General features: G+C 48.4%; 89 protein-coding genes, 1 tRNA gene and 1 pseudogene (2 of these 91 only partly in view). 55 read left to right on the top strand and 36 right to left on the bottom strand.

All coding sequences use genetic code 11. From position 1 onward, the window contains the following. From BUB81_RS14055 to BUB81_RS14045, 3 genes are all read left to right on the top strand, one after another. Positions 1 to 2,784, top strand: the 3' portion of a protein-coding gene (locus tag BUB81_RS14055) for an efflux RND transporter permease subunit (RefSeq protein ID WP_073323794.1). The gene continues 387 nt to the left of window position 1, outside the view; the window shows 2,784 of its 3,171 coding nt (coding positions 388–3,171); the start codon falls outside the window, past its left edge; its stop codon occupies positions 2,782 to 2,784. Then, complete coding sequence (locus tag BUB81_RS14050) at positions 2,777 to 4,168, top strand: efflux transporter outer membrane subunit (protein ID WP_073323792.1); 1,392 nt, start codon at positions 2,777 to 2,779, stop codon at positions 4,166 to 4,168. The genes BUB81_RS14055 and BUB81_RS14050 overlap by 8 nt, the downstream gene beginning before the upstream one ends. Before the next feature lie 82 nt (positions 4,169 to 4,250). After that, positions 4,251 to 4,796, top strand: a complete 546-nt coding sequence (locus BUB81_RS14045; RefSeq protein WP_073323789.1) for an acyloxyacyl hydrolase — start codon at positions 4,251 to 4,253, stop codon at positions 4,794 to 4,796. A gap of 43 nt (positions 4,797 to 4,839) precedes the next feature. Here the strand turns inward: BUB81_RS14045 and BUB81_RS14040 are convergent, their stop codons facing one another. Next, a complete protein-coding gene (locus BUB81_RS14040; protein WP_073323787.1) occupies positions 4,840 to 5,928 on the bottom strand; it encodes a hypothetical protein in 1,089 nt (362 codons plus the stop codon). Between the two features lie 87 nt (positions 5,929 to 6,015). Then, positions 6,016 to 8,562 (bottom strand): TonB-dependent receptor, encoded by a 2,547-nt coding sequence (locus BUB81_RS14035; protein WP_073323785.1) that lies wholly within the window; start codon positions 8,560 to 8,562, stop codon positions 6,016 to 6,018. A 336-nt stretch (positions 8,563 to 8,898) separates the two neighbouring features. Between BUB81_RS14035 and BUB81_RS14030 the strand changes: the two genes are divergently transcribed. Beyond that, the gene (locus tag BUB81_RS14030) at positions 8,899 to 10,248 is read left to right on the top strand and encodes a LysR substrate-binding domain-containing protein (protein ID WP_073323783.1); all 1,350 of its coding nucleotides are present in this window, start codon (positions 8,899 to 8,901) and stop codon (positions 10,246 to 10,248) included. A gap of 86 nt (positions 10,249 to 10,334) precedes the next feature. On the opposite strand, the gene BUB81_RS14025 is transcribed toward BUB81_RS14030, so the two are convergent. After that, a complete protein-coding gene (locus tag BUB81_RS14025; protein WP_073323781.1) occupies positions 10,335 to 11,732 on the bottom strand; it encodes an aldehyde dehydrogenase in 1,398 nt (465 codons plus the stop codon). 390 nt (positions 11,733 to 12,122) lie between these two features. On the opposite strand from BUB81_RS14025, the gene BUB81_RS14020 reads away from it, so the two are divergent. From BUB81_RS14020 to BUB81_RS13980, 9 genes are all read left to right on the top strand, one after another. Next, positions 12,123 to 12,590, top strand: coding sequence for a (2Fe-2S)-binding protein (locus BUB81_RS14020; RefSeq protein WP_073323779.1), 468 nt, complete (start codon positions 12,123 to 12,125; stop codon positions 12,588 to 12,590). Positions 12,591 to 12,601: 11 nt separating this feature from the next. Continuing rightward, the gene (locus BUB81_RS14015) at positions 12,602 to 14,878 is read left to right on the top strand and encodes a xanthine dehydrogenase family protein molybdopterin-binding subunit (protein ID WP_073323777.1); all 2,277 of its coding nucleotides are present in this window, start codon (positions 12,602 to 12,604) and stop codon (positions 14,876 to 14,878) included. A 140-nt stretch (positions 14,879 to 15,018) separates the two neighbouring features. Then, complete coding sequence (locus tag BUB81_RS14010) at positions 15,019 to 15,909, top strand: LysR family transcriptional regulator (RefSeq protein WP_073323775.1); 891 nt, start codon at positions 15,019 to 15,021, stop codon at positions 15,907 to 15,909. Between the two features lie 107 nt (positions 15,910 to 16,016). Further along, a complete protein-coding gene (locus BUB81_RS14005; RefSeq protein ID WP_073323773.1) occupies positions 16,017 to 16,946 on the top strand; it encodes an ABC transporter ATP-binding protein in 930 nt (309 codons plus the stop codon). Beyond that, positions 16,943 to 17,731, top strand: coding sequence for an ABC transporter permease (locus tag BUB81_RS14000; protein ID WP_245819215.1), 789 nt, complete (start codon positions 16,943 to 16,945; stop codon positions 17,729 to 17,731). Before BUB81_RS14005 ends, BUB81_RS14000 begins: the two co-directional genes overlap by 4 nt. Before the next feature lie 14 nt (positions 17,732 to 17,745). Continuing rightward, positions 17,746 to 19,581 (top strand): amidohydrolase family protein, encoded by a 1,836-nt coding sequence (locus tag BUB81_RS13995; protein ID WP_073323771.1) that lies wholly within the window; start codon positions 17,746 to 17,748, stop codon positions 19,579 to 19,581. Between the two features lie 2 nt (positions 19,582 to 19,583). Further along, positions 19,584 to 20,684 (top strand): sensor histidine kinase, encoded by a 1,101-nt coding sequence (locus BUB81_RS13990; RefSeq protein WP_073323769.1) that lies wholly within the window; start codon positions 19,584 to 19,586, stop codon positions 20,682 to 20,684. Next, positions 20,681 to 21,292: a response regulator transcription factor gene (locus BUB81_RS13985; protein ID WP_073323767.1), complete on the top strand. Its 612-nt coding sequence runs from the start codon at positions 20,681 to 20,683 to the stop codon at positions 21,290 to 21,292. The genes BUB81_RS13990 and BUB81_RS13985 overlap by 4 nt, the downstream gene beginning before the upstream one ends. A 103-nt stretch (positions 21,293 to 21,395) precedes the next feature. Further along, on the top strand, positions 21,396 to 22,718 hold the full coding sequence (locus BUB81_RS13980; RefSeq protein ID WP_073323765.1) for a mechanosensitive ion channel family protein: 1,323 nt from the start codon (positions 21,396 to 21,398) through the stop codon (positions 22,716 to 22,718). A gap of 10 nt (positions 22,719 to 22,728) precedes the next feature. Here the strand turns inward: BUB81_RS13980 and BUB81_RS13975 are convergent, their stop codons facing one another. Next, on the bottom strand, positions 22,729 to 24,351 hold the full coding sequence (locus tag BUB81_RS13975) for an RNA polymerase sigma factor (protein ID WP_073323763.1): 1,623 nt from the start codon (positions 24,349 to 24,351) through the stop codon (positions 22,729 to 22,731). A 170-nt stretch (positions 24,352 to 24,521) separates the two neighbouring features. Here BUB81_RS13975 and BUB81_RS13970 point away from each other — a divergent pair, with 170 nt between their 5' ends. From BUB81_RS13970 to BUB81_RS13960, 3 genes are all read left to right on the top strand, one after another. Beyond that, a complete protein-coding gene (locus BUB81_RS13970; RefSeq protein WP_217653467.1) occupies positions 24,522 to 25,115 on the top strand; it encodes a CIA30 family protein in 594 nt (197 codons plus the stop codon). A gap of 26 nt (positions 25,116 to 25,141) precedes the next feature. Continuing rightward, on the top strand, positions 25,142 to 26,353 hold the full coding sequence (locus tag BUB81_RS13965) for an acyltransferase family protein (protein ID WP_073323761.1): 1,212 nt from the start codon (positions 25,142 to 25,144) through the stop codon (positions 26,351 to 26,353). Positions 26,354 to 26,467: 114 nt separating this feature from the next. Then, the gene (locus BUB81_RS13960) at positions 26,468 to 27,898 is read left to right on the top strand and encodes a DUF1593 domain-containing protein (protein ID WP_217653466.1); all 1,431 of its coding nucleotides are present in this window, start codon (positions 26,468 to 26,470) and stop codon (positions 27,896 to 27,898) included. A 19-nt stretch (positions 27,899 to 27,917) separates the two neighbouring features. On the opposite strand, the gene BUB81_RS13955 is transcribed toward BUB81_RS13960, so the two are convergent. The 3 genes from BUB81_RS13955 to BUB81_RS13945 all read right to left on the bottom strand — a co-directional run bounded on the left by BUB81_RS13955 (position 27,918) and on the right by BUB81_RS13945 (position 30,915). Continuing rightward, positions 27,918 to 28,952 (bottom strand): sterol desaturase family protein, encoded by a 1,035-nt coding sequence (locus tag BUB81_RS13955; protein WP_073323759.1) that lies wholly within the window; start codon positions 28,950 to 28,952, stop codon positions 27,918 to 27,920. Next, the gene (locus BUB81_RS13950; protein WP_073323757.1) at positions 28,927 to 30,000 is read right to left on the bottom strand and encodes a glycosyltransferase; all 1,074 of its coding nucleotides are present in this window, start codon (positions 29,998 to 30,000) and stop codon (positions 28,927 to 28,929) included. Before BUB81_RS13950 ends, BUB81_RS13955 begins: the two co-directional genes overlap by 26 nt. 135 nt (positions 30,001 to 30,135) lie before the next feature. Then, positions 30,136 to 30,915 carry a FlgO family outer membrane protein gene (locus BUB81_RS13945; RefSeq protein WP_073323755.1) on the bottom strand — a complete coding sequence of 260 codons (780 nt, stop codon included), beginning with the start codon at positions 30,913 to 30,915 and terminating at the stop codon, positions 30,136 to 30,138. Positions 30,916 to 31,116: 201 nt separating this feature from the next. Here BUB81_RS13945 and BUB81_RS13940 point away from each other — a divergent pair, with 201 nt between their 5' ends. Both BUB81_RS13940 and luxS read left to right on the top strand, forming a co-directional pair. Then, a complete protein-coding gene (locus tag BUB81_RS13940; protein ID WP_073323753.1) occupies positions 31,117 to 31,812 on the top strand; it encodes an SDR family oxidoreductase in 696 nt (231 codons plus the stop codon). 152 nt (positions 31,813 to 31,964) lie between these two features. Further along, positions 31,965 to 32,471, top strand: a complete 507-nt coding sequence (gene luxS / locus BUB81_RS13935) for an S-ribosylhomocysteine lyase (RefSeq protein ID WP_073323751.1) — start codon at positions 31,965 to 31,967, stop codon at positions 32,469 to 32,471. A gap of 64 nt (positions 32,472 to 32,535) precedes the next feature. Here the strand turns inward: luxS and BUB81_RS13930 are convergent, their stop codons facing one another. After that, on the bottom strand, positions 32,536 to 32,994 hold the full coding sequence (locus BUB81_RS13930) for a hypothetical protein (protein WP_073323749.1): 459 nt from the start codon (positions 32,992 to 32,994) through the stop codon (positions 32,536 to 32,538). Positions 32,995 to 33,261: 267 nt separating this feature from the next. Next, the gene (locus tag BUB81_RS13925; RefSeq protein WP_084526552.1) at positions 33,262 to 33,948 is read right to left on the bottom strand and encodes a response regulator transcription factor; all 687 of its coding nucleotides are present in this window, start codon (positions 33,946 to 33,948) and stop codon (positions 33,262 to 33,264) included. On the opposite strand from BUB81_RS13925, the gene BUB81_RS13920 reads away from it, so the two are divergent. Continuing rightward, positions 33,932 to 35,554, top strand: coding sequence for an ATP-binding protein (locus tag BUB81_RS13920; RefSeq protein ID WP_084526550.1), 1,623 nt, complete (start codon positions 33,932 to 33,934; stop codon positions 35,552 to 35,554). The two genes, BUB81_RS13925 and BUB81_RS13920, sit on opposite strands and share 17 nt — an antisense overlap. A gap of 46 nt (positions 35,555 to 35,600) precedes the next feature. Here the strand turns inward: BUB81_RS13920 and BUB81_RS13915 are convergent, their stop codons facing one another. Both BUB81_RS13915 and BUB81_RS13910 read right to left on the bottom strand, forming a co-directional pair. Next, on the bottom strand, positions 35,601 to 36,056 hold the full coding sequence (locus BUB81_RS13915; RefSeq protein ID WP_084526548.1) for a hypothetical protein: 456 nt from the start codon (positions 36,054 to 36,056) through the stop codon (positions 35,601 to 35,603). 11 nt (positions 36,057 to 36,067) lie between these two features. After that, positions 36,068 to 37,948 carry a CocE/NonD family hydrolase gene (locus BUB81_RS13910; RefSeq protein WP_139241588.1) on the bottom strand — a complete coding sequence of 627 codons (1,881 nt, stop codon included), beginning with the start codon at positions 37,946 to 37,948 and terminating at the stop codon, positions 36,068 to 36,070. Between the two features lie 310 nt (positions 37,949 to 38,258). Between BUB81_RS13910 and yghU the strand changes: the two genes are divergently transcribed. The 6 genes and pseudogenes from yghU to BUB81_RS13880 all read left to right on the top strand — a co-directional run bounded on the left by yghU (position 38,259) and on the right by BUB81_RS13880 (position 45,660). Next, the gene (gene yghU, locus BUB81_RS13905) at positions 38,259 to 39,116 is read left to right on the top strand and encodes a glutathione-dependent disulfide-bond oxidoreductase (RefSeq protein ID WP_073323743.1); all 858 of its coding nucleotides are present in this window, start codon (positions 38,259 to 38,261) and stop codon (positions 39,114 to 39,116) included. Between the two features lie 281 nt (positions 39,117 to 39,397). Continuing rightward, positions 39,398 to 40,126 (top strand): MBL fold metallo-hydrolase, encoded by a 729-nt coding sequence (locus tag BUB81_RS13900; protein ID WP_073323741.1) that lies wholly within the window; start codon positions 39,398 to 39,400, stop codon positions 40,124 to 40,126. After that, entirely contained in the window at positions 40,116 to 41,768 is a 1,653-nt protein-coding gene (locus BUB81_RS13895; protein WP_073323739.1) for a hypothetical protein, read from the top strand. Before BUB81_RS13900 ends, BUB81_RS13895 begins: the two co-directional genes overlap by 11 nt. Positions 41,769 to 42,225: 457 nt before the next feature. Further along, positions 42,226 to 43,919, top strand: a pseudogene (locus BUB81_RS22535) (GMC oxidoreductase). Continuing rightward, the gene (locus tag BUB81_RS13885) at positions 43,919 to 44,521 is read left to right on the top strand and encodes a gluconate 2-dehydrogenase subunit 3 family protein (RefSeq protein ID WP_073323737.1); all 603 of its coding nucleotides are present in this window, start codon (positions 43,919 to 43,921) and stop codon (positions 44,519 to 44,521) included. The pseudogene BUB81_RS22535 and the gene BUB81_RS13885 overlap by 1 nt, the downstream one beginning before the upstream one ends. 11 nt (positions 44,522 to 44,532) lie before the next feature. Further along, a complete protein-coding gene (locus BUB81_RS13880; protein WP_084526546.1) occupies positions 44,533 to 45,660 on the top strand; it encodes a ThuA domain-containing protein in 1,128 nt (375 codons plus the stop codon). Positions 45,661 to 45,736: 76 nt separating this feature from the next. On the opposite strand, the gene BUB81_RS13875 is transcribed toward BUB81_RS13880, so the two are convergent. Together BUB81_RS13875 and BUB81_RS13870 are read right to left on the bottom strand one after the other, a co-directional pair. Next, positions 45,737 to 46,945: a M56 family metallopeptidase gene (locus tag BUB81_RS13875; protein ID WP_073323735.1), complete on the bottom strand. Its 1,209-nt coding sequence runs from the start codon at positions 46,943 to 46,945 to the stop codon at positions 45,737 to 45,739. Next, complete coding sequence (locus BUB81_RS13870; RefSeq protein ID WP_073323733.1) at positions 46,938 to 47,324, bottom strand: BlaI/MecI/CopY family transcriptional regulator; 387 nt, start codon at positions 47,322 to 47,324, stop codon at positions 46,938 to 46,940. The genes BUB81_RS13875 and BUB81_RS13870 overlap by 8 nt, the downstream gene beginning before the upstream one ends. A gap of 177 nt (positions 47,325 to 47,501) precedes the next feature. Between BUB81_RS13870 and BUB81_RS13865 the strand changes: the two genes are divergently transcribed. Together BUB81_RS13865 and pcaC are read left to right on the top strand one after the other, a co-directional pair. Then, the gene (locus BUB81_RS13865) at positions 47,502 to 48,491 is read left to right on the top strand and encodes a MipA/OmpV family protein (protein ID WP_245819210.1); all 990 of its coding nucleotides are present in this window, start codon (positions 47,502 to 47,504) and stop codon (positions 48,489 to 48,491) included. Between the two features lie 213 nt (positions 48,492 to 48,704). Next, positions 48,705 to 49,097 (top strand): 4-carboxymuconolactone decarboxylase, encoded by a 393-nt coding sequence (gene pcaC, locus BUB81_RS13860; protein ID WP_073323731.1) that lies wholly within the window; start codon positions 48,705 to 48,707, stop codon positions 49,095 to 49,097. Between the two features lie 41 nt (positions 49,098 to 49,138). Here pcaC and BUB81_RS13855 read toward each other — a convergent pair whose 3' ends face one another. Next, entirely contained in the window at positions 49,139 to 54,187 is a 5,049-nt protein-coding gene (locus BUB81_RS13855) for a caspase family protein (RefSeq protein WP_073323729.1), read from the bottom strand. Between the two features lie 273 nt (positions 54,188 to 54,460). Here BUB81_RS13855 and BUB81_RS13850 point away from each other — a divergent pair, with 273 nt between their 5' ends. From BUB81_RS13850 to BUB81_RS13820, 7 genes are all read left to right on the top strand, one after another. Continuing rightward, entirely contained in the window at positions 54,461 to 55,813 is a 1,353-nt protein-coding gene (locus tag BUB81_RS13850) for a CHASE2 domain-containing protein (protein WP_175555810.1), read from the top strand. Further along, complete coding sequence (locus tag BUB81_RS13845; RefSeq protein ID WP_139241587.1) at positions 55,803 to 56,216, top strand: hypothetical protein; 414 nt, start codon at positions 55,803 to 55,805, stop codon at positions 56,214 to 56,216. The genes BUB81_RS13850 and BUB81_RS13845 overlap by 11 nt, the downstream gene beginning before the upstream one ends. A 15-nt stretch (positions 56,217 to 56,231) precedes the next feature. Continuing rightward, positions 56,232 to 58,268 carry a caspase family protein gene (locus tag BUB81_RS13840; protein ID WP_073323723.1) on the top strand — a complete coding sequence of 679 codons (2,037 nt, stop codon included), beginning with the start codon at positions 56,232 to 56,234 and terminating at the stop codon, positions 58,266 to 58,268. A 315-nt stretch (positions 58,269 to 58,583) separates the two neighbouring features. Further along, the gene (locus tag BUB81_RS13835) at positions 58,584 to 59,075 is read left to right on the top strand and encodes an RNA polymerase sigma factor (RefSeq protein ID WP_073323721.1); all 492 of its coding nucleotides are present in this window, start codon (positions 58,584 to 58,586) and stop codon (positions 59,073 to 59,075) included. An 18-nt stretch (positions 59,076 to 59,093) separates the two neighbouring features. Next, complete coding sequence (locus tag BUB81_RS13830) at positions 59,094 to 59,747, top strand: hypothetical protein (protein WP_073323719.1); 654 nt, start codon at positions 59,094 to 59,096, stop codon at positions 59,745 to 59,747. A 358-nt stretch (positions 59,748 to 60,105) separates the two neighbouring features. Next, on the top strand, positions 60,106 to 60,534 hold the full coding sequence (locus BUB81_RS13825) for a hypothetical protein (protein ID WP_073323717.1): 429 nt from the start codon (positions 60,106 to 60,108) through the stop codon (positions 60,532 to 60,534). A gap of 426 nt (positions 60,535 to 60,960) precedes the next feature. After that, positions 60,961 to 61,686 carry a hypothetical protein gene (locus tag BUB81_RS13820; RefSeq protein ID WP_139241586.1) on the top strand — a complete coding sequence of 242 codons (726 nt, stop codon included), beginning with the start codon at positions 60,961 to 60,963 and terminating at the stop codon, positions 61,684 to 61,686. Between the two features lie 122 nt (positions 61,687 to 61,808). On the opposite strand, the gene BUB81_RS13815 is transcribed toward BUB81_RS13820, so the two are convergent. Next, positions 61,809 to 65,393, bottom strand: coding sequence for an FG-GAP repeat domain-containing protein (locus BUB81_RS13815; RefSeq protein ID WP_073323713.1), 3,585 nt, complete (start codon positions 65,391 to 65,393; stop codon positions 61,809 to 61,811). A 622-nt stretch (positions 65,394 to 66,015) separates the two neighbouring features. Between BUB81_RS13815 and BUB81_RS13810 the strand changes: the two genes are divergently transcribed. After that, entirely contained in the window at positions 66,016 to 67,161 is a 1,146-nt protein-coding gene (locus BUB81_RS13810) for a flagellin N-terminal helical domain-containing protein (protein WP_073323711.1), read from the top strand. 220 nt (positions 67,162 to 67,381) lie between these two features. Continuing rightward, entirely contained in the window at positions 67,382 to 67,645 is a 264-nt protein-coding gene (locus tag BUB81_RS22540) for an RNase H1/viroplasmin domain-containing protein (RefSeq protein ID WP_073323709.1), read from the top strand. On the opposite strand, the gene BUB81_RS13800 is transcribed toward BUB81_RS22540, so the two are convergent. From BUB81_RS13800 to BUB81_RS13780, 5 genes are all read right to left on the bottom strand, one after another. Continuing rightward, positions 67,646 to 68,395: an NYN domain-containing protein gene (locus BUB81_RS13800; protein WP_073323707.1), complete on the bottom strand. Its 750-nt coding sequence runs from the start codon at positions 68,393 to 68,395 to the stop codon at positions 67,646 to 67,648. It abuts the gene before it with no gap. A gap of 12 nt (positions 68,396 to 68,407) precedes the next feature. Continuing rightward, positions 68,408 to 69,166 (bottom strand): DUF2034 domain-containing protein, encoded by a 759-nt coding sequence (locus BUB81_RS13795; protein ID WP_073323705.1) that lies wholly within the window; start codon positions 69,164 to 69,166, stop codon positions 68,408 to 68,410. A gap of 400 nt (positions 69,167 to 69,566) precedes the next feature. Next, complete coding sequence (locus tag BUB81_RS13790; protein ID WP_073323703.1) at positions 69,567 to 70,286, bottom strand: glutathione S-transferase family protein; 720 nt, start codon at positions 70,284 to 70,286, stop codon at positions 69,567 to 69,569. Between the two features lie 88 nt (positions 70,287 to 70,374). Then, positions 70,375 to 70,749, bottom strand: coding sequence for a cupin domain-containing protein (locus BUB81_RS13785; RefSeq protein WP_139241585.1), 375 nt, complete (start codon positions 70,747 to 70,749; stop codon positions 70,375 to 70,377). Positions 70,750 to 70,794: 45 nt separating this feature from the next. Then, on the bottom strand, positions 70,795 to 71,391 hold the full coding sequence (locus tag BUB81_RS13780) for an NAD(P)H-dependent oxidoreductase (protein ID WP_073323699.1): 597 nt from the start codon (positions 71,389 to 71,391) through the stop codon (positions 70,795 to 70,797). 147 nt (positions 71,392 to 71,538) lie between these two features. Here BUB81_RS13780 and BUB81_RS13775 point away from each other — a divergent pair, with 147 nt between their 5' ends. Further along, positions 71,539 to 71,916: a winged helix-turn-helix transcriptional regulator gene (locus BUB81_RS13775; protein ID WP_073323929.1), complete on the top strand. Its 378-nt coding sequence runs from the start codon at positions 71,539 to 71,541 to the stop codon at positions 71,914 to 71,916. Between the two features lie 169 nt (positions 71,917 to 72,085). On the opposite strand, the gene BUB81_RS13770 is transcribed toward BUB81_RS13775, so the two are convergent. Then, positions 72,086 to 74,017 (bottom strand): monovalent cation:proton antiporter-2 (CPA2) family protein, encoded by a 1,932-nt coding sequence (locus BUB81_RS13770; protein ID WP_073323697.1) that lies wholly within the window; start codon positions 74,015 to 74,017, stop codon positions 72,086 to 72,088. 1 nt (position 74,018) lies between these two features. Continuing rightward, complete coding sequence (locus BUB81_RS13765) at positions 74,019 to 74,663, bottom strand: NAD(P)H-dependent oxidoreductase (RefSeq protein ID WP_073323695.1); 645 nt, start codon at positions 74,661 to 74,663, stop codon at positions 74,019 to 74,021. 412 nt (positions 74,664 to 75,075) lie between these two features. Between BUB81_RS13765 and BUB81_RS13760 the strand changes: the two genes are divergently transcribed. Then, the gene (locus tag BUB81_RS13760; protein WP_073323694.1) at positions 75,076 to 75,333 is read left to right on the top strand and encodes a type II toxin-antitoxin system prevent-host-death family antitoxin; all 258 of its coding nucleotides are present in this window, start codon (positions 75,076 to 75,078) and stop codon (positions 75,331 to 75,333) included. A gap of 542 nt (positions 75,334 to 75,875) precedes the next feature. Here BUB81_RS13760 and BUB81_RS13750 read toward each other — a convergent pair. Beyond that, positions 75,876 to 76,730: a transglutaminase family protein gene (locus tag BUB81_RS13750; RefSeq protein ID WP_073323927.1), complete on the bottom strand. Its 855-nt coding sequence runs from the start codon at positions 76,728 to 76,730 to the stop codon at positions 75,876 to 75,878. Between the two features lie 412 nt (positions 76,731 to 77,142). Here BUB81_RS13750 and cspE point away from each other — a divergent pair, with 412 nt between their 5' ends. Next, positions 77,143 to 77,355, top strand: coding sequence for a transcription antiterminator/RNA stability regulator CspE (gene cspE / locus BUB81_RS13745; RefSeq protein ID WP_070178321.1), 213 nt, complete (start codon positions 77,143 to 77,145; stop codon positions 77,353 to 77,355). 594 nt (positions 77,356 to 77,949) lie between these two features. Here cspE and BUB81_RS13740 read toward each other — a convergent pair. Next, positions 77,950 to 78,036: transfer RNA gene (locus BUB81_RS13740), tRNA-Leu, on the bottom strand. Between the two features lie 327 nt (positions 78,037 to 78,363). Between BUB81_RS13740 and BUB81_RS13735 the strand changes: the two genes are divergently transcribed. Next, complete coding sequence (locus BUB81_RS13735) at positions 78,364 to 78,807, top strand: RDD family protein (RefSeq protein ID WP_370167256.1); 444 nt, start codon at positions 78,364 to 78,366, stop codon at positions 78,805 to 78,807. Between the two features lie 29 nt (positions 78,808 to 78,836). On the opposite strand, the gene BUB81_RS13730 is transcribed toward BUB81_RS13735, so the two are convergent. Genes BUB81_RS13730 through lptF form a run of 3 tightly spaced genes read right to left on the bottom strand, consistent with a single transcriptional unit; the run spans position 78,837 to position 81,359 of the window. Further along, a complete protein-coding gene (locus tag BUB81_RS13730; RefSeq protein ID WP_073323690.1) occupies positions 78,837 to 79,178 on the bottom strand; it encodes a DUF5329 family protein in 342 nt (113 codons plus the stop codon). A 22-nt stretch (positions 79,179 to 79,200) separates the two neighbouring features. After that, on the bottom strand, positions 79,201 to 80,262 hold the full coding sequence (gene lptG, locus BUB81_RS13725) for an LPS export ABC transporter permease LptG (protein ID WP_073323688.1): 1,062 nt from the start codon (positions 80,260 to 80,262) through the stop codon (positions 79,201 to 79,203). After that, positions 80,262 to 81,359: an LPS export ABC transporter permease LptF gene (lptF, locus tag BUB81_RS13720; protein ID WP_073323686.1), complete on the bottom strand. Its 1,098-nt coding sequence runs from the start codon at positions 81,357 to 81,359 to the stop codon at positions 80,262 to 80,264. The genes lptG and lptF overlap by 1 nt, the downstream gene beginning before the upstream one ends. A gap of 252 nt (positions 81,360 to 81,611) precedes the next feature. Here lptF and pepA point away from each other — a divergent pair, with 252 nt between their 5' ends. The 10 genes from pepA (at position 81,612) to BUB81_RS13670 (ending at position 98,010) form a co-directional block, all read left to right on the top strand. Next, entirely contained in the window at positions 81,612 to 83,117 is a 1,506-nt protein-coding gene (gene pepA, locus BUB81_RS13715) for a leucyl aminopeptidase (protein WP_073323684.1), read from the top strand. Between the two features lie 6 nt (positions 83,118 to 83,123). Beyond that, a complete protein-coding gene (locus BUB81_RS13710) occupies positions 83,124 to 83,573 on the top strand; it encodes a DNA polymerase III subunit chi (protein ID WP_073323925.1) in 450 nt (149 codons plus the stop codon). 24 nt (positions 83,574 to 83,597) lie between these two features. Continuing rightward, positions 83,598 to 86,384, top strand: a complete 2,787-nt coding sequence (locus BUB81_RS13705) for a valine--tRNA ligase (RefSeq protein ID WP_073323682.1) — start codon at positions 83,598 to 83,600, stop codon at positions 86,382 to 86,384. A 271-nt stretch (positions 86,385 to 86,655) separates the two neighbouring features. Beyond that, positions 86,656 to 88,122: a NarK family nitrate/nitrite MFS transporter gene (locus tag BUB81_RS13700; protein ID WP_073323680.1), complete on the top strand. Its 1,467-nt coding sequence runs from the start codon at positions 86,656 to 86,658 to the stop codon at positions 88,120 to 88,122. A gap of 75 nt (positions 88,123 to 88,197) precedes the next feature. Continuing rightward, positions 88,198 to 89,910, top strand: a complete 1,713-nt coding sequence (locus BUB81_RS13695; RefSeq protein ID WP_073323677.1) for a bifunctional protein-serine/threonine kinase/phosphatase — start codon at positions 88,198 to 88,200, stop codon at positions 89,908 to 89,910. Positions 89,911 to 90,308: 398 nt separating this feature from the next. Next, a complete protein-coding gene (locus tag BUB81_RS13690; RefSeq protein ID WP_084526542.1) occupies positions 90,309 to 93,098 on the top strand; it encodes a cadherin-like domain-containing protein in 2,790 nt (929 codons plus the stop codon). Next, on the top strand, positions 93,099 to 95,822 hold the full coding sequence (locus BUB81_RS13685) for a TonB-dependent receptor plug domain-containing protein (protein WP_073323673.1): 2,724 nt from the start codon (positions 93,099 to 93,101) through the stop codon (positions 95,820 to 95,822). Next, entirely contained in the window at positions 95,810 to 96,913 is a 1,104-nt protein-coding gene (locus tag BUB81_RS13680; protein ID WP_245819207.1) for a cytochrome-c peroxidase, read from the top strand. The genes BUB81_RS13685 and BUB81_RS13680 overlap by 13 nt, the downstream gene beginning before the upstream one ends. 46 nt (positions 96,914 to 96,959) lie before the next feature. Beyond that, the gene (locus tag BUB81_RS13675; RefSeq protein WP_073323671.1) at positions 96,960 to 97,448 is read left to right on the top strand and encodes a DUF4920 domain-containing protein; all 489 of its coding nucleotides are present in this window, start codon (positions 96,960 to 96,962) and stop codon (positions 97,446 to 97,448) included. 13 nt (positions 97,449 to 97,461) lie between these two features. After that, positions 97,462 to 98,010: a PepSY-associated TM helix domain-containing protein gene (locus BUB81_RS13670; protein ID WP_245819206.1), complete on the top strand. Its 549-nt coding sequence runs from the start codon at positions 97,462 to 97,464 to the stop codon at positions 98,008 to 98,010. Between the two features lie 65 nt (positions 98,011 to 98,075). On the opposite strand, the gene BUB81_RS13665 is transcribed toward BUB81_RS13670, so the two are convergent. Next, the gene (locus tag BUB81_RS13665) at positions 98,076 to 100,487 is read right to left on the bottom strand and encodes a TonB-dependent receptor (protein WP_073323669.1); all 2,412 of its coding nucleotides are present in this window, start codon (positions 100,485 to 100,487) and stop codon (positions 98,076 to 98,078) included. Between the two features lie 641 nt (positions 100,488 to 101,128). Here BUB81_RS13665 and BUB81_RS13660 point away from each other — a divergent pair. Further along, entirely contained in the window at positions 101,129 to 101,845 is a 717-nt protein-coding gene (locus tag BUB81_RS13660) for a LiaF domain-containing protein (protein WP_073323667.1), read from the top strand. 162 nt (positions 101,846 to 102,007) lie between these two features. Here BUB81_RS13660 and BUB81_RS13655 read toward each other — a convergent pair whose 3' ends face one another. Beyond that, positions 102,008 to 102,202 (bottom strand): FAD-dependent monooxygenase, encoded by a 195-nt coding sequence (locus BUB81_RS13655; RefSeq protein WP_084526540.1) that lies wholly within the window; start codon positions 102,200 to 102,202, stop codon positions 102,008 to 102,010. Positions 102,203 to 102,539: 337 nt separating this feature from the next. Between BUB81_RS13655 and BUB81_RS13650 the strand changes: the two genes are divergently transcribed. Continuing rightward, positions 102,540 to 103,181: a hypothetical protein gene (locus tag BUB81_RS13650; RefSeq protein ID WP_073323665.1), complete on the top strand. Its 642-nt coding sequence runs from the start codon at positions 102,540 to 102,542 to the stop codon at positions 103,179 to 103,181. Between the two features lie 514 nt (positions 103,182 to 103,695). On the opposite strand, the gene BUB81_RS13645 is transcribed toward BUB81_RS13650, so the two are convergent. Continuing rightward, positions 103,696 to 105,636 (bottom strand): RecQ family ATP-dependent DNA helicase, encoded by a 1,941-nt coding sequence (locus tag BUB81_RS13645; RefSeq protein ID WP_073323919.1) that lies wholly within the window; start codon positions 105,634 to 105,636, stop codon positions 103,696 to 103,698. 231 nt (positions 105,637 to 105,867) lie between these two features. Continuing rightward, positions 105,868 to 108,675 (bottom strand): bifunctional aconitate hydratase 2/2-methylisocitrate dehydratase, encoded by a 2,808-nt coding sequence (locus BUB81_RS13640; protein ID WP_073323663.1) that lies wholly within the window; start codon positions 108,673 to 108,675, stop codon positions 105,868 to 105,870. Between the two features lie 426 nt (positions 108,676 to 109,101). Between BUB81_RS13640 and BUB81_RS13635 the strand changes: the two genes are divergently transcribed. After that, positions 109,102 to 109,455 (top strand): YbaN family protein, encoded by a 354-nt coding sequence (locus BUB81_RS13635; RefSeq protein WP_073323661.1) that lies wholly within the window; start codon positions 109,102 to 109,104, stop codon positions 109,453 to 109,455. 79 nt (positions 109,456 to 109,534) lie between these two features. On the opposite strand, the gene BUB81_RS13630 is transcribed toward BUB81_RS13635, so the two are convergent. Genes BUB81_RS13630 through BUB81_RS13620 form a run of 3 tightly spaced genes read right to left on the bottom strand, consistent with a single transcriptional unit; the run spans position 109,535 to position 112,482 of the window. Continuing rightward, the gene (locus BUB81_RS13630) at positions 109,535 to 110,545 is read right to left on the bottom strand and encodes a cytochrome d ubiquinol oxidase subunit II (RefSeq protein ID WP_073323659.1); all 1,011 of its coding nucleotides are present in this window, start codon (positions 110,543 to 110,545) and stop codon (positions 109,535 to 109,537) included. A gap of 9 nt (positions 110,546 to 110,554) precedes the next feature. After that, positions 110,555 to 111,916 (bottom strand): cytochrome ubiquinol oxidase subunit I, encoded by a 1,362-nt coding sequence (locus BUB81_RS13625; RefSeq protein ID WP_084526538.1) that lies wholly within the window; start codon positions 111,914 to 111,916, stop codon positions 110,555 to 110,557. Positions 111,917 to 111,930: 14 nt separating this feature from the next. Next, positions 111,931 to 112,482: a GbsR/MarR family transcriptional regulator gene (locus tag BUB81_RS13620; protein ID WP_073323655.1), complete on the bottom strand. Its 552-nt coding sequence runs from the start codon at positions 112,480 to 112,482 to the stop codon at positions 111,931 to 111,933. A 428-nt stretch (positions 112,483 to 112,910) separates the two neighbouring features. Between BUB81_RS13620 and azu the strand changes: the two genes are divergently transcribed. Further along, positions 112,911 to 113,354, top strand: coding sequence for an azurin (azu, locus tag BUB81_RS13615; RefSeq protein ID WP_073323653.1), 444 nt, complete (start codon positions 112,911 to 112,913; stop codon positions 113,352 to 113,354). Positions 113,355 to 113,430: 76 nt separating this feature from the next. Here the strand turns inward: azu and BUB81_RS13610 are convergent, their stop codons facing one another. Together BUB81_RS13610 and BUB81_RS13605 are read right to left on the bottom strand one after the other, a co-directional pair. After that, complete coding sequence (locus tag BUB81_RS13610) at positions 113,431 to 114,813, bottom strand: class II fumarate hydratase (protein WP_073323651.1); 1,383 nt, start codon at positions 114,811 to 114,813, stop codon at positions 113,431 to 113,433. 7 nt (positions 114,814 to 114,820) lie between these two features. Then, positions 114,821 to 115,147 carry a hypothetical protein gene (locus BUB81_RS13605; protein ID WP_073323649.1) on the bottom strand — a complete coding sequence of 109 codons (327 nt, stop codon included), beginning with the start codon at positions 115,145 to 115,147 and terminating at the stop codon, positions 114,821 to 114,823. A gap of 167 nt (positions 115,148 to 115,314) precedes the next feature. Between BUB81_RS13605 and BUB81_RS13600 the strand changes: the two genes are divergently transcribed. Next, on the top strand, positions 115,315 to 115,343 hold the beginning of the coding sequence (locus tag BUB81_RS13600) for a putative manganese transporter (RefSeq protein WP_073323647.1). Its footprint extends 1,102 nt past the window's final position; the window shows 29 of its 1,131 coding nt (coding positions 1–29); the start codon lies at positions 115,315 to 115,317; its stop codon lies beyond the right edge, outside the window.

Genomic DNA, 115,343 nt, shown 5'->3' with positions numbered 1-115,343 from the left:
GTAACCGAAAAATCCTCGCCTAATCTTACGCTGGTGGTGCACCTTTACTCGCCTAACGAACTCTATGACATGTTGTATCTGGCCAACTATGCCACGCTCAACGTCAAAGACGAGCTCGCCAAAATAAACGGCGTTGGCCAGGTTCGTCAGTTCGGTGCAGGTGAATTCAGCATGCGTGTGTGGCTGGACCCCAATAAAGTGGCCGCACTGAATCTCACTCCATCAGACATTGCCAGTGCCATTCAGGAACAGAACCAGCAGGTTGTCGCAGGTAGTCTGGGTGCACAACCGGTAAAGCGGGCTGACTTTAATATTCTGATGAATGTAAAAGGTCGATTGAGCAACGTTGAAGAGTTCGAAAATATCATCATTAAAGTCGGTGACAACGGTGCAATTAGTCGCCTGAAAGACGTTGCTCGCATCGAATTAGGCGCTGACTCTTATGCTCTTCGTTCGACCATCGATAACAACCCCGCTGTAGGTATGGGCGTATTCCAATCGGCTGGCTCAAACGCCATTCAGATCTCAGAAGATGTACGCGCGACTATGGCGATGCTGGCTGAGAACTTCCCGGAAGGCGTGGCTTATGAACTGGCTTACGACCCGACTGTGTTCGTGCGTGGCTCGATTGAAGCAGTAGTTAAAACCTTACTTGAAGCCGTTTTGTTGGTTGTGGTGGTTGTAGTGCTGTTCCTGCAAACCTGGCGAGCGTCTATTATTCCGCTGGTGGCGGTACCTGTTTCCTTAATTGGTACCTTTGCTTTTATGCAGGTCATGGGTTTTTCGTTAAACGCCCTGTCGCTGTTCGGCCTGGTGTTGGCCATTGGGATCGTGGTGGACGACGCCATTGTGGTGGTGGAAAACGTCGAGCGTAATATCAGCGAAGGCTTGTCGCCCGTTGCAGCCACGACTAAAGCGATGAAAGAAGTGACCGGCCCGATTGTGGCAACCACGCTGGTACTGGCGTCGGTATTTATTCCTACCGCCTTTATGACGGGCTTAACCGGGCAGTTTTACAAGCAGTTTGCATTAACCATTACCATTTCTACGTTTATTTCGGCGATTAACTCGTTAACGTTGAGCCCAGCTCTGTCAGCCTTGTTACTGAAAGGCCATGACGCGCCCAAAGACGGCCTTACCCGGTTGATGGACAAGCTGTTCGGTGGCTGGTTGTTTGCGCCTTTCAATCGCTTCTTCGCCAGACTTTCCAAAGGCTATGGCCTGCTAGTGAAAAAGATTATTCGCTTTGGTGTCGTGGTGGTGCCTTTGTATGTGGTATTGGTGGGCGTAACGGGCTTGCAGTTTACGACCACGCCGACCGGCTACATTCCGGCGCAGGACAAGCAGTACCTTATTGCGTTTGCTCAACTGCCTAATGCTGCGTCTTTGGATAGAACCGACAGTGTGATTTCGCGTATGTCGGAGATTGCCCTTGAACACCCTGGTGTTGCCAATACCATTGCGTTTCCGGGCCTGAGTGTAAATGGATTCACCAACGCCACCAATAGCGGCATTGTGTTTGTGACGCTGGATGACTTTGCAGAACGCACGGATCCGTCTTTGTCGGCGAATGCCATAGCCGGTGCACTTAATGCCAAGTATGCCTCTATTCAGGAAGCGTTTGTGGCCATCTTCCCACCCCCGCCAGTGATGGGGCTGGGCACTATTGGTGGCTTCCGTCTGCAAATTCAGGACCGCGCAGGATACGGCTTTGAAGCCCTCAATGACGCCACTATGCAGGTGATGCAGAAAGCCTGGCAGGATCCGGTACTGGCCGGCGTGTTTTCAAGCTATCAGGTGAATGTACCGCAGCTGGACATTGACATTGATCGCGAGAAAGCTAAACAGCAGGGTATCGATCTCAATCTGTTGTTCCAAACCCTGCAAGGCTACATGAGTGCGACGTACGTAAACGACTTCAACCTGTTTGGCCGTACCTTTCAAGTAAATATGCAGGCGGATGCGCCGTATCGCGTGACCGCCGAACAAGTGGGTCAGCTAAAAGTGCGTAATCAGGCGGGTCAAATGGTTGCTTTGGACTCCTTTATTCAGGTTCGTGACGTCGCCGGACCCGACAGAGTCATGCACTACAACGGTTTTCCCACTGCGGAAGTTAATGGTGGTCCTGCGCCGGGTTATAGCTCGGGTGAAGCTCAGGCCGCGATTGAAAAGATCCTGGCTGAAACCCTACCCAACGGCATGACCTACGAATGGACAGAGCTGACGTATCAGCAAATCCTGACGGGCAACGCCAATATGTTGGTCTTCCCGCTGGTAATTGTGTTGGTGTTTATGGTGTTGGCGGCGCAATACGAGAGCGTGCGTCTGCCACTGGCCATTGTGTTGATCATTCCGATGACCTTGCTGTCGGCATTAAGCGGTGTACTGCTATACGGCGGTGACAACAACATTCTTACCCAGATTGGCTTTATTGTGCTGGTGGGGCTGGCTACCAAGAACGCCATTTTGATAGTCGAGTTTGCTAAAGAGTTGCAAGACCAGGGGCTGTCGATTATGGACGCTATTCTGGAAGCCGGCCGATTGCGGTTACGCCCGATTCTGATGACGTCTATCGCCTTCATTATGGGGGTGGCGCCACTGGTGTTTTCTACCGGTGCGGGCGCGGAAATGCGCCAGGCAATGGGGGTGGCGGTATTCTCCGGCATGATTGGTGTGACCATTTTCGGCTTGCTATTAACGCCGCTGTTTTATTTCCTGCTGGCAAAGCGCCAGCCAGAAACCGCTTCGAAAGCACAATCACCAGAAGGAGAGACGCATGCATAAATTTACTCGTGTTGCAGTGGCTTTAATGCTAACCGGCATAGTCTCTGCCTGTGCAGTGGGGCCTGATTACCAGGCTCCCGATAAAGTATCGACTATTGAACTGGAAACGTCCTACCAAACTGCCGATGCCGTGAAAAGCTGGTGGCAGGCATTTGAGGACGAGACCTTGTCGTCTTTGATAGAGCTGGCGCTGACGGAAAACAGGTCATTGCACGAAGCGCTCGCCAACGTGCGCCGTGCGCAAGCGGTGTTCAGTGAATCTGGTGCCCAGCGTTGGCCTCAGGGCAGTGTATCCGCAGGCTATCAGGCGGTTGAAAATACGTCGTTGCTCGACGCCGACGATGGCGTACAGCTGCGCGGCTTCAATACCGGACTGTCATTGAACTGGGATGCTGATTTGGCTGGCAAGCTGGTACGCGCCGAGCAGGCCGCTTTAGCCAGAGCCGAACAGGCTGACTTGCTGTGGCGCGATGCCCAACTGCAGGTGATCAGTCAGGTCGTTAACAGCTATGGGCAATATCGCGGTGCGCAAATTCGCTTAGTGTGTGCGCAGATGAACCTGGCTTTTTTACAGCAAAGCCGGGACGTAGTTCAGGCACAGGTTGATGCGGGTACCGCAACCACATTCGAGCTGGCGCAAATCGATACACAAATTCACCGGGTTGAAACGGATATCCCGTCCATGCGCATCGCGCAGGCAACTGCTAAACGCACATTGGCTGCATTGGTTGCGCGTCAGGCTGACGAGCTTGAACTTGGCGGCGCCGCCAGTTTACCAACATTGCGATCGCCATTGCCTGTAGCGCAAGGCGAAAACTACCTGCAATACCGCCCGGATATAGCCAGTGCAGAGCGTGCCCTTGCAGCTTCCGTAGCCGATATTGGTGTGGCGACCGCATCGCTTTATCCGTCACTCTCGGTCAGCGGGTTTCTGGGCTTTTTATCATCGCCAGGTCTGGCATTAAACAGTGCCTCGCAAAGCTGGAGCATTGCGCCCACGTTGCAATGGTCGGGACTAAACTGGTCAGCAGTGAAAGCGCAGGTACGTGCGTCAAATGCTGAAGCCGACGCCCAGCTGGCGCGCTTTGAGCAAAGCGTGATTGAAGCGGTAAATGACATGGATTTGTCGTTACAGAACTACCAGTTCAGTCGCGAACAGTTAGCAAGTGCTAAGCAGCAATTTAAGGCTAGTCAGCAATCTGCGAATATCGCCAGGATCCGCTACGAAGAGGGAAGTCTGGAGTTTCTGCAATTGCTAGACACCGAACGCGAGCTTATCGCCAGCCGCGATCAACTGGCACAAATCGAACAGGCACACTTCCTTCGCCTGGTTGAGGTGTACCGCAGCTTTAGCGGCGCGTTGCAATGGCAACAGCCTGGTTAGTTTCTCACAGACCATGGCTTCGGGTCGCGGTGCCTGAGGCCACACTTTTATTAATCACGAAGAAAAGAGAGGTAAGTCGAACGTGTGGTTAACACGACACAAGTTTTTGTTGGTCACGTTAAGTTTATTGATAGCGCTTTACCATGCACCGGTGAATGCCTTTAACCAAATGTCGGTAGATGTGCTGAAAGGCGAGGGCGAGATAGCCGGCGCAAGAATAGGCGTTGCGCCCTGGTCTCCCGGGGATTACCACCTACCGCTGCTTGGTAAAGTTGTGGTAACAACGGAGTTTAGCCTGACTCAACTGGAAGCGTCAGGTGCAGCGCCAGATCTCAATGGTAATGCGGTATTTGCTATTACACCAGTGCTAAGAAAGCCCTTGGGAAGGCTGTTTTCAATACCCACTGAAATCGAATTTGGCATTGGCGTGGGACTATTGGAAAACCGCCATTTCGGCCAAAAAGACATGGGCTCTAAGTTTCAGTTTGAAGATCGTCTGGGGTTACGTATGCAGTTAACTGAAGGACTGGCAGTGTCGCTGCGCTATATGCATTATTCCAACGGCGGCATTACTGAGTCTAATCCGGGGCTGGATTTCATTAACGTATCGCTGATTTATCCGCTGTAAATGCCGCCCGGTGGGCGGCATTCGGTAGGCGTCAGGGCGATTATTAATTGCGTTTTACAGGCCAGAATTCGAACCCGCCAGAGACAAAATTGATGATCGGAAAGGTGACCCCCAGCATTGCACTGGCTATCCAGATTTCCTGCCCATACCCGGCTGAGGGGCCGGCAGGCAAAGCCGTACCTGCCATCACAGGCAAAGCCCATAAATACAGCTGGTACATCAGTGCCGCGCATAATCCACAGAGCAGAATTTTCAACAAGCCTTTTTGGGGCTGCGGCACGCTGGCCAGCAACTGAAATTGCATCATGTTTTGCACCAGAAAGGTACCAAAGATAATACACACAGGGCCTTTCACCATAAATGCCATAGGGTCCATGCCCAGCCAGTGAACAAAGGTACCATAAACCATCAGGGCAACGGCAAGAATAGCCAGTATCGTCACAATCCCCATCAAAGGCTGTTTGGCGTTGTCGACCCATTTAGACATGGGCCAGAAATCCAGCATTGTCGCGAGCATCAGCATGGCAGCACAGGTAACTGCAAATGTCAGGGCAGTTATGCCATTGAAAAGCCCTGATGGCGCAAATACGTGAGCATAGAAGGGCAAGCCTTCGAACATCGCATAGTCGTAAAAAATGCAAAATATCACCAGATTAAGCAGGTAACAAAAAGCCAAGGTAGCCAGGCCGCAAATGCCAGGTGTACGACAAAAGCGGGATACTGGCCAGCAACCCAAAGCCAGAATAACAAATAGGGTAACCACCACAGACTGAATAACAAAATGCAGTAATATAGGCGTAAGTGCGCCCTGACCTACAGTAAAATATAGCAGTGGCATAACAATGATACTCGCCAGTATAAAACAACCGACGATGGCGAGTCCTTTTAAGGGTTGAGACAAGCCCGAAAGACGAGCCGGAATGCTGTTGTGCCAAACAACTGCCTGCATGATCTGAAACGGTGTTGCACACATAAAGGCATAACTTACCCAGTGCACAAAATGGTCATGTCCCCACCATTGGTTGAATGCAAAAATAACCAACGCGGTCACCAATAGCACCCATGCAATCCCTGTTAAACCGACAACGACGATGTCGCGTTGTGACCCGGCATTGTGTGTTGCGCTTCCCATAACGACCTCCAGAAAGTAAAGCGCGAAAAAATTCAGGTCAGGCAAACTGAGCTACCTGACCTGTGGTTCAGTATGAGAAAAGCAGGATCAGAATCGCCACTTACCAATAACGCCGTACATGGGTGTACCTTCGTTGGCAATACAGTAGGCAGAGCCGCCGACGGCGGTTAATTCCCACTTATAAGTACAGCGTTTATCACCGGTAATATTGTTGCCGTAAACGGTGACTTCATATTCTTCAAAGTCGCCGAAGGTCCATACCGCGCGGGCGTTGATCTGATTGGTTTCCTCAAGTTCATCGATAAGTGCGCGCTCTGTGGCGTATGCTTTCGGCGAACTGCGATACTGGTAGTCTATCTGGAAGTCGATGACACTGTTGTCCAGCACCAGTGACTTGGTGAGCATCAGGTTCGCCGAGGCGTCGGCAGCGAAGGGCAATTCGTGACCCACTTGTGCGGCGGCTTCGTCAGAGGATTTCGTGATTTCTGTATCCTGTAGTCCTATGCCACCCTGCAGGCGGAATTCTGCCGGTAACGCCCAGCGAAACTCCAGCTCCAGACCTTTTAGTTCAGACTCGTCGATGTTCACAAAATCCGGGCCGTTGGGGCCGACGAAGAATTGTTGCTGGTCTTCCCAGATGTAATAGAACAACGCACCGTTTAGTTGCAGCGTGCCTTCCAATAGGGTTGACTTGAAACCCACTTCCATTGCATCAAGAATTTCCACATCCACGTTCTGGCGAGGAATACCGGTATGAGGACCGTGGATGAATTCGACATCACTTTTGCCCGAACGGAAGCCCCGGGACAAACTGGCATAGGCAAATAAATCCCGATTGAACTGGTAGTCCAGTCCAATTTTCCCGCCCAGCTCACTGAAGGTGAGATCTTCCTGTGGACCACCGATGTCCTGGCGGCACAACGTTCCCCGGTTGTCCGGGGTGCCGCCGCTGAACAGGTTGCCATCGCCATCCAAATCACACAGCGGGTATTCAGCAGAAACGGCAAGGGAGTTTTCTTTATCCCAGAAAAAGCCATGCGGACGCAATGTATTGTCGAGGTTTCCCACAATCAGGCTGGGCAAGCGTTTTTCATCATGGGTGTAGCGCAAGCCGAACGTCAGATCGAGTTTGTCGGTCAGCTCAAATTCGGTATGCACATAAGGCGACCAAACGAAGTTCTCGACTTCCGCAACCGAGAATGACGTTTGATTACTGGCAGGATTGCCGCCAAATGCCAGGATAACCAAACCGCCCCCTGCTGGTGGTCCGCCATAGGGCAGGGCAGAGATGCCAAAGTTAATGTTTTGACTCAGAGAGGCATCCTCGCCGAAGAAATACAGCCCGGCTATCCATTTAAAGGGCGCATCATCGTCAGAAATTAGTCTGAACTCCTGGCTCCATTGCTCGTATTCCTGGTCCTGGTTAATTGCCTGAATAGCCTGGGGTGCCGGAGCGGGGCCGCCTAACTGTTCGTGAATAAACACGCTGAGGTTAGAGACATTACCCGGGTTAGCGTTACCGCCAACATCATAGCCCCAGCGTACATCCGTACTGTCGTAGGAGGTAATGGAAGAAAAAGAGGCCCAGTCCATGTCGTGGACAATTTTCAGGTAGCCACCGACATTATCCATTTCAAACGGCTGCGAATGGTTGACGTACACATCGTGCCAGTCGTCAGTAGACGGATTGTCGCCCTGATTGTTGAAGGTGTTGGGATAGTAGCGTTCGAAATTGATTTGCTCGCCCGCGGCAAAACGGGTTGTGGGCAGTGGCCCGCGCTCTGGCACGCCATTCTCGATACGGGTGCCGACGGCGCGAACCGGATCCATCTGACTGTCTTCATTCGCGACATGAAGGTTCGCGGTGATTTGGGTGTTTTTCGAGGGCTCAACGAGTAGCGTAGCCCTGAACGACTGGCTTTCCTTGTCGCCAAATTCATCGTCACCACTGGACAGGTCATTCCATATACCGTCTCGCTGATAGGACTTTGCGGCCAGCCGCAAGGCGGCGTTATCTGACAGCGACAGGGTGCCTGCTGCTTCGAGATCGATTAGGCCATAGTTGCCCACATTGACCGAAATATAGCCTTCCGCATCGCCATCCAGCTTAGGCTGATTGGAAATGTAGTTCACCGCGCCACCTGTGGTGTTGCGGCCAAACAGGGAGTTTTGCGGGCCACGCAATATTTCGATGCGCTCCATATCAAACAGGCCGACCCCCGACAAATACGGGGCACTCATGGTGACCTCATCCATGTATATCCCCACCGCGCCGGTGGCTGTGCCAAAGAAGTCACTGGTGCCAACACCGCGAATATTGATTTGTTGGTTAGCGGCATTCTGCCCTGAAATATTCACGTTGGGCGAGATACGGGTGATGTCCGAGGCTTTCTGAATGCCCATCTTTTTCAGTTGGTCGCCATATAAAGCCTGCATGGCAATGGGGATTTCCTGAATAGACTCAGAACGTTTTTGTGCGGTGACGATAATGTTCTCCAGTGCGGGTTCATCGCTGTCGCTTTGTTCTGTTTGCGCCAAACTGGCCTGGCTGGACAAGATCAGTGCAATGGCCGCGCACAGCGGACGCACCCGCAACGACTTGTCGTGTTTTCCTGATTCAAGGTGTGTGTTCATCGTTACTCTCTTTAAGATTGTTTTTATGGTGTTTGTGTAAAGGCTAAAAATCACCTTAAAGAGGTTGGATTGTTGTCACCAATCAGAAAAAGTAACAAAGCTATCACTTTTAATTTACATGAATGGTTGTCTATGCCGGGACATGTTAGATTTACTGGGCGTTCATCATGAACTATCACAACGGAAAGCCGAAATGACGGCGCTCCTTTGTAAAAATAGTGTTATGGTGAACGGCGATAGTGTTTTTCATGGGTCACTAATTTCCATTCATTCAGCATTAATACAAAGCTGGCCGGCGTTAGGGGAAGGCGTCTGAATTAACGGTTACCGTTTTTCATGGCTGGTATGTGTTTCTTCATGCTGATTGGTGAGGTTAACATGACTTACATTGTGAGAAATGATGTACCAGCGCTAAGTTTGCGACAATTGAAAGCAGTAATTGTGGTAAACCGCACCAAAAATGTTACTAAGGCGGCAAAGGCGTTAAATCGCTCGCAAACGGCAGTAACCAAATCGATTAATGATTTGGAAGCGAGTTTGAATTGCCGTTTATTTGAACGTACACCAACCGGGATGAAACCCACGGTATACGGCAAAGCCGTGGCAAAACGGGCACAGTTGGCCCTGGATGAGCTACAAAAAGCGGGCGAGGTGTACAGTAGTTTTGTACGCGATGCGCGCCCGTATCAGCGCATTCCTATATTTTCTATGGACGTCAGTTACAAACGTCTGGCGGCGTTTATTGCCTTGTTCGAAACCAAGCGGATCCAATGCGCGGCCGATATGTTGGGTAATTCAAAAGCGTCGGTTTACAGCTCGGTCAGGCAAATGGAAGAGTGGCTTAAACTGCGTTTGTTTGAGTCTGAACCGGATGGAGTGTCGCCCACGGCGTTTGGCAAAATTCTGGCTATGCATGTAAAAATGGCGTTCGCCGAGATACGCCGTTGTCTGGAAGATATTGAAAGTATCAATGGCGTCACGCAAGGCACAGTGAGTATAGGTACCTTACCTTATACCCGCACCTATATTACGCCCAAGGCCATTAATCAGGTGCTACGTGACCATCCCGAGTTACATGTGACAACCCAGGAAGGCTCTTACGAAACCATGGAAGCGGCGCTGCGAAGTGGTGACATCGATCTCATTGTGGGTGCTGTGCGCGAGCATGATGAAGAGGCCGACATCACCACTGAGATCCTATTCGAAGACAAGTTATCTGTTATTGCCAGACGAGATCATCCGCTCATGACACAGCGACAGATTACATTGCAGCAGCTACCCGAGTTAGCCTGGGTGTTGCCTGCGCGGTGTTCTCCAGCCTGGCATCTGTTTAATGAGCTGTTGCAGCGATATCGTTTGAGTATGCCGAAACAAGCTATTCACACCAGCTCATTGTCGATGGTCCGCGGTCTTCTGATCGACAGCGACAGAGTCGCATTGTTGTCTGAGCATCAGATCTATTATGAAAAGCAGTGTGGTCTGCTTGACGTGTTGCCGGTGGAGCTGCCCGAGACTTACCGGCCCATTGGGGTCACTATGCGCAAAGCATCACAACCGTCGCCTGCTGCAAGGTTATTTCTGGACCAGCTCAGGGCCGTGGCGAAGTGTGTACAGGATATTGCCGTTGCCAAGCAAGCGATGCGCGGACAGGTTCGGGCTATCTTGCCAATTCTGGCATCGGCTTGAGTTGAATTACGGACGGTGTGTTTTTAGGCAGTATTAACGCACACAGACCACCGGGTAATCCCGGTGGCCGTGGCGGGGCACAGCGGCTAAATAGGGTAATGACCTGGCTGGGTTTCCAGCGTAATCCAACGTAACTCCGTGAACTGATCAATACCTGCTTTGCCACCAAATCGTCCGTAACCTGATGCGCCTACGCCGCCAAATGGCATTTGTGCCTCGTCGTGCACAGTCGGGCCATTAATGTGGCAAATCCCCGACTTGATTCGCTTAGCCAGGGTAAGTCCCTTGGCACTGTCGCGGGTAAAAATGGCAGCGCTCAGGCCATATTCACTGTCGTTTGCTATGCGTACAGCGTCTTCAGTGTCTTGCGCGCGTATCACAGCAACAATGGGCCCAAAGCTTTCCTCCCGGTATATTTTCATTGCCGGTGTTACTCTGTCGAGCACGGTGGCTTGCATTAATACGCTGTCACTTTTACCACCAGATACCAGACGTGCGCCTTTGCTCACTGCATCGTCGATGAGGCTGTTCACCTTGGACACGGTGCGCTCGTCTACCACGGCGCCCAAGGGCGCTTTTCCTTCCCGGGGATCGCCGGTGGGCATAGTGTTGACCTTGGCCTGAAGTTTTTCCACAAAAGCGTCGGCAACGGTTTCGTTAACGATCAACCGTTCTGTAGACATACAAATTTGGCCCTGATTCATAAATGCGCCAAACGCAGCAGCTTTTACTGCTTCGTCGAGGTCTGCGTCGTCGAGCACCAGTAGTGGGGCTTTACCCCCAAGCTCCAGCAAGACGGGTTTTAAGTGCTCGGCAGCCCGTTTGGCAATAATGCGACCGACTGCGGTTGAACCGGTAAAATTGATGCGTTTTACTGCGGGGTGATCAATAAGTGCACCCACTACATCGGCTGCGTCTGCGCTAGCGTTGGTAACAATATTAACAGTGCCATCGGGGAAGCCAGCTTCAGCACAAGCTTCGATAATGAGGCTATGTGTGCGAGGACATAATTCAGACGCTTTTAAAATGACCGCGTTGCCACATGCCAGCGCTGTGGATATGGCCCTGACACCCAGAATAATAGGTGCATTCCAGGGCGCAATGCCCAATATCACACTTACGGGTTCCCTTACTGCCATAGCAAGACAGCCGGGTTTGTCAGAAGGGATAGTCTCGCCGCCAATTTGAGTGGTAAGGGCGGCGGCTTCTCTGAGCATAGACGCAGCCAGCGTTAAATTAAACATTGCCCAACCAGCCGTGGCGCCGACTTCGTTCATCATCGCATCAACAAACGCGTCTTTTTTCGCTTCGAGTGCTGCCGCAGCTTTTGACAGTACAGCCCTGCGTGTATTCGGACCGGTTTGAGACCAGGCTTCAAACCCGGATTGCGCAGTATTGGCAATCGTTGCCATATCGCCGGGTTGCATGGCAATTGACGTACTGGCACATTCACCCGTGAGCGGATTTATTCTTTCAAACTTCATCTTTTCCCCTGTATGTCGTCCTATGCGGCGACAGTCGTTACCCATCATTGCAATACTCCGCGCCGAGGTTTCCAGCACAATTGAATAATGCAAGCAGGGTTAGGCAGCGTGCCGACCGGACCGTCTGTCAGGTCAGCACCCCCTGAAAAAGAGCGCCATCTTTTACTTCTTCATGAGCATTGAGCTGGCACTCGGATCACGACCTTAAGTGACTTTGTCGCTCCTTTCCAATTACAAATAGTAACCAGCTCATTACTTTTGATTTACATTTAGTGCAATGATTAATGAATATTACTCATGATTCTTTGCGGAATAATTCAATAGTGCTTATTCAAGGGGTTGCTATAGTGGTAGTTAGCCATTTTTATTGAAGCTGCCAGGAGTGCACACATGCCACGATATACGTTATCTGTGAATCAAATTTCCCATCAGGTGGATGTCGATGCTGACACCCCGTTATTGTGGGTGTTGCGCGATGAATTGGGACTGGTCGGCACCAAGTTCGGTTGCGGCGTAGCCATGTGCGGTGCTTGTACTGTGCATGTGAATGGCAGTGCAATGCGATCCTGTCAACTGCCTGTCTCGGCAGTAGGAGAGAATGCAATTACGACCATTGAGGGATTATCGGAAAACGGTGAACACCCGGTGCAAAAAGCCTGGTTGGAGCACGACGTTGCACAATGCGGTTACTGTCAGTCCGGTCAGATCATGTCGGCCGCGGCCTTACTTGCACAAAACCCTAACCCTGATGACAAGGCTATCGAGGCCAGTATGAGCGGGAATATCTGCCGCTGCGCGACCTACTATCGAATTAAAGCTGCCATCAAGTCTGCGTCAATTGACGTGGTAAACGTATAGGGAGCTACATCATGAAAACACCACATTCGACGCAAACGTTGCCGACTTCACTGGGTCGCCGACGCTTCTTGCAAGCGACTGCCGCAACCGGTGGTGGCTTGATGATCAATTTTTCCTGGCTTGGCGCAGCGCTGGCTGCACGCAGTGACGCAGATTCTCTCCCAGACAAACTGTTTAGCCTGAATGCATACATTCACATCGCCAGCAGTGGCACCATTACCGCAATGGTGCCAAATCCGGAGTTTGGTCAAAATCTGATGACCTCAATGCCAATGATCCTCGCAGAAGAACTCGATGCGGACTGGCAATCTGTCGTTGCGGAGCAGGCACCCTATGACCCGGCGTTATATGAACGGCAATTCTCGGGTGGCAGCCAGTCAATTCGGCGCGCATGGAGCGGGTTGCGTATGGCAGGCGCAGCAGCGCGGCATATGTTAATGCAAGCTGCAGCAGGCAGTTGGAATGTGCCAATGGCATCGCTAACGACGCATCAGGGAATAGTAAAGCATGCGGCATCGGGCAAACAGGCGACGTACGGAGAATTGGCATCATTGGCGGCTACCTTGCCGGTACCTGAAAATGTAGCGGTAAAATCGGTCGATGATTTTAGTTTGATTGGGTCTGCGAAAAAGAATCTGGTAGGGCGGGAGATCGTAACCGGCAAACCTTTGTTTGGTATGGATACGCAAGTTGATGGCATGTTGATTGCCATGATCGTACATGCTCCAGCTTTCGGGCAAACCCTGGTCAGTGCTGATACAGATGCGATCAAAGCTATGCCGGGGATTCGCGATGCGTTTGTCTTTGATGCGCTCGAGCCCGACTACACGAAGAATTACTTTGATGTGACCGCGTTTCCCACCATGGTGGCCATTGTGGGCGACTCCACCTGGCAGGTGATGAAGGCCAAAAAAGCCCTCAATGCAAAATGGAAAACGTTTGATGGCTATGAAGAAACCATTGACCGATTTGGTTCGCCAGCAGTGATAAAAGTACCAGGCGGACTGGAAAATACCTCAGACCACAAGCAAGCCATGGCCGATGTATTAAGCGGTAAACGTGAAGGACTGCGTGAATTGCGCCGCGATGGCGATCCGGAAGCCGCATTCGCTAACGCAGCGCGCGTTGTCGAAAGTACTTACTACGCGCCCTATCTTGCGCATAACACCATGGAGCCGATGAACTTTTTTGCCGATGCAACCGGTGAGGTCGTTAATGTCTCCGGGCCGTTGCAAGGGCCGATTTTTATTCGCCAGACACTGGCAGAGCGTTTAAACATCTCACCGGACAACATTAACATAGACATGAAGCGAATGGGTGGTGGATTTGGTCGCCGGGCGTATTCTCATTATCTGGTTGAAGCCGCGGTGATTTCGAAAAAAGTAAACAAACCGGTAAAGCTTATTTACACCCGCGAAGACGACATGACCATGGGGATATACCGGCCGACCTACTCGGTAAAATTGCGAGCCGCGTTGAATGAGCAAAACGAACTCACTGCTTATCAGGTTAGCGGGGTGGGCGTGCCTGAGCACTGTGTACATGAGCACCGTTTTCCGGCTGGCGCAATAGACAATTACCTTGCAGAGGGTGCCGAGATCGACTCCAACATTACGGTCGGGGCTTTCCGTGCACCGCGCTCCAATTTTATGGCGATGGCTGAACAGGCGTTTTTAGACGAAGTAGCAGAAGCAATGGGTCAGGACCCGATTGATTTACGCTTATCGTTGTTGAAGCGGGCGCAACAAAACCCGGTAGGTAGCAATAACGATTACGACGCAGCACGTTATGCAGGGGTACTGCAACAAGTGCGTGAAACGTCGGGTTGGGACAACTTGCCGGCGACCAGCAAAAAAGGCGTGGCCGCGTATTATTGTCATAACTCCTATGCTGCGCATGTAGTCACACTGGACGCCGAGGATCAACGCAATCCGAAGATTGATAATGTGTTTAGTGTGCTTGATTGCGGCATTGTTGTGAACACCGAAGGGGCGGTCAATATGGTGGAAGGGGCTGTCATTGATGGTATTGGCAATGCCATGTATGGCGAAATGACCTTTACCGATGGCAAACCCGACAAACAGAACTTCGACAGATACCGGATGATTCGCATGAACGAGATCCCCAAAAACATCAGTGTGAGTTTTGTTCAAAGTGATACCGAACCAACCGGCCTCGGCGAGCCGCCATTCCCGCCTATTTTTCCTGCGCTGGCTAACGCGCTTTATCAGGGTACGGGTAAGAGATTGTATGAGCAGCCATTTGCCCCGCAAATCGCAAAAGGCTAGCGTAAAGAAAGTTTGTGCCCAGAGGCAGCTTGTTCAATGCACCCAACGCATCGTCTCGCTGTCTCTCTTCCTCTACGTGAATAGCAGCATGTATGGGGTGTTTCTGATAAGGTAGTCGTCAAATAATAAGATCATGACCCATGAAAACCCGTTTAAACGATTTAATTGCCTTTATCGCTGTTGCAGAAGAAGAAAGCTTTACCCGGGCGGCCGCCCGATTGTCGGTATCCCAGTCGGCACTGAGTCATACCATCAAGGGCATGGAGTCACGCCTCGGTTTGCGCTTGTTGACCCGTACTACGCGCAGTGTGTCGTTAACCGAAGTTGGTCGTAAGCTCTACAGTTCGGTTGCGCCCCGGCTACAGGATATTGAAAACGAGCTCGATTCGTTAAACGCGTTAAAGGACAGTCCGTCTGGCACTATCCGCATCTCTACCGCAGAGCACGCTGCCCGCAATGTGTTGTGGCCAAAAATACTGACGTTCATGCAGGATTACCCGGACATTCACATCGAAATGTCGGTGGACTATGCGCTTACCGATATTGTGGCCGACAAATTTGATGCCGGCGTCAGGCTCGGTGAGAGCCTTGAAAAAGACATGATTGCCGTGAGTATATCCCCGCCGCTGCGAATGGCTGTGGTTGGCTCCCCTGCGTATTTTGAAAAATATGGGATCCCGGAAAGTCCACGTGATCTGTCGGAACACCGCTGCATTAATTTGCGGTTACCCACCTATGGGCGTTTACTGGTATGGGACTTTGAAAAAGACGGGCGCGAAGTGAACGTGCGCGTTGAGGGACAGCTTACCGTCAACAAGTCATTCTTCATTCGGGACGCCGCATTGAAAGGCGTAGGGCTGGCTTATTTACCTCAGGATATGGTGAAAGACGCTGTTGCCGATGGCCGGTTAGTCCGCGTACTGGAACCCTGGTGTGATGAATTTCCGGGATACTATTTGTATTATCCGAATCGCAGCCAGTACTCACCGGCTTTTTCGTTATTTGTCGAAGCCATGCGCCATCAGGATTAATGGCTACGTCGATATCATGACAAATGTCATATCAAAGTAGTGACACTTGCTAGTTATCCTCACAATCCGCTCCCGGCATACTGATTCTCATAGTAGGGAGAATCAATATGCAAACACATCAACAGCCACTGGTTAGTCTTCGCCAGCTGTCTAAACAGTTTGGTAAAGAAACGGCATTAGACGCCATCGATCTGTATATACAGCCGAACGAAGTCGTTGCGCTATTAGGCGAAAACGGCGCGGGTAAAACGACCACCATAAGCACGCTGCTCGGTCAGCTAACGCCCGATAAAGGTGAAGTTACGGTGCTTGGTTACCCGGCCGGACATTGGGCTGCCAAACAGCAAATGGGCGTGATGCTGCAAAGCGCCGCCTTGCCGGACAACGTGACCGTGATTGAACAGCTGCGGTTATTTGCCAGTTATTATCCGCACAGCCAGCCTTTGGCGTACGTGCTGAAAACGGCGCTACTCACCGACCTGGTAAAACGCAAAGTGCAAACCTTATCGGGTGGGCAAAAACAACGCTTGTTGTTCGCCATGGCGATTATTGGCAACCCGCGACTGGTTATTCTGGACGAACCCACGGTGGGGCTTGATGCGACGGCTCGTCGCGAGTTTTGGTCCTGCATACGCGCGCTGGCTGCCAATGGCACGTCGGTGCTGCTGACTACTCATTATCTCGAAGAGGCCGATGCGTTGTCTGATCGCATTGTTGTATTGGCAAAGGGGCGAGTAGTAGCCGAAGGCGTGCCGGAAGCGATTAAAGCGAAGTTGGGTGGTAAGCGAATTCGTTTTCGCAGTAACGGCAGCGTTGAAGCCATTGAGCAAGCGATTCCCGGATGCGCAGCTCAATGCCGCGGTGACTATATCGAGCTGCATTCCCTAACCCCCGAAGCACACCTGAAGACGTTATTCGACGCCGGCATTGTGTTGCAGGACCTCACCGTAGTCGGCATTTCGCTGGAAGATGCCTTTTTACACCTAACCCAACCCACTCAGGAATACGCAGTACCTGCAAAGGAGATGTCAGCATGAGTCAATTTCAACCTATTCCCTTATCGTTGTCGAAGCGTTGGCAGATCCTGATGCTGGAGACCCAAACCGAGCTACTGAAGACCTTTCGTAGTCCCGCTTTTGTGATCCCGAGTCTGGCGTTCCCGGTGATGTTTTACGTGTTCTTCGGCCTGTTGTTTAATGCCATAGGCGGAAACCCGGGCAATGCCGCCAAATACATGATGGCGACCTATGCTGTATTCGGTGCAATAGGACCAGCGTTGTTTTCCTTTGGCGCTGATGTGGCGACCGACAAAGACAAAGGGATCCTGAGTTTAAAATTAGTCAGCCCGATGCCCGTCAGCAGCTATTTTGCTGCCCGGATTGCTACTGCCATGTTGTTCGCTTTGCTGATTATTCTGAGTTTATTTGCACTGGGCGCAGTGTTTGGTGATGTGGTGATGACACGAAGTCAGTGGGTACTTACACTGGTTGTGGTGCTTGCTGGTACATTACCTTTTTGTGCAATTGGCTTGTTCATCGGGTTGTCAGTATCGGCGAAAGCAGCGCCTGCTGTGGTGAATGTTATCTATTTGCCCATGGCTTTTTTGTCGGGGTTGTGGGTTCCCATTCACTTGTTTCCTAATTCCATGGAAATGCTGGCAAATGCGTTTCCTGCTTACCACCTTGCACAACTGGCGTTGTTAGTTCAGGGTAATCATGCAGGTTCGCCATGGTATCTGCATGCCGGTGCGTTGTTGGCATTTACCCTGGTGTTTTTGGTGTTGTCAGTAAGACAGTTTAAACGTGTCGATAATCGTGGTTAAGTAAGGAGAGCAACATGCGATTTTCATTTATTGTCATAGCAGGTATCGCGCTGGTAGGGATTTTTCTGAGCGTGTTACCAACCCCTGAAGTGTCTCCGGTACCAACGGACAACGATGCCCGGCTGGCAAGCTGGCCAGCGTCGGAGCGCTACCAAATCGTCAACGTCACTGTGTTTGATGGTCAGCAGTGGCATGAACATGCCAGCCTGAGCATTGAGGATGGTCGTATTGCAGAGCCATTCGAAAGAACTAATACGTCTGATATCGAACAAATTGACGGACAAGGTGCTTATATCATCCCGGGATTAATCGATGCACATACTCATAGCTGGGGCAATGCCCTGAAACAATCCCTTGAGTACGGTGTTACCACCACACTGGATATGTTTACTGACCTGCGTTTTTTTACGCCTAAAAGCGCTGAGCGCAATGCGCTGTCGCCCCGCCAGGAAGCGGATTTGTTTTCATCGGGTGTGCTGGTAACCAGTGCGGGCGGCCACGGCACAGAATATGGCATAGAGATCCCGACTATTGCGTCTGCTGACGATGCAGATGCCTTCGTTGCAGCCAGACTGGCAGAGGGCAGTGACTATATCAAAATCGTGTATGACGCGTCAGCCAGTGATGCTGGTCACAAAGGGCGTTTTACGTCCATTGATTACGCTACGTTAAATGCGGTAGTCAAATCGGCACACGCCCATAATGTACTGGCTGTCGTGCACGTGATGGATCTGCTATCGGCTGAGCATGCCGCTAAAGCCGGCGCCGACGGACTGGTGCATACCTTTGGCGGCACGCGTGCCAGCGACGAACTGATTGCACAAATGACCTCGCAAAATATGTTCGTGATACCGACCTTGTCGATTCTAGCTTCCATTGCTGGCGAGGGGCGAGGACGCGCATTGGTGAGTGATTCTGCATTCAGCGGAAACATCAGCGCCGATGTTGAATATGCCATTGTCCATGACATTGCGTCGAGCCGGATATCAGATGACTACTTCGCTATTGCGCTGGGCAATACGCGCCGCATGCATGAAGCCGGTATTCAGATTATGGCTGGCACGGATGCGCCGAATCAGGGAACCGCGCATGGAATCAGCCTGCACGATGAACTGGCGCTATTGGTCGACAGCGGGTTGTCGCCCACCGACGCCTTAAAGGCGGCCACGTATTTACCTTATTCTCGTTTTGCTATAGGTGAGCGGGGTACACTGCAACCGGGCGCCCGAGCCGATTTTATTCTGCTGGAACGCGATCCACGTGAAGATATTCGACATACCCAATCCATTCGCGCCATTGTGAAAAGCGGGTTTAGGGTGCCGTCCATATTCGAAACGGAAGTTGAAACTGGTGAAACCCCGGAATCGGGTTTGGTGAGTCAGTTTGAGAGTGATCTTTTACCGCAATTAGGCAATCAGTTTGTCGTATCCACTGACAACATTATGCAGGGAGACTCAACCGCTGCCATCACTCATGTGGAGGCAGGATGCGGCGGCAGTGGTGCTTTGCGGGTGGAAGGCCGAATTGGCCGGCAATTTCCGTACCCTTGGGCTGGCACATTTTTGATGTTCGGGGAATCCGTAAGTAGCGGCTACAATCTAAGTAATTTCAAGCGTATAGTGTTCGATGTGAAAGGCACACCTGGTCAGTTTCGTCTGATGGTGATGAACCCGCAAACGGCGCGTCCCAGTGAAGTGAGCTTTAACGTCACCAGTGAATGCCAAAGCGTGTCTATCGCACTCGCCGATATCGGCGGCGTTGACTGGCGCAATGTTGCAGGCATCGGCTGGGTGGCCGGCGGTTCAACGCCTGAGTTTGCCTTTGAACTCGACAATATCGAATTTGAGTAACCATGATTAAATCGTTAAGCCGCGTGGCAACCGCTCTGCATCGTAAGTTATTGCCCGCTGACAGTGAGGTAGGGGTTATGCCCTACCTGTGGCTGGTGTATCTGGGGATGTTCTTCGTCCACTTTTTCTTTTATGACCCGCCAGCCTGGCATATAGGGCTTACGCTATTTGGGGTTATGGCTTTTCTTGCCTGTTATTTTCGGGCTTATTGGGTGACCGGGCATCAAGCCCTGAAATACATTGCCGGTATTTGTGTGATTGGTTCGCTAATGACCCTGGTGAATCCGGGCGCTGGCGTGTTTTTTGTGTATGCTAGTGCTTTTGCCTCCCATGTAGGGCCGCCAAAGCAGAGCATTACTACCATAGGCGCCGTGTTGGTGTACATCGTGCTGCTGGCCTGGCTACGGGATTTACCTTCGTATTTCTATGCACCAGCGCTGATATTCTCTGTCATGATAGGTGGCGTGAATGTTTTCCAGCGCGAGATGGCTAAGAAGAATGCAGAGCTAAAGCTGACCCAGGAAGAAGTGAAGCGCCTGGCGACCACCGCTGAGCGGGAGCGTATCGCCCGGGACCTGCACGACCTGGTTGGCCACACGTTTTCAATGCTCACTATGAAAGCACAACTGGCGCAAAAACTGTTTGATCACGACATTGACAAAGCCCGGCAGGAAATCGCCGAGCTGGAGCAAATAAGTCGCAGTGCGCTGTCTGACGTAAGGGAAGCGGTTACCGGGTACCGGCAAAAGGATCTGGTTTCGGAATTGGCCAATGCCAAAACCCTGCTTAATTCAGTGGACGTGGCATTTCACTATACCGTACAGGACCGCACACTGCCTGCCCATGTAGACAGTGCACTTGCGTTTATTGTGCGGGAAGCCGTTACCAATCTGGTAAAATATGCCAATGCCAACCGCTGTCAGATTACCCTTAAAGTGGAAGGTAACCAGTTGACGTTGGCCATTAAAGACAATGGAAACAGTAAACAAGCGCCAGAGGGCAACGGCTTAAAAGGGATGCGAGAGCGCGTGTCACAGCTCAGCGGTGACATTTGTTTCGACTGTAAAGATGGATTTAATATTACTGTGAAGGTGCCATTATGACGACGGCGACAACCATACTAATTGCAGAAGACCAGGGCATGCTGTTAGGGGCACTGTCTGCACTGCTGGATTTAGAGCCCGACATGCAGGTGGTAGGTAAAGCTAGTAATGGCAAGGAGGCCCTGGCGATGGCTGAAGCACTGACGCCCGATATCGTGATAACCGATATTGAAATGCCGGAAATGACAGGGCTCGAACTGGCCCAGTGTATTCAACAGCGCCAACTAACCAGTAAGGTCATTATCCTGACGACCTTTGCCCGCTCAGGGTATTTGCGTCGGGCCATGGATTACGGCGTTAAAGGGTACCTGTTAAAAGACGCGCCCAGCGATGATTTAGCCAATGCCATTCGGCGGGTGATGCAAGGGCGAAAAATTATCGCACCGGAACTGATAGTGGATGCCTGGGAAGAAGCCGACCCGCTAAGCGACAAAGAACGCAAGGCGTTGAAGTTAGCCGCAGACGGTAAACAAACCGAGCAAATTGCCAGTGAAATGCACCTTTCTCCGGGGACCGTTCGAAATTATCTCTCCAGCGCGTCCAGTAAGTTGAATGCCTCAAACCGCATTGAAGCCGCACGTATTGCCAGACAAAAGGGCTGGCTGTAAGCGGCTTTTGGAAAACCAGCGGAATTAAACAACAGTAAATGCTTTACCCCGCCGCTATTTAGCGTTACAACATGCGCAATCTACCTTTTACATTGGTGCCGTCATGGACACGCTGGTTGCGGAAATTAAACAACAGTTTCAGTTGTTTCAGGACGCGGTTGTAAGCCCGACGTTTATTTATCAGGCCGGAGCAATCCTGCTAATCTATTTGTTTGCCTGGTTAATTTCAGCCAAAGTCAGAAAACAATTTACCCTCACGCGGGAAAAGCCGAAGGAAGGCGCGCACTCGCTGCAGGTTCTGGGGTATCGCGCAGGTGGGACATTCTTCCCGATATTCACCATTACCCTGTTAAAGCTCACATCCGTGTTGGGTAAGCAGTATCAGCTTGATGCCTGGCTGTTGGAAATCGCTGTCGTTATCGCGGTGATGATCTTCCTCAATTCCTTTATTCGTGCGTTTGTTAGCAGTACCGGTATCGCTAATTTTTTGCGCTGGGTCGGGCTGCCGATTGTCTTTCTACATTTGATAAACGTGTTGCCAAACGTTATCCATGCACTGGAGTCGATTTCCTTCAATGTAGGTAACGTCGACATTTCTGCCTATGGCATCGCACGCGTGTTGGTTTTCGGCGTACTGCTGTTTTGGCTGGGCAGGGCGTCCAACTCCATTGGTAAAGACATTATTCGCAACCACAAAGAGTTTGATGTATCGACCAAAGAAGTGTTTGCCAAACTCTTCGAAGTGGCCATGTTCTGCGTGATTTTCCTTTTGTTGCTGAACATCATGGGTATCAATCTGACGGCGTTGGCGGTATTCGGTGGTGCGCTGGGTGTCGGCCTTGGTCTTGGTTTGCAAACAATCGCCTCAAACTTTATTTCAGGCATCATTATTTTACTCGACCGTTCGCTGACCGTGGGAGACTTTGTTGAGCTGGATGATGGCAGCAAAGGCTTCGTGCGCGAATTTAAAATGCGTTATGCCGTGCTGGAAACCTATGATGGCAAAGACATCCTGGTGCCCAACGAGAAGTTCATTAATTCACTGCTAATCAACTGGACGCACAAAGACCCGAAGCAGCGCTATCGCATCGATTTCTCCGTGGCTTACAAAACGGACATCCGTGCCATGGTGGAAATTGTGAAAGAAGCCGTGTCTGAACATCCTCAGGTGATCAGTGGCGATGATATTCCGTTTGAAGAACGCCCGGACTGCGAAATTGACAGTTTCGGAGACTCTGGTGTGAACATGTTTGTCGAGTTCTGGATGGAAGGCGTCGATGACGGTAAAAACCGCGTCGGTGGCGACTTACTGCTCATTGTGTTTGAAACGCTGCGAGAACACGACATTGAAATCCCGTTCCCACAACGCGAAGTACGTGTCATAAACGACGAGGCGATTAAACTGAGTAATACAACGCCAAAGTAAAGTGTCATGTCTACGATTGCGGCGGATGAGGCGACTTCATCCGCCGCCTGACCTGCATGGCGTGCCAGGCCGCAGGGACAATAACCAGTACCGAAATGGCGGCCAATACCCACTGATAGACATAACCAAATTCAGTTAAATGTGTAAGGGCAACGGCCTGCTCATCGTTCACATAGCGAGCAACTGCAACGGGCCCTACCGCGGCCTCTTTGGCCAGTGAAAATCCACCGCTGAAGGCGCTTTCCCACCCTGTTGCGGACAAGGACGCATAGGCTTTGTAGCCTAGTGCCGAGGCGCCGAAGGCGAGTAGCCCTATTGCAATGGTGCCGGTGCTAATGATACCAAATCCCACGGCGCCAACCGTAATTACACCCATTGCAACAATGCCGACACTTATTGGAGCTACCGCTACGCCGCCCCAGGCAAAGAGTAATCCATACGCCTGGCTACCTCCGGCAATCCAGCCGTAGGCCGGTGTGTCGGTATGTTCAGGCATGCCAAACTGAAAATGTACCAGTGGCACGCCGAACAGCTGTAGCCTGCTGATGTATTCCCGCCGCTTCGAGCCGGGTTGGTCGGCGTTATGCCTGAATGCCTCGGGGTTAAAAATGCGTTCGTGGGCACGCAGGGTGCGCATCGCATAGAGCATGCGTTGAGTAAGCCAAACAAAACTACAGGCGATAACCAGTATCAGAAGTTGTGCGCCATAGGTAATAGGTGTGATCAGGCTCGGATTATTAACGGCTATCGCTTTTAAACCGAACATAGCAGCTATATACACAAAGGTGACTACAAAGAACAATACGACAGATTTAATGGTGAGCCGGCGCTCTTGTTGGGTACGGGATTTATCCAGGCCGGCGCGCAAGCCAAAGAAAGAGCTAATAAAACCTGAAAAGACGGCTAACACCGTAAGCAGTGTCGCGAGTTTGAAAGCACTGCCAAGTTTGGCTGTCCCGGTACCAATTGCTGCCGCTTTCGCAGGAGGCGAAATACCGCTGATGAGGGTCATGACTGATACGGTAAACGCGGCCCCCGGCTTACTGTGCTTCAACCCTTCCTCAACCACATGGCTCATGGCTTGTTTCAGCAGGTTTCTGCCCCGTGACAGACGCTGTTTAACGGTATCGGTGGTCAGTTCCAGTTCAACCGCGACGCGTTCTACCGATTGTTGTTCACGGTAGAAAAGAATCAATGGCTCGCGATAAGTTTCATCCATGCTATTTAACACCTGCCACATAAGGGCGTGCTGTTGGCGGGACATAGCCTGTGCTTCAGGCTCTTCGTTTTCTGCCGGGTGGCCTGCGAGCAGCTCAGGGTCGTCGACAGTCTGCTCTTTGGTAGGTTGCTGACGTCTGAAGCGACTTATTTTGAATCGCACAATACCGCATAACCAGGATTTGAGCTTTTCCGGATTGTGCAGAGTATCGAGCTTTTTCCAGGCCTCTACAAACGTTTCCTGAGCGACGTCTTCACTGTGTTTAATATCACCCAGCGCAGAATAGGCAATCGTGCAAAGCAGGGTCTGATACCGCTTTACAATCTGGCAAAACGCTTCTCTGTTGCCGCCCAATGCAAGCATTACCAGGTAGGCATCCTGTTCGTTATCGAATGACGTTCGCTGTGAAAACATATTTAACACTCTGGCTGTTTTTTTATAGGTGCCAACTCAGCAACAAAAGGTGACAGAAAAAAATAAAAAAATTTTCTGTCACCTAATTTCGTGTTGCAGGCACTTATAGGTACCTACCCACAACAGCGTGGTGCTTGTTGCGGGATCTACCTTAAACCGGAGAGAAAGAAATGAAAACAAATAGCAATAATCAAAAAATGATGTTGATGGCTGGCTTAGTCGCGTTATCCAGCAGTGTGTTTTCGCTGAGTGCCGATGCCACTGCGATGATTGATGATTTTACCGCCCCGGCAAATACGCACTTCGGCCAGCCGCGCCAGTATTTGAACGATTCTATGGCAGGCGGCGCAACACAAGACACGCACTCAGTGAAAAACGGTATTTTGCAGGTTACCGGTACTATTACCCCGCCACGGGGGCAGCCCGGTTGGTCGAGCACGGTATTGCCACTGGCCGCATTAGGGCAGGCAAAGGATGTTAGTGAGTTTGAAGGCATTAAATTACGCGTGCGTATTAGCCAGGGAAATATCAATCTGTCTGCCAACAGTCTGGATATCACCAATTTTGATTTTCACGCGTCACCGGTTGTGGTGAAAACAGACGGAAAATTCCATGAAGTTAAGATCCCGTTCAAGGAAATGAAACGCGCGTGGTCAGCACAAACACCACTGAATACCACCAACTTAACCAGCCTGAGTATAGTGGCATACAGCCTTCAGCCCGCCGCATTTGACTACGAAATTGACGCGGTGAGTTTTTATTAAGAGTAGATATCCTGAAGGAGCCAGCCATGAATACGAGTCCATCAACCCGACTACACTATTTGGATGCCACCCGCGCGTTTGCCCTGCTACTGGGGATTGTGTTTCACGCCAGCTTGTCGTTTATGCCGGTATTCATAGGCTGGGCGGTGATGGATGTATCAACCAGCTATATCGCGGGGGGATTTGCACTCATCAGCCACACCTTTCGAATGGCCTTATTCTTTCTGATTGCCGGCTTTTTCAGCGCTATGGTACTGCACAAAACCCGCACCCGTGATTTCCTGCAATCCAGAGCTGTGCGGTTAGGCGTGCCGTTTATTGTTGGGTGGTTCTTGCTCCGCCCATTGCTGGTTAGCGGCTGGATTGCGGGCGGGCAAAGCATGCGCGGGGATGTGGACATATATGCGTCCCTCTCACAAGGGGTTGCTACCCTTGCCAACCTGCCGAATGAGCTATTTGTAGGCACGCACTTATGGTTTTTGTATTACCTGATACTTTTCACTCTAAGCGCAATTGCGTTGCGGTCTTGTGTGCTCAGGTGTCCCGGGCTTCACGAGGCTATGTTGGTACTGGGAAATAAACTGGTGCGTTTTCTGGCTGGCGCGAAAAGTGCGCCGTTACTTCTGGCTGTTCCCACAGCTTGTTGCTTGTGGTGGATGAACCATTGGGGCATCGACACGCCAGACAAATCCCTTGTGCCTCTGTGGCCAGTGTTTTGTTTATATTTCGGGTGTTTCCTGATTGGCTGGGCCTTTCTGCATAACCTCGAACGGTTTCAGGTATACAGCCGCCTTTCGCTCTTCAATGGCGTATTTGCGTTGATCAGTATTTCCGTATTGATTGCACTTACGCCCTATGAATCACAGCCAGGATACGAGTGTTACTTGTGGGTTAAAGCCTTATTTTGCCTCGCCTATGGCATAACAATGTGGACCTTAATTCCCCTCGCGCTAGGGCTGTGTAAAAAGTTATTTAGCAGCCCTAAAGCCTGGATAAGCTATTTGTCTAATGCGTCTTACTGGCTTTATTTAATTCATTTGCCGTTGGTGGTTGCCCTGCAAATAGCGGTTGCTGAATTGTCGTTTCACTGGGTTATTAAGTGGGTCATAGTGTGTGCAAGTACACTGGGTATCGGACTTATACTATACGAATCTCTGGTGAAGCATTCCTGGGTGGGAAGGATACTAAACGGCTGGCAGAAACCAGAAAAAGTATACGTGGCAAAATTAAGTAATTGATTAATAAAAATCAATAAAGGCAAAGCTATTGGTAAATACGCAACCTAGACAGTTAGATTGTAAGAATGGTTGTTAAGGCGTATGAAATTACATTGTGTTCCAGCAATTAAGCCAGTGTTGATATTGCTTGTGAGTATGTTCTTTTGCTCATACTCATTTGCAGAGCAGCAGGCCGAAGAAAAAAGTCGTGTGTTTGTACTTACTGATATTGAGGCTGATCCTGATGATGCTCAGACGCTGGTAAGATTTTTACTGTATTCAAATCATTTTGATGTTGAAGGGTTGGTCGCGACGACATCGGTACACCAGAAGGGGATGGTTGCACCTGAAACCATTCTCCAAATTATAGACGCTTACGGCAAAGTACATAGTAATCTGTTATTGCATGAACCTGGTTTTCCGACAGCTGATTTCTTGCGCAGCATTGTGCGGGCGGGGTTGCCAGTATATGGCATGAAGGGCGTCGGAGAAGATAAGGAGTCAGAAGGTGCCCGGTTGCTGATTAAAGCAATTGAAAAAGATGATCCCAGGCCGCTTTGGGTGAGTGTGTGGGGAGGCCCTAATACACTTGCTCAGGCGCTTTATATTCTAAAAAAGCAAAAATCTCCCGATCAGCTAGCCCAATTGATTAGTAAACTGCGTGTATACACCATTTCCGATCAGGATGACTCTGCTGCATGGATAAGAAAAACATTTCCTGACTTGTTTTATATCGTTAGTCCAGGCGGTTATGGCGCCGCTACCTGGCTTGGTATAAACATGGTTGTCGATGGAACAGACAATACAACTATCAGCAACACCTGGATTGCGAACAATATACAGCAAAATCATGGACCTCTGGGGCAACAATACCCTGATGTTGCCTATGGCATGGAGGGTGATACACCTGCTTGGTTAAATTTAATTAGTAATGGCCTAAACGTGCCAGAACAACCTGATGTTGGAGGGTGGGGCGGCCGCTACGAGCTCTACATACCCGATGTAAACACCACTGACCCGAATGGCTTTACCGGCGGTGTTCCCATTGAGCAGGAAACCCGCCCAATATGGACAAATGCCACAGACACATTCTTTCTGCTTAAGCGAAATGAATTTGGTCGCACGGTAACCATCAGTGACCAGCGTTTTTCCGGTTATCGGGAGACATTGTGGAGATGGCGCAACGATTTTCAGAATGATTTTGCAGCTCGGATGGATTGGACTTTGTTTGATTACGCACATGCGAATCATCCTCCCCAGCCGTCACTGCGTCACGAGCAGCAACTAACAGTCAAAAGTGGCAGTTATTTTTCACTGGATGCCCGAGACTCGAAGGACCCCGACGGAGACAGTCTCGAATATTATTGGTTTAACTATGCAGAAGCCGGTACGTTATCAGCGTCGCCTGTTGCTATTCAAAGCGCAGAAAATATGGCGCGGGTAGCTATTGTTGCGCCTGAAGTCACGAAACCGGAAACGCTGCATTTTATATTGCGGGTAACTGATAGAGGCACTCCTGCACTGACTCGTTATAAACGCGTTTTAGTAAGGGTTGTGCCAAATTAACAAACGACTGGCGGTTGGTCTAGCGCCAGTATAATCGCATTGCTTTTACAAAGGGGTAATACAGTTGTCGCGTGATTATCCAGGGGAGCTTATACCACTTTTGGCCTTTCTCTTCCGGGAAGTCGGGGTCGTTGATACCGGTTTTTGGGTACACAAAATCAGACGGCGAATGCGTGCCGAACAACCGGTCCCACACACACAAGGTGACACCATAATTCATGTCGAAATACTCGATTTCTGACGAGTGATGTACACGATGCGATTGTGGGGTCACAAAAATATACCGCAACGGCCCAAGGTTTGTTCTTATGTTGCTATGGGTTAATGCGTCGTGCAAACGAGAAATAATCAGATAGCTGAGTACAATGCCTAGTGTTTCTTCAAATAAAAGCGCGGGCAGAAAAATAATAAATTCCGCGAACAAATAGTCCATGGGGTGCACGCGAAATAACGTAAATGGGTTCATCTGACTTTGCGAATGGTGTACCTCGTGAAATACCCATAATACTCGCACCTTGTGACGCAGCATGTGGCTGAACCAGCCCACCAGTTCAACCGCGAGGTAACCAAGTACAATCTCAAGCCAGGCGGGCACATTGCTGAAAACGCCGACTTTTAAACTGCTGGTCCAGGGCATAAGAACCTGGTTCAATGCCGCAATGGCGATGAGTACAAAGCCGGTTACCATGAAGCCATGAATGAATACCCATACCATATCCACCAAAATACCTATATTAAATGGCTTTTGTGAACGAATAGCCGGAAACAAAGCCTGAATGCAAAGCAAAGCCGGAATGCCCAGATAGAGCTGAGGATCAGCACCAAAAGGCACAATGACATCGTGATGGATATGCCAATAAATCTGCTTAATTCCGTACCAGGGAATGTTACTGGCTTGAGCAAGTTGATAATAGTGATTAACAACCACACCAATACTGGCCAGTGATGCCAAAATCAAAAAAAGCAGAATGATGCCATTGGCCAGTTTTGACTCGAAGGCCCAGATTTTTCTGCTGCCGTCGGCGGTATTATTTTCCGGATAAGCGTTTTGCATGGTCAAGTAATTGCTTCTGAATAAAGGTGGCCTGGCGAACATCTTGCTGTGATGTCGCGAGCGCCTGTAGTTTTAGGTTACGGTAAACGTCAGAGTTGTTAAACAGGTTTTCCAGTTGTGTTGTCCATTCGGTAATCGGGGCCTCAATGTCAATAATTATGCCGCCATCACCCACGGTTTCAGGTAACGCCCCCTGGTTTGATGCCACTACCGGAATACCGGCAATTAATGCCTCGGCGGCGGTTCTGCCGTAAGCTTCTGCCACAACACAGGGCATAAGCAAACAATGAGCCTGTTTGAAGACTGTTCGCATATCTTCTACGTGCGCCTGGCGTGTTACATTGGGTAATTGCTTGAGCGCCTGTTCGATCTCCACAACCTCGGGGTCGTGTTGAGTATTGGCCCAGCCGCCTACTATCAAAAAGCGACGGTGAGGCAATTGACGCGCAGCTTCTACAATCAACTTTCCGCCCTTTTTAGGGTGAGGGTTGATCACTAGAATAGCGTCGCCAGTGTCACTCACCTGAAATTTTTGTGGTGGCAAAATAGGGCGAATCACGTCAATGTGCGCCTCGCTTATCTGTTGGAATTGTTTTTTTATAAAGGTCGACTCGCAGGCAAACGCAAACTTGTGATCAGCGGGTAATGTTCCAAATAAAGGAGAAATTTCCCGGCTGTGAATGTAAAACAAAGTGGGGTAATTCAGCGCGATGAGTTTTTGCAGCAGGTCGTCGCACATAGACACATGGCAAACAACAAAATCGGGCTTGAGCTTGTCGAATAAGGAACCTAACGCATTAGGATGCCAGAAGTCCGTATAAACCTGATGGCGTTTAACCGTGTGGATTGTTGAGAATGGCCCTTTGAGTTTTCGGCTCAGGCGGCTAGTTAGTTTGCCTCGAAATGTCTGAGGGCATTTGGCTGCAACAGCGCCGCTGTATCCTTGCTCAATGAAAAACTCGAGGGTTTCCATTGCGCAGATTTCAAGTCCACCGGTGAGCTCAGGTAAATAGCCTCGTGGGACAATGGAAAGAATACGTCCTTGCATCTTAATACTTCCTGCTTTAAGTGCAGGAAGCTTAACATTATGTGACGCTATGTTGTACTGTTAATCACCAACTGGCGGCGCCTGAGCCCCGGAGAGAGAACTGCGTATACCCCCAACCGGTATACGCAATCCCAATCAACTGGTTGAATCCAGTACTATCCCGTCAACATAATTTCTGGGATACAACGACTCTACAATAAACTGTGGTACAAACCCTTTCGAAGAAGCCACCACCACTTTGCTGTTAATGTCGACCATTCTGACGTTTAAGATCACGCCTCTGTCGTTGTAGGTCATCGTGCCCGACAAAATATACTTAATGTGCGGATTACGGGCTAATTCACCCAGTTTACGGCTGAATACAAAATCGCCGCTATCCCCAACGTGAATGACACCTGTGGTTTTAAAGTCGACCACCGGGACACCAAATTCCTGCAGTTCGGTGATGAAGCTTTCAGCCAACTGGTTGCCCAGGATATTCGTTCTCCCCAAAGAACTATCCAGGTCAACAAACGATGCTACCGCCACCGGCGTATTCACCGTAACGTAGCGCATGTTCTCAACCAGTTTCATGGTGATCTGTTCAGCATAGTCACCCAGTAATTTATGGGTGTACACCGGCCTGTAGGTGTGCACCGGCGGCTGCCAGCCATTGATTTGCATTGGTCTGCTTTGCATTTGATGAGCCTGTTGCAAGGTATCATCTACGTGCACATATTGCGGGGAGTGATGCCGGTTTTGCGGTGGCTTTTGCGTACCGTAATGGCTCGGGTGGTTGCAATACTGGGTTTGTTGCTGCGGCACAACCTGTTGATGATGTGAATGCTCGTTATACACATCACGGTGGTGAGGGCTGCTGCATGCACTAAGCGCCGCTAAGGCTACCCCCGCTAAAATACCATGTTTTACTCTCATACTACCTCCATTTATCCTCTTGGGTAGTTATCATATTTTTCAATGGGTTAAGCTATAGGGATTGTTCCTAACTTGGCTAAGAAAAATTCTTACTGCATTTCGCCGGGCGGCTTCTCTGCAGTGTTGTGAAAGACAATACAGATTTAACCGTGAGGAAAGCGTAAGATAGCGGCAAATTGGTTTTACAAAAAAAGACACATCATGACTAAGCATCTTGTTTTAACCGGCGCCTCTTCTGGAATTGGTCGGGAACTGGCTGTACTGGCTGAAAAAGCCGGCTTTCGCTTGAGCATTTGTGGCAGAAATGTGCAAAAACTCGCCACTACCGTCGAGCAGCTCGACAACCAGGCCGACACATTCAATCAGGCATTTTGCATGACTGATGAAAGCGCCGTTGCAGCCTTTTTTAAAGGTGCGGTGCAGGCCAATGGACCGGTCGACGTGTTAATAAACTGTGCAGGTCTGAACAATGTGCGTCTGCCTGCAGATGCCACCCCGATTGAACAACTGGATTGGTTGATGCGGATAAACTGTTACGCACCTATCGAGTGTATGAAAGCCGTGATTCCGGGCATGAAGCAATGTGGAGGCGGTACCATTGTCAACGTGCTCTCAACGGTTTGTTTATTCTCCAACCCCGGAATCGCGGCGTACACGGCGAGCAAAGCTGCTCTGGATGCCTATACAAAAGTTATGCGCAAAGAGTTGGCTGCCGAACATATCAAACTGTTGTCAGTGTATCCGGGGGGCGTTGATACGGATTTCCGGGAAGCGTCCCGCCCCGAGTACTTAACGGCCAAAGACGTCGCAGATGCGGTCATGACAATGCTAAACACCGGACCTAGCGCACATATCCACGAATTGGTAATTCGACCTGAGAGCGAGCGGAACTTTTAAGTTTTTACATACGCAGCTTTGGAATTGTGCTTTATAGACTGACTACGATGTTTATCCCCATGAGTTGATGTACAATACAGAACATTCTATTTTTATGGTTTGACGAGCCGCGATGAGCAGGCTCATTTACCCAACATGAAAGGACATGCCTCATGCCATTACTAGACAGTTTCCGTGTTGATCACACTCGTATGCATGCACCTGCAGTGCGTATTGCAAAGAAAATGAATACGCCGAAAGGCGATCCTATTACCGTTTACGATTTGCGTTTTTGTATCCCTAATCAGGAAGCGCTGTCAGAAAAAGGCATCCATACCCTGGAGCATTTATTTGCTGGCTTTATGCGCGATCACCTGAATGCTGACGACGTAGAAATTATCGATATTTCGCCCATGGGCTGCCGCACCGGCTTTTACATGAGCCTGATCGGTACGCCGGATGAAGAGCGCGTAGCCAAGGCCTGGTTAGCGGCCATGAATGACGTGCTGAAAGTACAAACCGAATCAGATATTCCTGAGTTAAACGAGTATCAGTGCGGTACTTACAAGATGCATTCATTAAAAGAAGCGCAGGAAATCGCGCAAGATGTACTGAACCGCAAAGTTGCCATTAACAGCAATGACGAGCTGTATTTGAGCGACGAGTTTTTAGAGCAATAACCACAATTCACTGCGCAGTCTGTTCAGGCTGCGCAGTGAAATTTTCCTCTCAGAAAGCACTTCACTAAAACGGCATAACAATAGCAATACCAATGGCAACGGACGTGTCACCATTCATAACATCGAAATCCACAGTGGGTTCGATTTCAAATGGCTCTACATGATACTCATACGCTGCCGACAAGCGGTAAAAGGTGTCGTTTCGGGCGTGATGACCGCCAATCCTTTCCTGACCAAACCCCAGGCCAAGTTTGATGTGCGTGTTTGGGTGGTAAAATAGCTGCAGCGCCAATAAGTCGGCCCCAGCTCCGTCGTGATAGTCACTGATGTGTTCGTAGGCCAGACCGACGCCGGTAGACGAAGATGTACGATATTCATATTCCAGTCCAACGGTGGTGAAGAAAGTATTTTTATTGTGTGTAGTCCCGACAAACACGCCCGGGTAGTGATGATAAGCGTCGTTAGCAAACACCGGCAATACGTAGATCGCACAAATAAAACACAGCAACAATTTCTTCTGCATAATGCACTCGCTATGAAACTCGCCCATACTTTACACATAGCCTATGCTCGGGTGTTTCACGAAAAAATGCGGTATACGTAGTTATTAAAAAATATACGTAACACTGAGCTGAAGGGGAATATTTGTCTATGGAATCAATCAGCTCTCAGCTGATAGTCATCTCCACTGCATGCTAAGTTTTTTTGAGGTTATCCTGCGGAAACGCTCGTTTTGCTCAAGCGCATCAGCAGGTAAAGACTCTTACGTCAACGTCGACTTAAACACGTTTTAAGACAAGGCAGAGTGATCATGGTTGAGGTCAATGAGGTCGTCGCTGTTAATCAATCCCGCACGCAAGGCGAGCTGAGTAAGCTCGAAACTACTGGTGCAGTTTAACTTCTCAAAGATGTTGCGGCGGTGAGAGTGGGCGGTCTTAGGCATTATGCGCAGTGCCTGTGCGACTTCCTTCACCAGCTTACCTTTGGCCAACAACATAAAGATTTCGCGTTCCCGGGATGTTAATACATCCAGATTTACGGTACTTTTGCCTTTTACGCTGTTGCTCAGGTTTACCAGGACATCCTGGCTTAGAAACGCATTGTTATTCATTACCTGATGAATAGCATTGATTATGTCGTCAGACGCTGTTCTTTTAGATAAGTAACCGTTTGCTCCGGCATTCAACGCTTCGGAAATATAAGGTTCCCGATCGTAAATACTGAATACAATGGACTTGATTGGCAGCGAGCGCTCAGACAGGTATCGAAGAATGTCAGTGCCGCTGCCATCCGGAAGGGAAAGATCAGTGATGATCAAATCAAATTGCTGGCTGTCCAGAACGCTTTTGGCTTCAAATACATTGGCGGCTTCTGCGCTGACTTCCAATGCATCTTCCACATTAATGAGCGCCTTGAACCCGCGTCTGACGATTTCGTGATCATCAACGAGCAGAACTCTTATGTTGCTATTATCCAAATTTTTCCATCCTGGTACTGCCTACACCTCTGGCGAGGGAAAAATGACTTCGTTCCTGCATGCTAGCTTAAAGCAAGTAGCGGCGTGTGTCATTTTCGCATTGGCCATGACCGTCAGTTATTTTATTTCAATAAGTATGGAGGCCATCGATAACACGACTAGCTGGTTTTTGCCGGCAGGTGTTCGTGTCTACGCATTTTTGCTACTCGATAAACGTTTCTGGCCCGCGCTGCTGGTTGGTGAATTCACGCTATTCGGTATGTCTGTTGATTATATTCATCACGGAAGTGCGGTGGTATCCGTTGCCGGTATGGTGGAGTATTTAACCGACCCATTAAGGGTCATTCCGCCACTAGGCGCTATGTTGGGCGTCGCCTACCTGCGCCATAAAAAGCCAAATCAGAATGCCATAGAAGTGAAATGGTGGCTTATGGCAATAATGGTGTGTATTACGTTTATCCAGGGGGTACTGCGCGCGCTTACCCATGCTGCGGAAGATGCACTGTCATTGTTACAAACGGCAGAATTGACAATCGGCTACTGGATTGGCGATTTGATTGGTTGTTTTCTGGTGTTGTCAGTCGTGCTTATCGTTTCGCAATCCCGAGGCCTCAGGTTGCTGCAAAAAGGCATAGTACTGGCTTTGTTAATAGCCGGGCTGGTGGCGTTGTGTGAACTGTTCGTCTGGTTAACCGGCGCATCGAATCCGTTCTATTTATTTAAACTGCTCACCTTGCTGGCTTTGCCTATATGCATTTATTACTACAATTTGCAGGGGGCGATGCTTGTCTTTTTAGGTGTATGTATTTCGTTGGTGCTGCTCAAACCCCAGGCGGTAGTGTTCTGGGAATTGCAGGTTTTCGTATTGTCGCTGGCTATCAGCGGCTTTTTAACGGGAAGTGCGTTTGAACTGGTTAAAGAAAAAACCAATAAATTGCGTGAAAGTGTCCTGACGCTCGAAAAAAACAATCGCGAAATAAAACGTCTGACCAAACAGTTGGCAACGGCGACTGATAAAGAAAGAGAGCGCCTCGCGCAGGAGCTTCACGATGATGTGGGTCAGTCCATCATTGGTTTGAAAACAGAAGTGAAGCTGGGTGAAAGGCTTGGTTTACCTGACGCGTTTTTGCAATCGCTGCGTAGCCAGATTGATTATATTTATACCAGCGTGTACGAGATCCTGTTTCAACTGCGTCCGAAAGAACTGGAGGATGTAGGACTGGCAGGTATTCTGACCGGTGAAAAGTTTTATGTGTTACTCAATAAAAACGGCATAACGTATGTGCCTGATGTTCACTTACAGCACACGCCAGACAAGGCGGTCGAAGCTGACTTGTTCCGCATTGCACAAGAAGCCATTAGTAACGTGATAAAACACAGTGGAGCATCCCGATGTGCTGTTCAGTTTAAAGAAACGGATACACACTGGCGTATGGCAATCAAAGATAACGGCCAGGGTTTTGACCCTGCGACGTGTAAGGCCGGACATGGCTTGCAAAGCATGCGAGACCGGTCTGCCCAGCACAATGCTGAATTGACAATAGAACGCCGAAACGGATGGACTCAAGTTCAGCTGTGTGTTGAGAAAAACCTCACCACGGATTAAACCGTTTTGTTCGATATGGAGGAGGAGCATAGCGCGCGTGAGCGCGCTATGGTGATGAGTGAGTGGCTATAAAATCGTCACAACTGCCAGTAAATACGTTGTCGATGAGATAGTGTATTTTCCAGCCTTCGGCTGTGTGGATCAGCTGAAAGCTGTTCACTCCACAGTGACTAAGTTCGCTATCCCGGTAGAAGACATAGGGCGTCCACACTGAGGCCAGGTTGCCACTTTGATGCACACTGACAGTCAGTAATTTTTCATCCAGAAAGGCGTTCGCCTGACCGATGGCTTTTGCAAACTTCCGGATGTCAGTGGTCTGCGTACTGCCGTCATTTTTGGCGCGTTGCAGTACGGCATCGGCCGTGAACTGCAACAGCAACTTTTGTTCATCATGGGCGCGCATCGCGTCGAACAGGTTGTCGACCGGGGCGATTGCATCATTCGCTAGCGCGCTACCAGCAACAACCCCCATCAGTGCAACAATGCCCTTTTTAAATGCCATTTTCACCTCGCTCAGTCCAGCGTAGAAAAGTGGATTGCGCTAGGGTAATCCGCATTGTGATAAATAGTGTGAAACGCTTTTACGAAGTCCTTTTCCTCGGCATGAAAAATGTTTTCAACATAGTTCTGCGGGTTAATATCCAGGAACGGGAACATACTGCTTTGGATCTGTATTTGTACTTTGTGCCCGCGTTTAAAGGTATGCAGCACATCGTAAAGGTCAAAGCGCACTTTGGTCGGTTTATTAGGCTCAAACGGCTTTGGATCTGACATGCTGTCTCTGAATCTGCCGCGTAGAGAACCCCAGCGAACCAGTTCATGGCGATTACCGGTTTTCGCATCGACTTTGTCGGTGTTTTCATCTTTCCCCGGGAACACATCCACCAGTTTTACAATGATGTCAGCAGCCGTTTTATTGGTTGAGAACCACAGGTCTAAATCAATGGCACCGGCGATGGTCAGGTCGTTTTCCAGCACGTCGGTTTCGAACACCAGTACATCCGGACGACGCGCAGCATAACGCTGGTCCTCAACCATGTATGGGCGATCCCAGCCGCGACTTACCTTGGCAGAGTGCGGAACCGGTTTGTTCGGGTCGCTGATATATTCACTGCTTCCGGTGTTGACCGCGGTGCTGACCAGTGACTCCTGACTGCCCAGATACAAAGTGTGTTCCTTTGCATCCTTAGGCGGCCACTGGTCGAATTTACGCCAGCGATTACTACCGGTTTCAAACATGGTGGCGGTGGCAAGTTTGGCGTCGTCAGCTTTTTTCAGATGCTGTTTAAAGAAGGGTAACAAGACTTCTTCCTGAAACCAGGCGCTGGTGTCGAAACCAAAGTCAGCTTCACCCAGCGACTTACCGCCACTGGTGCTGTTCCACTGTCCGTGATACCAAGGGCCCATTACCATTTTAATGTGCGACTTTTTGTTGTTATTGGACATGGTCTGATAGGTATACAGCGGGCCGTACAGGTCTTCGGTGTCGTACCAACCGCCTACAACCAGTGTCGCCGGCTTAGTTTTGTTCAGATGCTGCAGTACATCTCGAGCCTGCCAGTATTCATCGTAGTTAGGGTGCTCGGTCAGTTCATTCCAAAACGGTCGCTCGCCGTGAAAGTAGTGTTTGTTCACATTCGACAACGGCCCCAGATCTTTAAAGAACTGATAACCATCAGGCGTAATGGAATCCCTGCCTTTTTCGCGATGGGCCTGCGGGCCGTCCAGTTGCTTATCGAAGGAATCGAAAAAGATAAACGCCATCGGAGTAACAAACGCCCCATTGCGATGGAAATCGTCGAAGAACCAATCAGCGATAGGCGCCTGAGGTGAAATGGCTTTCAGTGCGGAATGGCTGTTAATGGAGCCAACTGACGTATAATAACCGGGGTAAGACGTGCCCCACATGCCTACGCGGCCATTGTTATTTGGCAGGTTGTTGACCAACCACTCTATGGTGTCGTAGGTATCCGTGGCGTCGTCAGTGGCTTTCTTGCCACGCTTATAGGCATCCTGAGGGCGCATGTTTACAAACTCGCCTTCAGACATAGATTTGCCGCGAACGTCCTGGAAAACAAAAATAAACTTTTCTTTTTCAAAGCGCTCACTTGGCCCTAAACGCGTCTTGTACTTGCTGACGCCATAGGGCGCGACCCGGTAAGGGGTGCGTTGCAACATAATCGGGTATGTCTGATTATCGTCGTTAGGCAGGTAAACAGAAGTAAAAAGCTTGATGCCATCCCGCATCGGGATCTGATATTCAAACTTGGTGTAGTTGGCCCTGATGTATTCCGCGCGTTTCTCGGCGGCATCGTCGGCTAGTGTTGTATTGGCAAAAGCCATGGGACTGACAGTAAAAATCAGCACGGCGAGGTGGATAATTAAAAAGCGCATAGGCATTTATCTCTTAGTGTCTGTTGGTTTGTGTCGTGTAGGTTTCAACACAGTATAAAACCAAACTGACAGGCCCGGCATGTAATGTGATTTGAATGGCTGGAAAAATAAGAGGAATCACTGAACTGTTATGCGGTATTTGCTTGTACAAACTGCAGAGCAGCTGCCCAGCGTTGTTATTCGCATAAGATATTCAGATAACGTTTGAGACAACAGCTTTAATTTCCGGTCTGTATACCAATGTAATGTGTGTTGGTTTGCAAAATATCGCAGGCCCTACCGACAGTAACAAATAAAAGGAAGCTAACCTATGACAGACAATTCGCAATATACGCCCCCTGACGTATGGCAACCTCCAAAGGATGACGGCAATAAGTGGGCGAGTATTAACAGACCGGTCTCCGGTGCCACCCATGAAAAAGCCAGGCAAACGGGTAGTCATGGTCTTCAGCTGTATTCATTGGCGACACCAAACGGGCAAAAAGTCACCATTATGCTGGAGGAGTTACTGGCGGCGGGCGTATCGGACGCTGAATACGACGCCTGGCTGGTGGATATCAGCGCTGGCGATCAGTTCTCGTCCGGGTTTGTTGAAGTGAACCCCAATTCGAAAATACCCGCTATGGTTGATACCACTACAACGCCTGCAACCAAATTGTTCGAATCGGGTGCTATATTGCAGTATCTGGCCACGAAATTTAATACGCTGATCCCTACCGAGCCGCAGGAAAAAGTCGCCTGCAATAACTGGTTGTTTTGGCAGATGGGGTCCGCGCCGTATTTGGGAGGCGGGTTTGGTCACTTCTACAGCTATGCCCCATACCCAATGGAATATCCGATTAATCGTTTTACTATGGAGACAAAGCGGCAGTTGGACGTACTGGACAAACATTTGGCAAACAATACCTACATGGCGGGTGAGACGTACTCCATTGCTGATATTGCTATATGGCCATGGTACGGCCAATTAGTGCTGGGGCGTCTGTATGACGCGGCGAACTTCTTGCAGGTCGATGAATACACGCATATACAACGCTGGGCGAAAAGTATAGACGCCAGGCCCGCCGTTCGCCGAGGCCGGATTGTCAATCGTACCTGGGGCGACGACGGGCAAGTACCCAATCGGCACAGCGCTAAAGATATCGACGAGGCATTAAAGAACCTGTGAGGAGATGCCACCATTAGTTACATCGATCACTCCGAAACGGTAGTGCCGGGCGTATCCTGCCCGGTTACTTTTTCTGCATTCTGATTCTCCTTTTTGCCAACATTCCTGATATCCCGCAGTTAGCGCCGCGTTGACACCTTCGATGACAATAATTGTGTTGAAAAATATGAAATTTCTCTGGCTCTGTAGTAGCGTTGCGGTATTGGACTTTACGTAACGACTTATCAGCAGATGCACAGGTAAGTCGATGTTTAACATTTACCAGTGAGGGTAATCGCGATATGACCCGTGTTTTTCAGATGGTAGGGACTGGCAGTTCGGACTCAGCCACTATGTTTAATACCAGTGCCGCGGTCGTCAGTGAGTCAGGCGCCTTTTTAATCGATTGTGGTCATACAATAAAACATGCCCTCAACGACAGTGGCATCGGTTTCGACAACATTTCGGGCATTTTTATCAGTCATGTGCATGGCGATCATGTTTTCGGGCTGGAGCGCGTAGGCTACGAGTATCTATTTCGTCTGAATCGCAAGGTGCCATTGTTTATTAAACGGGAAATTTATACTGAACTTTGGGATCAGACGCTGAAAGGCTCGATGGGACGAATTGGTGAAGGCGAGGCGACGCTGGAAGATTTCTTCGATGTCCGTTATATTACCGACAACCAGTTTGAGTTTGACGGCGTCAGCTATGATGTTTTCGCTGTCGATCACACGCCGGGTAAGCCCTGTTTTGGGATCTGCATTAACCGAAAAATACTTTACACCGCAGATACCCTGGCCATTCCGTCAATTGTTACTGACTACACTTATGATTACTGTTTTCACGATGTGTCGCTGCACGAGGGGAACCCGGTACATGCCAATCTGAGTTCACTATTGGCATACCCGCCGAATGTGAAGCAAAAGCTATATCTCATGAGTTATGGGGATGACTGGCAGGCGTTCGATAACACCGTGACTACGCATTTTGCAGGTTTTGCAAAACAGGGTATGACCATTGAGCTATAAAACGTTTCACTGCATTTTTACCGAGCCTAAGCATTCGCGTTTTTCTGTGTTACTCAATGAAAATAATGGGCTTCAATTCGTTTATTGGCTGGAATTAAAAAAGTTAGGCATTCGTCATCTCAGCCACGGTGAAGAGTTGTGTGCGCAGGCTTCACTAAAGCCACAGGACACCATTGAGCGCGGGTTGTTAATGAGTGCTGCAGTGTGTTTCGAGGCACCAGCCGCTGCCCCGGACATGTTGCTATTTGAGAATGAATCTTTTGACCAGCAGCGATTAGCGGATGCGTTGCAACAAAAAGCTGCACTCATCGTTTTCCGCCAATGTCGATTTGGCCTGGTGAATTTAGAAGGATTAACACTGGATACGACCTGCGCTTTCTTTGACTGTGATTTTGCGGAAGACTTCAGGCTCATTAGTTGCCGATTCCCCGGAAACTTGTGGTTTTGCAGCAGCCGTTTTAACAAACATTTCAGTCTGAAGTCGTCGCATATTGAAGCCAGTCTGCATTTGGAATCATGTGATTTTGGCGGTCCGGGCGGCGTGTCTTTACGAGGCCTTGAAGCCGAAAATGTATATATGGACTTCGGCGTTCAGGGGTGTGAAGACATAGTCTGGCTTAACGAGATCACGGTGCAAGGCGTGGTTTCCATTGGCGGCACTTTTTACAACGACATTGAAGTCATAGGCAATCAGGATGATGAGACGGATATTCAACGAGGCCGAATTGGGGCGATGTATATCGGTTGTGAGCTTTACGCGTCTGAAACGGCCAACACCACCTCGATTCAGGCAAAACTCGCGATTAAAAATTGCGATGTTGGCAGGCTAATCATAAATAATACTGCCATTAAAAACATGGCGCTGTCACAGTGTGAAACGGAAACAATTGGCCTTGTTGACTCGACGATTGAAAAGGACTTCAGCCTTTCGCAGGTAGAATTTTCACAGCCAGAATCCGCGTCGTTGTCTATACAACGCTCCTCGGTTGAACGACACATGCGGGTGTTCAACAACCGCGTTGTCGGCAATATTGTTCTGCAAAATTCAACTATCGATGGTAACGCTTACTTTGAAGATAACGAACTCGATAGGTGTAAACTGCAACTAAACCGACTGAGCGCTTCGCGTCTGGTGTTTTTGCCAATTCAGGAAATGTATGTCAAACAGCGCTACTTTCCTTTGTCACTGACCCCCAAGCAATTCATTGTGGAGGAACAGGAGAACGCTGATAAAACGGCAGAAATCTATTGTTCTCTGAAGAACTGGTTTAGCGATACCGGCCAACTGGATGCAGAAGATGATGCCTATTTCTTTATGCGCCAAAATCAGCCGCATTACGCTATTACGCGACTGTTATTCGGTCATATATTCGGGTGGGGCGTCAGGCTAAGGAATATTGCAATTTCCTCAACGGCAATAATTTTATTGTTTGTCGCGTTGTTTAAATTGTGCCAGCCTGACATGAGTTGGCTGGCGTCGTTTGCATTAAGTATTCAGGGATTTACTGGCAATTTCTTCGGCAAATGGCCGGATTACGAACCCAGCGGTTTAATTGCTGCTCTCACCGTGTTGGAGTCGGTTCTGGGGATTGTTTTTATTACGGTTTTTATTGGTGCCTATATCAGAAAATTACTTCGCTAATGGTGATGTGAATTCGAATGAAGGGTGCCTTCTCTAGCTACTTCACCGACGAATTTAAATGAGTCTTATCAAGTCAGGCGTCAATTGATTCCTGGCTTGAGGAGCCTCAAGCACACACTTTGTGTTGCCCACACAATGGCCGGGCGCACATTCGCTGCGCTAATATGTCTCGTAGACTACTAATATTCACAGTCAAAATAGGTTTTTTCAACCTTGCTTACGATAACGATGTCAGCCTGCAAAGCGATATTCGTGCTACTGCATTTCAAGTTAAACCTTGAGCTACCTTGTCATGCGACGAATGACAATGGCTTATCGTTGACAACGATGTCTATTGTGTTTTATTTTTCAACTCTATTTATACATTTTGTTAACAATGTTGCGGTATGGCGTAACGCGGTTTGGTCTGTTTAGCAAAACACAGGTGCAGATCGTTTTAACTTAAACAGAGTCGAGAATGTCAAAAAATACATATGATGCCATTGTAGTTGGCTCGGGTATCAGCGGGGGCTGGGCAGCAAAAGAGCTGACCGAAAAGGGTCTCAAGGTACTTATGCTTGAGCGAGGCGAAAACGTCGAGCACATTAAAGACTACACGAACATGAATAAGAACCTGTGGGACTATCCGCATCATGGCCGGCCGAGTCTTGAGGCCCTGGCGACAGAGCCCAATATGGCGCGAGGTAAAGGGTATCCCTTCAATGAGCCTACAATGGGAGCCTGGGCCAGTGCAACCACAGCACCGTACGTAGAGAAAGAGCCCTTTCAGTGGTTTCGAGCCTACCAGGTCGGTGGCCGTTCCTTGTTGTGGGGGCGTCAGTCTTACCGGTTAAATCCCGAAGACTTTGAAGCTAACGGCAAAGAAGGCATTGCGGTGGACTGGCCTATTCGCTATGAAGACGTTGCCCCTTGGTATTCCTATGTCGAAAAATTTGCCGGGATCTCGGGTAATCGCGACGGCTTAGACGTACTCCCTGACGGCGAATTCCTGCCCGCTTTTGCGTTCAATGCGGTAGAAAAAGATCTGCAGGCACGCCTGAAAAAGCAGTACAAAGGCGCGCGCGTCACATCATTATGGGACGCACCGCACACATTACTGAATCACGCCCTGAGCAGGGGCGGGTAAAATGTCAGCACCGCGACAAATGCTGGACCGGTTGCCCATTCGGCGGCTACTTCAGTACGCAGTCAGCTACGCTACCGGCGGCACTTAAAACCGGCAACCTGACCCTGCGACCGCTTTCAATTGTGAAAGAGCTGATTTACGACAAAGACAAAAAGCGCGTAACCGGCGTTGAAATTATCGACTCAGAAACAGGATTAACGGAAGTCTTTCACAGCAAAATTGTGTTCTTGAATGCCTCGGCGCTGAACTCAGCCTGGTTGTTGATGAATTCTGCGCGGGATGTGTGGGATAACGGTCTGGGTTCCAGTTCTGGTGAACTGGGCCATAACGTAATGGATCACCATTACATGCTGGGCGGTATGGCTGAAATAGACGGGCATCTCGACAAATATGTGTATGGCCGCAGGCCAACCGGCTTTTACATTCCCCGGTTTGCCAACTGGGGCAACGACAAGCGGGATTTCCTGCGTGGCTTTGGTTTCCAGGGTAATGCGTCGCGTTCTGATTTCAGCCGCAATGCTGACCAGCTAGGTATTGGCGCCAGCCTGAAAGACGGGTTGAGCGAGCCGGGCCCCTGGAGTGTGAGTACCGTAGGCTTTGGTGAGATCCTGCCGGATCACCGCAACAAGGTAACACTGAATCATGATGTGAAAGACGCGTGGGGTCTGCCCGTACTGGAAATGGATGCCAAAATCCGCAACAACGAACTGAAAATGCGTAAAGCCATGAAAGAAGACATTGTAGAGATGTTTGATAGCATTGGATTAAAAAATGCCACGGCCTGGGAGTCGACTTATCACATGGGTAAGGGGATCCACGAAATGGGCACAGCGCGCATGGGCCGCGATCCGAAAACCTCAGTGCTCAACAAGCACAATCAGGTATGGGATGCGCCAAACGTATTTGTTACCGACGGTGCCTGTATGACGTCCTCTTCCTGTGTGAATCCGTCTCTTACCTATATGGCACTGACTGCCCGGGCAGCTGACTTTGCTGTGGAAGAACTGAAGCGGGGGAACTTGTAATGGATCGCCGTGACTTACTCAAATTCATCGCTACAGCAACGGGCACCAGTTTCATTGCGTCTCCTTCTTTTGCGGTGTGGCAAACACAGCCCGCGTTAACACCAGTGAAAGACGCCGGGTTCGATGACAATACCGTCGCGTTGATCACGGAATTATGCGAAACCGTGTTACCTCGCACCGACACGCCGGGCGCTAAGGATGCAGGCCTGCCAGCTTTCTTCATTGGTATGGTCCGGGAGTGCTACACGCCGGAGCAACAGCACTTAATGGAAGCCGGGTTTAAAGACATCGATACCCGAAGTCAGCAGCAGTTTGGCAAAAGGTTTGTTGGTTTAACCGCGTCACAAAAGAACGAATTGGTGTCGTCTCTCGATACGGAAGCGCTGGCATTTAATAACAGTGAAGAAACCCCTTGGCGTGGTGAAGGGCACGAAGGTCTGCCCCATTATTTTACGCTGTACAAACAGCTAATGATTTTTGGCTTTTTCACGTCAGAAGTGGGAGCAACCCAGGTACTGCGCTTTGCCGAAGTACCAGGCGATTACAGAGATATTCTCTACAAAAAAGGGGATAAAGCGTGGATGACGGTGTGGCCGTTGTAAGGAACTAAAAAATGACAAAAAACAAAATGTTAAAACCAGTAATGGCTGCCACCCTGTCGCTTGGCGCTCTGCTTGTATCAGGTCATGCAGCAGCAAGCGAGGCGCTTACGGATTGTTCGCTGCGTGACGTGCCGTTCTCCAGCTCGTTGCCAGCCTACGATGTGGTAATGCGACCCAAAGCCAGGGCCATTGTCGATAAGCATTATCCAGGTGTGTTGGCTGCAATGCCTGCCTGGATTTTGAGTGAATCCATGCCATCATTCAGTACGCTGATTACATTGGACCAGATGTTAGCAAGAGCCGGTATAGAGGATGACGACACTGCCGCGGCAATGCGTAAAGAACTGTCAGCGCTTCCGGTTACCCGGGAAGATAAAATCGCCCGTTGTGCCCGCTTTGATGCCGACCCCGTGCAATTCGATTTGGGCGAGGAGCCGGTACAGGTACTGATTTATCAGAAGATCAATGGCTATGATCACGGTGACTCTGTTACTACCGCAACAGAAAACCTCACCAAACTGGCCCGTGAGATGGGCTACGGTGTATCCGTAAGTGCCAAAGGCAGCGCATTTACGCCAGACAACCTGGCTGAGTTTGATGTAGTGATATGGAACAACGTGAGCGGTGACACGCTGACGTTGTCGCAGCGCCAAGCCTTTGAAGATTATATGAATAACGGCGGTGGCTTCCTGGGAATTCACGCATCCGGTGGTGATTCCGTGTATTTTTGGGACTGGTACCGCGACGTGTTGGTTGGCGCTCAGTTTATCGGCCATCCACTGGGCGACAATTGGTTCCAGGATGCGTCGCTGGACGTTACGCACCACGACACGGGTGTGGCAGAAGGTATTCCGTCGCGTTGGGTACTCAATGACGAGTGGTATTCCTTCTCAGACAGCGTTTCCGGCAAAGGGTACGACATCGTTATGTCAATTGACGAAAGTACCTACACACCTGGCAAAGAGCTGGAAATGGGCGAGGACCACCCGTTGGTGTGGACACATTGCGTAGGAAAAGGCAGAGCCATGTACAGCGCCATTGGCCATCGCAAAGAAGTGTACAACGCCCCGCACAATATTACGCTGCTGAAAAACGGGATGAAATGGGCATCCGGGCAGGGCAACGATACCTGCAAATAGGTGAAATCCGCGTTAAGAATGTGTGGAAAGTAAGCTTGTTACTCCCACACATTCTCGACTTGGGGCCTAGCTATTTTTACTTCGCTGACACTTTTATTTTTTCAATGTCAGTGCTCGATTTCAATGAATCTTCATCCAATCGATAGTCAAGCTGAACACGCAGAGCCGTTTGACGCTGTGCCACGCCACCCTGAATACGAGGTTTGTATTGCCACTGGCTGAGTGCATTTATTGCACTTTTGTCAAAGGTGCCTTCGGGGAAGGAATCGACAATGTTGATGTTGTCGGTTTCACCACTTTCAGTGATATCAAATTGTAAAACCACGGAACCTTCGATTCCCTGTTTTGCTACTTCCATAGGATATACCGGGTCTACCCGCATTACGGGGGTAGCCTGGTTAACTTCGTTCTTCGGTGGTGGTGGCGGCACCAAGCTCGCTAATGCCGTGTTAGCGGTAAAAAGACTGCCGATAAGCAAGGCGGCAATACCAATTGCTTTGCTCGTGGCCACTGGCTGCTTGATTAAATTAATACGTTTTATCATGGTCGATTTATCTCCAAAAGTGGGGTACAGCGTGATGTTGCGTAGAGAGTGTTCAGCGCACTGCACAAGCGCTGTGGCATATAACACTTTTTCGGTTTTTGTTTTGTGTCTGAGCACTGTCGCATCGCAGGCTAGCTCCTGATTTATGCGGAAAGCACGCAAGGCAATCCACACCAGGGGGTTGAACCAGAATATCAACGCCAGGGCGAGAGCAAGTAAATTCCACAAATGGTCACGGTGCTGATAGTGCACATACTCGTGCTCCAGGATCATTGATTGTTGTATTGTGGTGAACTGGCGCTCGAAATCGTTGGGCAACAAAATTCGCGGTGTAGCAAAGCCAAATAGCATGGGTGTTGTTGCCACGCTGGATGTATAGGCTTTTTTATTGGCAAATTGAAACGACGGGGAATGTGCCACAGAAGTAAGTAGTCTTACGTAGTGAAATACGACGTAGGTGAAGATCACGGCCGCGCCCATTCCCCACGCTGCAAACAGTAAGTCGAACGAAGGTAGGTTGTTGGCCGGGCTCATAGTTACGATATAGCGCGTGAAGCTATCAGACACCGCGGGCAGTATCGTGTTCGGCAAGTTGTTCATAACCAGAACCAGCGGAACAAACAGCCAAAGCTGATAAGCGAGCTTCGCCCCTAGTTTTTCAGTTAAACACTTTTCCGAGAGCAACATCAGAAGCAGGGTTACAGACAATACGCCTTGCTGCTGGAGCAACCAATCAGTCATTGTCTTTCTCCCATTGCTGGATAAGCGCTTTAAGTTCTTCTACATCTTGTTTAGACAAGGTGTTCTGGTTGGCAAAGCCGGCAACCATTGGCGCGATTTTTCCTTTGAACAGGCGGCTTACAAAACTACTGGTTTCTTTTTTTGTGTATTCTTCACGCGCAATCAATGGGCTGTATAAGTACTGACGCTGTTGCTTTTCAAATCCAAGGACTTCTTTTTTCACCAGACGTCCCAGCAGGGTTTTAACAGTCTTTTCATGCCATTCTTTACGTTGGTTAAGTCGTGCAATAACGTCATTCGACGTAACAGGGTAGTCGTCCCAAATGACATCGAGTACATCAAATTCTGCATTAGAAATATCGGGGCGTTGATTGGTCACGTTGCTCACTCACTTAAGGATTACAATTGTAGTCTGCATTTAGATTACATGTGTAATCTTATAATGCAAGTGTTTATTGTTCAGTGACGAATAGTAAATGGCTGTGTATCTAAAATCGGTTAGCCGCCGTAGTAAGGTATATTTGCCAAACGTGATAGTGCGGTTTCTCTACTGCAAATGGATAAGCAACATGACATCTATCAACCTGAATACGGTATCCACTCACTCAGTGAAGATGGCCATTCAAAGGAAAGAATATTGAAAAAGTTAAATTTTATTATGTGTTTATTGGCTTTTGCACTTGGCAGTGCGAGTTCCAGAGCAGATGCCAATGATGCCGATGTGAGCGACTCACCCAACCGAAACCTAACCGGTTTTGAAGGGCTCAATGAACAACAGCCGCTTTGGGAAGTAGGTGTCGGCGGAGGCATGGTTGAGGTGCCCAACTACCCGGCATCTGGCGAAACCAACTCTGTGGCATTAGCTCTCCCCTATGTCATATATCGGGGCGACATATTCCGGTTAGGAGGGCAGGGTGGTGCAAGAGCGGTATTCTTTGAAAAGAGTGACTTTGAAGTCGACTTGAGTGTAAGCGGGGCGTTATCCGCAGAAAGCGAAGCAGGCAGCGCGCGTGAGGGCATGCCTGAACTCGATTTCATGTTCGAAATAGGCCCGCAACTTATTTATAAAATAAAAGACTACACCTTTAGCGGCGGAGGTAAGGCCAGGCTCAATGCACGCATGCAGGCCAGGGCTGTTTTCTCAACTGATTTTGGCAGAATTGACAGCAGGGGTTACGTTTTTGAGCCAACCATAAGGTATCAACAGCGCGGTGTATTTTTGCCAGATACCGGATTCAGCCTCGCGGCTCGCATGACCTGGGGTACCGAGAAGTTACATGATTACTTTTACCAGGTGTCGCCTGAATATGTAACCGCGTTGCGGCCTGCTTACGATGCCCGAGGTGGTTACCTGGGAGCTGAAATTTCCACCTCGCTGGCGTTTCCCATTGCAAAAAACTTGCGTGGCTTTTTGGGGGCGTCGGTGCAACTACATCATGGCTCCGCTAATGAGGGCAGTCCGCTTTACGAAGAAGACATTACTTACAGCTTTGGTGTGGGGTTCGTCTGGCGCGCTTACCAGAGTGAAGCTAAGTCGAACTGGTAGAAAGTCAAAGGCCCCCTCTCAGAAGTAGAGCGTCGTGTAAGTCTGCCTGTGTCATTAGCCTCGCCCGAGCACTGTTGACTCAAGGCCGGAATTTTCGTGCTGAATAGCCGGTATTGGGTAGAATTCAGGTATGAGATATTCAAAGTATTGTTAAAACACGCTATCTATAGTGCTCTGTGATAAACGGCTTGCTAACACTTCGGGAGAGTATTAATGGCATCAGACAATCCAAAATATCAACAAGGCATGGCGGTCAGACGCGAAGTGATGGGGGATGAATTTGTTGACAGGGCATTAAATTCAGCAAGTGATTTTACTCAGCCAATGCAGGACCTTGCTACCTCAAACGCCTGGGGAGAAGTGTGGGTAAGGGAAGGCATTAGTAAGAAAACCCGAAGTCTGGTAACCATTGCCACACTGGCGGCGCTTAAAGCCTCAAATGAATTAAAAGGGCATGTGCGAGGCGCCCTTCGAAACGGCTGCACGGTGCAGGAAATTCAGGAAGTGCTGTTGCACTCAGCCGTGTATTGTGGAATGCCTTCAGGTCTGGAAGCATTCCGCGCCGCTGACGAGGTTATTCAGGCCTGGATAGCGGATAATCCATAGCCAAGCCTGATGTTGATTACGTTTTTTAGCGGCGTCATTCGTTACTGAGCCCCGGCAGTCACTTTCAGGATCAACGCTGCGTCCTGACTAAAATCAAACAAGTACGGTTTTTGTGTGGCTACGGCCGGTTTGTTTTCCTTTTTCTTCAGGCTGAAGCCCCGACTGCCAGCGTTAAATTCACCTTTCGACAGGGCAACACTGATTTGCGGCACCCGCTGTGCGCCATATTGCAACCACTCCAGGGCGCCGACTTGCTTGTCCTGTGGCAAAAAGTCAGCCTGATCGTCTTGTAAGCCTTCAACCAACAGGGCGTAACTCAAAAATCCGTGCTGCAGATTATCGCTTTCCATGGCGAATTGTTCGGCCTGACTTGCGGTTAAAAACAGCATGGCTTTATCGTAGGCGAGTTGCCCTAATCCGCGGCTGCCCATAGGGCCGGGCTTAAAATTACTTGAGGCGATACTGGCGGCAGAATGACAGGCATCGACCACCATGACCATTTGTTGCACGTCCAACGGCCTGAGCCAATGAGACAGTTCGTCGCTCGACAACGCGTTATTGAGGACCTGTTGATTTATTTGCCGCTGTGAACCGCTGCCAATATCTTCCAGTAAAAAGTAAAACTGCCCATTGTCGTGCACGTATCCGTGTCCGCTAAAGGTAACAAACAGCACATCGTTAATGTCGGCCTTTATTGGTCGGCCATTGGCATCCATAAACGTGCCGGCGTGCAATTGTTCAACAACCTGGTGAAGTTGCTTTTTAGTTGCGCGTCGGTCCTGCCCCGGTGCGGAAATAAGGGGGATGCGGATCACGTCATCAAACGCATTCAACGCCTGCATAGACGCACCCAGGGTTTGTTCCATCACGAGGGCGTCATTGGCGGCATAACGCAAGTTCCAACTCGGGTTTTCGTATTCGTTTACGCCGATGCTGATCACAATCGCCAGACGGGGAGAGTACCGCTGTGAGTCACTGGGTTTGTAGGTCACAACACTCCGCTCGCTGCGCACCCCGTCCTTGTTAAATGCATAGGCGCTGAAAGCGAGTTCGGACACGTTGGGGGGAATGGCGATATCGTCAAAGGTGAGGGTTGTTTGTGTTTTATCTGCCAGCGCATCTCCGTCATTTTCGGGATAAAACCCTACAAGCTGACCATTGCGGAAAACCCGAACGTCTTCGGCGCCGGAGTGTGCGCTGGCGCCCTGCACATTTTCCACTTTGACGGTGATACGTGCCTTACCATCAGACTGGGTTTCTACCGAAACAATGTCCACTTTGGGGGGTACCCGATTCAAATCAGACAGTGAGGTGGGCAGTTGAAGTATTTCTCCAGCCAGCAATCGGCCAAACAAACCGGGCTGATAAAAGTCGCGCATAAAAGCTTCCAGCGGCAATGCCTGGCGAGGTTCGTCAGCCATCACCCAACTTACTGCCGGGATATCACCTGGGCGATTACTGTCGTAGAAACCGCGCTGGTCCACTACCAGAAAGCCACTGTCGGCCAGATGCATCAGAGATAACAGAGGGGCGTTTTGTTGTGTCGGCCACCACAATATGCGTCCATCAACGGTAGCCATTAACAGCGTGCGATTGTTGGCCGTTTGAACTAATTGCATCAGTTGACCTGATGTGACCCAATGCTGCTCTACCTGTCCGTCTTGTAAACGAATGCGATAAATAAAACTGGACTCCTCGCCATCCACTTCCACCAATACTGCGAGCTTATCCGGAGTCATGTTTAGCGAAGAAATATCTCCAACGGTAGAATCCCACTGCCAGGACACACTGCCGTCAGGTGCATAGCCACGCAGCTTTTCATACCGGCCTTGTACCCTTTGTAATGTGGCAGGTAAATCGCTCAACAACGTGAGTGCTGGGGTGGGGGAAGACATCTCATATTCAACATCGAGGGTATTGAGTTGTTCTCCCGTGGCAGCGTCAACATATATCAGTTGCCCGGGGTTGCCATAGCCGTTGGATTTCACAAAAACCAACCGGTTGTGTTGGGTATCCGGTGCTAACCAGCTGTCCTGGCTGTGCACATCTACCAGGGACAGTGTATCAAGTGACCCCGGGTTCATTTGACGCACCTTATAAACCCGCTCATCGCCGTAGTAACCGTTTGTTTCTAATGCCCACAGTGAGTCTTCATACCACCACAAGGTTTCCACGTCCGGCGAGGTTCCATCAGGCCAATCGGGTAGTCTGACTTCCTTGGTATACGGCTGTTGCGACAACTCTGTTACCTGAATACGCTCTCCCAAAACTTGCCATAAATAGCCATTCTGACTGAGCATGTGGTCCAAACTGGGTAGATTCAGCAAGGTTTCGCTGCGACCGGATTGCAAATCCCATCGATTCAATTGCCATTCTACATCCCACGTGTTTTTAGTCCGGGCTCCTTGCGTTATTGTCCAAAGCCACTGGTTTTCTTCATCCAGCATAATGTGTTTGACCGCATCGGTGTCCAGCCGGTATTCCTCTTGTGGACTGCCATCACGGCTCACTTGCAACTGGTTTTCACTGGATTGAACAACGATCTTGCCGGTCAGATCCTCGGCGTATAGCACTCTGTTAGATTGAGTAGACTGGGCGTAATCAATACAGGAAATACGGCACCCAGCGAGCTCGCTGCCGATGTTGGAATTGAATTCAGTCTCAGTCATCCAATCAACCACCTTGGTTAACTGATCGGTTATTGGTGACCAACGATAAGCGGTGAATTCCTTTGACTCTGCTTCGTCGCGATAAAATGTCAGCAGAAATTCATCGCTGTGTTTCCCAGCTGTTATTTCCGGCAGCATAATGAATTCAGAGGTTTGCACGGAAAAGTATTCTGATTGCCTGTAAATCAAAGGCTGGCCGGTTGTGGTGTCCCATACTGCTACGCCGCCGTCACCTGTCATGGCCAGGTAGCGGCCACTGGTGGTGAGTGCCATACCAGTCCGACCGTTGGAAGGGCCGGGGTAATAGGTTGCCAGCAGTCTGCCGGTGTCAATGTCCCACTGGCGTACTTTTTGTTCAAGCTGTCCCGATACAGTAAAAAATGACTTACCATCGGCCGGAATACGTAACCATTGCACCACTTCACTGCCGACTTGGACATCGCGCAGCGTTCGGCCGTTTTGCGTTTGCCATAAAGTACAACGGCCGCTGGATAAACAATGAATGGCTACTTGCCCGTCCGGTGTGACGGCCAGTTGGTTGATTGCACGTAACCAGCTTTGCTGGCCTTTGAGGTGTTTACCTACAGTCAGTGCCGGGAGTGGATTCTTGCCTTGAGCCGTTGTACTTACAAGGTACACACTGCTGTCTTGTAGTCCATTTAACCGACCGGAAAAATAGTCAGTATGAAAGGTATCGAAGAATTTAGGGCGCAGCATGGATCTGTTAATTTGCAACGCAAAGTCCGGACTGGTTTCGCTGGCCTCAATGGCTTTACTGGACAGTTTGACCATTTCGTCGTCGACCTTAAACCCTTTTTCAACCCACGAGAGGTTTTGCTTCGCTTCTGCGATTTGCTGATGTGTTGCTTGCCATAGGGCCAGATAGTAGTGATATAAACCTGCCGACTCTTTGTCGTTATTACTGCCTAATTCATCGTCGGCGAGCATGGGAAGCCATTCACCTAATGCTTGTTGGTCAGCGTTCAGCTCGGCAACATAGGCCAGGTTCTCGCGTATACGAAAAGTGCTAAAATTGAATCCGGAATGGTAGCGTGTAGCCCACTCTTCGTTGTTGGCTTGTTGGTGCAGAGCCAGCAAATTTTGATAAACGCTTGTTGGGTCTGATTGCGGCAGTCGTAATAACTGTAGGTTCACTTTCCAGTTGAGTAGCTGTTGTTCATTACCGTAGCGTTCTATAAAGGGCTGCATCTCTTCATACACTTTGGCGGCTTTGGCTGAGTTACCCCGGTTAAACTCATAAATGGCATATTTTTCATAGAGCACCGCCATTTCTTGCCAGGTTAATTCTTGCCCGCCTTGCTCAGCATACGTTTTAATTCTTTGTTCAAATTGCCGTTCGGCCTCTCTAATACCTTTATCCAATCCGGCTTTTAGTGCCACGGTGAAGCGCTGTAAAGCAATGTCTAAAAGAAGTTTTGCATCGCCGTTGGCGAGGTTCTCGGCTTGAGTGAAGTTTTGATAAGCCTTGATCACGTCCGGATGTCCCGGCGCATTAGGCAAATTAACCGTGCTGTCTTCAAGTAACAATTGCACAGCCTGTTTATACAATCCGTGTTCAATGGCAAGCTCGCGAGCGGCCAGTTTGTCCGCAAAAAACTGTGATGTGTCTAAGTTGTCTCCTTGCTCACATTCATCACCACCGGCATAGATACGAAGAAAATTGACCCATTGCGGCCATAATTCACGGGACTTCGCATATTCTTCCAACTGCTTGCGAGTTTGAAGACGAGCCTCAAGCTGCTGTGGATCGCATTGTCGCTGCTCCCGGGGCAGACTAAACTGCGCATTCCTCTCGTTGTTGCGCAAAGTCAGCAATATGCCAAACTTCTGTTCTAACAACTTAAATTTGGTAATAGGGGCTACTTCGGGAAGTTGTCCAAATACGTTGTCTATAACAGTAATGACCTGGTTTAGTACTTCCGGATTAAAGGTGTTGGCCATTACTGTTGCTTCAACCCGGGCCAGCAACATAGCCCACTTCCGGGGATTGTGGTCTGCGGCCATGTAGCTCTCCAAGGCCATATTAACCAGTACGTTGAAACTATTTACTCGAACATAATACTCTCGGTCTGAAGGGCTAGTCTGGCTTATCAGATTTCGTAGCAATAAAGCGCCTGCTTCCGCCAGGTAACCTTTTTTGAGCATGAACTCTTTTTGTTCTTGCTCTGTGGTTGGTAAAGGTGACTGCGCCATATTGATAAGTTGATCAGAGAGCACTCCGACACAGTCAGTGACGCTTAATTGTTTGCTGTCACACTGTTCGGATAGTAGTTGGGTTATCTCGGGCGGTGGGGTGTCGTAGTCGGGGTCGGGCGTACGGTTATCAGCGTCTTGGGCCAGCGCCGACAAACTGAAAAAGCACACAAAGATGAACAAACCGAGCCTGATTTTTTTACTCATAGTAATCACATGTCAACACTACCCAATTCACGGTAACATAAAACAAAGGGAGTAAACATGCTTCGACAAAGCGCTGAATGTGCATGCAACGGCTAATGTAATGTGGCACATTCAGGTAGCGGTTTAATTTCTTGTTTACATGCGGTAATCAGGCAGATATGTTGCCATACTGGCATAGATATCAAGCATGTACTGATAGCAACTGCGAATTCTTGAACAAAGCTGGGCGAGGTGCATGGTTATGTTCATTTGCAGACAGAGTAGGAGAAACTGTTGTTTCATAGGATTGAATCGTCGGGAAGACGTCTCTGGCGTTCCTCGTGGCAGCCCGTTATAACCTGGCTGTTGCTGCTACTGCTAGGGTATTGGCTTATTTTTTCCGACCCCTTTGGCTTGGGCGGGATCAGTGACGATGCTTCGCAAAAAACCATTTACCGCCTTAGCGCCAATCTTTATGACCATTCGAAAGGTCAGGAAAATATTGTGGTCGTCGTGTTTAATGACCGCAGCATTGAGAATCTCTACCCCTCATTTCTGCAATCGAATGACTGGCCTTTGAGCTATCAGGACCAGGTCGGTTTGCTTACCACTGTCATGGCACAAGCACCTTCAGCCATTTTTTATGACGTGATGTGGATGAAACGCCGGTCTATGGACCCAGGGTTTGAACGCGCCATTACAGCCTTGAAACTGAATCAGCAAGCGACCGGTGTGCCCCTTTTTTTCGCAGCGGGCACCGCGACCGATCTACAGAAAAACAACGTCATTACACAGCTTGAGGAAACGGTTACGCCGGTGATCACGGCCTGGGATGACGCTGGTGATGACTATCCATTACTGTCTGGCACTGAACCCTCAGCAGGGTTCGCTTTGTATCAGCACTACTGCAAGCAGCAGAACTGCGCAACGTCACCTGAACTGTTCGAAGACAGAATGAGTGTGCGTTGGAGTAGCTATGTCGCCCCGGCACTGCCTCATCGCCAAAACCAATGTGAAGAACCTCAGCAAAGCATGATTGCCAGCGCTATTTCAATTGGCAGTGACATTGTTAGCAGCGCTTTTCATCAGGATTGGATGGAGAGTGAACATAAGCCAGTCTGTCTGTCACATCAAATACTGTTTTGGGACGAAGTGGTTGCCATGGCAAGGTCAGAAGAAGACAGTGTTCGGCAGCAACTTAAATCACTGCTGGCAGGTAAGCTAGTGTTGGTCGGCGGGCAAATTGAGGGAGTGTATGACTTTGCTGAGTCACCCGTGCATGGCACGGTGCCCGGGGTAATGATGCACGCGATGGCACTGGATAACCTGCTGAATTACGGGCCGGAATACCTGCGAAACAGTGATTTGGCTGGCTGGTGGCTATTGGCCTACTGGGGCGTATTTGCGCTATTTTTAACGTCGATTAACTACCCCGGCTTAACTCATCCATTGTTAGTGCGTGCAAAGGACCATTATCGGGTAGTAGGGCTGTTGTTCGCATTGACGCTTATTTTGCTTAATATGAAGCTCTGGCATTTTGCGCCATCGGGTTGGATATCGCTGTTGGCACTTGGGTTTGCAGGGCAAAAATTCCTGCAGGGCATGTCTGAACGCTTTTCTACGGTAGAGAAAACAGATGCGAGCTAGGATAGTGAAATGGTTGATAGCGCTCACGTTTGTTTGTTGTTGCACACAAACGCATGCAGAGGAAGAAAGTCAGCCCTTACTGATTTCTGAGTGGCTGTTGCCGGTCATTGATGCTGAGATGAATAATGGTGTGGTAAAGTTCCTTAAGCGCAGCGAGCTGCCGTCGCCACCGATTATGGTGCGGGCCGAGGATAAGAATCGTATTCAGGTATTATTGCGAAAACCCAGGGGGTGGTATTGGATCCCTCGGCATGCGGTTCGCTTAAATACTGAAACAGTATTGCAACTAGTTTGCCAGGACAATTTAAAGAGCAAACAACAGGAATACCGCGGCTATGCTATGCGCGGAAACGAAGCAGACGTGCCCGTGATTGCTTGTATTAGCACCGAAGCAGAAAACTAGAACCTGGGAGCCAACATGGTAAAGCGTATCTGTGTATTGCTATTCACCTTGCTGTTGGCGAGATCTGCGCTGTCGGCACAACAATACGCTTTACTGGTGGGGGTCTCAGAATATCCCAATCTCTCCCCTGAACTCTCGTTGCGCGGTCCGGCTAACGACATGCTGGTGGCGAAGCACATGTTGTTAGGGCAGCAGTTCAGCGAAAATAACATAACGCTGTTGGCTGACGGTATTGAGTCTGATGGACTCCCTACGAAAGCCAAAATTATGCAAGCACTCGCGTCTCTGGCTGGCAAAGTGAAGGCCGGTGACTTTGTGTATTTGCATTTTTCCGGGCATGGTAGCCAGCAGCCATCTGATGATTTTCGAACGGAAACGGATGGATTAGACGAGATATTTTTGCCGAGAGATGTGACCAACTGGGATATGCAAACCTCACAGGTGCCCAACGCATTAACCGACGATGAAGTGGGTAGGGCACTGGATGCTATTCGCAATAAAGGCGCCGATGTCTGGCTTATTTTTGATTCTTGTCATTCTGGCACAATGTCGCGCAGTTTAACCAATGACAGTGTGAAAATGCGTAACGTTAACCCCGCGTCGTTGGGGATTCCTGACGGGGTTACAAAGCCCAATGTGCCGCAGAGTACCTTCAGTTCAGCTGTTGTGTCGAATCAACCTGAACCGGGCGGTAACAAAGGCGCGCTTGTCGCTTTCTACGCCGCACAAAATACCGAAGAAGCGCCTGAGATGAATTTGCCACAAGGCGATACCCAGGCCGCACAGGGTTTATTCAGTTTTTCTATTAGTCGTTTGGTGAGTCGATTCCCCAACGCCACTTACCGGCAATTAGCGCAAATGGTGTTAGCAAGTTATAACAGTATGCCCTGGTTCAGAACGACCCCATTGTTCGAAGGGGACAGTCTGGACAGACCATTATTTCATCGCGAGGGGCCAGTACAGCAGCGTTTTGCCGTGAGCGTAAAAGGTCAGACTTTTCATATGCAGGCCGGTTCATTACAAGGATTTGAAACCGGCGCGCAGGTGGCGTTATACAAAGAAATTACCGGTGCCGAGATGATTAGCCAAGCCAGTGTTGAGCATGCACAACTTACCCAGTCAACACTCGCTATACCCACTTCTTTGATCAGCGGAACCTATTATGCTGAGTTGAGTCGTCCGGCTTTTCCCGTGCCGTTGCGAGTAAAGTGGCTGACGCCGCCAAGCGATGCCTGGATTCAAGCTCAGCAAACACTGGCAAACAATGCGTTGTTGTCACGAACATTGAATTGGGTAGGCGTAGAGGATGATGCGGATATTAGCTTGTATCCAGGTAGCAAAGCCCTTTATTTACTGACGCTGCAAGACCAATTGCCCTGTGAGCTTAACATGACCCCGACGGATAACTGCGCCGCTGCGGATACGCGTTTTAAAAGTCACCCTCTCGGGCAGGTTTCAGGTTATGCCGGTTTACTCTCGAATATGCTGACTCGTACGGTAAGGGCTTTAAATTTGATGCGCTTGTCAGACAGTCTGATTGGCACCGATGGGGTAAATAGTTTCGTTGAACGCAAGCGCCCCGGCCAGGCATTTGAGCTCATGTCGCCGGAGCGAGGCCTGGTACTTCAAGATGGCGACGAATTGCGCGTTGAATTTGTAAACAGTACCGTTCGAGCGTTAGACGTGACAATTTTGTTTATTGATAGCCTGTTTGGGATAACCCAAATTTACCCTGAACCGGGCACCAGCGGTCGTTTACAGCCTGGCGAAGCCACTGATTTCGAGGGGACCATTGATGCCTCAACGCTGGGCACCGAGCAGTTTATGATCATTGCCACACCGGTCAACCGGCAAGATCCGCCAACCAACCTGATGCATTTACAGCAACCTCCATTAAACGCAAATGTGTTCAGCCGAGGGGCCAGCGGGATTGATTTCTTTGCGCAGGCTTTGGGCGATGCGCCCCAGTCTCGTGGCTTTACTAAGTCGAGCGCAACTAATCAGGCAACCATATCTGTCATTCGCTGGCAAACCGCAAAAGGCGATAACTAATCAGCCGCACCGCTATTTCCTCGTCCCTTTCTTCCTGACGCACGGCGATTAATGCTGTAGCTTGAGATAGTGTGAATACCTGAAACCTCACGAAAGACGTTTTCATTGGCAGTGCATTTATGCACTAAGCCGCTTTTTTTAAGTATTTTAAAAAATAGTGTGAGATTTTTTCTCGGGCTGCGAATCATTCATAAAGTACCTCTTTTTTTCGAGGGAACAGACGGCTTTATGAGGGTTGCTGTGCCAAGCCTCTATAAACAAAGTTGGGCATGTAATTTTGGATGCGGGGAGAATTAAACCATTGAGAAATGTGAAATGAGCGTCGAACGGCATCAGCTGTACTTAGACATCTTAGAAAAACACAAGGGCATTGTGTTTAAAGTCGCGCGTTCCTACTGCAGTAATGAGTTTGATCGGGAAGACTTAGTTCAGGAGATCCTGGCTCAAATCTGGCGTTCTCTAGACACGTACAATGACGCGTTCAAAGTCACAACATGGATGTATCGGGTGGCGCTGAATGTCGCCATTTCGTTCTACCGCAAAGACAAGTCGGCCGCCTACAAACACACAGAAATAGAAGACAGGTTGCTCACTTACGACATGGTTCAAGAGAGCGAAAATGAACAAAACTTGAGTGCGTTATACGCGTTCATTAACGAACTGAACGACATAGATAAAGCGGTATTGCTGATGTATTTGGAAGGCGAAAATCAGGCTGAAATTGCGGCCAATTTAAATATCACGATTTCAAATGTCTCTACCAAAATCAGTCGCATTAAACAGAAGTTAAAGTTGAAAACGGCGTAAACCGAAGGGGTAATCAGGATGAATTTAGATCAAATGCAATCCATGTGGCAGGCACACAGTGAAAAGCTGGACGAGTGTATGAGCCTGAACAAAACACTGCTTCAGAAAATACAATCGGAAGGTCATAAAAGTGAGTTAAATAAGCTTATTTTGGCAAGGTCGCTAGAAGGCTTTCTGTTTCTTATTATTGTTGCGGGCCTTTGGCATTACGTGGTGTCGTCCTGGAGTTTGACGGCACCTGTTGTGTCCGCCTTAGTGCTCAATGTGTTTGCGACATTGGGGTTAGCGGGAAGCATTGGCCAGGTTGTGCTATTGAGCAAAATTGACTTTTCTCAGCCGGTTAGAGAAACGCTGTCTGACCTCATTGCTGTGAGAGCACACGGCATGACCATATTTAAACTATTGTTGCTATCCGCACCTTTCTACATGGCTTATGTATTTCTGGGGTACGAGCTGGTGGCCGGCATTGATTTATTCTCATTAATGCCTGCGGAAACAAAGGTAATATTTGCCATTATTTCTGCTGTATTTGGTGTGTTAGTTACGCTGCTTATCAACCAGCTTAAACCTGAAAACAGAAGTAACAAGTTGATTGGGTGGCTGTATCGGGAAGTGTCAGGCAGCAGGTTAACGCACCTGTTAGATCAGTTCGATAATATGGAAAAAGCCTGAGTGTGGGGTGGCCCAGTCTTCCCAGTGCAACAGGCGGTAAATGGTTACTTGACGCTATTTTCGCCTGAAATCTAGTAGTTTGTATTAAAGGAGCTCATTATGAGTAGTTCAGTCATTGGCGCTGTGGTTGTCGTCGTTATTGTGGTTATCATTGCAATCGCTGCGTCAAAGCACAAAGAATGATTGTTGGCATATAGTGTTAAGTTAAAAATCAACCAGCAAGCAAAGCGACGAATACGTTTCGCTTGGCTTCGCGAATTAGGACGCGGATGTTTGCTGATATGACTCGGTTTGGCCCGTTAACCGGGGTTATCTAATCAACGGCGTTGCTTTACGTAAAAGACAGGGAGGTTGGTAAATGTTGACTAACAGTGTAATAAATTGGGTGGGCTTTACGATACAGGTCATCGGCTTATTGTTGATTACCATTGAGCTCTATTTGCCGCCGCTAGCGGAGCGCCTCAAAACCTTCCTGGAGAGTATCCAGTTTCGTCTGGCTGGCAAGCCAGCGACTAAGCAATACTGGAATTGGGTAGCAATCGTCGCTTATATCGTCATATGGGTCATTTCCGTAGCCGTAGTGTCCATTATGGACCCGCCAATGAGTATTGTTGCCAACGCGGCGTTTACTCTCTTTACCGTGTTCCTTGGCGTAGTGATTTTTGTGAGTAAAGTGTTTGTCAGACTCGGTATTGTGCTGGGCAGGGGCAATGTGATTGGTGGTGTTGGGCTCGTACTGGCCTTAATTGGTTTCACCATAGAAATATCGAAGATGGTTTTTTCTTAGTAGACGGAACACGCAGATAGGTTTACGCCAATCGATTCCATGTTCTCACCAGTAGATTTCACATTGAACAATTATAGGTTAGATAAGTTTCAATTTAGTTGATTATGAATTACGCTTGAGTTGGTTGAAATTTAATCTATAAGGACGTAGATCATGTTCACACTTGTTTCTGTCAGATCGTTTTATCTTGTATTTCTCATCAGCTGCAGTCTTCTTTGCAATTCGGTACTAGCAGCACAATTAACCGCTAACAGCTTTAACCACGCAGATTTAAACCTGGAGTCTGAATTAACAGCGATTTATTTAGGCGACTTTGAACACGCCAAATTAGACCGCAATGGTGTAGCGTTTAACACCATATTTGGAAATTACCTTTTTGCTTTTGGTAGGCAATGCGCTGCATATTTACCCGCAAACAAAGTGGAAATGACTGAGAGAAAGTGCGTACGAGAGCAATACGAAGTTAATATGTATGGTGGGCGCACGGGGGCGAGTCAATGCATTGAGTATCAAGACTTCGGCACAGGTGTATATGCTGACCCGGCACTCTATTCAACCAGTGAAGCCATGAAGGGGGAATTGGGTAATGCCTTGTTTGGACAATTGTTTACTAATCCGGATCCGTTAGCTTCGAGGAGTATTGTTGATGAAGCGGTTAGCGTTCAGGACGATATGAGTAAGCTGGTAGCGCAAAATGCTTGCGATGGCCCTGCGCTAAAACGTTTTGAGACAAACATGCACCTATTCGCAAAGGGACAGGCTGGCTTGACACTAGAATCCGGTGAGCGTTTGAACGATGTCATTGTGAGTAAAGCGGCCGAGTTGAAGGCCGAAGACATCAATCTGGTTAAACTGATTGACGATTTGATTATAGAAAACTCAAAAGGTTGGATGATGAATCGTTATTCGCAGGGCAATGTATATGGCGTAAAGGTGGTCTCAGCGGATAGTGCGGGTCGTCCTAAAGTCGTGTTTGCGAATTATCGGTTTAACTCGTTAGGTGGTGCAATGACGGGGGCTGTGCAATTGACTTTCGAAGATCATACTCCCAAGTGTATGTTTTTCTTAGACGCTCCAAAAACCTGCCGTGTTCCTAGTCGCGGTATTGTGAATTCATTTGATCAAGGTAAATATGTGGCCTCTTCCAGATAGGCTGGACTTTTTGCGACACACTCGTCCGTAAGCGCTATTTGCATTGTTGTTATATTTATACTGACATAAAAAAGCCGAATGTTAACACTGTAACATTCGGCTTGTCGTTTCTGACTAATCAGTTACTGAGGGCGGCCCAACCAGTACATGGCGCGGGCGGTAGCCATCATGACTTCGAGGTTGCCTTGCGCAGATTTTCTTGCATGCATAGAATAACTGCGAGGGGAACCAATTAATGCCGGGCTCTGCCAAATCATGCTGCCTTCAACAGTCATTTCACCGAGGCGCGATGAACCATAATTTTCCCAGTGTTGCTCGTCATTTTCCCCGGTTACCAGAAGAGTCTGTTCACTGTTTGTTAAAGGGTTGGCTACCATATCGACAATCTCCATTTCCAGCGAAACCTCGGACGTTTGATTAAGGCTATCGTCGGTGACATCAAATAAAACCAGTGATCGCCCACTTCTCTTGTAGCAAGCTAACTCTGCAGTAGGATCACTGTCAGCATTAATAAATGCTAAACGTGCGCAGGAAGTATTTGTACTTGCCTGAATGGAAAAGCCTGAAGCTGTTGGTTTGAGTAGCTGTGTTGAGTCATCACCTGTTGAGAGCGCAACATACACATTGCCATCCATGGTTACAATGTCAAAGTCACGGAAGTACTGCGGCATGGTGTACGTTGCCAACATGACCTGATTGTTTACATCGACAGCTTTTAATGTGCGATCATCGACAAAAACGGCATCGTCAAAGCCGTCATTGTTAAAGTCGAAGGATTTGATCACTGTAATATTGTTCGAGTATTCACCGGTAATTTCATACTGAATGGAGAAATCATTCAACTGCATTGCAGCAAAAGAACCATCGTAGGTTTCAGCTGACGGAAGGAATAAATCACCTGCGCCGTCATTGTTGTAATCGTTGGTTACAGCAATGCGGGAATTGTCCCAGTTGGAAGAGATCTCTTCGCTGGTGGTGTAATTACCCGTACTGTCCATTAATAAAACTTTAGAGCCATCGTAGCCATTCCCAGTACTGGGAACAAAGAACACGGCTCGCTCATCACCCGGATACAAATCTGCCCAACCGGCCGCATTAAAGCTATCAAGCTGCTCAGTCGTTGCAGTGGCCTTTACTGTTGCCGACGTAGCAGTAACATCAGCAGTGACAAGTAAGTCTTCACCAGAGTGTGTAATACCTGTACCCCACAACAGTTCATTCAGGCCATCGTTGTCGGCATCACCAAGGGTTAATGAAGCAGAACCATGATCTACCATATCTACGGTGAATACAGAGGAGAGCGTGTTGTTAGTTAGCTTCATAGCGTGAATGTTGCCCCATTGGCAATCGCCAACAAGCAACACGGGAGCGCTGTCTGCTGTAAGTTTTCCTGCGCTAATATCACAAGTATTAAAATTCTCGATACTGGTGATCTGGGATTTGTCTTGTGCAGAGTACACATAGATATAATTCCAGTTGTCTGCGCCGACAATTTCGCCAACACCGTCGTCATTTATGTCTCCAACCGTGACGTAACTGCTGCCAAATCCTGAGCCCAGGAACCATTGGTTAGCACCAGATTCAAGGTCGTAAACCAGTCCGGAGTTGGTCACTAATTCCAGTTGAGGATCATCATCTACATTACCTAAGGCAATGTCGGCGATCCCATCTGCGGTAAAAGTAAATAAAGGTGCTTCTGGTGAGGCGATATCTATTACAACAATGTTGTCGGCATCTCTGTAGTCACTGTTTGAATAAAGGTAAGCGAGCTCGTCATCACCGTCGTTGTCGATGTCACCAAGTATGGCGCTGTGTATGTAACTGTCTGTCTCCATCAGCGTGGTAGCTGCTTCATTAATGTTGGTAATCAAAGAGATGGTATGACTGGAAATCACGAGAATATCGAGATAGCCGTCATCATTGATATCGGTACTAAGCACTTGCTTGACGTTTCCGCCCTGCTCAAATAAGTAGGGATACATCCAGGACTGGCTATAACTGCCGTTTTGATACGAAAGCAGGAACACACGGTTTTGTGAATCAGTAGTAAGGACTTCGTTGTCGCCGTCGTGGTCAAAATCACCAATCGCCATGGCATTGTTTAATTTGGGCACTTCAATTCCTGAGCGAGCTAACTCTTGCACTTCGTTGTTAGTCACTGAAACATAGGTACCAACGACGTCTGCATCATCTTCACCAGTCGAGAAGTTGAAAGCGAAACGCTGGGTTTTAAACAATTGACTGCCCGGCACTTGCCAGGAAATCAATCCATTCTCATTAATGGTCGCGCCTGAGGGCGCTGAGACTAATGTAGCGACACCCTGATTGTCTCCACGGTCTGGGTCAGAAATTATCGCGTTAAACTCGACATAGTCGCCCGGCAGCACGGATTCAGGTAAATTTTCGAACACCACCTGGGCTGGTGCATCTGAAAGTACAATGGTCGTCCTATCAGATTCTACAGTATTGGCACTGTCTGAGACCACCAAAGCCACTTCCACCAGGTCGTTAACGGTTGCACGGTAAGCGGGTAGTGTATCGCCTGAAACGTCTTCTACGAGGTTACCATTAATATACCAACGATAGCTGATAGCTAAGTCTTCATAGGAAGTGTCTTCATCATAATAATAGACAGAACTGACGGTAATGGGGGTGGTGGCATCCACTGTTTCCCATGAATAATAATCGGGTGCATACACCATGGGAGGGAGTGACATATCGCTAACAGCGACAAGGGTTTTGTCTGTCAGCGAACCATCCAGCAAGTCATAGATATTACTTATGTAAGTACCTACATCATAGTTACCGTCGTTATCGGTATCTTCCATATAGCGAATAGGGCCTTGCTCAAACAGTAAGGCTGCGGTTTTATCACCCGAGACAGTCATTTCTCCACTGTACATATAGGGCGGGAAGTCATCAGCACTATCCAGCTCGATAACCAGTTTACCTGCAGAGCCGATATACACATCAACTTCAACATGGCTAATTGAGTCACCAGAATACGGTGACATATCAAAGTCGCCTTCTAATTTGTATTGTTCAGAGCCAATATTAAATGCAACATTTTGGTAGGTTTCTACCTGGTAATTTCCGCTAGTGGCGTCGAAACCTTCTTTAAATGACACTAAACCCGACAGCGTGTATGGAGTCCCTTCATATGTCCATTTGAGATTGTCGAAATACATACTGTATTCCACATTGCTGTCTGACACACTTTCGATCGCAATGGCCGTTGAGCCAGAGATTGCAACACCATTACTGTAAAGCCAACAGTTCTGGTAGCTCATTGCAATGATACCCGTTGAGTCGCCAGATATCTTGCCGTCGTAAGAAACGTTTCCGCCTTGGTCGCAAGCGTAAGTCTTTTTAATCGCGCCGTTTTTCACATCATCACTGAAGTCTTGTTCTGCCAGTTCAGGCAGAGCCATACCAGAATCGCTAAACAGTAAGTTAAATGCGTGTTGGACTAATTCCAAATCGACTTCTGCATTGGTAGTTTTGCCTTTGTATTGCGCGTTTGCGATAGACGATGCTGCAGTATTGAGGCGCGCTGGACTGTAGTCTTTAGCGTTTTTAATGATGGTAGATGATGTGACAGGTGAAGAGCCTCCGCCCCCTGTACCAGAGTCTGAACCGCCGCCTCCACAAGCTGAAAGTGACAACGCGATTACACTGATCACGCCAAGACGAATACTAGCAGTCATAGCTCTTCCTTGATGTATTGTTATTGGATTTTTCCGAGCAGTAAATTTAGCGTAAAGACAAACAAGAAACAACGGCTTATCTGCTGGAATGAGAGCAGAAAAATCGAAGCTGTATTTTCCTGAACAAAGAAAGCAAGTTGTAGGCAACTTGTTAGTTTTATGCGCTTTGAGAGAAACCGGTGATTCGATAGCAAATCAGACATAAAAAATTCACGTGGGTTTATCGATCGCAATGGAAAAGTGTTCCTTTGCAGATGCCTGGCATGAGGAAGCGCGACACAGCCAGCATAGCGCCACTGATGACGGATTATGAAAAGTTTATACATGAAATCATGTTCGGAAAGTAACGGGCAAGAACAACCCGAAAGTGCATTGCAAATACTTCGCACAATTAAAAATCTTGTTGAAATAATGGGTCTGGACCAGGTGAGTCTTTATAGCAAAGACAATGCAATGCTTGATGAAATGTAAGAGTTATTTCTATTTATTAAACGTTTACAGATAGTTGCCGATAACGACCTGCGCGTTCAATTTATGAAAGTTGTTATTGTTCCGTCTGTAATGTTGGAAAGTTTCTAAAGGAGTAGTAGGAAACCTGATGCCAGGTTTCTTTTAAAGAAGCATGGGCCTATATGTCAATACTAATAACAGTTCGCTGTATGCTCAACGGCAGCTTTTAAAGTCTGGTTCCCAATTAACCGTTTCTTTAGAGCGACTTTCTTCCGGCTTCAGAATTAACGCGGCTGCAGACGATGCGGCGGGCCTGCAAATATCTGATCGCATGACATCACAAATCCTTGGGTTGGAACAAGCTGTCAGAAATGCTAACGATGGGATATCGTTGGTCCAAACTGCAGATAGCGCTCTGGCTGAGAGCACAACAATCATTCAGAGAATGCGGCAACTGGCAATTCAATCACAAAATGGCATCAATAGCGTCGCTGATAATGCCGCGATACAGAAAGAAATTAGTCAGCTATCTACCGAACTAAATCGCATTGCTAATGATACACAATTCGCAGGACGAAATTTGCTCGATGGAACGTTTAGTGCAACTTTTCTTGTTGGTGCTAATTCCGGGCAAACTATAGATGTATCACTTTCGGGTAGTTCAGCCAGGCTATCATCCCAAGGGCTCGGGATTGGTTATGATGGTGACGATGTAAGTGGGGCCTACCGAGATCTGGGAAGTGGGCAGCTAATTCTTAATACCGGGTTGGCACCTGCAGGTACGTATAAATTCGCAACTTCCGTTGATGGTGGTAATACCTACAGCGAAATTACCGTTGCACTGGGTGGAAATTCAACCTCTGACGCACAAACGATCGTCGATACAATAAATGAGCAACTATCCTTTCGCGGATTTGATTCGTTAATTACAGTAGGTAGTCAGGTTGTATCGAATACCAATGAACCATTACGTGTTGCACAGGCTTCTTCAAACCCGATGGATCTTGGCAATAATTTCAATCCTACCGGCACCTACGATGCACTGTTTTTGGATATCGACAGCCTGGATAAGGCATTATCCACTGTGGATAGTATCCGTGCCGAATTAGGAGCCAAACAAAACCGCTTTCAATCCACTTTAAGAAACTTATCCAGCATTAGAGAAAACGTAGCAGCGGCCAAAAGCAGAATTAAAGACACGGATTTTGCAGTAGAAACCGCTAACCTGACTCGCAATCAAATTATTCAGCAAGCCAGTACATCGGTTCTATCGCAGGCCAATCAAAGTCCACAACTTGCCTTGTCGTTACTAAACTAATATTGCAATGGATGCAAAGAATGTCTGGATTTCAAAACTTGCACGGGCTGCTTCCGATTGCAGTTGCTTTGTATATTTACCAGATATAGGAGCGTAACTTTCTGCACTACTGGCAAGCGTCAAACCTTTATACCATTCAAATTTCCAGCGACTGAACCTGCCAATTCAAAAGCTGTAAAGCGTAATTAAGAATTAACGCCATTATTTACAGGAGATTAATATGGCCAGAGACTTGTCTACTATCCAGCCAGAAGTGCATTCTAGACGCCGATACTACGTTGTTTCTGAAGGGAATAAACCTGGGGTTTACTACGAATGGGAAGATGTAGAGGCGCAAACTAAAAAATATTCTTGCCCTCTATATTGCCGATACCGCACTGAAATTGAAGTACGGGAAGCGCATGGTGTTTATCAACGGCGGCAAGCCAAACCAAAAACAAAGCAGCGGTCTAGCCGTAGACGAACTACAGTCTTGGGTGCTTGATTAAGGCGTCGCAATCTTCGGGCGATAGAAGATCCCATTTGTCGCCCCTTTACCTTTCAACTTAGTCATTTCGAATATGGCTGACAGGCCAGCAACCACACCGGTTACTTTGGCTGATCCATAAGTACGAGGATCAAAATCTGGTTTTGTGCGTTTCAAGAAACTTCCTGCCGGACCAACGTTAACCCAACCATCATCATTCTGGTACAGCTCCCATGCTTTTAACAATACTGGGATCAGTTCTTCCGCGCCATTGGTGGATATCGCGTTATCCGGCTTTGGTGTATCACTATTAGATACCGGCTCTGCGCCTAAGTTTTCGGTGAAGATGAAATCATCACAGGCATTTCGAAACGATACCGGTGTTTTCTTTTCACCCACACCAAACACAAACTTTTCCGATTCCCTTAACCGTGAGGCCAGCTTAGTAAAGTCACTATCACTGGAAACCAATGCAAAGGCATCAATACGGTCGGAATACAGCAAATCCATAGCATCAATAATCATCGATGCATCGGTGGAGTTTTTACCGGTGGTATAGGCAAACTGTTGAATAGGCTGGATAGCTAACTCATTAAGCGGCTTCTTCCAGTTCTTTAAGGTGTCGGCAGACCAATCACCGTAAGCCCGCTTTATGAGCACATGTCCGTGCGCTGATATCTCATCTAATATCGGTGATAGCTTGGCTAACTGTGCATTATCCGCATCAATCAGTACGGCCACTTTCTTGTGAACATCCAGGTCTTTCATCTCTATCCTTACTTATTCGGTATAACGGCATTTCGGGAAGTTAGAACACCCGTAAAAGGTATTACCGGCATTAGGGCCGCGTTTGGCCGTTCTTTCTACTAACTCACCAGAACATTTTGGGCATACCTTGGGTTTTTCAATAGTCACCTGAGGTGAAACCTGCACATCGTTTACCAAAGCTAATAGTTTTGGACCATCAATTAGCTCGATAGGTTTGCCTGCAGCAAAGTCGATAGCTTGTTGAGTAAAGGTGCCAGAACTGATGATAATAAAATGGTTGGCCTGGTGTGCAGTCAGCACACCAAACATTTCTCGCACCACATTCACGCCGACCTTTTGCGTTTTCCACTGCTTGCATTGTACCAAGGTAACCAGGTCATCCTTGCGAAGTTCTAAATCAATACCACCGTCGGCACCATAACCACCTTCAGTTACTCGGTATCCCTGCCTGCGATAGGCTTCGGCCACCAACTCTTCAAAGTTACGCCAGTGCAAATCACGCACGGTTTGGATATTACGCTGGGTATCTAGTTGTATTGCCTTACGACGAGTATTCAATAACGCAAAGGGGGCAGCAAGTAATATCAGGCCAGCAATATATGGTGCTGGAATGACGAAGGCTTGAAACACCGCGTCGGTGATTTGGTTATCGGTTTGAATGGATGGCAACACATACGCCATCATCACATAGGCCGTGGCGGATACTAGTACCGACACCCACCATGGTAACTCTACCAGTAGGTTAATAAAGGTGGTTTTGTTTCTTGGCATTCACAAACATCCTTGTGTTAACTACCTAGAGTGTACTCTCTTGCTATAAAGAATAGGGTATATATCTCTATCGTGTAGTATTAAGCTAAAGCATCCCACTGCAACGAAAAATAAAGCGTGTTTCACTAAGCAAGGAGGCGATTAATGGACGTGTATATTGGCATAGGTGAGGGCGAGCTCCGAATTTATGCACAAAAAAACAACTTTCGTCGGTTTGCGTTCCGATCTAAAAGTGGTACCAGAGGCAGGACTTGATTGGGCCGACATTCGGAAGGCACAGAGCTCCCCCCTTTCGACGGATTTTGAAAAGAAAGTGTCTCTTTTAATATATGCAAATCAATAGTTTGGGATTTAAAAAAAGACACTTTCCAAATTCTTTGCTCGCAGTAGAAGTTTCCCCCTACTTCCTTACATCATTCTTGAAGCGCTCTGCGTTTTCACGCTCTTGCGCCTCAACATCGCCTTTACCAAAGAAAGCCCAAAACGGCTTTGGAATTTCAAGAGCACGTTGTGTGGTGGGCCTTGCGTCAATTCTGTCGAACCAGGCTTGCAGGTGAGGTAGACCATCAACGCTGACATTCGCCCAATAATAGGCACGTGCCCACGTGTAGGTAGCCATATCTGCGATGGTGTATTCGTTGTTTACCAGAAAGTCTTTACCCTCCAGATGTGTATTCAGGACTTCCATCAGTCGGCGACTTTCGTCGACGTAACGTTTAATCGCAAACGGATCCTCGTTGCCGTTTTTAGCCGCAATACGCTGGAAATACATTGCCTGGCCCATCATTGGCCCGACACCGCCCATCTGGAACATCAGCCATTGTAGTGTTCTTGATTTCTCATCAGGAGAAGATGGAAGGAATTTCCCGTACTTCTCAGCCAGGTACCAAAGAATGGCCCCTGACTCGAAAACAACAAAGTCGTTGTTAGCGTGATCTACTATGGTAGGAATACGCCCATTTGGATTGAGCTTTACGTAGTCCGGCGCCTTTTGCTCGTTCTTTGAAAAATCGATATGTGTTAAATCGTATTCGACACCCGCTTCTTCAAGAAAAACAACAGGTTTCCAGCCATTCATTGTAGAGGCTGTGTACAGGTGTATATCTTTTTGTGAACTCATAGTTGTTTTCTCCTTCGCAGAATCAGTAAGCAATAACGTGCCACAGCAGGGCTTCAGGGGGGCCAGTAAATAACACTAAAAACCTCTCCTATTTTTCTTCTACAATAATGGCGATAGCTGTCTGCTCACCGAGATTTGTCACTCTGTGGGTCCATGCCTCATGCCACATGACATGCCCGTCGGGAACATCAGCAACAATCTGCTCGCCGCCAAGCGTTTCAATTTTTAACTTGCTGCCTTTTTCAAAATAAACCGTTTCGTTGTTGTGACGATGAAACGAATCGCTTTCGCCTGGCTTCAACACCATTTTCAAAACAAGGGCACGTTCGTTTTCAAGCAATATTTCATACTTTTGGGGTGAAGCAATGTGTCCTGGTTCATACTGCTCGCGAGCATGAGTGTTGGCAGTCGCTGCCAACATCAAGCAAAATCCGGATTTCAATACGGGACGTAAAAGAGACATAAAAACTCCTCAGACGTTTTTCAAAAACATCGCTTTATAACTGGGTTAAAAGTGCTTGTTTATGTGGGCTTCGAAGCGTTTAAAGTCGTTCTCAACGTCTGCGTTTTTCATTACGTCGAAGCTGGCAAAGGTTTCCATCGGAGTCATGCCAAAAAACTTGAAGTTCATATGCATTGGGAACATCAAATCGTCTACTGATTTACCGTCAAAAAACTCTTCATTATCATTGAACGATTCTTCTGGTGCATTGAAGGTCAGAGACATCATGTACTTTACATCTGCAAGTGTGCCGCCAGTACCGTAGTTTTTCTTAGGCTCTTCGGCTACACGCCCATCGCCCGCACACAAAGCGCCGCCCATACCTGCGGTATATACTTCGTCCATATATTTTTTGAATGACCAGGGCACTCCCATCCAATTAATAGGCGATTGAAGAATGACAAAATTTGCCCATTGGTGATGTGCAAGCTGCTCATCCACATCGTATTTTTCTGCCATCGTCACTACGCGAGTGTTATAGCCTTTACCTTCAAGCAGAGTGACGGCTTTATCAACAAGGGCAGCATTCAGCTTGCCCTCTGAGAATGGGTAATACTGGTGGGCATTAATAATTAGTACATTGCCTAAACTTGTGGTGCTCATTGAAAAGACTCCTAAGATTGCTTACATATAGGTTAATCAAAGCAAGCGTGTTTTCTCGCTTTAAGGTATGTGGTATATTTTAGTTACCTTTAAACGGTAATCAATTAGTATACTTTTAGTAACCTGCTTTAAATGAGAGGGTGTAAGTTGGAAAGTTCAATAAAAACAGACAATAAAGGACGAAAAAAAGTTTACAACGCTTGCATGGAGCCCTGTGCTATTGAAAAGGGAATGCGATTAATTGGCGGAAAATGGAAAGGTTCGATTATTTACCATCTGAAAGATGAGCCTGTCAGATTTAACGATCTTGCACGAATGCTCGGTGGCGCAAGTAAAAAGATGGTTGATCAGCGTCTCAAAGAGCTTGAAGACGAAGGCATGGTGTTACGAAAGGTTATCAGCGATAGGCCAGTTGCCGTCACGTACGAGCTGACCGAGTTTGGGCGAACAGCTTTGCACATTCTGGATGAGCTTAGAGTGTGGTCTGAAACCCATGATGTGCAGATAAACGCAAAGCAGCGCTAGGCTGGGCCCCACAAACGAGAGCCCTCTAATTGCGCTGCAAGCTTAATTTTTATTAATATTAATCAATCGCATCATCGGAGAGGGTTTTAATGGGTTACGGCCTGGTTGGATAGCCGTAAACTGCATTAAGAGCCTAGTGAAAACCAGCGTTTGATATGGTTGTCTGACCTTATTCATTATCAGGTATTTCATCGTGCTCAAGTTTTTCAGCGTAGCCTTTTGGTGGCGGTGTCCAGCCACGCATTTTTGAGTGTTTGTCATGCAAATCTGCTTTCAGTGCATTTTTAATTAAGGACTCAAGTTCAATAAATAGTTTGAGGTAGTTATTGTCGATGCGTTCACCGCTGGCATCGTCAATCCATGCCTTATAAAGCATATCGTTTTGTTGATCTTCAATATTCTTATAGGCCATCTTTTGGCGTTCAACATGGAAAGGATGAATATTCAGTGAACGTAGTGCTTCTGCCCCCATTTCAAGTGCGGAATGATAGGTTTCTGATACGACATAATCTGCACCTAGCTGACGAAGACGGTAGCCATGACCACGATCGAATGCACGGGCAAGTACCTTAACATTGGGGTAGGCATGCTTGGCATATTTTACCATTTCGGCAGCCGTGTCTTTATCATCGATGGCGATAACCAGCAAAGAGGCATCGTGAGCACCGGCAGTGTGTAAAATATCCGGCTTAGACGCATCGCCAAAATAGGCTTTTGTGCCAACACGCCTGATTAGGTCAATCTGTTCTGAGCGGATATCAAGCACCACGGTTTTAACATCATTGGCTACCAGTAAGCGATTAATAATTTGACCGAAGCGCCCTATACCGGCAATAACGACCGAACCTTGCTCGTCAATGGTGTCTTGCTCCCGTTGTGTTTTGCTGCCTTGATAGCGAGGCATAATGGCTTTGTCGAATAAGATGAAAAGGCCGGGGGTTAAGAACATAGAAATGGCTACAACCAAAGAGAGAACAGAAATAATATTACTGGGGAGCACATAGTTTTGCGATGCAAAACTTAACAATACAAAGCCAAATTCCCCCGCCTGCGCCAAACTAAGTGTAAATAGCCATTTATTGCTTTCGCGCAACTTAAATACGACGGCAATCACGTACAGTACCATTGCTTTTACAAGCATAACCGTAATAGTAAGGGCTGCAATTAATACTGCGTTGTCCGACAGTACTCCAAAATTAATGCCTGCTCCTACGGTAATAAAAAAGAGCCCGAGGAGGAGTCCTTTGAAAGGCTCAATGTTAGCTTCCAACTCGTGCCTGAACTCGCTATTGGCAAGTACTACGCCAGCCAGAAACGCGCCCAGGGCGGGGGAAAGACCAACTAACCCCATCAGAGCGGCAATACCGATAATAAGCATTAACGCCGTTGCTGTGAAAATTTCACGTAGATGTGACGAAGCGACAAATTTGAATAAAGGGCGGCTTAGGTAGTGACCGCCCACTGTGACAAAGGCCACAGAACTGATGATAACCAAGCCGTAGCCCCACGGTGGTAGCCCCTCTACCAGGCTTAAGTTGTTGTGGCTTTCGCTGCTCGAACCATGCTCTGCAGCACTCGACGCCAGCTCAGGAATAGCCAGCAGCGGGATTAGCGCTAACATAGGGATGACGGCGATATCTTGAAACAGCAGCACCGAAAACGCGCTTTTGCCTCCTTCTGTTTGCTGTAAACCTTTCTCTTGAAAAGTTTGTAGTACGATAGCAGTTGAGGACAGCGCAAAAATGAGTCCTATCGTCAGGGAAACCCCAAAGGGTTGACCTAATGCAATTGCTGCGGCGGTAATAAGCGCAGCAGTCAGTCCAAGCTGCAATCCGCCCAAACCCAGAAGCTTTGATTTCATGGCCCACAATGAGCGAGGTTCAAGCTCCAGGCCAACTAAAAATAGCATCATCACCACACCAAACTCGGCAAAGTGTTGGATAGTTGTGGTTTCGTCACCCACAAGTCCGAATACCGGGCCAATAACCAGGCCTGCGATTAAATAGCCTAAAACCGAACCAAGCCCTAATCGCTTAGCGATGGGAACTGCAATAACCGCCGCCACCAGATAAATAAACGCATAGAGAAAATAGCCTGTCATCTTACTCTCCTGACTGTGTGCACAAATCGGCTAGGTTTTCGATGTTCATTGCTTTCTCCATATTCAGTTCGCCTTTGACGAGTTTGTTTAGCAACGTCGTCCATTTTCGACGATGATCGCTAATACGGTGTTCTTCCTGTGCGGTGCGAGAACCAAACAATGCAAAAGGCGCCAGGTAGGTCATATGAGTAATACTTGCCATTTGTTCAAGTGGTTGGAGAAGTTGGCGGATAGTGAAATGATTAAAACCGTCAGTTTGATACGCTTCTTCTTTGCCGCCAGCACTTATTGCGCATAAAAATTGTTTACCTTTAAGTGCCGTTCCTTCGTGTCCATAAGCAAAGCCATACTCGAGCACAAGATCCTGCCATTCTTTTAAAATTGATGGCGTTGAGTACCAATATAATGGGTACAGAAAAATGATGATGTCGTGATCTACAAGCTGCTGTTGTTCGCGTTCTATATCAATATTGAAGTCGGGGTATTCGGCATACAAGTCTACAGCGGTCACATGCTCGATTGCTTGTGCATCTGCAAAAAGCGGAACGTTAACCTCAGAACGGGTTTGCGCAGGGTGAGCAAACAGTACCAAAACTTTTCTATTGTGCTTACTTTCATCTATATCGCTTTTGTTGTCGCTATTCATACACGTTTTCCAAGCTTGTTTAGTGTTGCTTTTGGTTGGTATTACAATGTAGTTAAGTATGTGTGTTTTCTCACTTTTTGGTAAGTGGTGTATTTTAGTTACCTTGAAACTACAATCAATTAGTATACTTTTGGTTACCTGTTAAAAATGAGAGGTTGAGAGCTGGAAAGGTAAATAAAAACAATTGCTAAAAGGCGAAAATTGTTAATAACGCATGCATGTCGTAATCCCCCCCTGAAAAGTAGCGGCGGTTATTAGTAGAACATCCAATGTTTAAAATAGTTAATTAAATTTAGGAGATCAGGCTTAATTTTTGGGGCGTTGCAAATTTTCTGTATGCACAAAATCTATCCGTTTCATTTGTCGTCTATCGGACTATAGTAAGTCTATATTTAGACCAATAGAGATTGTCATGAAAACTCAAACTGTACCTTGCATGAAGGAACATGCGAATCATCTGGAATTGGATAATCCCATTTTGGTCACGCAAAATGGCAAGGCAAAGTATGTTATTCAGGATGCGAAAGACTACGAAGAACAGCAACAAACTATAGCATTATTAAAACTCTTTAATTTGTCAGAACACAGTGCGCGACAGAATGGGCTATTTGATCTGGATGAAGCATTTGACGACGATTGGAGACAGCAAAAAAGTGACAACGGTTTTTAAACTTTGTTTGAAAAAACTGGATGCATTTTTAACCAGAAAATTTAATCAGAATGTTGCTAGCGAGGCCAAGCAAGCTATTAAATCAAAAGTTAAGTCTTAACTCTCTGGAAATCCGTTTTCTGCTCCTCATAGTGACAGGCTCCTGGAACTAGGGTTAACTGAATACAGACAATTTCTTGTCGATAGTCATAATGTGGTGTTTTATCGAGTCGATGAGCCTACAAAGACGATCATCCTTCTTCTGGTTATTGATTCTAGACAAGATCTGAAAAAGCTTTTGTTTGAAGTGAACTTGCTCGTCTGATTTATTCTAAATTAATAGAACGAGATGAATGCTGATCCCCGTTTATGGGGTAGAGCCCGTTTATTGATGCACACCTAGAGGTGTTTGGTACCAGAGGCCGGACTTGAACCGGCACAGAGTTACCCCCGGCGGATTTTGAAAAGTTAGTGTATCAAATAGTTATTTAGTATCAGTTGGTTAATATGTTTAAAAAACGCTTTGCAAATTCTTTGCACGCCGTTATTTAATTATATTCAGATTAGCCTATTTCCGTTACCCATACGTCCACTTTCAAACTTGAACCTGGCAAGCCCCAGAATGCTCCGGACACGGCAGGGACTAGTTCAGGAAGTCTGCTTACGGCTACGGCAATGTGGTTCGCACCTACCAGGCCCCCATGAGTTGGGTCAAAGCCTTTCCATCCAGCTCCAGGAATAAACACTTCTGCCCAAGCATGAGTCGTACCTGAGAGATGATGTTCATCCTCGGTATGTACATAGCCACTTACAAATCTAGCGGCAAATCCTAAATAGCGTGCAGCATCAATAAATAAATTCGCGTAATCCCGGCAGGAGCCAGCATTTTTGCTGAGTGTTGCAGATGAACTTTGAACTCCCTCTTCATCTCTTTTTATATATTGGAGCGTTTGATAAATGTATTGGTTCATGGATAGAAGCAATTTAAAGGTTTGATTGGGTTGTCGAGTTGCCCACGCATTATTCAACCAATTTTTGATGAGGATGTAGTCTTCATCAGTGTTGTTTCGTAGGTAAGGCGCTAGGGTGATAGCATCTTCGGAAGGGTAGCAAAACGGATAATTAACAGCATAATCTTCAATAAGAAAATCCTGAGGGAGTACATCAAATTTTTGGACAATTGAGTCGCTCTCAATATGCAGCCTATGTGAGGCTTCCGAAAATCTGGCAATTGCGACTGAATTGCTCTCTACATCCCGGTGCCACTTTAATTCAGCATTCGGACTAATAGTGAGTGTTGACGACTCAAGATGCTGGTCGTGTCCTTCCCGAGGCCTGAGACGAAGTGTATGGGCGTCTAATTGCACGTCATCAGAGTATTCGTAAGTTGTTTGGTGTACCACTCTGAATCGCTTCATATAATGCAACATGTATGTCTATAGAAGTATCAGGGTACCTCTTTTAAATATTTTTTGCTGAAACATTACGGTTAACGTTGAGGAAATTTCACAGCGTAAAAATCATATTAAGGAGCTAAACTGCTTTTATAAAATAAATAGTGCTGTGTAAGATAATAATTACGCTGCAAGTAGTAATAAATGTTCTGACGAAAAATTAATTATATACATAGGTTGCGAACTAGCGTACTCTTGTCTGGCTTTAGAAAATTAACACCTTATCTGTTACTGCTCTTGCTTTTCTCTTTCTTCTTTTGTTATTCAAAGTCGATTTAGTATTTACATTTGCTCTATTAGTTAATGTTTTACTATTTTTTAGCGCCTTACTGGCGGATAAACTCGCCAATTATTTAATTAACAAGAGAATTTTAAAATGTCTAAATCCGTAAATGGTACAGTAAAGTGGTTCAATGATGACAAAGGTTTTGGTTTTTTAACGCCGACTGAAGGTGGAAAAGATGTATTTGTACACTTCCGCTCTATCGCGTCAGAAGGCTTTAAATCTTTAGTGGAAGGGCAACAAGTTCAATTTACTATTGAACAAGGCCAAAAAGGTCCACAAGCTTCAAACGTTGTTGCTTTATAATCCTTGCAAGATTTTAGGGGCTAGTTAAATCTAGCCCTATCCAACTTACCAAAACTGCCCAAGTAAATTCTGCTTTCACTCCCATCTAAATTGTACTCATTAAATAAAATAAGAATAATTATGAAAAATACTATTGATTCATCAGGTATAAATGTCCTGCCGCCTGTTACCCATATATCGGTTAATAAATTTAATGTTGCCTTTGAAGATGGTAAATCAAAGAAATTTATAAACTTTAAAAATTCAGTCGAAACAAAAAGGTTTGTTTCCTGGCTGTTATCTATTTAAAAAATTGATTATAAAGTCGTTTATAATCTTTAAATACTGACCGCCTTTTTTCTCCTGAGATACAGATTGAAAGTGCCTCAAGAATAAGGTTAAGCAGTTTGTTTAAGTGGTAGTGACACAATAGGCCGATTCACGTGGTTACTTGGGTAGTCCAATAGAACGAGACGACTGCTGATCCCCCATTTATGGGGTAGAGCCAATAATTAATAGAACGAGATGAATACTGATCCCTCGTTTACAGGGGAGAGCCGCCGATTACAGGCACAAAAAAACCGACTTTCGTCGGTTTGTGTTCACATCTAAAAGTGGTACCAGAGGCCGGACTTGAACCGGCACAGAGTTACCCCCGGCGGATTTTGAATCCGCTGCGTCTACCAATTCCGCCACTCTGGCACTGATAGATGTGCTTAACTACTGCTGGAGTAGTTAGGTTGCGAATTATAACTATGTTGGCCGTACTGACAAGCGTTTTTTTTATCTAGGCTATCAACTGTTTAATAATTCGTCGAAAATGCAGTCGCCTCGAGATGTGCGGGGGTTTTTGTGGGCCTTTTTGCGCTTCTGTGGCACACTGTACGATAGGTAATAGAGGTAATTTGTTCGTCCATGGCAAAGTCAAAAAAGGCAAAAAAGCCTAACACTTCCGCATCTACTCCTTCTGCTACGTCAACGTCGTCTCCGGAACAGCAACGTGCAGGCTTTTTTCGCCGTCTGGCGGCTATGATCTACGACACGCTGGTCGCCACTGCGGTTGGTATGTGTGCCGCGATGGCCATGATTGTGTTTATGGTGGTGTCGCTGAAAAACGGCTTGTTCGATATGCAGGGCTACGCTGAGCCGAATGAGTTTATTCAAAATTCCGTGATGTTTACCACCATTATTCAGGTGTGGGTAGGCGTTTGGGTTGCTGGGTTTTTCCTGTGGTTTTGGAAACGTGGTGGGCAAACACTGGGCATGCGCGCATGGCGATTACGTATTTTTAGCACCACTGAAGCCCCAATGACCTGGTCACGGTTGCTGCTCAGATTAGTAACGTCTCTTGGCGGGCTGGGTACGCTATTGGTGTTGTTTGATGTGAAAAACAAACTAGCCTTGCAGGATCGGGTGGCGAAAACGGAAGTGGTTAAGTTAACCAAAAACCAAAACGATCACAAAAGCTGGTAGTCCAATAATAGCGGGCAAAGTCGTGATAATTACTTTGCCGAACTGCGATACCGTTTCAGTTCTACCAGCAGCCAATCCTGGCTTTTTACGGTGGGCTGAGAAGGGCAGTGCACAAGATAATATTTGCCCGACATTTTGCTCTTGGTGGCGGCGTATTGAATAAAGTCTTCCGCGGTTTCAATGTCATCGGAAAAGTAATCGTATTTCTTCTTAATATGCCCTAGTGCTTCTGCGCCGGTATGGCGTTTGCCATTGCGTTCGTAGGAACAATCGGTACTTTTTACGAAGTTCAGCAGGTGGCTGATTTCTTTGAATGAGTCAGCGCTCGCATTCAAGCTAGCAAGCGCAGTCAGCAGTAACATCCATTTCATAAACTATTGTTCCTGAGCACCGCTATCGCGATAACAACACGGTCGCAACACCCGCAAACAACAAGCTGGGCAGCAGCGCGCCTAATGCAGGCGGTATGTTGTAAACCAGGCTAAGTGGGCCGAATACTTCATTGGTAATGAAGAAGCCGAAACCAGTGAGTACGCCCATAATAATACGAGCACCCATGGTAACACTGCGAAGTGGGCCGAAAATAAAAGACAAGGCCATGAGCAACATCACGCAAACGGTTACAGGCTGCAGTAGCTTTCGCCATAAAGCCAGTTCGTAACGGCTGGTATCCTGCTCGTTATTAATGCGGTACGTTATGTAATCATTGAGCCCGCGAATGGATAACGCTTCTGGCTTAACTGACACTATGCCGAGCTTGTCGGGCGTGAGGGTTGAATCCCAGCGCCAGGTAGGCAGGGCCTCTGTGTCAATTTTAGCCTCGGTAAAGGTGGTGTGGGTTACGTTAGTCAACGTCCAGCCATTTTGCTTGTAAAAGCCGCCGCTAGCGTAGGTTGTACTGGCGAGCTGCAGCGCGTCGTTAAAGCGGTAAATACTGACATCTTGTAGTGAGTCGCGGCTAATAACCTGCCCAATGCTTACAAAAGCATCGCCGTCTTTAGCCCACACGAGTTTGTCTGAGGAAAACAGAGAGCCCCCGGTTATAGCCTCTGTGCGCAGTTCCTTGGCGCGGGATTCACTCACTGGGGTTACCCATTCGCCCACTGCCATTACCACAATGATCATCACCACCGCCGACTTCATCGCCGACGTTATTATATTCCAACGGCTAAGCCCTGCTGCCTGCATGATCACCAGCTCACTGTTGCTGGCGAGTAATCCCATGCCTATCAAGCCGCCTAGCAACACCGCCATGGGAAAGAACTGCTCCAGATCCCGGGGTAAGCTAAGTAGCACGTACACCAGTGCTGCCAGCATGTCGTAGTTGCCTTCACCTACTTTGCGAAGCTGTTCAACGAACTTAATCAGTGCGCTCAGACCAATCAGTACCGACAAAGTAACGGTTACTGTGCCCAGCAACGTGCGGGCAATATACAAGTCGAGGATTTTAAACATTACGTTTTCCTCCACAGTTTGGCGCGCAACTCGGTGCCGAATTTACGGTCACGGGAGAGCAGGGTAATGCCTATCATCAGCATGATACCGTGTACCCACCAAAGCCCCAGCTGCACCGGAATTTTTCCGTCTTCCAGCACGCGGCGACTGGCCAGCAATAACATGAAATACCCGAGGTATAACAAAATAGCCGGGAACATTTTGCCAAACCGGCCCTGACGAGGGTCAACTGCGCTCAGGGGAACGGCAATCAACACCAGAAACGGAATGGAAAGCGGGATGGCTATACGCCATTGCAGTTCGGCCATTGCTTCAATGGAATTGTCCTGCAGCAACTCAGCGGTTGATAACACCGATACCTTTTTGCGCGAGACCTGCTGTTCCGGATCGTCAATTTGCACCTGATATTCGTCGAAATTCACGACGCGGAAGTCGCGCCGGCGGTGCTCACCTTCGTACTGATTACCGTTGTTCAGAATAAGCTGACGTGTCCCGTCGGCTTCTTTGCTAATGGTACCGCGCTGGGCGTAAACCACCCGAACCTGCGCTTCGTCGTTGGCTTGCTGTTGCGCCAGGAAGACCTTTTGAAGTGAGTCGTCACTTCCTACATCATGCACGAAAATCATGGCTTCCTGGTTGCCGGTTTCCTGGAATCGACCAGGAATAATAGCGCTGAATCCAGCCTCAGCCTTGGCTTGTTCTCGCAAGTTGTATTCGCTTTGCGCTGCCGTGGGCGCGAGGTAGAGCGTCACGAACCCGGTGAAGATCATAATCAGCACCGACAGGAATAACATTACCCGGGTGACGTACCATTCGCTGATGCCGCAGGCGCGCATCACGGTCATTTCGCTGTCTACGTATAAGCGACCATAAGCCATCATAATGCCCAAAAAGGCACTAATGGGGATCACCAGAGAAGCGAGGATAGGGGCGTACAGCGACAGGAATCCAATTACCAGACTGGCAGGAATATCACCCTCAGAGGCGTCCCCCAGCACTTTAACAAATCGCAAGGTAATAAAAATTGCCATTAGTATGAGAAAAATGGCAACCTGAGACTTCAGCGTTTCCTTAAGTAAATAGCGGAATATCAGCATTTATGGCCTATGCTAAAAGTCGGAATTTTAGTGAAAGCAGCTATAATTTTGAGTAAACTTACCATTTTTACATGTTTTGCCAGTATAACTAACCCTTGGCTCCGGCAGGTGCGATTGCCTGAACGTTGTATTATCGACATAAACGCACCCACGCAGTAAGACATTTTGCTGCGGTATTAAACCATAAGCGCGGCAAAACGGCATGTGAATTTTATGCCGGGGCAACAGACAGATAAAAATTGAGGTGACATCATGGAGTTTAACGTAAAAAGCGGCAGTCCCGAAAAACAACGCAGTGCCTGTATTGTTGTTGGGGTGTACGAGCCACGACGCCTGTCAGGCGTGGCTGAGCAGCTTGATGAGATCAGCGAAGGTTATATCAGTAACCTGCTGCGCCGCGGCGACCTGGAAGGTAAAGCCGGTCAAATGCTGTTGTTGCACCACGTTCCAAACGTGCTTAGCGAGCGCGTGTTATTAGTTGGATGTGGTAAAGAGCGTGAACTCGATGAGCGTCAGTACAAGCAAATCATTGCGAAAACTATTCAGACACTAAACGAAACCGGCTCAATGGAAGCCGTATGTTTCCTGACCGAACTGCACGTGAAAGGTCGCGATACCTACTGGAAAGTGCGCCAGGCAGTGGAAACTACCCAGGACACCCTGTACACCTTCCTGCAGTTAAAGAGCAAAAAAGGCGAGCCGCGCCGACCGTTGCGTAAAATTGTATTCAACGTACCTACCCGTCGCGAGTTAACCGTTGGCGAAAAAGCGGTAGAACACGGCCTGGCCATTGCTAAAGGCATGAAAGTCACCAAAGACGTTGCCAACATGCCGCCAAACATTTGTAACCCTGCCTACTTGTGGGATCAGGCCCAGCAACTGGCTGCAGAATATGATTCGATTGACGTTGAATGCGTTAACGAAGCGAACATGGCAGATCTGGGTATGAACTCATACCTGGCGGTAGGTCGTGGTTCTGAAAATGAATCACTCATGAGCATCATCCATCACAAAGGCGGTGAACCGGATCAGCAACCATTGGTGCTGGTGGGTAAAGGCCTGACCTTTGACTCGGGTGGTATTTCATTGAAGCCTGGCGAAGGCATGGACGAAATGAAATACGACATGGGTGGTGCCGCATCTGTGCTGGGTGTTATGCACACGGTTGCAGCGTTAAACCTGCCGGTTAACGTTATTGGCGTGCTGGCTGGCTGTGAAAACATGCCTGACGGCAAGTCATATCGTCCGGGTGACATTCTGACCACCATGTCAGGACAAACCGTAGAAGTGCTGAATACCGACGCCGAAGGCCGATTGGTATTGTGTGATGCACTGACTTACGTAGAGCGATTCGACCCGGATACGGTAATCGACGTTGCGACCTTAACCGGCGCCTGTATTATCGCTTTAGGTAAACACGCAACCGGCTTAATGAGCACGCACAACCCGCTGGCACACGAACTGCTGAATGCCTCTGAGCAGGCATCTGACCGCGCCTGGCGTTTACCTTTGTGGGACGACTACCAGGAGCAACTGGAAAGCCCGTTTGCTGACATGACCAACCTCGGTGGTCGTCCGGCCGGGTCTATTACAGCGGGTTGTTTCTTGTCGCGTTTCACTAAAAAGTACAACTGGGCGCATCTGGACATTGCCGGTACCGCCTGGAACAGCGGTAAGAACAAAGGCGCAACGGGCCGCCCAGTGCCAATGCTTGCGCAGTTCTTAATGAATCGCGCTGGTTTGGCGCAAGAGGACTAATTGCCCGTGCCCGCTGTTCGATTTTACGCGCTAACAGAAGAAACCGTGTCGCCCGATGGCGGCGCGGCGGTGTCTGCCCTGTGCGCGAAAGCCTGCGAATTAACCGCCGAACTCTATGCCAACCGGCAGAAGAGTGTGGTACTGTGCGCCGACAAGGCCCAGGCTGAAGCGGTAGATGAGCTGTTATGGCAACTGCCCGCGGCGCGTTTTGTGCCGCACAATCTTGCTGGCGAAGGTCCGCCCGGTGGTGCACCGGTGGAAATCGTCTGGCAGGCACAACAATTACCCCGCCGGCCCTGCCTGATCAACGTGAGTGGTCAACTGGTGAATCAATTCAACCAGTTCCAGCAAATTGTTGATTTTGTGCCGGTAGAAGAGGCCGCTAAACAGCAAGCCCGACAACGCTATAAATATTTTCAACAAGCCGGCTGCCAAATGCAGTTTTTACCGGCTTAACACAGGTATTCTTTGAGACTCTCCATGGACAAAACCTACGAACCCCATTCCATTGAACAGCAATGTTACCAACGCTGGGAAAACGACGGACTATTTAAAGCCAAGGCCTCAGGCGATCCCGCGCAAGAACCGTATTGTATTTTACTGCCGCCGCCAAACGTAACCGGTAGTCTGCACATGGGTCACGGCTTCCAGCAAACCATTATGGACGTGCTGACCCGTTATCACCGCATGAAAGGCGACAACACCTTATGGCAGGTAGGTACCGACCACGCTGGTATCGCCACGCAAATGGTGGTTGAACGTCAGTTGAATGCACAAGGCAAAACCCGTCACGATCTGGGGCGCGAAGCCTTTGTCGATAAAATCTGGGAGTGGAAAGAACACTCGGGTGGCACCATCACCAGCCAGATGCGTCGTTTAGGCACATCGCCTGACTGGGATCGTGAAGTGTTCACCATGGACGAAAACCTGTCTAAAGCGGTAACCGAAGTCTTTGTAAAACTGCATGAAGACGGCCTGATTTACCGCGGCAAACGCCTGGTAAACTGGGATCCGGTACTACACACGGCGGTATCCGATCTGGAAGTACTGAACGAAGAAGAAGCCGGTCACATGTGGCACATGCGTTATCCACTGGCTGACGGCAGTGGCAGCATTGTGGTTGCCACCACGCGCCCGGAAACCATGCTGGGCGACACCGCTGTGGCGGTACATCCGGATGATGAGCGCTATCAGGACTACATTGGTAAAGAAATTAAGCTGCCTATTACCGGCCGTTTAATTCCAATCATTGCCGACGACTATGTTGATCCGGAATTCGGCACAGGTTGCGTGAAAATCACCCCTGCGCACGACTTCAACGACTACGACATGGGCAAGCGTCATAACCTGCCTATGATCAACATCTTCACGCCAGATGCGAAAGTGAACGACGAAGCACCGGAAGCTTACCGAGGCCTGGACCGCTTTGACGCGCGTAAAGCCATAGTGGAACAGCTGGAACAAGATGGCGTACTGGTTAAAATCGATGATCACAAGTTAAAAGTACCGCGCGGCGACCGCACTGGTGCTGTTATTGAGCCGTACCTGACTGATCAGTGGTATGTAGCTATTGAAGAACTGGCGAAGCCTGCAATCGAAGCAGTGGAAAGCGGTGAAATCCGTTTTGTACCGGAAAACTGGAGCAAGACCTATTACCAGTGGATGCACAACATTCAGGACTGGTGTATTTCGCGTCAGCTGTGGTGGGGTCACCGGATTCCGGCATGGTATGACAACAGCGGCAACATTTATGTTGGTCGCGATGAAGCCGAAGTACGCAGCAAAAATGGTCTGGACGACAGCGTCGTGCTGCGTCAGGACGAAGACGTACTCGACACCTGGTTCTCGTCGGCGTTGTGGCCATTTGCCACCATGGGCTGGCCGGAAAAAACACCAGAACTGGAAACCTTTGTACCGTCTTCGGTATTGGTAACCGGCTTTGACATCATCTTCTTCTGGGTTGCCAGAATGATCATGATGACCAAGCGCTTTACCGGCAAGATCCCGTTTAAAGATATCTATATTACCGGTCTGATCCGCGATGAGAGCGGCGACAAAATGTCGAAGTCGAAAGGGAACGTACTGGACCCAATCGATCTGATCGACGGTATTGATCTGGAGTCACTGGTTGCTAAACGTACCTCGGGTATGATGCAGCCGCAGCTGGCAGCCAAAATTGAAAAGCGCACGCGCAAGCAATTCCCGGACGGCATTCACGCTTACGGTACCGACGCACTGCGGTTCACTTTTGCGGCTATGGCGTCTACCAGTCGCGATATCAACTTCGATATGGGCCGGGTAGAAGGATACCGCAACTTCTGTAACAAGATCTGGAACGCATCGCGTTTCGTGTTAATGAACACTGAAACTGAAGATACCGGTCGCGACGGCGGTGAACTGGTACTGAGTCTGGCAGATCGCTGGATTTGGGCACAGTTCCAGCAAACGCTGGCGGAATTTGAAAAAGCCATCAGCGAGTATCGTTTCGACATTGCTGCGCAAACGGTATACGAGTTTACCTGGAACCAGTTCTGTGACTGGTACCTGGAATTAACCAAACCGGTACTGAATAATGATCAGGCCTCTGACGCTGAAAAACGCGGCACGCGCCATACGTTAATCAACGTACTGGAAAGCCTGTTGCGCTTGCTGCACCCATTAATGCCGTTCATCACTGAAACTATTTGGGAACGCGTTGCACCATTAAGTGCGCTGGAAGTTAAAGACGGCGACAGCATCATGGTTCAGCCATTCCCAACCGTAGATACCAGTAAGCAAGACGAGCAGGTACTAGCTGACATTGAGTGGGTGAAGCGCTTTATTGTGGGCATCCGTAATATCCGTGGTGAAATGGATATCGCGCCTAGTAAGCCGCTGTCGGTATTACTGCGTAACGCCAGTGAAGAAGACGAGCGTCGCCTGGGTATTTCACGTACCTTTATCGACCGTCTAGCACGTCTTGAAGGCGTAACCATACTGGCACAAGGCGAAGAAGCGCCGGCCAGTGCTGCAGCGCTGGTAGGAGAAATGGAAATCCTGATCCCAATGGCAGGCCTTATCGACAAAGATGCCGAGCTGGCTCGTATCGCTAAAGCCATGGAGAAAATCGAAAAAGACGCAGCCCGCACTAAAGGTAAGTTGTCTAACGAGAAATTCGTGAGCAATGCCCCTGAAGCGGTTATTGAGAAAGAGCGCGCCAAGCTGGCCGATGCAGAGTCACAACTGGCTAAGCTTTCTGCTCAACGCGACACAATAGCGGCATTATAAAAGACTGGGCGTGAGCGGTTGTGCGTATTTGGTGCATAATTACCGCTATTTCTCCCATCTTTGGTGCATGCTAAAGTGTGTATAGTGAGTCGTATTTTTATAACCTGCTGTAATATATGGTTTTTGAAATTTGGCTCGGTTATTGCTATTTTCATAACAAAATAAAGCAAGCCCGGCGTTTGCTAACAATTTGAATGAAGTTTGGTAATGAAGCCCGATCCTGTCGCCAGGATTGGGCTTTTTATTTTGTTTTTTGGACACGGTAGTAACAATGACTGCAGATAAATTTAATATTTTCTCTTTCACCGGGAAAATGAAAATACTTCACCTCTCCTGGATGGTGTTTTTCGTTACCTTCGTAGTGTGGTTTAACATGGCCCCACTTAAACAGGTGATCATGGGCGACATGGGCCTGAGCCTGGAAGAATGGAAAACCTTACTGATTTTAAATGTGGCGCTCACCATACCTGCCCGGGTTATTATCGGTGCGCTTACTGACAAATACGGACCGCGTTTAGTTTACTCTTCCCTGCTGGCAATCTGCTCTGTACCCTGTTTTTTATTCGCGTTTGCCAGCGACTTTACCCAAATGGCCATTGCGCGTTTTGCGCTGGGCTTTATCGGTGCCGGTTTCGTTATCGGTATTCGCATGGTCAGCGAATGGTTCCCGCCTAAAGAGCTGGGCACGGCCGAAGGTATATACGGCGGCTGGGGTAACTTTGGCTCTGCGGCAGCAGCCTTCACTTTACCTACACTGGCTGTAGTATTTGGTGGCGATGACGGCTGGCGTTATGCAGTAGCAATTACCGGTGTCCTGTGTGTTATTTTCAGTGTGATTTATTACACCAACGTCACCGATACCCCTAAAGGCTCCACTTATTTCCGACCCAAAAACCTCGGCGGTATGGAAGTCACCAGCAAAGGCGATTTCTATTTCCTGTTATTTATGAAAACGCCGATGTACCTGGCGCTGGCACTGCTTAACTGGAAGCTGTCACCGAATGGCGTAGGCATGTTGTCGGCCGATGTGTGCACCTTTATTTATGTTGCGCTGTTTGCAATTTATTGCTTCGACGCGTATTCCAACTTCAAAGTTAATCGCGAGATTTTTGTGAAGCCGGTCGCAGAGCAACATCGCTATCAGTTCAAGCAAGTCGCGGTGCTGAATATTCTGTACTTCGCTACCTTCGGTTCTGAGCTGGCCGTGGTATCCATGCTACCTGCATTCTTTGCAGAAACGTTCGAGTTGTCGATGGCGACAGCCGGTTTGTTGGCGGGTATGTATGCCTTTATGAACCTGATGTCACGCCCTGGCGGTGGTATTATTTCTGACCGTTTTGGTCGCAAGAAAACCCTGCTTATTCTGACTGCGGGTCTGGCGGGTGGTTACTTCACACTAAGTCATATCGATGCGAACTGGCCGGTGTGGCTGGCCGTGCTGGCAGTAATGGCCTGCTCGTTCTTTGTGCAGTCAGGTGAAGGTGCGGTCTTTGCGGTTGTGCCGCTTATTAAACGCCGCCTCACCGGCCAGATTGCAGGTATGACCGGTGCTTACGGTAACGTGGGTGCGGTAACTTATCTGACTATCTATTCTTTTGTTGATGCGTCTACGTTCTTCCTGGTTATTAGTGGGACTGCCGCATTTGGCTTTATTGCGTTACTCTTTATGAAAGAGCCGAGTGGCGCAATTACCGAAGTGAACGAAGACGGTACCGTCGAACTGATTCACGTAGGTTAACCTTATTACCCAACAGGCATAAGTGTGGTAATGCACCTGTCCTCGCCAGAGGCAGGTGCTTTTTTTGGATAAAGCATGGCAAATTTGAATGTAAGTTTTGGCGGATACAGCAGCCAGGGGATCAAGTTTGAAAATCAGGACGCCTTTGCTGCCTGGCAGGGCGAGGGGCAGCAGCTCCGCGACAAAGGGGCTGTGGTTGCAATAGCCGACGGTGTCTCGGCCTGTAGCAAAGCGAAAGAAGCGGCAACCACGGTAGTTAACAATTTCATCTTTGACTACATGCAAACCCCTCCCAGTTGGTCTGTAAGTCGTTCGGTGGGGAAAATCCTAACCAGTCTGAATCGCTGGTGCCACGGTCAGTTTGACTATGCAGTGGGCGGCAGCAGTCAAATGCTCACCACATTCAGCAGCCTCGTGTTTAAGTCGACCACGGGTTTTTTAATGCATGTGGGTGATACCCGGGTCCACCGGTTTCAGCATGGCCAACTCGAATTGCTTACCAACGATCACACGGCCAAACAGCGAGCAAACTTTGTACTGACCCGTGCCATTGGTCTGGACGCAAAACTCGATGTGGATTTCACCTCGTTTGCCCTGCAGCCGGGTGAACTGTATGTGCTTACCAGTGATGGGGTACATAGCTTTTTGTCGAACAAACAGTTGAAAACACTGCTTGCAGATTCTCAGGATCTCGAAGCGGCTGCGCGTAAGATCGTGCAAGCAGCGTTAGATGCCGGCAGCGATGACAATGTCAGTTGTTTGCTTGCAAGAGTGGAGAGTTTACCTGCGGTAGACGTACATGAATTGTCTGCACATGGCGATCATCTTGTGATCCCGCCTGCGCTGGAAGTAGGGCAAAAGCTGGAAGGCTACCGGGTACTGGAACAGGTATTTAACGGCACGCGTTCCAGTTTGTACAAGGTGCTGGACGAGCAGTCTGGCACAGTTTACGGCCTGAAAACACCCACTGAAAAGTTCGAGGATGACACCACTTTTCTGCGTGGCTTTCTACGTGAAGAATGGGTGGGCAAAAGCCTGGATAGCCCACACATAATGAAAGTATTGCCGCGACGTGAGAATACACAGTATTACTACCATGTATGTGAATACATCGAAGGACAATCCCTGCGCCAATGGATTATAGATAACCCATCGCCCTCAATCGACACAGTTCGACGTATTGTTAAACAGATCATTGTGGCGCTGCGTACGTTTCAGCGCAACGACATGGTGCATCGGGATATAAAGCCCGAAAACGTCATGATCACTACCCACGGTGAAGTCAAACTCATCGATTTTGGCACAGTGTTGGTTAAGTCTCTGCTGGAAACCGGCGAACAAACCCATGAAGACTACCCAGTGGGATCGGTGAACTATATTGCGCCGGAATTTCTGATCCAGAATCACAGTGACTTTAGAACCGACATGTTTTCGCTAGGGGTGATTGTATACGAGATGCTTAGTGGCGCGTTGCCTTATAAGCCCTTTAAATATAAAGATTATATTCCCGAAAGTGCAAACGAATTCCACTACCAGAGCATTAAGCAATACCGCCCGGACCTACCCGCGTGGATCGATATCTGTTTAAAGAAAGCCACGCAACCGGAGCAGCAAAAACGCTTCAATGCGTTATCGGAATTTGAAGCGGCGCTGGACAACCCCAAAGACATTGTTGCGACCGAAAAGCGACCGCCCCTTATTGAACGAAACCCGGTATTACTGTGGCAATGGGTCAGTGCCATTCTGCTGGTAATTGTGCTGTTACAAACCTGGTTGCTTAGCCGTTAGTTACAGTATTAATGACTGTCTTAAATGCATAATCAGCGTATTTAGTCATAATAGACGGCACCACAGTCCGCTCATCAAAATAAATGATAGTGTGGGTAGGGTGGGGCATATCTTACTGTTTTCAGGTCCACACTGCCTCAGTTTATAATCTATTTTCTGCAAGCGAATTTTACTTCAACACTCTGTATTAAAAAGTTTATTTTTTCGTTTTCATTACTGTTTCCGGTTGTGTTTTAGCTAATCTGGCTCTCGTTTTACTGTGAGTAATCCCATCACCAATTCAACGACAACACTGTCTATATTTTAATCTTAAATGCAAATGATAATTGATCTCATTTGTGTTGCTGTGATATTCTCCTCCCCGATTAATGTTGGAATAAAATATTATAGGATCTGAGATGAATACGTGTAAGAACAAGAGCCGGAGTCTTTTGGCGTTAGCCATTGCAGCTTCACTGGTTGCCTGTGGCGGTAGTGAAAACAAGGCGCCAGCCTTTAGTCAGAGTAGTTTTGCCGCAACGGTGTCAGAAGATGAATCGGTAACCGGCACATTGTCAGCCTCAGATCCGGATAGCAACGACACGTTGAATTTCACCCTGGCGTCAGCCGCGTCCAATGGTGTGTTTGAGTTGAATGGCAATGGTAGCTATACCTATACGCCAAACGGGGACTTCTTCGGTGAAGACAGCGTTACTGTTACGGTGTCAGACGGGAAGTTGTCAGATACCGCTACGGTAACTTTCACGGTAACGAACGTCAATGATGCTCCGGTTGTGGGCACCAGTCAGGTGACCGTGAGTAGTCAGGGAACCACAACGGGCTCGATTGAGATCACCGATGCAGACGGCGACGACATCACCATAACCGTCATTACTGCCCCGCAAAATGGCCAACTTGAAATCAACAGTGCAACCGGGGAATTTGAATATACACCGTACACACTGGAGCAAATCGACGGCAGTTTCACCATTGCTGTTACCGATGGCGTGATCAGCGATCCCGTTGAAGCCGAAATCAGCCTGGCCGCGTCATTCAGCACCAACGCCGATAAACTCAGTTATTACTACAGTTCGGCTCAATCTCACTTGAAGCAAGCCGAAGCTCGTATGGAAAACATAATTGATGATGATTTGCTTAACGAAGTGCGAGCCGGCCTGGCCGTGGGCTACACCACGGCAGGCTTTGCCAGTGAGGCCGATGCGAATATTGCAGCAATCACGACACTCGATGATCAGGCCAGGGCTTATCAGGCCGTCGGTGAGCGACTGGATACATTGGGCTTAACTGAAGAGGGGGATGATAAGCGTGCATCTTCGGTGGCCTTGTTTAACCAGTATTTGGCAGAAAAAGGTATTTCAAACCTGTCCAGCAGTGATGCAAATTACTTTATCGGGCTTATCAATGATTATGAGGAGTCCGGTAACGCCGATGCAGCAAATGCGATGTTAACCTCTGTGCGTATTTACGCTGATGCGATTAATGACGATGAGTATTCAACAGCATATGGTCGCTTATTGTCTGCCAGCCGAATTAATGTTTCTAACCAGCAGACCGCATACTTCGAAAGCGGCAGCGATGCTGATTTAGACAGTGCTTTAACAGCTGCGGGCTTGTTAGAAGACATCGCAATGGAAGTAGGTTACCGGGTTATTACCCGGGGGGATTACGAAGGGCAGTACTCTTACCAAATGCGAGTTTTGTACGTCACTTGGTTAGCAGAGCACTACATGTACCTGAATCAGCCGGAAAAGGCCAAACAGTATCTGGCTGAAGCACTCGCACTGTATGGCGTTAGCGGGTATGACGCTAATTACAATGTTGAGGCGTCTGAATACGGAGCTGCAACCTTGAGTAGCTATTCGTCAATCGTAGAAATTCAGGCCGGACTATTTGCTTACTACTATCCAGACGCAGAAACGAATCTGGCGTTAGCGCTGCTCGAACCAGGCACGCGAAACTATAACGACGCCATCGTGTTTATCCATATGTATCAGGTTTTAGCCGCGGCAGAAAAGGGTGAAGACTTTAGTGACTTACTTGCCTCGGTAAAAACGCATTTTGAGGAGAACGGCGATCTTCGCGACTATTACGAGTTCCTGGTTCAACAAGGCGCAGGCTCCGGGTCAGGTATCAGAACGGCGGGGTTACTTGTAAATCGCGGACATCTTGATGCAGCACTAACTGTGCTGGATGAAGCCCTCACTGTACTCACAGACGAAGACTACATTTACAGCGAAAGTGCGAAAATGACACTGGGTTCTTATGGTTGTGCAGGCTTGTCACGGTTGTATCAAAAGGCTGGTGGTGACGTTAATGGAGTGCTTAATACGTGTTTGAGTATTGCTGAGAACTACTATCAGCCTGAACAAAATATAATGTCAGATGCTGCCATCATTGAGGGGTATCAGGCGCTGCTGACTTTGTATGCGGAAGCTGGAAATACCGAAGTTATGAATGCGTTAGCCAGCGACATGTCGGTTATTGCCCAGTCTTTCGATTCTGATATCGATGCCCTGGAATTTCAGGCCTATATTGCCAGCGTGACTGCCAATTATGGCGCATTCGAGAGTGCCGTTGTTATGAGCAATTCTGTGCTCACCGGTATTGTGTCTTTAATGAAAGATGATGAAGGCAACACACTTGAAGCGCTGGAAGGTTATCTTGAAGTGCTGTTGTGGATAACCGGTTCTGACGATTATGTTTCTTCTTATTTCAAACTGTATACGGTGAAAACCGCAATGCGCAGACAGGCTGCTGACATTACTGAGTTTGCTGCGCTCTTCTCGCAATTTCAGACCCAATTACACAGCACTCTAAAGGCGATTAATGCTGCAGTAACTGAGTTATCAGACAATGAGCAGCAAGACATTATGGCATTGATACTGTTAGCGAACGCCCGCGCCGGATTGTTTGCTGAAGCAGAACAGTTCGCGGCCAGTGAGGTAAACGCCACCGCAGATCAATACGAGCTGTATGCTCAACTTGCCGTCGTGTGGGCAGAAAAAGACGACTATCCGGGTAGCAAAGTGGCCAATGTTGATACCGATAGTGACGGTTTGCCGAACTTCTTCCTGACAACCGCAACAGAGCAGGAGATTGCTGAGTCAGGCTTGGTCGCTGACACAGACTCAGACAATGATGGTATTGCCGATGAGCAGGACGCTACGCCATTGGGAGAAGGCAACTAAGTGCTAGGCTATAACCGCAACATGTTAGCTGGTCTTGTTGCTTCAATTGGGCTGTTACCTTTACAGGTAGCAGCCCAGGCTGTTGATAGTAACCAAGACAACTCCGCTGCAGAAAAAGTACTGGTTTCGACCGAAACAACCGAGCCGAAAGAAGACCAGGACAACGTAGAACATATCGAAGTGATTGGTCGATATATCGGCATTGAAGCGCCGGAAGCATTTGGCCGGTTTATGTTGTCGAAAGACTTTATACGAAATGCGCCTAAGACTACCGGTGATATTAACGACCTGATTGCCTTGCTACCTGGGGTGCAGTTATCTGAAGACGCACTGGCTGTATCACAAGCAGGGGAAATCCGAGCCAAGCAAATATCAATTTCTGGCGCCCAACCCTGGCAAACCGGTTTTTTTATTAACGGAATGAACTTCAATAGTCGACTGGACCCGGGGGCTTACAATCGGTCTGAGGGGGCCGTTAACGATGTCCAGGGCGGACCGCAGAACTTTAACGTTAACAGCCAGATCGTTGACAGCATTGATGTTTACGACAGTAATATACCGGTGGAATTTGGCGGCTTTTCGGGCGGGGTTGTTGATGTTCAAACCGCTTCTGCAGTCCAATCCGACAAAGCCCGGGTGTCATTAGGCTACCGTGGTTCAAACAGTGATTGGAATCAGTATCACATCATTAACGGAGACATCGATGACGATGGCGATGCCTTCAGCACTGACCTGCTAACGCCGGAGTTTGAACAGCAGAGCGTGAATTTTCTGGCTTCCACACCACTAAGCGAGAATCAGGGGCTGTTGGTGTCTGTCAATTACCTCACAGCTAAAAAGAGCAAGGTGTCATTCCGGGAAATCGTGAATACCGAGCGGCAAAACATCAATTTGTTAGTGAAATATTCACTGCGCAACGCTTTCTTTGACAACCTCGATTGGTCTGTATTGTATGCGCCTTATGAAAACCGCAACCTACAGGAAAACGTGTTAAACAGTGAGCTTGTTATCTCTGGCGGCGGGTACGGTACAACCCTAAACGCAGAAAAAGCATTTTCGAGCGGTGAGTGGATCAGTGAGTTTAGTTTCAATACCAGCGAGAACAGTCGCGAAGCGCCACCGCATTTTTATTTGTGGCTGCAAGCCAATGGGAAAGCATGGGGCAGGGATACGGCGGTTGACGATGATCTCGATGATACACAGCAGCCGGTTTCCCGCGAGGGCGGATTTGGTGATTTAGACAAAACACAAACAACGGCAACATGGCGTAATCAGTTCCAGTTTAACGACTGGCAATGGGGACGCGCAGAGCACCGTTTGAAAGTGGGCTTCAGTGCCCAATATCAGGCTTTGGGACGCAAACGCAATGCTGACAGTTACTATTACAACTCAGCCGTGCAATACAGCGCATCAGCCGGCAACAACGCCCTTAACTGCAGCGGTTATACGCTGGACTGTGTTGAGCTTTCATTGGCGAAGAGCATTGAAACGCTGGAGGCGGAATTAGGTGAGCCTCTGGATTTCAGTAATCCTGAGCATATTCTCCTGTACAGTGACAATGTGTTAGTGTCGCCGCAATTTTTTAATTTCCGTATTGTTTACCCGTCGGAAAATATTCGCGTGAACGTGAATCAGGTAGGGATTTACCTGAATGACCAGATTCACTGGGACCGACTCACGCTGAACGCAGGATTGCGCTACGAGTACGATGATTTCTTTAAAAATCACACGCTGGCCCCACGGTTTAGTGGCAGTTGGGATTGGTTTGACGACAACAGCACACTGTTAGTGTTTGGGGCGAGTCGCTATTACGACGCAGGCCTGGCAACCTATAAGCTCAAACAGGAAAGCAAACCCTATTACACCGAGTTTAGGCCAATCCTGAATGGCAGCTTACAGGCGTGGGTCCCGTCCAGTCTCGACGCTGACTTGCGGTACCGCTACGAAGGACTGGACTCCCCCTATAATGACGAAGTGGTACTGGCCCTTAAACAAAGTCTGGGGGCGTTTGGCTTTGTATCGCTACGCGGCATCCATCGCTGGCAGCGCGATCAGCTTGCCCGCGCCAGTGAATCAGAATTGGGCGCAGACGGCTATCGCTATGCGTATCAGGATAACAGTGGATTTGGTACCAGTAGCCGCATATCACTTGCCTGGAGTGCAAGTTGGCGGGCTCATTCATTCTGGGCAAATACGGATTTCAGTCGCACAAAAAGCAATGGGGATTCGTATAACGAGGCGGTGGATGACGTGAGCCTTGATGAGCTGGTTTGGTATATCGGCAACGGTGTAGGCAGTCTTACTACGCAGTCAGCCGTTGCTACGTTAAACACCAACTTCAGCCGCCCGTTGCGAGTGAATTTTGGCTGGCATGCCGATTGGACCGAGGCGTTTTCGACTACATTAAACGGCGCTTTTACTGACGCTTATCACACTGCGGTGGCCACAGGTCAGTATATATCAAGTGGCAATATTGCGTGGCTGTGCAAAGATTGCGATGTCGACAGTATCAGTGTGCCTATTTATCGCAAAGTCGAGTTTGCCCGTCGCTGGCAAGTTAATCTGGCTACCCGTTATACACTCTCCCTGCAAGAGTGGGGCAACCTGACTCTGTCGGTAGATATCACCAACTTGTTTAATACCCGAACGTATATGGTGACTCCCGGTAACGATGGCGTAGAAACCGGGCGAACTTTGTGGGCCGGAGCGCGATGGGACTGGTAAAAAATACTATCGCGGTCATGTGTCTGATCGCTACTGGCCCTGTGGTCGCTGCAGCGGGCGATACCGCAGATCATGCGGATTATCTGAAAGCGTTGCGAGGGCAATACAGCGAGGGCCAGTCATACTGGCCCCTTGCTATTACAACAGACAATATCGCGCCAGCGCCAATGCAGGCTTTGCCACAACCCGAAAAAGCCGATGCCGGCAAAGTGGCACTCGGCGAGGCCCTATTTAACGACACCATGTTGTCACGTGACCACACCGTGTCTTGTGCTACCTGTCATGCTGCCCACCTGGTGTTTGCCGACAGACGCAGGCAAGCGGTTGGCATAGATGGGCAGGTAGGGCGCAGAAATACACCGGCACTGTTTGGTATTAATTTATGGACCTCGTTGTTTTGGGATGGACGGGCAAATTCCGCTCAGCATCAGGCATTGTTTCCTGTCAGCGACCCCAAAGAAATGGATTTACCGGTGGCCGAGTTGGTGAAACGTGTGAATCAAAACGAAAAGTACGCTAGCGCCTTCGCTGCTGCATACGGCATTTCAGAGATCAAAAGTGTGCATCTTGCCGATGCGATAGCGCAGTTTGAACGGCAGATACCGCCGCCTGATACCCCGTTTCAACAAGTGCTACAACGTTTGCCCGGGGAGCCTGAAGTGGCTATTGGTATGCTGAGTGACGAGCAACTGTGGGGCTTGCACCTGTTTCGTACCAAAGCGCGATGCATGACGTGTCACGAAGGGGCGCTGTTAAGTGACAATCAGTTTCACAATACCGGGCTGTCTTATTACGGCCGCAAGTTCGAGGACCTGGGGCGTTACGAGGTGACCGGACTGGCAAGTGATGTTGGTCGTTTTCGCACGCCTTCGCTGTTGGCAGTGAGTCACACCGGGCCCTGGATGCACAACGGTTTGTTCAGCAGTCTGCCGGGTGTTGTGAACCTGTACAACGCGGGGGGAGCCAGAACGAAACGCCGTGAGGCGTACGACAATGATCCTCTGTACCCTGAAACAACCCCGCTACTGGTAAAGCTGGAATTAACCAAGGAAGAGCGCTCTGCTTTGGTCGCATTTTTAACCCTGTTATGACGGGCCGGTACAACCCGGTCAGGTCAAGTATAAACCCGGAGGCTACATGCCAATTTTGAATAAAAACAAACGCGTGCTTGGCGCACTTCTGACTTTCGCGTCTCTGAGTATGAGCGGCGTGAGTCACGCAGAAACCTTACACTTTGGTGAAGCACTGACCCATCAACCGCCTGTTGCGGTGTCTGCGATACTTGCTTCCCCGGAAGCATATCTGGATAAAACCGTAACAATTGAAGGTACCGTTGTTGGGGTGTGCTCAATGCGAGGCTGCTGGGCCGACATTGCCTCGGATGCCCGGTTTCAAAAATTGCGTTTGAAAGTGCAGGATGGCGATATGGTGTTTCCAATGCACGCCAAAGGCCGCAAAGCCATCGCCACAGGCAAACTGTATGCTGTGCACTTATCTCAGGCCCAGACTCAACGCTATCTGGCTGCGCTTGCAAAACGAAACGGCGAGGACTTCGATCCGAAAACAGTGACAGAAGGCATGGCTATCTATCAAGTAGAGCCTGTCGCGGTAGACATTCTTGATTAACCGGTTACGGAGCGTGAACTGGTTCAGGTTAAACCGCACGCTGCATCGCGACATCGGGTACTTCTGCATTAGTTTTACCCTGGTGTTTGCTGTGTCAGGACTGGCGCTTAACCATGTGCGTGATATTAACCCCAACTATATTGTCGAGCGCGCTGAAGCTGAGGTTAGCCTGACTCTCCAGGCCAGCGATGCAGAAATCAACGCGTATTTGCTTAACGCGTTCAATCTCGATACGTCTGTAAAAGCCAGCTATTGGGAGTCTCCGTCTCGTTATAAATTGTTTTTGGAGCAAGGGCATACTATTACGCTGAACCTGAATATGCAGCGCGCGGTTTACGAAGCCATTACACCGCGGCCAATCATACCTGCATTAAACCGGCTTCACCTTAACGAGGTACGCCAAAAGTGGGTGGTGTTCTCTGATGTGTATGCCGTGTTGCTGATATACCTGGCGGTGTCGGCGCTATTCATGGTGAAGGGAAAATACAGCGCACTGTCGTGGCGACGCGGTTGGTTGGTGTTGCTCGGTACGGCAATTCCGCTGGCTTACATGTGGCTGTGAGGCTGACAGCCTGGTTTATTCCCGGTTGGTTACAGCATTAGCAACCAACCGGGATTCTACGAGAGTTAGAACTGATAAGACGCAAACAGTCTTAACGTTCTGGGTTGGCCAGGGCCTACAAACTCAGTCGATTCGATATCGTCATAAATATCTTCCAACACTTCATCGGCTTCGCCATAGGTACCAAAGGTTTCGAACTCGGTATCAAACACGTTTTCCAGACGCAGGCCAACGGTAATACCACTTGAGTGAGCATAGGTGGCACTTAGATTAACCAGCGTATAACCATCTAACTCGCGGTTCTCGTTGGCTTCGTCGCCACGGAAATACTGGCCCGATGCGTAGTCCACATCTGCACTGATGTACAGGTTGTCCAGCAGCGGGTAAGTCACTTCCACACCGGCAAGCCATTCAGGCTGGCCCGGAATGGTATCGCCCGGCGTAACCTGGCGGCCAGGTCCCATGGGGTTTTGTGGGCTGAACGAGACAAAAGGAGATTCAAAGGTCGCCTGCAAGTAGCTTACATTGGCAGACACTTCCAGGTCGTCCCACTGCTGTAACACGCTGAATTCAGCACCCTGACGGCGCGTTTTGTCTACGTTTACAAAGTAGCCTACCGACGCGCGGTCACCGGCCTGTTGGAAAATAATGTCGTCTTTGCTCTCACTGCGATACACCGCGGCGTGGATCAAGCCGTTCTCCAGCGTAATATTGGCGCCCAGTTCAAGGGTATCAGTGCGTACCTGATCCAGCGGCGGATCGGCCACAAAACCATTGGGCAGTTTACACGGATCGTCTTCGTCGGCGCAGCTTAGTTCTGCTGGCGTCGGCGTACGTGACGATTGGCTGTAAGACGCATAAGCGTGGTAGCCGTCGGTACGGTAGTGCACCGTGGCAGACGGATTAAACCGGTTAAATGCGTGGTTACCATTCAGCGAGCCTTCGCCTACTTCAACGCCGTCTACCATATCAATAGTGGATTTGTTGTAGCGTGCGGCCAGAGCCAGTTGCCAGTTGTCGTTCAGATTTATGACATCGCTAACAAACGCATAGGTGTGGCGAACATCGGTGGTCAGACGCACACGGGAACCTTCGTCAAATACACCAATGCCGGTAACGCCACGGCTGCTCTCTGCGGTGTCGTTATCAAGAACAGCGAACTCGGTATCACTGCGAAATGAAATATCAGCGGTGTCGATGCCCAGACCAACTACCCAGTGATGTGTCATTGAACCTGTGGCCGCTTTTCCCGCCAGTTCGGCGCTGAAGCCAAAGCTTTGCTGGTCGGTAAAGCTGGTATTGGCGGTACCGTCCAGGGTATCAGGGTCAACGTCGCTGATGTTTTCTAAGGGTACTAACGGGTCAAAACCTACAAACTGAACGGCGTCGTCTTCTTCGAATTCTTCGTCGTCATCGTCGTCATCGTCATCATCAGACGTTGTGAGCGTGGCGGCCTCTGCATCATCGTCATCGTCTTCAAACAGTTCAGCTTCTTCGTCCTCTTCACATAAGGTCTCGCCGTAGCCTACATCACATTCTTCGTAGTCACTGTCGTCACCGTTGTAGGTTTCGATTTCGTTTTCACGGTAATAGGCGTTCAGACGCAATACCAAATCGTCGTCCAGGTTCCATTCGTGATTCAGGTTCAGGAAGCGCAGGTTAGTAAAGGTCTGATCAGGGCGAGTATAAATGGCTGCGCGCCCCTCGTGCGGGATCAAGTCTACCGGAATGGCACCGTTACCTATCAAATCGTTTTCATTCACAGCCAGCGTGATGCGGGTGGCACTGTCTTCACCTTTGTGGGTAATGTTAGCCAGTCCTTGCTGAATATCGCTGGGCGAATAGTCGCGCCAGCCGTCTTCTTCGTATTTGTTGATATTAATGTAATAGCCCCACTCGCCATTGTTGCCGCCTGACTCCAGGTTGATGCCGCGCTGGCTAAAATCGCCGCCCATGACGGTGACTTTATTGTGTGGGAAAGAAAAGCCGTCTTTGGTATTTAAAATAAGCGCCCCACCCAGGGTATTCTGACCAAATACCGGGTTAGCACCTGATACCAGGGTCACAGAATCCAATGCTGAAGGTGGAATGAGATCCCAGTTTACGGTATCACCAAAAGGTTCGTTAAAGCGTGTGCCGTTTAAGTAAACCGACAGCCCTTGAGGCAGACCCAGCAAGGGAGAGGCGGTAAATCCACGGTATTGGAGATCGGCCTGAAACGGGTTGTTTTGCACATCGTTGATCGACACACTGACCAGTTGATTGTCCAGAATTCTGGCCAACGAATTGCCATTTTCAACTTCCAATGCATCGGCATCCAAATGCTGACTGGCGGGCGAGTATTCCGTTAGCCCACTCACAAAACTAAGGGGAGATTGTCCGTATACGGTGACCTGTTCAATGCCTTGTTCCTGAGCACTGGCCTGAAAGCTTGCGGCTATGCAGGATGCCAAATATAGGTAAGCGGTTTTTTTCATGATGTGTGTCCGATTGTGTGCCCTGTGCGTTCCAACATCTGCTGTTATTGTATGTGGCTGCATTGGATGTACGCATCGTGTTAATGGCTGGTTAACATGAGGCTAAGTATGAAAATTTGCGGGCATTCCTCCTATGGAATTGTTCCCTGTGACACCGGGAAAAGTTCCCGGTTTTACCTTGTAGTACTTTAGAAAAGTACCAAGTTATTAGGCGCTTAGTGCTAAAGTAGTAGTGCTTTTCCCGATGGTGCAAGAAAGTCGTTTGGCCGGTGTTAACACATAAATTCCCGACTGGAACTTCAAATAAAAAAAGCCAGCCGAAAGGCTGGCCAGGGTGATTGGGTGATGAAGCCCGTCACTGGAGTATACGTGTAATGTTCGAGGGTTATTTCAGTGCATTACAGTAATTTTATGCTGACAGTGTTCCATCATCTGAGCCACGGAAAAGTTCCCGTTTTCGGTGTGACCTTTTCCTGATAAGAGATAGTAAAAGCTGGTGGCTGTATATCCGTGACATCGGCGATATTAGTTAATAAATGGCGAAAAGCGCTAAGCTTGTATTTGGGTTTAAATTCTAATTTATTGATTTTTAATTGCTTTTATTTTGGTGTGGACTTTGCTTCTAATTGAAGCATTATTAGATGAGCGTGAATAACACGCATAACGAGAACAAGGAAACCGTCATGGTAAAGCTGGAAGACCGTCCAATTGAGCAGGTACGCGAAGAAGTCATTGATAAACTCATTTATCACTACAGTCACGGTGTGATTTCTGTGGAAGCTTTTGAGCGACGATTGGACGAAGCCATGGCGAGTAATGACCATCATGAAATTGTCGCTCTGGCAGCGGATCTAACCTTGCAGGTAGACGGTGATTACAGCCGTGAAAAAGAACACAAGTTCAGTGTGAACTATGCAACCGGCGAAGTCCCGGAGCGCGATACTATTGTGAATATTATGGGCGGCTCTGACCGCGGCGGTCGCTGGACAGTGCCACGGGAAATCCGGGTGATCGACTTTATGGGCGGCACCACTCTTGATTTTACCGATGCCGAGTTTCGCGCACAGCACGTTACCGTAAAAGTACTGTGCGTGATGGGCGGTACGGATATTAAAGTGCCCGAAAATGTGAATGTGGTGACCAAGACCTTTTGTATTATGGGCGGAGTGGATAACAAAACGGCCTCAATAGCCGATCGCCAGGCACCTACAATCACGGTAGAAGGCTTTGTGCTCATGGGCGGTGTTGATATCGATATAAAACGTACGATGAAGGAAAAATTCGTCGCGTTTGCCAATCAGATGAAGTCGATGTTTAGCACAACGTCACAACCAGACAACCGAAAGCGCGGGTATTAGGCGGATGAGTTCTCACGCTTCGGCAATTGGTCAAAAGCGGTCATGTTGGTACAGTTTTGCCGTCTTTTGCTTCGAAGAATCGTCATCGTGGCGCAAGCCATGATCTCCTTAATACGGTAAGGAGTAAAACTACTATACACCGCACAATGCTCTAGATTGGCATTACGATAAAATACCAATCTGGGCAAATGCGCGGATGGTAGCGCTGCCAATGCTTATTCCGGCCTCATCGGTGCGCCAGTTCTTATCGATTTCTACCAGATCAACGGCTATGCCTTTTTTGCTTATTTCAATGGCCGCCGACATACCGGAAAAGCCGCCGCCGATGATCAGTACTTTATACACACATGTACTCATAATTCATTCCCCCGGGCCCGGCTAGTTACCAGCCACACCGTGTTGTTTGTTTACCTAATAGACTCTGAATATTTATACGAGCTAGATTGTAGTCAATTGTATCTGCTCTAACGTTTTCAGAATGCGAGTAAAAGGGGTTGACGGATAATGGTATATAAGAACCAATTAGATACATGACTTGCCTCGAGAAATTGGAAAATTTGTCATTTTTTTTTACACAGTTAATTCTTTATTAAAAAAAATAACTATTTTTCAATCTCTTGTATTTTGGTGTGGGTTTTGCTTTGTAGACAATGTAAAGCGATTTTTTTAAGTTAAATAAAATTAAGGTAGTGTTATGTTGTCTAGAAAAATTCTCACATCCCTTTTAGGACTTTCACTTTTTGTTTGCTTTAGCGCCAATGCGAATATTATTTCATTTGGAAATACTATCGTAAATTCACCTCAAAACTTTGAAGGATTTGATAGAACTGGTCCAACTTCTATAGTTGCAACTAATGAATTTAGCGCCAATGGATTAACAATTAATACAATTAGTGGAGTAAACGGGCCTACTGCAAATATTAATAGTCAGTGTAACGTAGGCGGTCTAAGTGGGACTGCATGGCTAATGATCGGAGTAAGACCAACTTGTGGTGTAGATGGAGATCTTAATATTGTGGACTTGGTGTTTGACACTACGGTAACTGAATTAAGTTTCCTTTTTAGAACCAATAATGAAGCGGATTATCTTTTTGAAACATTCTTAAGCCAAACACAGCAATCAGTATTAGATGTATCTAGATCTGTTGTGGGCAGCACAAGCCAAATTTTGTTTACAGGCCAGTTTGATAGAATTAGATTTACTGAGCAGACAAATTCTACTTGGTTCTGGGTCGATGACATGCGATGGAATACAACAGCGGTATCGGCACCGACGACTTTGGGTCTTTTGTTAGTAAGTCTGTTTGTCGTGGCGTTCAGACGATATTCTAATTAAGCACTGCCACCTAAATGCGAACTTAAGTGTCATCATTTACGTCTGGTTTATTTAAGTAATTAAACTTATATTTGCTGATGACACTTTTTCTGACTGAGTTTGAGCCTTTTTAGGTTAAACAACAACCACTCTGCGGTCACCTTGCTCATTCTGCAGAGTAATAGTGGTTAAAAACAGTGATTGGTTTTGATCCATGCAATCCTGCAATAACAACAACGTCAACAAGCGGTTATTAATGCCAGCCTGAGCTCAGCCAATTTCCGATAGCAAATCAGCGAACATATTTTCCACGGCGCAATCTACGTCTATGCATTCTGCTAATCTACTTTCTAATTTCGTCCTTAATTGATAAAGTTTAAGTCTGATGCAGAGGACTTCATTTTCTTTAGCTGACGATTTCAATCTGACCATCTGATGTCCGCTATTCGCTCTTTTCGGCCATTAATCAATTGCGTACTTGTCAGCTTGGGCTGAGCCTAAAATTCGAAACGGTCAGATCTTGTATGGGTCAGTACTAGCACTGCTGATTATCAAGCACGTGTTGTGCGCCCTTAAGCAAAGTGTGGTAAGACACATTTTCATGTTTGCCAAACTGCGGGTGCTTACGGGCCTTTAGTTTGGTAAATACCGGTTGGGTTAATCCTGCCGCAAAACGAGCGATCAGTGCGGCTGACATGGTAGCGTCCGAGGGCTGATTCGACAGCCAGTGATGAATAGCCTGCAAATCCTCAATCAGTGATGACGGGTTCACGTCATCCTCGCTTTTTTCTAACTGCAACACCTGGCCACGGCATACCGAGCAGTGCCCACATTGTTCCGGGGCGTGTTTATCGCCGAAATACAGCGCAAGATTGTGATTCAAGCAGCGGTCTAAGTTAAAAAATCGCAACATGGTGGCTATACGTGCTAATTCTGACTCTTCGTTGGCGCTGCAATAGTGCTGCAGTTTAGTTGCTAATTCAGGCGTTAGTTGAGCGGTATCAACGTGGTATACGTCGGTCAGTTTTTTGGCTTCCACAACGACCTGATTGGCATCGGCAAGCTGGTTCAGCAATGTCATTACCGTGTCTCTGTTGAACCCCTGCTGGTGGAGTTGGGTAAAGTCCGGTTCGCCCCAGACTTTTTTGAATTGGGTATGCCGTACGACAGCTTGAAACAGAGGCTGCTGCTCATCAGGTAGTGTTCGGGTAATGTCTTCGGGGCTGGATTGCCATTTTACTTTAATGTCTTCGTAGTAGCTGTATCTTGCCTGAATCGCACCGGTTAATTCGAGCTGAACCAGCAGCGTTTTAAGCGGCAATGCGCGAATATTGGTTAACTGGGAAAGCCCATAAGACTGGGTTTCCCACTGGTTGTTGTGGGTCGTAGTAGCAATATTGTCCAACAGTGTTTGAATGGCGTGCGGTTCCGGCGTATCGCCAAGCACAAAATTCTCCAGCACATTCAGGCCATCCAGGCTAGCCAGTAATATACAGCGGCTGGGCAGGCCGTCTCTGCCGGCACGGCCGATTTCCTGGCTGTAGTTTTCAATGGATTTGGGCAAATCAAAGTGGATCACAAAGCGAATGTCTGCTTTATCGATGCCCATACCAAAGGCAATGGTGGCAACAATAATGGTTGTTTCGCCCGACATAAAGCGCGATTGAATCGTGCTGCGGTTGTCGCTACCCAGCCCAGCGTGGTATGCACAGGCATTAAAACCACGCTGCGTTAAAAAGGTGGCGATGTCGTCTGCTGTTTTTTGCTGGGTCACATACACAATGCCTGCGCCTTCCACATTGTCCAACGCGGTTAACAGAGACGCGTGTTTGTTGTTGCTGTCAGCCGGTACGATGTCCAAATCCAGGTTGGAACGATAAAAGCCGGTTTGGACGATGTGCGGGTAGGCAATGTTGAATTTCAATGCCATGTCTTTTTGTACCCGTCGCATGGCAGTCGCGGTGAGCAGCAGTACCAGAGGAATATTAAGCTGTTGTTGGTATTGCGGGAGCTTCAGATAATCCGGCCGGAAATTGTGCCCCCATTCTGAAATACAATGGGCTTCGTCGACCACTAGCATGGAGATCGGTACGCCTTCAATAAAGCGGCGGAACCGTTCGTTTTTAAACCGCTCAACGGAAATCATAAGGATCTTCAGTTCACCGTTTCGTACTTGTTGCATCACCTGCCGGGCTTCTTCGCTACTCAGGGTTGAGTCTAAGCTCGCGGCCGGTATTCCTTTACTGCGCAGAAATTCCAGCTGATCGTGCATCAGGGCAATCAGCGGAGAAATCACCAGAGTGAGGTGGGGCAGCAGGGTGGCGGTAAATTGATAGCACAGTGACTTACCAGAGCCGGTAGGAAATACCGCCAGGGTAGAGTGACCACCAAGCAGCTGCTCTATGGCTTGTTGCTGGCCCTCGCGGAATTGAGAAAAGCCGAATTGCTGGTAAAGCTGGTCTGTCAGGTTGTGCATATTGGTCGCGATAGGTTCAGGTTTATTGTAGCGAGTCACAAAGGTATCACCTTACTGCCGGCAACGCACAGCGGACTGGGAAATACCGATCGTATTTACGCCTTTGGGTCAGAGTATTGCCCCCGGATTCAAAGCGTTATTGCTGACTTATTTGGATTGACGACGCCATAAAAAAGCCCCGTAAAACGGGGCTCTTGTCGTCATCTACTTTACTGTAGCTATGTCGTTCGGTTAGCTCACAGAGCGAATTGGAATGACACTTGAAGGCGCAGTGCTGAGTTCAGCGCGAGGTGGTGCAAACTGAGTCAGCTTAATGCCCACAACCGCTTCTTTGTACTCTTCCAATGTAGGTGTGCGGCCCAGAATGGCGGCCAGCACTACTACAGGGGTAGAGGCCAGCAGAGACTCACCTTTTTTGCCGTCTCTGTCTTCTACAACACGGCCTTGGAATAAGCGCGTTGACGTTGCGAATACGGTGTCACCTTTTTCTGCTTTTTCCTGGTTACCCATACACAGGTTACAGCCAGGACGTTCCAGATAAAGAATGTTCTCGTACTGCTTACGCGCTTCGCTCTTAGGATTGTCATCGCTGAATTCAAAACCAGAGTACTTCTGCAGAATTTCCCAGTCGCCTTCCTGCTTCAGCTCATCGATGATGTTGTAAGTAGGCGCGGCCAATACCAGCGGTGCTTTAAATTCCACCTTGCCGTATTTCGCTTCCAGATTACGCAAAATCTGAACAACAATTTTTACGTCGCCTTTGTGTACCATACAAGAACCAACGAAGCCCAGGTCAACAGTTTTGGTGCCTTCGTAGTGGGTCAAAGCGCGGATCGCATCGTGGGTATAACGCTTGGATACATCTTCGTTGTTCACATCCGGATCGGCAATCATTGGCTCGTCGATCACGTCTAAGTCAACAACCAGTTCTGCAAAGTACTTACAGTTGTCGTCAGGCATAAGTACCGGACGGCCTGTTCCTGCGCGGATGTCTTCAATACGCTGGTTCGCTTTATCGATCAGACCTTGCAGTGTGCCTGCTTCGTTTTCCATGCCTTTGTTGATCATGATCTGGATACGGCTCTTAGCGATTTCCAGTGATTCAATCAGGGTCTCAGGCTGTGAAATACAGATAGACGCCTTGGCTTTCATTTCTGCTGTCCAGTCAGTAAACGTAAACGCCTGGTCAGCAGCCAGGGTGCCGATGTGTACTTCGATAATGCGGCCCTGGAAGACGTTGTCACCGAACTTCTTCAGCATCTGTGCCTGGGTTGCATGCACTATGTCGCGGAAATCCATGTGATCTTTCATTTCGCCTTTAAAGGTTACTTTTACTGATTCCGGGATCGGCATGGTTGCTTCGCCTGTCGCCAGGGCAAGTGCAACGGTTCCTGAATCGGCACCGAATGCAACACCTTTAGACATACGCGTATGCGAGTCACCACCAATAATAATGGCCCATTCATCAACCGTAATGTCGTTCAGTACTTTGTGAATAACGTCGGTCATTGAGTGATAAACACCCTTCGGATCACGTGCGGTGATCAAACCAAAACGGTTCATGAAGCTCATCAGTTTTGGAATGTTAGCCTGGGCTTTCTTGTCCCATACCGACGCGGTATGACAGCCTGACTGGTACGCACCATCCAGTACCGGAGAAATTACCGTTGCCGCCATAGATTCCAGTTCCTGAGAGGTCATCAAACCTGTGGTGTCCTGAGAACCTACAATGTTCACTTTTACGCGAACGTCTGAACCAGCGTGAAGCGCGACACCTTCAGGCACGCCCACTGCATTGTTGTTGAAGATTTTTTCAACGGCAGTCAGGCCCTGGCCTTCATGAGATACTTCTTTTGACGGTGCAAATACTTCAGGCGCTTCAACGCCTAAGGTTTCAGCAGCAAAGTTTTGTAGCTTCTTACCGAAGACAATGGCGTAAGAACCGCCTGCACGCATAAATTCGACTTTTTGCGGCGTAAATGCAGACGATACGTCAGCCAGTTCTTCATCACCTTTGTACAGCTTTTTGGTTTTGGTGTTGATGGTCAGTACGGTGCCGGTTTCTACCGAGTAAGCTTGTTCTAATACCGGATCGCCATTGGCGTCGAGCACAGGCTTGCCGTTGTCATCTAACTTTTTAACCCAGTTCTTTAGATCCAAACCGATACCGCCGGTTACACCAACAGTGGTCAGGAAGATCGGAGAAATGCCGTTGGTACCGGCAACAACTGGCGCAATATTAACAAACGGCACGTAAGGACTGGCTTGCTTACCCGCCCACAGTGCAACGTTGTTAACACCGGACATACGTGATGAACCCACGCCCATGGTACCTTTTTCTGCAATCAGCATGACCTTTTTGCCAGGGAATTGCTGTTGCAGTTCAACGATTTTTTCCTGATCAGCAGGTGAGCACATGCATTTGCCGTGCAGTTCGCGGTCAGAACGAGAGTGAGCCTGGTTACCTGGCGACAGCAAATCTGTTGAGATATCACCTTCGGCTGCAATGAAAGTCACTACATCGATTTTTTCTTCAATGTCGGGAAGTTTGGTAAAGAATTCCGCTTTTACGTAGCTTTGTAACAGATCTACCGCAATTGGATTGTTTTCTTTATAGGCTGCAGCAATGCGATCTGTGTCTGCTTCATACAGGAATACCTGTGTTTTTAATACTTCAGCAGCTTGCTTGGCAAGTTCGGCATCGTCACCCAGTGCGATGTCCAGTAACACTTCAACAGAAGGACCGCCTTTCATGTGAGACAGCAATTCAAATGCGAAAGCCGGCGTGATTTCTTCTACCGTTTCTTCGCCCAGAATGATTGCTTTCAAAAACTGGGATTTCACGCTGGCGGCACTGGTTGTACCCGGCAACGTGTTATAAATAAGATAGTGCAACGAGTCTTTGCGGTGCTCGTTGTTTGTGTCTTTGATTTGTGCAATGATTTCAGCTAGTAATTCACTGCTATCAATAGGTTTGGGGTGCAAGCCTTCAAGCTTTCGCTCTTCAATTTCTTGCAAATAATCGGAATAGTGGCTCATGAGGTCTCGTTCTGTGTCGGTCTTGATCAAATTACAAGATATTAGAATCAGCCCTTAAACTCAATGTAATTTAATTACAATACCCCGATACTCATCATCACTGAAATAAATGTTATGGCGACTGGATATTCAACAAGGATATTGAAAAAGTGGGAGTTTGAGTTGTTTTTGGCAAGCGGGAAGTCGCTTGAGAAATATTTAAATTATTAATTTATAAATAATTTTTAATGGTATGTTTATCAAGAGAGACACAACCTTGCTTCGAAGAATACGAATTGTAATGGAAAACCAAATGTCACCGAGTTACAGAGTAAGTTCAATTTAGCGTTTCTCTGTCATGTCAGTTTGCTATTACTCAGTAGTTTTTTATACTTTTAAGTAACTGTGTTTACAACATCTCACCGATGTTGCCTTTGGGTTTTATACATGCGTCCAATCTGGTTCTTCATGGGCTTATCCAGTGTCTTATTAGGGATGATGGGGGCGCTGTTGCCATTACTTCCTACCGTCCCTTTTATGATTCTTGGGGCATACTGCTTTGCGCGCTCATCTCAGCGCATGCACGACTGGTTGCTCAATCACCGGCTTTTTGGTCCGGCAATTGCCGACTGGCAGCGCAGTGGTGCTATCAGTAAGTCTGCCAAATACGCCGCAACTGTGTCCGTAGCGGCAGTATTTTCGCTGTCATTGATTATGGGGTTGCGCCCCATGTTAATAGGGATTCAAGCGGTAACGCTTTGCGGTGTGATGTGTTTTATCTGGACGCGGCCGCATCACTAAGCGAAATTCAAAAAAGCCCCGGTATTGATTAACGGGGCTTTGAATGTAACAAACTATCTGATGTTCCTCGACAAGCTGACTAGTAGTACGCCAGCTTCTCCGATTTCCCTGCAAAAATGCGATATACCCATACGGTGTACATGAGTATGCAAGGCACTACAACGACCGCACCAACCAGCAAAAAGCGCAGAGAGTCAGGCGCACTAAGCGCGTCCATGATGGTGAGCTTACCTGGCACCACATAGGGATAGTAGCTGATACCAAAGGCGGTAAAGCACAGTACAAACACCAGTAATGCCAATGCAAAGGGCAGCCATTCGCCATGCCCGCCTGCATCCGGGAGCTTTTGCAGCACAATACCGCAGAGCAATAACAGTCCGAAGCAGGCTAACGGGATCAGCATCAATAACAGGCCAACCGGACTCTCCAGCCACAGGGCACGTACATCCTGATGCAGAGTCAGATTAATAAAGCTCACGGCAATGATCCCGGCAGCCAGAATCATTAAACACCGCTTTGCCCAGTAAAATGCCTTTGCCTGCAACTCGCCTTCTGTTTTCAGAATAAGCCAGCAGGCACCAATAAAGGCATAGGCTGCGGTAACGCCAAATGCGGCGAGCAGTGCGAAGCCCTGAGCGTATATATCGGTGCGCAAGCCCGTTACCCAAATACCCAGCATATAGCCTTGTGACAAGGTGGTAAGTAGCGAACCATATTTAAAGCAGGTATCCCATTTTCGTTTTTTGGTTTGCGGTACTTTGGCTCTAAAATCAAAAGACACGCCGCGTAAAATAAGGCCCGCGAGCATTAAGGTTGCCGGAATATAAAGGGTTTGCAGGATCGCGCTATGGGCATCTGGGAACGCAATTAACAGCAAACCTACAGCCAGTACCAGCCAGGTTTCATTGGCATCCCAGTAAGGTCCAATCGATGCCACCATGTCGTCTTTGAATTGTTCATTGCGGGGCGGGAACAGCACGCCCACCCCAAGATCATAGCCATCCAGGATGGCATAAAGTAAAACTGCCAGGCCCAGTAAGCCTACATATATGTTACCCAAAGCTTCAGCAGAAAGTGATTCAAAAGGCATAGTGTTCTCCTAATTCGCCTGAATGGGGGAGAGCGGTTGTTTCGCCTGGGCGCGCTCTTCAGCCGAGATTTCTTCAATACCTACTGACTTACGACACATCAGCGTGAGCGTGCGGATGTAGGCAATCAGCAATACCACATATAAGGCGGCATACAGTGAAAATGACATAGCTATATTTGCTGGTGGTAAACCGGTAACAGCGTCCTGGGTTGTCAGTACACCGCTTACCAGGTAGGGCTGTCTGCCCACTTCCGTTACGTACCAGCCTGCCAGCGTAGCCACCCAGCCACTAAAGCTCATGCCAATAAAGACTTTAGTGAGCCACTCGGGCAAAGCGTCTTTGCGAAACAACCAGTAAGCACCGCACCAGGCTGCAAACAGCATAAGCATGCCCATGCCCACCATGACGCGGAATGAGTAAAACACTGGGGCAACCGGCGGATGCTCGCCTTCAAATTCGTTTAAGCCTTTGATTTCACCATTTGCGTCATGAGTCAGAATGAAGCTCGCCATGTTGGGGATCGCAATTTCCAAGTGATTGGTTTTGTTCTCAGCGTCGGGAATAGCAAATAACAGTAACGGCGCCCCTCGTTCTGTGTGCCACACGCCTTCCATTGCCGCGATTTTCTGCGGTTGATGCTCCAGCGTGTTCAGGCCGTGCATATCACCGGCCAGAATTTGTAATGGAATAAGCACTGCCGCGGTGTAGGTAGCAGTTTTAAGCGCGAGTTTGGGGGCAATTTTGTTATCGCCTTTAAATATACGGTAGGCTGATAAACCGGCAATTAAAAAGCTTGCCGTTAACCCCGATGCAAGCAACATGTGTGCAAAGCGATACGGGAAAGAAGGATTAAAAATAATCGCTGACCAGTCTTTTGCGTAGATCACGCCGTCGATGACTTCGTAACCTTGGGGCGTATGCATCCAGCTATTCAGCGACAAAATCCAGAACGCAGAAAGGGTAGTGCCGGCGGCAACCACAAAGGTAGCCAGAGTGTGTAACCAATTCGGCACCCGGCGAATACCAAACAACATAATGCCAAGGAACGTGGCTTCCAAAAAGAAGGCAGTAAGTACTTCGTAGCCCAACAAGGGACCTGCGACGTTACCGGCTTTCTCCATGAAGCCAGGCCAGTTGGTACCAAACTGAAAAGACATGGTAACGCCCGACACCACACCCAACGCAAAGGTCAATGCAAAGACCCTCACCCAGAAACGGTATATACGCATCCATACCGGATGACCCGACAGGTTTGAGCGCAGTTTGAAATAAAACAAGAACCATCCGAGCGCGATGGTGATAGTAGGGAATAAAATATGAAAACTGATATTCAGTGCAAACTGAAGTCTGGATAGTAAGAATGCGTCCACAATCGCCTCCTGATTTAGGCTGATTTACCGGGAAGAAGTTTGTCTTTGAATTCGAGAATGCGGCCTACGCCGGCACCCAGTTTCATTAACGTATCGAGCTTTTCAGGGCCCAGGTTTTGCAACTCCTGAGACCAGGCTGTTACCGATTCCAACAGGTCGTGGATCTCGTGCAGGCGGGCCTGAACATTACTGTCTTGCTCACTACTGGCTGATTCCATCATCAGATCGCGAAGCAATGACATAGTGGGGTCGATTTCACGCTTTCGGCGCTCTTCGAATACCCGGTTTGCTAGTACCCAAATGGAGCCCGCGGGTATAAAGAACTCCTTGCGCTCGCCGGGAATGTGATGTTGCTTAATAAGCTGCCAGGATTGCAGTTCTTTCAGCCCCATGCTGGTGTTGCCCCGGGAGATGCTAAGTGCATCGGCAATTTCCTGGGCCGACAGCGGTTCCTCGTGCAGCACTATTAGCGCAAGCATTTGGCCAACGGTGCGATTGAATCCCCAGCGACTGCCCATTTCACCAAAGTGCAGCACAGCAGATGTGACTAGCGGTGACATTTTCATTTTTATGTTCCTTGCTGAAGTTTCAGAAATTACTGAAAGTTTAAAATTAAACTTGATCCAGATCAATCAAAATTGATCGGTATTTAGCACCTGAACACAGAACAAAGTAGCCCCGCTATACGTTGTAAGCGCTGGAGAAAAATGAAAAGTTCTCTTGGTATTTTATATAAAACAACTGCTTGCAATGCTCTTCGCAGCGATGCAGGCGAAGCTAGTGACAGCGTTTAATGATCTTTGACTAGGACTAAAGCCTTAGATAAATACGACCATTTGCTTAGTTTTTGCTAATGATAATCATTATCATATTATGTATAGTTAGGCAGTTTAGCCGTAAAAAGCCTGTTTCGACGCTACCGCTAATGCACAGCAAATAGCGCAGTCGCACGTGAGAGGGCTTTTTACTACTTTTGCCGTTCCTGGAGGATAAAATGAAAAAATTTGTGGCGATTTTACTGACGTTTATGAGCAGTGTTGCATTTGCAGATGAGTGCACTGTAACCATTGAAAGTAACGATATGATGCAATTCAACATGAAGGAAATCACTGCGCCGGCGGCCTGCGATACTTTCACCGTTACGCTTAAACACACTGGTCAGCTGGATAAGAAGTTCATGGGACACAACTGGGTACTGTCAACTACCGCTGATGCACAGGCGATCGTTGGCGCTGCTTTGAAAGCCGGGGCCGACAATAACTATTTGCCGCCTGGTGACAAAACCATTATCGCCGCAACCAAAATTATCGGTGGTGGTGAGCAGGACAGTGTGACGTTTGACATGAGTAAATTGTCGAGCGCGGAAGACTACACGTTCTTTTGTAGCTTCCCGGGTCACTTTGCCATCATGAAGGGCAGCTTTATTGTGAAAGGCTAATTTAGCCCGATTGCATTATCTGGTCATCGTGCCGCCCAGCATAAACGCAGTGGGCGGCTATTTCTTTATGACCTGCTTAATTGCTGGTTAACTTACGCGGGTCCAGCAGTACTTTCAGTTCACTCTCCGGTATGTCTGTCATTTCAAGCGCCACATCCAGAATCGGGCGCTGAGACTTGTAAGCCGCTTTTGCAATGTCGGCTGCGCGGTTGTAACCAATAATGGGGTTCAATGCGGTAACCAGTATTGGATTCTTGTGCAGGGCTTTTTCAAGATTATCCTGATTCACGGTAAACCCTTTGATGGCTTTGTCGGCCAGCAGTGTTGAACTGTTTGACAGTAGCGTAATACTGTCCAGTAAATTACTGGCAATCACGGGCAACATGACATTCAGCTCGAAATTACCTGACTGTCCACCTACCGTAATTGCATAATCGTTACCCATTACCTGTGCTGCAGCCATAGCGGCGGCTTCCGGTATAACCGGATTAACTTTGCCTGGCATAATGGACGAGCCGGGTTGTAGGGCGGGTAACGATATTTCTCCTAAGCCGGCAAGGGGGCCCGAGTTCATCCAGCGCAAGTCATTGGCAATTTTCATTATGGTAACGGCATAAGATTTCAGTATGCCCGATAAGGATACTGCCGTGTCCTGAGAGGCTATCAGCGCGAAAAAGTTGTCGGCGGGTTGAAACGCAATGTTGGTAAGGCGGGTGAGTGCCTGATTAAAGCAATTAGCAAATTCAGGATGCGCATTCACGCCTGTTCCGACTGCTGTGCCGCCCAGTGCCAGAGTTTGTATGGCTGGTTGTAGTGCCGACAGGGATTTGATTTGCTGGGCAATCTGAGCCTGCCATCCCGATAAACTCTGGTCCATTCTTACTGGCATGGCATCCATTAAATGGGTGCGGCCGGTTTTGCAGTAATCGCCCACCGCTTGTGCTTTTTGATTGATGACAGTGTAAAGATGTGACGCTGCAGGCAATAACGATTCTTTTACCGCGATAGCCGCGCTTACATGAATGGTGGTCGGAATAATGTCGTTACTGCTTTGCCCGTAGTTTACGTGATCGTTAGGATGAACCTCGGTGCCGGTTAACTGGGTGGCGAGCCGGGCGATCACCTCGTTGGCATTCATGTTGGTGCTGGTACCTGAACCGGTCTGAAAGATATCAACCGGAAAATGACGCATTAACGCCGGGTCAGCCAGGAGTTGATCACAGGCCGAGCATATAGCGTCACCAACCGGCTGTTCCAGGGTGGCCAGTTCCAGATTGGCCTGTGCCGCCGCCTTTTTTACCTGGATCAAGGCCTGAATAAACCCCATTGGCATGGCCTTGCCACTGACTGGAAAATTATCGACCGCGCGCTGAGTCTGAGCGCCATAAAGCGCATCTTCGGGAACGTGTAATTCCCCCATACTGTCTTTTTCAATTCTGGTGTTCACCTTGTTCTCCATTCATTTTTTAGGGTAGGGGTTGCATTAGCTGTGATTCAATGTGCTTTAGCCATAGCTGGTGTCCTTGTGTGTGCCCAACACTACGAGCTGCAAACAGTGGTCGGTGCACATAATCGAGACACTGAGTGCGCCACTGCCAGGGGATGTGTTGGTCATATGCGGTATTTACCAACACACACGCACAACGAATAAAACACAAAAACTTTTGATGATCCTTGGTTAAATCGTTTGCGACTTCTTCGGTAAATTCAATATACCAACGCAATAAGTGGCCATTATCTGGCTGGTGGCCGTTCCGAATCCGCTCTGCCAGAGAGCGAGAGGTGTCCAACATAGCCGTGCAATTCATGCTGAATAATCCACTTGCAAATGATAATGATTTGCATTTAATTTAATTGCTGCTAGATTGAGAGTCAAATAGTAATTGTGGTGGATGCCATGCTTGAGCGCACATTTTTTTCAAATAAAGCCTCCCGAATCGTTGAAAGTAAGCGATTACCAATGAACAAACGCTTAGCTTTACCACTAAT

This window comes from Marisediminitalea aggregata (genome assembly GCF_900129565.1).
Taxonomy (GTDB): domain Bacteria; phylum Pseudomonadota; class Gammaproteobacteria; order Enterobacterales; family Alteromonadaceae; genus Alteromonas; species Alteromonas aggregata.
Note: the sequence above shows the minus strand (reverse complement) of the source record. Positions and strands in the feature narration are given on the sequence as shown.

What these genes read in the sequence shown, in the direction of transcription:
- BUB81_RS14050 (WP_073323792.1), top strand. Translation starts at nt 2,777, where the DNA reads ATGCATAAATTTACTCGTGTTGCAGTGGCTTTAATGCTAACCGGCATA.
- BUB81_RS14040 (WP_073323787.1), bottom strand. Translation starts at nt 5,928, where the DNA reads ATGGGAAGCGCAACACACAATGCCGGGTCACAACGCGACATCGTCGTT.
- BUB81_RS14035 (WP_073323785.1), bottom strand. Translation starts at nt 8,562, where the DNA reads ATGAACACACACCTTGAATCAGGAAAACACGACAAGTCGTTGCGGGTG.
- BUB81_RS14030 (WP_073323783.1), top strand. Translation starts at nt 8,899, where the DNA reads ATGGCTGGTATGTGTTTCTTCATGCTGATTGGTGAGGTTAACATGACT.
- BUB81_RS14025 (WP_073323781.1), bottom strand. Translation starts at nt 11,732, where the DNA reads ATGAAGTTTGAAAGAATAAATCCGCTCACGGGTGAATGTGCCAGTACG.
- BUB81_RS14020 (WP_073323779.1), top strand. Translation starts at nt 12,123, where the DNA reads ATGCCACGATATACGTTATCTGTGAATCAAATTTCCCATCAGGTGGAT.
- BUB81_RS14015 (WP_073323777.1), top strand. Translation starts at nt 12,602, where the DNA reads ATGAAAACACCACATTCGACGCAAACGTTGCCGACTTCACTGGGTCGC.
- BUB81_RS14010 (WP_073323775.1), top strand. Translation starts at nt 15,019, where the DNA reads ATGAAAACCCGTTTAAACGATTTAATTGCCTTTATCGCTGTTGCAGAA.
- BUB81_RS14005 (WP_073323773.1), top strand. Translation starts at nt 16,017, where the DNA reads ATGCAAACACATCAACAGCCACTGGTTAGTCTTCGCCAGCTGTCTAAA.
- BUB81_RS14000 (WP_245819215.1), top strand. Translation starts at nt 16,943, where the DNA reads ATGAGTCAATTTCAACCTATTCCCTTATCGTTGTCGAAGCGTTGGCAG.
- BUB81_RS13995 (WP_073323771.1), top strand. Translation starts at nt 17,746, where the DNA reads ATGCGATTTTCATTTATTGTCATAGCAGGTATCGCGCTGGTAGGGATT.
- BUB81_RS13990 (WP_073323769.1), top strand. Translation starts at nt 19,584, where the DNA reads ATGATTAAATCGTTAAGCCGCGTGGCAACCGCTCTGCATCGTAAGTTA.
- BUB81_RS13985 (WP_073323767.1), top strand. Translation starts at nt 20,681, where the DNA reads ATGACGACGGCGACAACCATACTAATTGCAGAAGACCAGGGCATGCTG.
- BUB81_RS13980 (WP_073323765.1), top strand. Translation starts at nt 21,396, where the DNA reads ATGGACACGCTGGTTGCGGAAATTAAACAACAGTTTCAGTTGTTTCAG.
- BUB81_RS13975 (WP_073323763.1), bottom strand. Translation starts at nt 24,351, where the DNA reads ATGTTTTCACAGCGAACGTCATTCGATAACGAACAGGATGCCTACCTG.
- BUB81_RS13970 (WP_217653467.1), top strand. Translation starts at nt 24,522, where the DNA reads ATGAAAACAAATAGCAATAATCAAAAAATGATGTTGATGGCTGGCTTA.
- BUB81_RS13965 (WP_073323761.1), top strand. Translation starts at nt 25,142, where the DNA reads ATGAATACGAGTCCATCAACCCGACTACACTATTTGGATGCCACCCGC.
- BUB81_RS13955 (WP_073323759.1), bottom strand. Translation starts at nt 28,952, where the DNA reads ATGCAAAACGCTTATCCGGAAAATAATACCGCCGACGGCAGCAGAAAA.
- BUB81_RS13950 (WP_073323757.1), bottom strand. Translation starts at nt 30,000, where the DNA reads ATGCAAGGACGTATTCTTTCCATTGTCCCACGAGGCTATTTACCTGAG.
- BUB81_RS13945 (WP_073323755.1), bottom strand. Translation starts at nt 30,915, where the DNA reads ATGAGAGTAAAACATGGTATTTTAGCGGGGGTAGCCTTAGCGGCGCTT.
- BUB81_RS13940 (WP_073323753.1), top strand. Translation starts at nt 31,117, where the DNA reads ATGACTAAGCATCTTGTTTTAACCGGCGCCTCTTCTGGAATTGGTCGG.
- luxS (WP_073323751.1), top strand. Translation starts at nt 31,965, where the DNA reads ATGCCATTACTAGACAGTTTCCGTGTTGATCACACTCGTATGCATGCA.
- BUB81_RS13930 (WP_073323749.1), bottom strand. Translation starts at nt 32,994, where the DNA reads ATGCAGAAGAAATTGTTGCTGTGTTTTATTTGTGCGATCTACGTATTG.
- BUB81_RS13920 (WP_084526550.1), top strand. Translation starts at nt 33,932, where the DNA reads ATGTTGCTATTATCCAAATTTTTCCATCCTGGTACTGCCTACACCTCT.
- BUB81_RS13915 (WP_084526548.1), bottom strand. Translation starts at nt 36,056, where the DNA reads ATGGCATTTAAAAAGGGCATTGTTGCACTGATGGGGGTTGTTGCTGGT.
- BUB81_RS13910 (WP_139241588.1), bottom strand. Translation starts at nt 37,948, where the DNA reads ATGCGCTTTTTAATTATCCACCTCGCCGTGCTGATTTTTACTGTCAGT.
- yghU (WP_073323743.1), top strand. Translation starts at nt 38,259, where the DNA reads ATGACAGACAATTCGCAATATACGCCCCCTGACGTATGGCAACCTCCA.
- BUB81_RS13900 (WP_073323741.1), top strand. Translation starts at nt 39,398, where the DNA reads ATGACCCGTGTTTTTCAGATGGTAGGGACTGGCAGTTCGGACTCAGCC.
- BUB81_RS13885 (WP_073323737.1), top strand. Translation starts at nt 43,919, where the DNA reads ATGGATCGCCGTGACTTACTCAAATTCATCGCTACAGCAACGGGCACC.
- BUB81_RS13880 (WP_084526546.1), top strand. Translation starts at nt 44,533, where the DNA reads ATGACAAAAAACAAAATGTTAAAACCAGTAATGGCTGCCACCCTGTCG.
- BUB81_RS13875 (WP_073323735.1), bottom strand. Translation starts at nt 46,945, where the DNA reads ATGACTGATTGGTTGCTCCAGCAGCAAGGCGTATTGTCTGTAACCCTG.
- BUB81_RS13865 (WP_245819210.1), top strand. Translation starts at nt 47,502, where the DNA reads ATGGATAAGCAACATGACATCTATCAACCTGAATACGGTATCCACTCA.
- pcaC (WP_073323731.1), top strand. Translation starts at nt 48,705, where the DNA reads ATGGCATCAGACAATCCAAAATATCAACAAGGCATGGCGGTCAGACGC.
- BUB81_RS13855 (WP_073323729.1), bottom strand. Translation starts at nt 54,187, where the DNA reads ATGAGTAAAAAAATCAGGCTCGGTTTGTTCATCTTTGTGTGCTTTTTC.
- BUB81_RS13845 (WP_139241587.1), top strand. Translation starts at nt 55,803, where the DNA reads ATGCGAGCTAGGATAGTGAAATGGTTGATAGCGCTCACGTTTGTTTGT.
- BUB81_RS13840 (WP_073323723.1), top strand. Translation starts at nt 56,232, where the DNA reads ATGGTAAAGCGTATCTGTGTATTGCTATTCACCTTGCTGTTGGCGAGA.
- BUB81_RS13835 (WP_073323721.1), top strand. Translation starts at nt 58,584, where the DNA reads ATGAGCGTCGAACGGCATCAGCTGTACTTAGACATCTTAGAAAAACAC.
- BUB81_RS13830 (WP_073323719.1), top strand. Translation starts at nt 59,094, where the DNA reads ATGAATTTAGATCAAATGCAATCCATGTGGCAGGCACACAGTGAAAAG.
- BUB81_RS13825 (WP_073323717.1), top strand. Translation starts at nt 60,106, where the DNA reads ATGTTGACTAACAGTGTAATAAATTGGGTGGGCTTTACGATACAGGTC.
- BUB81_RS13820 (WP_139241586.1), top strand. Translation starts at nt 60,961, where the DNA reads ATGACTGAGAGAAAGTGCGTACGAGAGCAATACGAAGTTAATATGTAT.
- BUB81_RS13815 (WP_073323713.1), bottom strand. Translation starts at nt 65,393, where the DNA reads ATGACTGCTAGTATTCGTCTTGGCGTGATCAGTGTAATCGCGTTGTCA.
- BUB81_RS13810 (WP_073323711.1), top strand. Translation starts at nt 66,016, where the DNA reads ATGGGCCTATATGTCAATACTAATAACAGTTCGCTGTATGCTCAACGG.
- BUB81_RS22540 (WP_073323709.1), top strand. Translation starts at nt 67,382, where the DNA reads ATGGCCAGAGACTTGTCTACTATCCAGCCAGAAGTGCATTCTAGACGC.
- BUB81_RS13800 (WP_073323707.1), bottom strand. Translation starts at nt 68,395, where the DNA reads ATGAAAGACCTGGATGTTCACAAGAAAGTGGCCGTACTGATTGATGCG.
- BUB81_RS13795 (WP_073323705.1), bottom strand. Translation starts at nt 69,166, where the DNA reads ATGCCAAGAAACAAAACCACCTTTATTAACCTACTGGTAGAGTTACCA.
- BUB81_RS13790 (WP_073323703.1), bottom strand. Translation starts at nt 70,286, where the DNA reads ATGAGTTCACAAAAAGATATACACCTGTACACAGCCTCTACAATGAAT.
- BUB81_RS13785 (WP_139241585.1), bottom strand. Translation starts at nt 70,749, where the DNA reads ATGTCTCTTTTACGTCCCGTATTGAAATCCGGATTTTGCTTGATGTTG.
- BUB81_RS13780 (WP_073323699.1), bottom strand. Translation starts at nt 71,391, where the DNA reads ATGAGCACCACAAGTTTAGGCAATGTACTAATTATTAATGCCCACCAG.
- BUB81_RS13770 (WP_073323697.1), bottom strand. Translation starts at nt 74,017, where the DNA reads ATGACAGGCTATTTTCTCTATGCGTTTATTTATCTGGTGGCGGCGGTT.
- BUB81_RS13765 (WP_073323695.1), bottom strand. Translation starts at nt 74,663, where the DNA reads ATGAATAGCGACAACAAAAGCGATATAGATGAAAGTAAGCACAATAGA.
- BUB81_RS13760 (WP_073323694.1), top strand. Translation starts at nt 75,076, where the DNA reads ATGAAAACTCAAACTGTACCTTGCATGAAGGAACATGCGAATCATCTG.
- BUB81_RS13750 (WP_073323927.1), bottom strand. Translation starts at nt 76,730, where the DNA reads ATGAAGCGATTCAGAGTGGTACACCAAACAACTTACGAATACTCTGAT.
- cspE (WP_070178321.1), top strand. Translation starts at nt 77,143, where the DNA reads ATGTCTAAATCCGTAAATGGTACAGTAAAGTGGTTCAATGATGACAAA.
- BUB81_RS13735 (WP_370167256.1), top strand. Translation starts at nt 78,364, where the DNA reads ATGATCTACGACACGCTGGTCGCCACTGCGGTTGGTATGTGTGCCGCG.
- BUB81_RS13730 (WP_073323690.1), bottom strand. Translation starts at nt 79,178, where the DNA reads ATGAAATGGATGTTACTGCTGACTGCGCTTGCTAGCTTGAATGCGAGC.
- lptG (WP_073323688.1), bottom strand. Translation starts at nt 80,262, where the DNA reads ATGTTTAAAATCCTCGACTTGTATATTGCCCGCACGTTGCTGGGCACA.
- lptF (WP_073323686.1), bottom strand. Translation starts at nt 81,359, where the DNA reads ATGCTGATATTCCGCTATTTACTTAAGGAAACGCTGAAGTCTCAGGTT.
- pepA (WP_073323684.1), top strand. Translation starts at nt 81,612, where the DNA reads ATGGAGTTTAACGTAAAAAGCGGCAGTCCCGAAAAACAACGCAGTGCC.
- BUB81_RS13705 (WP_073323682.1), top strand. Translation starts at nt 83,598, where the DNA reads ATGGACAAAACCTACGAACCCCATTCCATTGAACAGCAATGTTACCAA.
- BUB81_RS13700 (WP_073323680.1), top strand. Translation starts at nt 86,656, where the DNA reads ATGACTGCAGATAAATTTAATATTTTCTCTTTCACCGGGAAAATGAAA.
- BUB81_RS13695 (WP_073323677.1), top strand. Translation starts at nt 88,198, where the DNA reads ATGGCAAATTTGAATGTAAGTTTTGGCGGATACAGCAGCCAGGGGATC.
- BUB81_RS13690 (WP_084526542.1), top strand. Translation starts at nt 90,309, where the DNA reads ATGAATACGTGTAAGAACAAGAGCCGGAGTCTTTTGGCGTTAGCCATT.
- BUB81_RS13680 (WP_245819207.1), top strand. Translation starts at nt 95,810, where the DNA reads ATGGGACTGGTAAAAAATACTATCGCGGTCATGTGTCTGATCGCTACT.
- BUB81_RS13675 (WP_073323671.1), top strand. Translation starts at nt 96,960, where the DNA reads ATGCCAATTTTGAATAAAAACAAACGCGTGCTTGGCGCACTTCTGACT.
- BUB81_RS13665 (WP_073323669.1), bottom strand. Translation starts at nt 100,487, where the DNA reads ATGAAAAAAACCGCTTACCTATATTTGGCATCCTGCATAGCCGCAAGC.
- BUB81_RS13660 (WP_073323667.1), top strand. Translation starts at nt 101,129, where the DNA reads ATGAGCGTGAATAACACGCATAACGAGAACAAGGAAACCGTCATGGTA.
- BUB81_RS13655 (WP_084526540.1), bottom strand. Translation starts at nt 102,202, where the DNA reads ATGAGTACATGTGTGTATAAAGTACTGATCATCGGCGGCGGCTTTTCC.
- BUB81_RS13650 (WP_073323665.1), top strand. Translation starts at nt 102,540, where the DNA reads ATGTTGTCTAGAAAAATTCTCACATCCCTTTTAGGACTTTCACTTTTT.
- BUB81_RS13645 (WP_073323919.1), bottom strand. Translation starts at nt 105,636, where the DNA reads ATGCACAACCTGACAGACCAGCTTTACCAGCAATTCGGCTTTTCTCAA.
- BUB81_RS13640 (WP_073323663.1), bottom strand. Translation starts at nt 108,675, where the DNA reads ATGAGCCACTATTCCGATTATTTGCAAGAAATTGAAGAGCGAAAGCTT.
- BUB81_RS13635 (WP_073323661.1), top strand. Translation starts at nt 109,102, where the DNA reads ATGCGTCCAATCTGGTTCTTCATGGGCTTATCCAGTGTCTTATTAGGG.
- BUB81_RS13630 (WP_073323659.1), bottom strand. Translation starts at nt 110,545, where the DNA reads ATGCCTTTTGAATCACTTTCTGCTGAAGCTTTGGGTAACATATATGTA.
- BUB81_RS13620 (WP_073323655.1), bottom strand. Translation starts at nt 112,482, where the DNA reads ATGAAAATGTCACCGCTAGTCACATCTGCTGTGCTGCACTTTGGTGAA.
- azu (WP_073323653.1), top strand. Translation starts at nt 112,911, where the DNA reads ATGAAAAAATTTGTGGCGATTTTACTGACGTTTATGAGCAGTGTTGCA.
- BUB81_RS13610 (WP_073323651.1), bottom strand. Translation starts at nt 114,813, where the DNA reads ATGGAGAACAAGGTGAACACCAGAATTGAAAAAGACAGTATGGGGGAA.
- BUB81_RS13605 (WP_073323649.1), bottom strand. Translation starts at nt 115,147, where the DNA reads ATGTTGGACACCTCTCGCTCTCTGGCAGAGCGGATTCGGAACGGCCAC.